Below are 110,846 nucleotides of genomic sequence, written 5' to 3'. Positions count from 1 at the left end.
AGCACCGCGAGGATTTTGGAGGCCATTTCCCCCATGTCCAGGACGGGCTTGAAAAAGACCTGACTGTCGTCCAGACCGGCAGCTTTGAGGTCTTCCGAGAGGCTGAATTTGGTGGACCCAGTATGAATGAGAAACTTCATGCCGGGATGGCGCTTGGACAATTCGAGGATCAGGGCGGCCCCGTCCATACCCGGCAGACGCAGATCGCCGACAGCCAGATGAGGGGGCTTGACGTCGGCGGATTCCACGGCTTGTTCGGCGGATTCCGCCGTACGGACGATGAAACCTTCGTCTTCGAGATACGCGGCCAGGCTCAGCCGGACCGGTGTCTCGTCGTCAACCACGAGGATTTCCGTATTGATGTTCTGCATGGACTGGCGGCCTTTTGTGTGACGTCACGCGTCCCGAGGACGCGAACACTGCTCATTAATACCCAATTTTTCAAAGCAGGCCAAGGTTTTTCCTGAACCTATTCCACACTGATGGAGCATGAAAAAGGGCCGGACACAAGTCCGGCCCGGGAGAGCAGGGAAGATAACCGCCGAGGCCCCGCAAGAGGCCCGGATGCGGGTGATTAGTGCGTGATGGCGCGTCTTCCGGTCTTGGACGCTCCGGGCTTCTCCAGAATCACGGCGGTGCCGTAGCAGGAGAAAAACTTGGAGCCGTCGGGGTGGAAGGCCACAGTCTCACGGTAACCGACGATGGCGTCCCCGCCGATCTCCATGGAGGAAGCCGCCAGGGACAACAGGGCGATCTCTGCGTCGTAACCGCGGCCGTGGACCAGACCCAGCACCTTCTTGATGCGGCGTCCCTTCATGGCCGGGGTGGTGACCACGGGAAGCTTCCCCGAATAGAACATATCCTTGGCATGTTGCAGACGCTGGCCACGCTTGAGCTCTTCGCTGGGATCCTTGGCCTGGCGCGGCGCGCCGGTGAATAGTGACAGCATGGCTACTCCTTGGAAATCCGGCTGGGCCGGTCTGTTCGGTTTGTTGCTGCGAAACCCTAGCAAGCATCCTGCCACTTACAACATGTGCAACGATATTTATATCTTAGACAATCTTGACGGGTCTGGAGTTACAGGCGGGGGTGTCAAAAAAGCCCTCAGGCCTGAGGTTACAGACTGAAGGCGTCAAAAAAGCCCGGGGCGCGTGCACGCCGCCGGGCTTTCGGGGATTAGTCGAGCCGGAAAGGATCACCGGGAAGAATCAGCAGATGCGCGGCAGCTGCTCGCCCTCCAGCATCCCAAGGAGCCTGCGTCCGCCCAGGCCCGTTCGCATGACGACCTTGCCGGGGTTCTCCGCCCCGACCCGCCCGATGATGCAGGCGTCGCGCCCCAGGGGGTCACGGCGCATGATGGTCAGGGCCTTGGCGGCGTGCTTCTCGGGCAGGATGCAGATGATCTTGCCCTCGTTGGCCAGATACAACGGATCAAGCCCCAGGATGTCGCACCCGGCGCGCACCACGGGCTTCACCGGGATTGCGTCCTCTTCCAGGGTGACGCCCACGCCGGACTGCTGGGCGATCTCGTTCACGGAGGTGGCCAGTCCGCCACGGGTGGGGTCTCGCAGCACATGGACCGCAGGCAGCCCGGTGACCAGCTTGAGGATCAGATGATTGAGCGAGGCGCAGTCGCTTTGCACCGGGGCCTCGAAGGCCAGCCCCTGGCGGCAGGAGAGCACGGTCAGGCCGTGATCGCCCATGCTGCCGGAGATGATGACCACGTCGCCGGGTCTGGCCCGGTGTCCGCTGGGGGACGGCGAGGCGACCACCTCGCCGATGCCGGTGGTGTTGATGAAGATCTTGTCCGCCGCGCCGCGCGGGACCACCTTGGTGTCGCCCGCCACCACCTTGACCCTGGCCTTCCTGGCGGCCTGCCCCATGGAGGCCACGATGCGGTCCAGGTCGTCCAGGTCGAAGCCTTCCTCCAGGATGAAGCCGCAGGTCAGGTACAGGGGCTTCGCGCCGAGCATGGCCACGTCGTTGACCGTGCCGTGCACGGCCAGGGAGCCTATGTCGCCGCCGGGGAAGAAGATGGGGTCCACGGTGAAGCTGTCGGTGCTGACCGCCAGGGGGCCCTTGGGGCGCGGCAGCAGGGCCGCGTCGTCCATGCGCCCCAGGATCGGGTTGCCCAGATGGCGGAAGAACACTTCGTTAACGAGACGGTGCGAGGCGAGGCCTCCGCTGCCCTGGTCCAGAAGGAGCTTGTTGCCCATGGGTTCCCTATGACTTACGCGGGTGAGAGGTCGAGCTGGTACTTGTAGTAGGCGGCGCAGCTGCCTTCGGTGGAGACCATGCACGGCCCCACGGGGCTGGCCGGGGTGCAGGCCTTGGCGAACAGGGGGCACTGGTTGGGCGGCATGATGCCCTTGAGCACCTCCCCGCACCGGCAACCGGGCAGAGGCTTGGACTCCTTGAGCGTGACGCCCAGGGCCTCGAAGGCGTCGAAGGCCTTGTAGGCGTCGGACATCACAAGGCCGCTGCCGGGGATGGTCCCGATGCCGCGCCACAGGGCGTCGCCGGGCTTGTAGACCTCGTAGAGGATGGAGAGCGCCTTGGGGTTGCCCTCGTCGGACACCACGCGCTTGTAGTTGTTGATCACGCGGGGTTTGCCCTGGCGCTTCATCTCGGCCATCAGCAGGATGGCCTGCAATAGGTCCAGGGGCTCGAAACCCGCCACCACCGCAGGTATGCCGTATTTCTCCGCCAGCGGAGCGTACGGCTTGAGGCCGATCATGGCCGAGACGTGCCCCGGCAGCATGAAGCCCTCGATGGCCATGGCCGGGTCGGACAAGAGCGCGTCCAGAGCGGGCGGGACCAGCTTGTGGAAGGGCATCACGAAGAAGTTCGCCAGCCCCTGCTGCTTGGCCAGGCGCACCGTAGCGGCCACGGTGGGGGCGGTGGTCTCGAAGCCGATGCCCAGAAAGACCACCTTGTCGCCGGGATTGTTCGCTGCCACGGCCAGGGCGTCGAAGGGGGAATAGACAACCTCCACGCGCGCGCCCTCGGCCTGGGCCTTCTTGAGGGTGCTGCCGCCGGGACCGGGAACGCGCATGAGGTCGCCGAAGGTGGCGATGATGACGTCCGGTCGGGCGGCCAGCTCCATGTAGGCGGCCACCTCGGATTCGTGGGTGACGCACACCGGGCAGCCGGGTCCGGTCAGGTGCACAACCGAGGACGGCAGCAGCGAATGCACGCCGCTTCGGAACAGGGCCACGGTGTGGGTGCCGCAGACCTCCATGAAACGGAGCGTCTGCCCCTGCATGGCCTCTTCAATCTGGGCCAGGACGGCCTTGCAGCGTTCAGGGTCGCGCAGGGCCTCAAATGAGTTCAAGGTTCCACCCTTCCTGGAAAATCTTGAGGGTTTCCATGGCCTCTTCGCGGTTGAGGATGCGGATGGCGAATCCCGCGTGGATGATGACGAACTCGCCCACCTGGGGTCTGTCCGCGATCAGGTCAAGGCGGATCTGCTTGCGGACGCCGCCGATTTCGACATCGGCCACATCGCCTTCAACGTGTTTCACTTCCATGGGAACTGCAAGACACATGCGGGAATCCTCCCAAGTAGACCGCGACGGTAGAGTTCGGCGCGGAAAGATGTCGGGAATATGGGGGCTTCCCCGGCCTAAGTCAAGGCCGAGGGCTGGTCCTGGGCCATGGCGTCGATAAGCCCGCGCAGGCGTTCTGTAAGCCCCATGAGGTCCTGCACGGCCTGGGCGGACTCCTCCATGCCCTCGGAGGTCTGGGCCGCCACGCGGCTTATGTCGCTGACCGCCTCGGTGACGTCACGCACGGCCGAGGCCTGCTCCTGGGCTCCCAGGGCGATGGCGCGCACCTGCTGCGATGTCTGCGACACCAGCTTGACGATGGCCCCCAGCGCCTCTCCCGAGCCCTGGGCCATGGCAGTGGTCTCGCCGATGGCGGTGACGGCCAGGTCCACCTGCTCCACGTTGCCGCGCGCTCCGTGCTGGATGGCCCCGATGGCGTCCCCCACCTCGCGGGTGGCCACCATGGTCTTCTCTGCCAGTTTCCGCACCTCGTCGGCCACCACGGCGAAGCCGCGACCGGCCTCGCCCGCGCGCGCCGCCTCGATGGCGGCGTTCAAGGCCAGCAGGTTGGTCTGGTCCGCGATGTCGGAGATGACCGTGAGCACCCGCCCGATGTCCTCGGCCTGCCTGCCCAGCGCTCCCATGGCGTCGCGCAGGCCGTTGGCCCTGTCCTGGACCTTCTCCATGGCCTGGGCCAGCCCGGAGACCATCTTCTCGCCCTCCACGGCCTTGCTCCCGGCCTCCTCGGCGCTCAGGGCCACCTCCTCCGCGCTGCGGGCCACGTGAGTCACCGAGGCGTCGATCTCGGAGACCGCCGCCGACGTGCCTTCCAGGCGCTCGCGCTGCTGGGCGGCTCCCTGCCCGGCGCGGTCGAAGCGGTCCATGAGGGTCTCGGTGTTGCGCACCACCTCGCCGGAGATGGCGTCGGCCTCATGGGCGGCCTGAGCCAGCATGCCGTTGCGGCGCTTGATCTCCTCTTCCTTGGCCCGGAGCTCGGTCAGGTCGGTGTACAGGCAGAGCGCGCCCATGAGCTTGCCGGTGATGTCGTTGAACAGGGGGGAGGCCGCGATGAGGATGTTGCGCTTGGCTCCGCGTTTTCCCGTGGTGATGACTTCCTTGATGATGGAGGAATTGGTGGCCATGGCCTCGGAGAGGACCGTCTTGCGGCTGGCGTCGCCGTAGAAGAAGTGGGCCACGTTCTGCCCGTAGTTGTCCTCGGCCTTGCCGTCGTATTGCAGTATGTCCATGAGGGCCTGGTTGGTCAGGGTCAGGCGGCTTTCGGAGTCCACCACCACGAACGGCGTCTTGATGCCCGCCAGCACGCCCCGCGAAAATCCCAGCGCGTCGAGCATGTTTGCGTTCATGGTGCGGACGGCTGCGGCTGTTTCGGCCAGCTCCGCCGTGAAATCCCCTTCCAGGGGGAAGGAATGGTCCCCCTTGGCATGGGCCTGGGCGTAATCGTGTATCGCCTTGAGGGGAGTCAGCACATGGCGGTACATGCCGTGGATGCTGAGCCCGCACAGCAGGGCTATCAGCGCGCCCCCGGCCAGTTGGAGCGTGGCGGCGTCCGCCCCGTCCTGAGCCCGGCTGAGCATCCAGGTGGCCGTGAACACGGAGAATGCGACAAGGGCCATTGCGACGACCGATGAAACAAGCCTGGTTTTTATGGTCATGGGGAATCCAGTCTGAAGCGGAGGGAACTCCGGTAGAGTTGTTTCAGGCGCCTCAAGCCGCATGGACCGGCGTAAGCGCATGAGAGGCAGGAGGAAACACACATCATCCGCACGGACTGGCCGGACAGGTCAATACTACTCAGCAGAGAAAATTTTCGCAACAACAACTGCAACCTGAATGACAATTTGCGCAAGCAGACTAATCTATCGGCCAGTCCCCACGGTTGCGGACGCACAACCACTACAGGCGCTTCAGGGTTATAGCCATGCAGGAGAACTTTTCTGACCCGGGATGCTCCAGTAGCCCGGCGCATACTCTCCGGACCAACGGTCGCCCTACTGCATATTTGACACATCCCTCATCATTCACACCGTTTAGGGATACTTCGCCAGACCCCAGACTTTCGCTTTGCACATTATGCGCATCACCATCCGAGGCACTGCTGCATGTGCACTTTCCCAACGCAATATTTATCACCCGGTCACTAGTGGAAAGAAAACACAAGCAGACAGTCGTATCGAAAAGCCCATGGTGCAGTCTCCGCCTCCGAGAATCCGCTTGCCAAAGCGGACTCCCCATGCAATCATTTACATCCGATTGAAACAGGCATCATCTGCACATCAGACACTATTGGCGTCCCCATGCAAGAAAACAATCCGGACGAACTGATCCGTCAGGCCCGAAAGCACCTTCTCAATATCGTATCCATCCTCAAGGACGGAAAAATCGACAACGCCATCAAGACGGTGGTCTTCGCGCTCGTCGCCTACATCAAGCACGGAAACCTGCTCATCAAGCAGGAAAGAAAAGAATATCAGGAACTTCTGGAGAAAGCCGTCAACCTCATCAGCTTTGATCCGCTGGTGAAGGAAGTCAGCGAGGAACCGTTGGCGTATGTTCCCAAAAAGGAACTAGAACTGCTCGCCAGATTCCGGGACCTGCCGGGGCTCATCGATGCCAGCAAGCACCAGAAGAGCGAACTGGCGGAAGAGGCGCGCATCCAGGCCAAGGCCGAGCGCCTTGAAAAGGGCAGGCAGCTGCTGCAGCAGAAGTATTTCGACGGCGCAGTGGCGCACTTCAAACGCCTCTGCGAGGACTACCCTGGCGACAGCGCGCTTTTTGCCGAGATAGGCAAGCTCCTCTTCGACATCAACCACATCGAATGCATCACCTTCCTCGAGATGGCCGTGGCCGCCGACCCCGCCGACCACAAGAGCCTGGCCATGATGGGCGTGGCCTTCCGCAAGATAAAGAAATTCGACCAGGCCGAAGCCGCCTACATGGCCGCACTGGAAGTCGACAAGGACAACATCAACTACCTGTTCAACCTCTCGCGGGTGTACATCGACTCGGGCAACTGGGTGAAGGCCCAGGGCACGCTGCGTCGCGTCCTGGAGATAGACCCCAGCCTGGAACCGGCCAGGAAGGGCCTCGAATTCGCATCCCGCCACTGTCGGGACATGATGTGATGGCAGCCAGGCACCACCCCGCCCCCCCCTGGCAGCCCCTGCTGAACCTCGAGCCCCCGGTGCTTCCGAGCCCGGCATCGCTGCCGGATTCGCCTTCGGACATGCAGTGCTACGCGTTCTGGGACGAGTACGACATGCTCCCCCACATCCGCGAGCACAGCCTGGGCGTGGCCCGCGTGGCCACCAGCCTGGCCCTGGCCGCAGCGCGCGCGGGGCTCGACGTCGACGTGCAGACAGTGCGCGCCTCGGCCCTGCTCCACGACATCGCCAAGACCTACACCATCCGCCACGGCGGCAACCACAGCCAACTGGGCGGCGCGTGGATGCAGGAGCGCACCGGCAACCCGCTCCTGGCCATGGGCATCATCCATCACGTGCACTGGCCCTGGGACGTGGACGTGCGCGCCTATTTCCTGCCCATGGCCATCATCTACGGCGACAAGCGCGTGCGCCACGACACCGTTGTCACCCTTGACGAACGCTTCGATGATCTCTACTCCCGCTACGGCACCACCCAATACATCCGCGACCGGCTGGCGGAATCCAGGAGCCAGGCGGAAGCCATTGAAACGGCCCTGAGCCAAACCCTCGGGATGAATCTCCATGAAGATACTTTTGATAGCGGGCGGCTGGTCGAGCGAACGTGAGGTCTCGCTCTCGGGCGCGCGCCAGATCGAAGCGGCGCTTCTGAGCCTCGGTCACGACGTGACCCGCCTGGACCCCCTCGACCAATTCGACCGCATCACCGACACGGCCCGCGTCCACGACTTCGCCTTCCTGAACCTGCACGGCTCCCCCGGCGAAGACGGCCTGATCCAGGCCCTGCTCCACGCCGCCGGGTGCCCCTACCAGGGCAGCCAGCCCGAGGCATCCTTCCTGGCGCTCAACAAGGCCGCTTCCAAGCAGGTGTTCCGCGCGGGAGGACTCGTCACCGCAGACTGGGAGCTGCTGGTTGAGCGGCCCGCGCCCGGCTGGCGGCCGTCTTTCGGCCTGCCCGCCTACTTCAAGCCCAACAACGGCGGGTCGAGCCTGGGCATGAGCTTCGTCAGCACCGAGGCCCAACTCGGCCCTGCGCTGGACGCGGCTTTCGCCGAAGGCCGCGAGGTGCTGGCCGAACCGGCGCTTTCCGGCCTGGAGGTAACCTGCGCGGTGCTGGGTGAGGAAGCCCTGCCGCCCATCCTCATAAAGCCCAAGACCGGGGCCTTCTTCGACTACCAGAGCAAATACGTGAAGGACGCCGCCGAGGAGATCTGCCCCGCCCCGCTGCCCGAGCCGGTGCTGGACGCGGTGCGCCGCTCCGCCCTGGCCGCGCACAAATTGCTGGGGTGCTCGGGATATTCGCGCGCGGATTTCATCCTCACCGGCGAGACTCCCGTGCTGCTGGAGGTGAACACCCTCCCCGGCATGACGGCCACGAGTCTCCTGCCCAGGGCGGCGGCCACGGCGGGGCTCGATTTTCCGGCCCTCATCGCCCGGCTGATCGAACTTGGCATGAGCAGATAATCTGGCCACAACAGGACTGGACGAACAGGGGTCCGGCATTATACACAGCCGACCCGGCTGAGCCTGCCATATCACGGCCGCGCACGCGGCGTCTGGAGCATCAATGAAAGCTTTTCTCGCCCTTGAAGACGGCGCCTGGTTCGAAGGCACGTCGTTCACCGGACCCGGCCGCGCCGGAGGAGAGGTCATCTTCAACACCGGCATGACCGGTTACCAGGAAGTCCTCACCGACCCCTCCTACGTCGGCCAGATGGTCTGCATGACATATCCCCACATCGGCAACTACGGCGTCAACCTTGAAGACGTCGAATCCGACCGCGTCCGCGTCGAGGCCTTCATCGTCAAGGAATGCTGCAAGCAGCCTTCCAACTGGCGCTCCAAGGAGACCCTGCCCGACTACCTGCGCCGCCACAACGTCGCGGGCATCGAGGGCATCGACACCCGCGCCCTGACCCGCCACCTGCGCCTGCACGGCGCGCAGCGCGGCATCATCTCCACCGAATGCAAGGACCCCGCCGACTTGGTGAAGCAGGCCCGCGAGCTGCCCCCCATGGAAGGCCTGGACCTGGCGGGCGGAGTCACCCCCAAAGAGCCCTACGTCTGGGACGGCAAAGCCCCCAAAAAGGTGGCGCTGAACCCCGACGGCTCCTACACCTGGACCGGAACCGGCCCCCGCGTGGTGGCCTTCGACTGCGGCATCAAGTGGAACATCCTTAGGCTCCTGGTGGCTGAAGGGCTTGATCTGCTGGTGGTGCCCGCCTTCTTCACCGCCGAGCAGGTCAGGAAGTTGAACCCCGAGTCCATCTTCCTGTCCAGCGGCCCCGGCGACCCGGCGGCGCTCACCGACATGGTGCAGGCCACCAGCCTCCTGATGCACGACTACCCCACCGCAGGGATCTGCCTGGGACATCAGCTGTTGGGTCTGGCGCTGGGCGGCAAGACCTACAAGCTCAAGTTCGGCCATCACGGCCTGAACCATCCGGTGAAGGAACTCGCCACCGGGCATATCGAGATATCTTCACAGAACCACGGTTTCTGCGTTGACATCAACACCCTCTCCGATGTTGAAATGACTCACGTAAACCTGAACGACAACACGCTGGAAGGCTTCGCGCACACCAAGAAGCCCATCATCGCCATCCAGTACCACCCCGAAGCGGGACCCGGCCCCCACGACAGCCGCTCCTTCTTCAAACGGTACCGGGAGATGCTGCGCAGGGAACTGGGCCGCTAGTCAAATCCTTCGGAGGTGGTTGATGTCCGCAGAGCTCACCAAGGCCAGGAAGCAGATCACCCAGGTAAACACCTACCTCAAGCAGGGCAAACCGCATCCGGCGGTCAATGCCCTGTGCGAGGCGGTGCTGGCCATGCTCAAGGCCCAGCTCATGAAGGCCGAGCGGGACGAATTCGCCACGCTGATCCAACAGGCCGTCTACCAGCTGAACAACAACAAGGAACTGCGGACACTCTATCCGCTGGTGATCCCCTACACTCCGGGCGAGGAAAAAGCCCTCCTGGAGATCGTGCGCGAGCTGCTGCGCGAACTCCAGACCAACACCGTGGACGAGGCCAAGGGCACCATCGAGGGACGCCAGCAGAGGCGCGCCGAGGGCCTGAACACCGGTCGCGACCAGCTCGAGCGCAAGGAAATCCCCGCTGCGCGAAAGACCTTCAGCAGCCTGGTGCGCGAGTTCCCCAACGACTCCGACCTGCGCGCCGAGATCGCCGAACTGTTCATGCAGTCCGAGCTCTACGAGGACGCCTTCAAGTACCTGGACGAAGCGCTGGGCCTCTCCCCGGACCAGCTGCACCTCTACAACCGCATCGGCATCGTTCTTCGAAAACTAGGCCAGTACGACGTGGGCGAGAAGTATTTCATGCGCGCCGTCAACTACGCCAAGGAAGACCCCAACCTCTATTTCAATCTGGGCCGCCTCTACATCGACTGGGAAAAGTTCGACAAGGTGGAGAAGGCAGCCAGGATCGCCCTCAAGCTCAATCCCGATTTCCAGGAAGCTGGCAAGATGCTCACCTTCGCCCTCAAGAAGCAGGGCAAGCTGTAAGAGACCGCCATGCCGCCCGAATCGGTCGATGTTCTGATCCTCGGGGCAGGACTGGCCGGGCTTCGGGCCGCGCTCTCCTGCCTTGAATCCTCCCCCGGCCTTCGCGTGCTGGTCGCCAGCGCGACAGGCGCTCCCTCCGGTTCCTCCTTCGCCAACCAGAACAACGCCCTGGGCATGCACGTCTGCTTGAACGACGCAGAGCGCGACTCATATGTCCGCGAGGTCCTGGACCTGAACCGGGGCGCGCGTCTCTCGCCCGAGCTGCTGGCCGTCCAGGCCCGGGAGGGGGAAGCCCGCCTGCAAGACCTCGTCGCTCTCGGCCTGAACTTCACCCGCGACGACTCCGGCAGCCTGCTCGGGCACTCATCCTGCTTCTCGCCGCAATCGCGCCGGGCGTTCGTGTTCACCGGACTGGCCGGGGCCTTCGCCTGCTTCAAGGCGCGCCTGGATGCGCTGGGCTGCCTGTTCGCGCCGGGATGGCTGGCTGCGTCCATCGCAGCGGACCAAGGAATGGCGTCCGGCGCATTCCTGGTCCCGCGCGATGGAGGTCCGCCGGTGTTCGTGGCCGCCAAAGCCGTTATCGTCGCGCTCGGCGGTCCCGGCAGGCTCTTCGCCCATTCCATGGCAGGCCCCGGAACGCCCGGCTACAGCCACGGACTGCTGGCCCACGCCGGAGCCGCCATGGCCAACCTGGGCTTTCTCCAGTTCATGTGGGCCACCGTGCCGGGCAAGACCTTCTGGCAACCCGCCGCGCTGAGCGCTGGCGGCTATCGGCTGGTTCTGCCTGACGGGCGCGACGTTCCGGTGGAAAGGCTTGTGCCCGACCTGCCCGTGCTCTGTTCCAGCCGCGCGGGGCATTGCCCCTTCGCCTACGGCCTGGAGGATTCAGCCCTGGACCTCGCCCTGGCGAGCGGCCTGGACGAATCCGGCATCGTCCGGCTCATCCAGCCGGACGGCGCGCCCCTGCATGTGGCCCCCATGGCCCACGCCAGCAACGGCGGAGCCGTCATCGACGAGCACGGACAGACCAGCATCCCCGGCTTGCTGGCCTGCGGGGAGTGCGCCACGGGCATGCACGGCGCGAACCGCATCGGGGGCGGCATGGTGCTGGCCGCGCAGGTGTTCGGGCACCGGGCCGGACGACGCGCCGCCCGGATCGCACGGGACAGCGACGCGTCCGGCGCTTCCCATGCCGGGCGGGCAACACTCCTGCGGGGTTTCGCAGAGGATTCAACGGAACGGACGGAGGGCCTGGACTGGCTGGCAACGGGCCTGTCGCTCCACGCCGTGCTGGGCGGACGGCCCGGTTGCGCATTGTTCGCGCTTGAAGTGCGTCGTCGCCTGGAAGAAGCGCGGGACTGGCGGCTCCGGCTGAGCCTGGAAACCGGGCTGGGCATCGCAAGCAACCTCCCTGCCGAGGGTTCGTGAATATTCCTTGCTGCAACGCTGCCGCAACAACATCATAAATCACGCTCTCATCTGGGATTTCCGGCATACAATGCGCCGGGAGAAGATGTTGAACGGCCAAACAATGCCTTGGCGCACCACTGGTATTCGAGTAAGCTGCATTGCGCCCGCTCCACGGGCCACCACCATAAGCTTCCCCACCGGAGAAGGCTGCGGAATGAGACGGTTAACAACAGCACTGTATGTCCTCCTGGCCTTTATGGCTCCATTGCGCGTCCAGGCCGAACCGGTCCAGATCACAGTCCACTCGGGCGAGCATCTGGAATTTGCCCGCGAGCTGTGCCGGGCGGCTCTGAAGGCGGCAGGCATGGAGGCAAGCTTCGCATACTTCCCCCCGGCCCAGAACAAGCGCCTCTACGCTGAACTCGCCAGCGGGAACCTGGCCGTTGCCTTCGTTCCGCCAGACGAGGGCACTGACGCCCTTGAAAAACAGGGACTGATCAGCGCAATCAGGGTTCCTTTGGAAAGGGGCCTGCTGGGCTACCGGATATGCCTGGTACGCGACGAAGACGCGGACTTGCTGGGAAACGTCAGGAACGCCGAAGACCTGAAAAAAATACGCATCGGCCAAGGGATCGGGTGGGGAGACATCGCCGTGTACCGCAACGCCGGAATCGATGTGGTTGAAGCCCCCTTCAATTCCCTATCGGACCCGGTGAAAGCCCTGGCATCCGGACACTTCGACGCCCTGCCCCTGGGCGTGAACGAATACCAACTCTTTCTTCAGGCATACAACAAGGAGGCATCTGGCATAACGGCGGACAGGCACATCGTCATCAGCTATCCGTGGTTCCGCTATGTCTGGGTCTCGACTGCGGCCAAGGACTCGAAACTGCTGCTGGAGGCCCTGGACAAGGGGTTCGGCATCATCGCCGCCAACGGCGAATTCGTCGCCATCTACGAGAGGTACAAAGACGCTGAACCCAGAAAGCACCTGGTGGGCAGAAGGACCATCCACCTGCAAAGCCCCTACAGCACCGACGACGACATCGACCCGAGGTTCAGGCACCTCATCATACGCACGCCTCGCTAGCCCCCTGGCATCAACCTGTGCGCCAGCTCCAGGGCCGCCAGGAAGCTCCCCATGTCCGCCGTGTCCCTGCCCACCAGATCGTAGCCCGTGCCGTGGTCCACGCTGGTGCGCACGAAGGGCAGCCCCAACGTCACGTTCACGGCCTCGCCGAAGTGCACCAGCTTCAAAGGCCCGAGCCCCTGGTCGTGGTACATGGCCAGCACGGCGGGGAACTCGCCGTCGTAGGCCCGCCTGAACACCGTGTCCGCCGGGAACGGTCCGGCAACGGCCAGCCCTTCGGACCGGGCCTGCTCGATGGCCGGAACGATCACCCGCACCTCCTCGTCACCGATCCTGCCGGACTCCCCGGCGTGGGGATTCAGGCCGCACACGGCCACCGGGCCGGACAGGCCCAGCGCCCTGACGTACCCGGAGGTCAGCCGCAGGCAATGCAGGATCTTGGAAGCCGTGACCAGTTCCGGCACCTGCCGCAACGGCGGATGCGTGGTGACGAGGCTCACCCGCAGCTTCGGGCCGCACAGATGCATGCACACGCCGTCCGGGCCGACGCCCGCCCGCTCCGCCAGGAATTCCGTATGCCCCGGGAAGTCGAACCCGGCTTCATGGAGACCGGCCTTGTTCAGCGGGCAGGTCATGACGGCCTGGGCTTGCCCTGGTTGGCCATTCTCGCCCAACAACAGGTCGCAGGCCAGCGACAGCGTCAGTCCGGCGGCCAGCCCGCCGGACGCCGAAAATTCGCCCGGCCTGGGCGTGAAGTCCTGAAGCCCGTCCGGTTCCATCAGGAATAGCCCCGGTTGAGCATCCTCAGGCAACGCGCCGTGAGGGATGCGGGTCCAGGGCGCGCCGATGCCCGTGCGCCCGGCATGAGCCGCCAGGGAGGACTCCGGCCCGAGGATCACCAGGCGTTCGGAAATATGCGGCTTGGAAGCCAGCCAGCGGCACATGAGTTCCGGGCCGAGCCCGTTGGGGTCGCCAAGGGTGAGGAGGAGTGTCCGTGTCATGGGAGGGAACTAGCGCTTCGGGCAGGCCAAGGCAACCCGCCGACGCGCGCGGGAGTCCAGAGTTCTCTATGCTGCCTGGGCGGCGCGCCGTTTCGGCGAGCATACAGCCGCCCAGGCGTCAGACCGGGAGCCCCCTCCCCTGGCCGGACAGGCGGCCGGTTATTCGGCCTTGAAATACAGCGCGCCCAGAGGCGGGAGCGTCAGGGAGACGTAATAGGGCCACAGGCCGATCTCAGCCGGACGCGCCTGCACTCCGCCGCCGTTGCCCACGCCTGAGCCGCCGTATTCCGGGGCGTCGGAGTTGAACACCTCGCGCCAGTAGCCGTCGTGGCGGCTGCCCAGGGCGTAGTGGTGCCGCGTAACAGGGGTGAAGTTGTACACACACATGAGCTGCGAGCCGTCCTTGGCCTTTCGCAGGAAGCTGATCACCGAGGACTGGTAGTCCGTGAGGTCGATCCACTCGAAGCCGCTCCACTCGTTGTCCATCTGATGCAGGGCCGGTTCGGCCTTCAGCAGGCGGTTCAGGTCGCGCACGGCGCGCACCACGCCCTGATGGTTGGGAAACTCCAGAAGCGCCCAGTCCAGCGGTTCGCGGCTGGACCACTCGCGCCACTGGGCGAACTCGCCGCCCATGAACAGGAGCTTCTTGCCGGGATGGCCCCACATGTAGCTCAGGAAGCAGCGCAGGTTGGCGAATTTCTGCCAGTCGTCGCCGGGCATCTTGGAGATCAGCGCGCCCTTCCCGTGCGTCACCTCGTCATGGGACATGGGCAGGATGAAGTTCTCGTGGAAGGCGTAGAGCATGGAGAAGGTCAGGGTGTTCTGGTGGTAGCCGCGAAACACCGGATCTTTCGCGAAGTAGTCCAGGGTGTCGTTCATCCAGCCCATGTTCCACTTGAAGGTGAAGCCCAGGCCCCCGGCGTACACGGGGCGCGACACCCCCGCCCAGGAGGTGGACTCCTCGGCGGCCATGATGGCACCCGGATAGCGCTTGTGCACCACGGTGTTCAGGTCGCGCAGGAAGGACACGGCCTCCAGGTTCTCGTTGCCGCCGTGGACGTTGGGCACCCATTCGCCTTCCTTGCGGGAGTAATCGAGGTAGAGCATGGAGGCCACGGCGTCGATGCGCAGGCCGTCGATGTGGAACTCCTCCAGCCAGTACAGGGCGTTGGCCAGCAGGAAGTTGCGCACCTCGTGGCGCGAGTAGTTGAACACGAAGGTGCCCCAGTCGGGGTGCTCGCCCTGGCGCGGGTCGGAGTGCTCGTACAGGGCGGTGCCGTCGAAGCGGCCCAGCGCCCAGGAATCCTTGGGGAAGTGGCCGGGGACCCAGTCCAGCAATACGGAAAGACCGGCCTGATGGCAGCGGTCCACGAAATACTTGAAGTCTTCGGGAGCGCCGAAGCGCGAGGTGGGCGCGAAGTAGTGCCCGGTCTGGTAGCCCCAGGATTCGTCCAGGGGGTGCTCGGCCACGGGCATCAGTTGGATGTGGGTGAAGCCCAGGTCCGTGAGGTAGGGGATCAGCTGGTCGGCCAGATCATGGTAGGACAAAAAATCGCCGTAGTACGGCCCCTTCCAGCGCCAGGAGCCGGGATGCAGCTCGTAGATGCTGACGGGCTTGTCCAGGGGCAGGCCGGACCTGGCCCGGCGTTCCATCCAGTCGCCGTCGCCCCACTCGTGCCCGCCAAGGCCCCAGGCCACGGACGCCGTGCCAGGGCGCAGCTCGGCGTAAAAGGAGTAGGGGTCGGTCTTCACGTGGACGTGGCCGTCCTTGCCGCGCACCGCGAACTTGTAGAGCTGCCCGCGCGCGACGCCCGCAACAAAACCGGCCCAGATGCCGGACACGCCCACGGGATGCAGGGGAGTGGCGCCGTAGTGCCAGCCGTTCCAGTCTCCCAGCACACTCACCTCATCTGCGTCCGGAGCCCAGACGGCGAAGCGGAAGCCCTCCGCGCCGTCCAGCTGGTGCGGGTGCGCGCCGAGGATGCGGTAGATGTCCCAGTGTTCGCCCCGTCCGAAGAGATACAGATCGAAGGGGGGGATGGTGATGGGGGTGCTCAGGACGGCCTCCGGTGTTTTCTGGTGTAGCGTCCTCGAAGTGGCTGGAAACGACGCGTGAGGCCGTCCGAAGAACTCAACGTTACATGATGTTGAAAAACAGCCCCCTGTCTTTCAACGTGGCGAAACTAGTTGGTCTTCGCGGCGAGTTTGACGCAGTCGGCCTGGAACAGGCATTCGCCCTGGTCGCAGTGGCCGTCCACGGCTCTGGCAAAGCAGTCGAAGTTGCCCTCGGTGAGCTGAATCATGCGGATGGCGTCCACTTTGCCCATTTTGCCGATTTTGGCGCCCTTCTCTCTGGCCAGCTGGCGGATCTGCTGCATGTTCATGTCGTCCTCCAAAGGTTTACACGTCGATGCCGAGTTCCCTGTAGACTTCAAGATAATGGGCAGCAGAACGCTCCCAGGAATAGTCGGTGTGCATGGCCCGCTGCCTGATAAGCTCCCACTCGGCGGGCCGGTCGAACACGTCCACGGCCTGACGGATGCTTTGCAGGAAGGCGTCCGCAGTGGCCTCGGGGAAGGTGAAGCCGTTGCACTCGGGGTGCGGGTAGGCGACGATGGTGTCCGAGAGCCCGCCCAGGTTGGTGGCCACGGGCGGCGTGCCGAAGCGCAGGGCGTAGATCTGGGTCAGGCCGCAAGGCTCGTAGCGAGACGGCATCAGGAACACGTCCGAGGCGGCCTGGATGCGGTGCGCCAGGTCCTCGGTGTAGCCCACCCGAACGGCCAGCTTGCCGGGGTAGGTTTCCATGAGCTCCATGAGCTGGGCCTCGAACTCCAGGTTGCCCTCGCCCAGCACCACGACTCCCAGGTCCATCTCCATGAGCTGGGGCAGGATGTCGATCAAAAGGTCGATGCCCTTCTGCCTGCGCAGACGCCCGATGAAGCCCAGGATCGGCCTGTCGCCAAGGCGCGGGTCCATGTCGAGCTCGGCCAGCAGGCTCTCCTTGCAGTTGGCCTTCCCGGTCAGGTCGTCCGGCGAGTAGGTGCAGGGCAGGTAGCGATCGTTGCCGGGATCCCACACGGAGTAGTCCGCGCCGTTCAGGATGCCGCGCAGGCTGGCCCGGCGCTTGGAGAGAATGCCCTCCAGGCCGCAGCCGAACTCGGTGGTAAGAATTTCGCGCGCGTAGGTGGGGCTGACCGTGGTGACCAGGTCGGAATAGGCGATGCCGGCCTTCAGCAGGTTGAAGTCACCCCAGAATTCCACGCCGTCCATGCCCCAGGATTCCGCAGGCAGGCCGCTGTCCGCGAACAGGCGCGAAGCGAACCGGCCCTGGAAGGCCAGGTTGTGGATGGTGAGCATGGTTTTGGTGTCGCGCCAGAAGGGATCGATGCCCCGCCAGAAGTGCATGAAGGCCGGAACAAGCGCGGCCTGCCAGTCGTGCACGTGGATCAGTCGCGGGGCCATGTCCATGCGCCTGGCCCATTCCAGGCAGGCGCGGCAGAAGAAGATGAAGCGCTCGCAGTTGTCGAAATAGTCGCCTTCGTGGGTGTTGTAATAGAAGCGGCGGTCGAAATACTCGCCGCGCTGGATGAAGTACACGGGCAGGCCATGGTAGTCGGCCATGTAGATCTCGGCGGTGATCGGAGCCCACGGATACCCCACGGGAAGACGCGAGGTGATAAGGCGCAGCTTGAATTCCCCGGTGCTCAGCCTTCCATAGAACGGGGTGATCACGGCAACGTCCGCGCCCATCTTGCGAAGCGTCAGCGGCAACGCCCCCAGGACGTCTCCAAGACCGCCGGTCTTGGAGAAAGGATATATTTCCGAGGCTATGAAGACTATCTTGTGGTGAAATGCCATCCGACTCCCCGTCCGGTTTTGCGTTTGCCTACCACAATAAAACCCGGCAAGCATTACGATCCGGTGAAATGCTTTACGGTCGTGTCCCGCTTTCACCGTTCAATCGCCCGAATAATCGAGCATAATCCGCCATAATTTTCTCATGATCGAAAACAAGGGGGCGCGGCAGTTCGTCCAGGGAGAAAATCGCCGCGTTCAGGGCGTCGTCGCCCGCGCCGAGCTTCGAGGCGTCCAGGGGCTGGGCCGTGAAAACCACGCTCATGGTGTGTTTGCGGGCGTCGCGCTTGGGGTCGGAATACACTCCAAGAAGGCCGGTGAGCTCCACCTCCAGCCCTGTTTCCTCCAGCGCTTCCCGCACGGCCGCGTTCTCCACCGTCTCGCCGTAATCCACGAAACCGCCGGGGAGCGCCCAGCCGAACGGGATGTTCTTGCGCTCGATCAGTACTACCTTGCGGCCAGGACAAGCAATGATGATATCAACCGTGGGCGTCGGATTTCTATATGTTTGCAAAGGCCGCCCGCAGAGTTCGCAAATCGCCGGGGTCTGGGTGTCCATGCTCCTGTGGCCTTGTTCGCGAGTAGCATATATACCCCCGGAAGCAGCCGGAACAACCGCCAGTCCAGGGTTCGTGGGGGTTTACACCCTGGCTGGCGCGAAACAAAGAGACATTTGAATGAAATCTATACCCACATGCCCCCAAACTGACAAGGTGATTCTCATTCATCACGGAGCATTGGGGGACTTCCTAACCGTGTGGCCGTGCGCGCTGGCGCTCAGCCGGGCATTTCCGGACAGCGACCTCTGCTGGGCCGGTGCGGCAGACAGGCTTCAATGGCTTGAGCCGCTTGGATTTTCCTCCTGCCCCGCCCCCATGCGGAAAGGGCTGGACCGCCTGCACGGGGCAGACGCATGGCCGCAGGAACTCGAAGGCTCCCTGACGCTGTGGTTCGTGCTGGACCGCGTGCCGGAGGTCCCTGCAGGCCCTTGCTGCCGGTTCCTGAAGGCGCTTCCAACGCGGGAGTCAGCCGCTGCCGAGGGACAAGCCTCCCGCGATTCGCATCCGGAGACTTCCACGCGACAAGGCGTGGACGCCAACTTCGGCCGGAACATCATAGGAAATTGCCGTGAGCCGTATCATGGCGTCCCGCTCCTCGGGAGTCCCGGCAAGAGCTTGCACGTGCGCGACGCATACGCGCGTGGGCTCGCAAGCCTGGGCATACCGGCAGTTTCCGGCTGGCTGGACGAATTTCGAAAGCTCTTCGCGGCGCACAGGCACCCCGGCAGGCAGGTGCTGCTCTTTCCCGGAGCTGGGCATCCGGGCAAGCAGTGGCCCCTGGTTCAATTTTTTCGACTGGCCGACATGATCCGCGCCAAAGGCCTGGAGCCGCTGTTCGTGCTCGGCCCTGCGGAACTGGAGCGCGGCCTGCTTCCCGAGGGTCAGCCCCATGCATCGCCGGAGAATCTGCATGCCCTCTCAGGGCTCATGCTTTCGGCCAGGGCGGTTGTGGGCGCGGACACCGGTCCCATGCACCTGGCCGGGATGCTGGGCGTTCCCGGCGTGTCCCTGTTCGGACCGACGGACTCGGGCGTATGGGGGCCTGTGGACATGCAGGAAATAAACCTGGGTCTTGACTGCAGCCCGTGCACTGCCGCCTGCGTCGATCTGGATTGCCAGGAGCCGCGCTGCATGCGGGACATCCCGGCGGAGCGTGTGATGGTGGATCTGGAAGAGGTACTCGCCAAACGCAAAAACGGCTTTCAAGACCCTGGTTTTCTTGAAAGCCGTTTTTGGCAAAAGGAGGAAGAATGAAACAGATAAAGCAAGGACCGGGCCAACTCGAAAACAACTTGAAAAATAAAAAACAACACCTCGAATTAAAACAATATTACCTCAACTATCCTCCTATCCAATCACACCTCGACAGTATAAAAACTTGAACAACCAAACCGCTCCCAGCCTATGCGCCCATTCAGGGTATAAGAACTTTTACGAGGAAGGCTTCTGAAATCACTGTTCAGGAGGCGTTTTCCGGGGCAGGTCGGCCACTGCCCCACGAACGCTGATGTGATTTCCTTGTCGTGATGGGCCGCCCCGCTCGTCCGGGCGGCATTTCGACCATCGAATGTCCTCGGGAATCCGTGACATCATGAATCATCAGGCTCCTGAACGATCAGGCCAGCGGCGCTGGTATAAGAACTTATACTTCGGCATTCTAGGCAGTTGGAGCAGACACGTCCCCTGTGAAGCGCATATTTCTCGTTCACGGGGACTGGGAAGCGCCCCTGGTGCGCCTCTCCCCGCCTTTCTGCGTTCTGAATCGAGGAAGTTTCCGGAAAGGCGTAGTCCTTGGGAACATCTGCACGGCACTCCAGGCTGAGTCCGTATTGCATGACCGCCCTACGGCTGTGTCCGAGGAGAATCCATGTGCGATGGAAAGATCACAATGCCCATGCCACGCAGCGCGCCTTGATCGCCGCAATGATCGTGGCTGCTATGCGGCGCAGTCGACGCGTCGGTTGTTATGCTGTCTTGGGGATTTGAAGAAAGGCTTTGGAAATGCGAAACCGGCTTTCAAGACCCTGGTATTTCTTGAAAGCCGGCTTTGGCAAAAGGAGGAAGAATGAAACAGATAAAGCAAGGACCGGGCCAACTCGTCAAAATAAGCAAATTAAACACATAACACACTAAAATAACAAACCTTTATCTTGAGCAAACTCTTCCTCGAACACGCCAAAACCGTATAAAAACTTGAACGGACCCGGCCCCACCCCGCCCATGCCCCCATCCGGGGTATAAATACTTTTACGACTCCAGCACCACCAGGAAGCCCGCACGCTCCAGCGCCTCCAAAGGCACAGCCCCCAGGCGGTACACGTACACCTCGCGCCCGCCTCGCGGACGGACAACCGTGGAAGCCAGGCCCCCCGCCGGGCGCGGATCACCCTTCAGCACGTAATCAGACCCCATGCACACGGCGGGGCTCAGGCGCGACAGCTCGCTCACGGCCGGGTCGCCGCTGACGTTGGCGCTGGTGGCCGCCAGGGGGGTGCCGGTCTTCAGGCAGAGTTCGCGAGCCTGGGGATGGGGCGTCTGGCGAACAGACACGCACCCGCGAGCGTCCAGCAGCGGCGTTGGCAGGTCCTTGCGGGCAGGAACGATGATCGAGAGCGACCCCGGCCAAAAAAGGTCCATAAGCTCCATGGCGCTCTCGAAGCCTGGCCAGGAGGCGGCGTCCGGGTCCATCACCTGGGTCAGCTGGCTGCGGTCGCCGATGATGACCGGCAGCGGCTTGGAACGCGGCCTGCCCTTGATGGCGTTCACCCGCTCCAGCGCCTTGGCGCTTCCCACCGAGGCCCCCAGCGCGTAGAAGGTCTCCGTGGGATAGACGATGCACCCGCCCCCGATGATGGCCAGAACCGCGCGGTCCAGCTGAGATTCCGGGGAACCTGTTACCGTATCACACACCATGAGCAACTCCTCCCCTGACGTTATGGGCTTTTTCCCCGAGTTCGATCCGCGCAATCTGGCGAACCTGGCCGGACCGCTGCCCACCTGGGCGCTCTCCACGGAAAGCTCCTGGCAGCAATGGGGGCTGGCCGAAGGGATAGTTCGGGGAGCCCCCGGCAATCAAGTGCTGATATCGGCTGCGGCGGGGATTCTTTCCTGGTCCTGGCAGGAGCGCCCCCTGCACGCCCCGACCCTGGCTCTTCTCATCACCCTGGACGCGCAGCTTGGATTTCTTTCACCCGATAACCGCGCCTACCTGCTGGCCCTGAAAAAGCGCCTGCGCCCCCTGCCCCCGAACCCGACCTGGGAGGCCCTCGTGGCCGAAGGCGACGCGGCATCCGCCAGCGCATTCCTGGAGCAGGCCGTGGCCGGACAGAACGGCGCGTCCTGGCTGGACGAGGCCTGGGAGCAGCTCGTGCGCCTGACCGACAGAGACAAGGCCGCAGCCCTCGTCAGCGCAGGTTCCGGCGACCCGGTTCTGGCGGAGCGCCTGCTGGCTGAGCTGGACGCGCACCACGGCGTTTCCGCCGACAGCGACGAGACTTCCGGGGCCGCCTCGCCGTTCGCGCCCTGGCAATGCTACATGGCCGGGCGCAGGGCATTCCAGACGGATCGCCCCGCAGCAGCCCAACACTGGAAGCGCCTTCAGGCGGCCATGCCCTGGAACGCGAACCTCACCCTGCTGCTCTGGGACACGCTCAACATCGCGCCGCACGCGCCCCTGCCGCAGGAGCGCACCGCCATCCTGGCCTACTCCTGGAACAAGGCGGAGCTTATCATCCAGACTCTTGAAAGCGTCTTCGCCTCGGACATCGGGGACAACCCGGTGTTTGTGCTGGACAACGGCTCCACCGACGAAACGCCCCAGGCCGTGCGCGCCGCCTGCGACCGCTTCGGCGCGGACCGTCTGCACGTGGTGACCCTGCCCGTGAACGTGGGCGCGCCCGCCGCGCGCAACTGGCTGCTCTCGCTGCCCGAGGTCCGGGCCTGCCGCTTCGCCGCCTTCCTGGACGACGACGTGCTCCTGCCGCGCGACTGGCTGGCAAAATTATTGAACGCAGCCCTGCGCCACCCCGAGTGCGGCACCGTGGGCTGCTCCATCCGCGACCACGAGCACCCGCACGCCCTGCAATCCGCAGACTACCACCTGCTGCACCGCCTGCCCGGCGAAGCTGGCCAGGAACCCGGCGACCGGCTGCGCGTCTTCAACAACTGCACCGGCACCCTGGATAGCGGCCTGTTCGCCTACGAGCGTCCATGTCTGTCGGTTTCCGGCTGCTGCCACCTGCTGGACGTGTCGCTGCTGGACTCGGTGGGCGTGTTCGACGTGCGCTTCACCCCCACCCAGTTCGACGACCTGGACCGCGACATCCGCTCGTTCCTGGCCGGACGCCCCTGTCTGTACGCCGGGCATCTGTCCATCGACCACGTGCAGCGTTCCAGCCTGCGACAGGCCTCGTCGCCCGCGCAGGTGGCCCACATCCTGGGCAACAAGATCAAGCTGGAAGCCAAGTATGACGACAGGCAGATCGACGACATGGTGAAGAAGAATTTGGAGATGGTCTGGCGGGATTTGCTTACGAAGCAGGCAGCGCTGGCGCAAGAATAGCGGGGCTCCGTCCGCGCCTAGCCGGGCTCCGCCCGGACCCGCAAGGGCTCCGCCCTTGACCCGCCAGGGGGATGATCCCCCTGGACCCTCAACAGCTTCGCGGGATTCGTGAGCTATTCTCACGAATCCCGCGAATTTATTCATGAACAGCAGTGGTCTATTTCTTGATCCAGCTCTCGTACTTGGCCTGGACCTCTTCCTCGGAGAGCATCGGCACCTCATACATCCCCTTGGCCATACGCTGGCGGAAAGCCTCGTACAAAATGACCGCCGCGGCCACGGACACGTTCAGGCTCTGCACCATGCCCTGCATGGGGATGTAGATGTGGTCCGTCACCAGGGTTTGCAGCTCCTGGGCCACCCCGTCGTGCTCGTTTCCCAGGATCACCGCCGTGGGCATGGTCATGTCCCAGTCCGTGAGCGCCTTCGCGCCCGGCCCGAACCCGGTGGAAAGCACCTGATGCCCTGTGTCCCGAAACGCCGTGACCATCTCGCGGGCGGACTTGTGGCGCTTTATCTCCACCCACTTCTTGGCCGAGGCCGAACTCTTGTGCCCCAGGGCCGGAAAGGCCGTGTCTGTGTACAACAGATGCGCCTCGCCCACGCCGAATGCGTCGCAGCTTCTGAGTACGGCGGAGACGTTGTGCGGGTCGTGGATGTTGTTCAGAACCAGGGCCAGGTCTTTCTGCCTGCGGGCCAATACATCCAGAATGCGCTGCTTGCGCTTGTCGGTGCGTTCCATCGTGAGTGTCCTAGAAGAGAATTTCCCCGTCCATGTGCCAGCGCTGGCTGAAGCGACCGCCCGCCCCCGCAGAGGAGACGCCCAGCCGCAGTAGCGCTTTCGGGATAGCCGTTGCCGACATGCCCCGCGAAGCGGCGGGGCGCACGGTAGCCTACGCGGCCTGGAGGGTCAACGGCGGCGGCAAAGCGCAAGCCGTGCGAGGCTACTGTCCACGAGGTGAATTCCGCCGCGAATTGTCCAGTCAGAGCGTCTACAGAGGACACTCCGCACTGGCCGCGCCCCACCAAGCATCACGCATCGTTTTCCCTGAGTGGATCAGGCCGCCCCCCTCGTCACCAATCCCCCGGAACAAGTGACCACGTTGCCCTTCGCGACGCAAACACTGTATTTTCAAATCAATCTGATTATTGCGGGAGACACGCCGTTGGCTACATTCATTCTCATTCATGGACCAGAGCCTGTACACACCCATCAAGATCGTCGACGCGATCCTGCCGGGAGCTTCGGCAAAGCCCGAGCTGGCCAAGTACCTTGAATTCATGGGAAGCCCCGCCGCCAAGAGCATCCTGGTGAAACACGGACTGTGACGGACCTCAGCGCGTGGCTGGAGTTGCTCGGCCAGCCGCGCGTGATGTTTCCCCTCGCGCTCACCGCCAAGGCCGCCCTGCTCACCATGCCCCTTCATCTGGCAGCCGGGCTCGGCCTGGGGGCGTATCTCGCCAGAAAAAATGCCCCGTTTCGCGGCCTCATCGAAATGGCCGTGACCCTTCCGCTTGTGTTTCCCCCGGTGGCCATCGGTTTCGCCCTGCTCCTGCTACTGGGGCGCCGAAGCACGGCGGGCGGCTGGCTGTGGGACTCCTTCGGCGTCGAAGTGGTGTTCTCGTTCTGGGGGATCGTGCTGTCGGCTTTCATCTCGGGCCTGCCGCTCATCGTCCGGCCCGTCCAATCCGCCATCCGCTCCTTTCCGCAACGCACGGTGGAAGCCGCCCTCATGCTGGGAAAGACCCGGACCCAGGCCTTCTTCCTGGTGGTCCTACCCAACATCCGGCGCACCGTGGCCACAGGGCTCATCCTTGCATTCGGCCGCTCGCTCGGGGAGGTGGGCATCACCATGATGCTGGGGGGAAACATCCTGGGCAGGACCAACACCCTGTCGCTGGAAATCTACAACGCCGTCTCGACGGGAGAATTCGAGACCGCCCTCATGCTCTCGGTGGTGCTCGAGGCGGTCTCGGCTTGCATCATGCTGGCGCTCAAGCGCCTTGGGGCGCTGTAATTCGCGGACACGTCCGCCGCTTTCAGATCGCAATGCCGCTCAGGACCGCCAGCATGTTGCAGCAGTACCGGGCGGCGCCGAATCTTCTCATGACGTGTTCACTCGCTTTGAGCCGCATGGCCTACGGCTTCTGGAACCCGTAGCCATCCAGGATGGCCTGCCCCTTCGGGCCAAGCACGAAAGCCTTGAACTGGGCGGCTTCAGGATTTGCCCCGGCCACGACTGTCAGCCCGTACTGCGCGCCAACGGTCAGCGCCTTGGGCAGCTCGATTATTTCAAGGCCCGGCAGCTCAGCCACGGCCAGCCTTGCTGTGGTGAGGTACACCAGGAACACGTCGGCCCTGCCTTCCTCGATGTGCCAGGCGATCTGGCTGCGGGGGTATTCCATGGGGGGCATGGCCAGGGCCGGGTCACCCACGAGCTTGATGGCCTTGGCCTTGAGCGCGGCAGCCGCTCCCGGCTTCAGGGCGTCCGCCATGTCGAACATCTTCCAGGCATAGTCCCCGCCCGGATCGAGCACCGGCGTGGAGGTCCCCAGTTTCACGGAGGGATCGGTCAGCTTTGCCACCAGGTTCGCCTGGGTTATCCCCACGGACTTTTTGGCCAGCACGCACAAGACGTTGCGGGTGAAGGGCACGGGCGCGTCGGCCAGTCCCTGGGAGGCCAGGACCGCCGGATTTTCCATGTCGGCGGAAGCGAACACGCCGGGGCGCTCGCCCTTTTCGATGCGCTGACGCAGCGAGCCGGAGCCGGAGCCTGTCAGCGCGACGGGGGTGCCGGTCTCGGCGGTGAAGGCCTTGCCGATGTCCGCCATGGCCTTGGACAGGCTCCCCGCGTGGAAGACGGACAATTTATTTGAATCATCCTGCTGGGCCAGGGCGAAAGACCCAGCGAACACCATGAAACAACACGCAACAATAACGAACAGTGACTTCTTCACAACCCCTCCTGAACGGCGAAACCCGGGTCGCCCCGGGTTTCACGTTCCATATATGGTTCCAATTTGCCTATTCGACGTTCAGGATAACCGAGAAGGCCTTGAACAACGCGCAGATGTCGTCGCCCACCTTCATGTCCAGCGCCTTGACGGATTCGTCCGTCACCAGGGAGCAGATCTTGGTGCCGTCGGCCAGTTCCACGATCACCTCGGCGGAAATCTGCCCCTCGTTCACCTTCACGATCTTGCCGCAGTACTTGTTGCGGGCGCTGGTCTTGAGCTTCATGTCCTCCTTGACCAGGATGACCCAGGGGGCCTTCACCGTGGCGGTGACCAGCGAACCTTCCGATATTCCCAAGGCAGCCAGGCTGTCGTGGGTGATCACCGACACGACCTTCAGGCCGCTCGGCGTGGCCACTTCCACTTCGGCCAGGATGTTGCCGGAGCGGATCGCGGTCACTTTTCCGGTGAATGAATTCCGTGCGCTTGTCTTCATTTCTGACTCCTTCAGGATGTAATAATTGACAATGCGTTTGATGTCGCTTTCCGTAAAATTGACGTACTGGGCGGTCATATTCACGCTCTGGTGCCCCATGATGGCCTGCACCGCCTTGAGCGGGATGCCTTCCCGCAGCAGTTCCACGGCGCGAGAGTGGCGTATCACCCTGGGATTGGCCAGGTCCCTGGGGATTTTGCATTCATCGGCACGCTCATAGAACTTCCTGCGCACAAACCCCTGATCCATCTTGAAGGCGTCTCCCCCCAGCGAGCTTATCATGGGCTCCCTGAGCAGCAGTTCAACCTCGCGGGCGACGTTCTTGGGGAGCTTGACACGCCGCACCTGCTCTCCCCTGACGATCACCTCGGACTGCGAAAAGTCGAAATCGGTGGCGTCGTTCAGCGCCGTGCTCTCCCCGAGCTTCAGCGCGCCGTGCCGGATAAGCAGGAAAAGCAGCCATATGCGTGCGCGCGACCGCCTGCGGGGCGGGCTTGCCGCCGATTCGTACCAGGTCCTGAACGAGTCCGTCAGAACTTCAAGCTGGGCGTGATCCAGGTGTTTGACGTCCGAAGGCACCTCGAAGGATTTGGCAGGGCACGGCGCTTTCGTCCCAGGGCCTCGGACCGGACCGCCCGGCTGCTCAGGGGAAAGTCCGGCCGGGGAGCGCTTCTCGCTGACCTTGTCCATAACGAAGCGTAGATCGTCCGAACCGAGCGAATTCAGGAATGCAACCAGATTATCGCGAATCATGAAAGAACACCTCGTATCTTCCTGATAGCACGAGATAAGTTCCTTGTCTCATTGTCACGATTGTTCAGCAAAGCGTGAGCAAGTGGTCAGGATGGCGGGTTGAGTGTACTGCATACGCTCGATCAATAATCCAGTTTCACGCAAGGCGTATCACTCATGGAACTTGTCCTCATTCTTGCAATCTGCTTCACGCTCCTTTTCGTCGTGGAGGTATTCCTGGGAGGTGCAGTCCCCGCCCCCGAACAGGATGCCCCCGCATTGCGCAGGCGCATGGGCATGGGGGCCTTCTTCGGGCAAGCGCTGCCTTTGTCCGCCGCAGGAATCGGCCTGCCCATGTCCATCCAGCATCCCTGGGCCTTGTGGCTGGTGGCCGGGGCCGCCGTGCTGCACATTCTCGTCTGCCGGGTACTGAAGGCCTGCTGACATGAGCATCACCTACTCACCCATAGGCGTCATCCGCACTCCGCACGCCACCGTCAAAGGCATGCCCATCCAGCCTGTGGGAGCCGTGGGCGTGCCTGGGACCATCGACGTGTTCGAGCCTTTCCGGCAGGGCCTTGCGGACCTGGACGGATTCTCCCATATCCTGCTGGTGTACCACCTGCATGAGATCAAGGGGTTCAACCTCATGGTGAAGCCCTATCTGGGCGACGCCCTGCACGGCATCTTCGCCACCCGCTCGCCCAAGCGGCCAAACCCCATTGGGCTGTCCGTGCTGCGGCTCATGGGGCATGACGGGGAGAAGGTCTTCGTGGAGAACGTGGACATGCTGGACAACACGCCCGTATTGGACATCAAGCCCTACGTCCCGGCTTTCGACTCGTGGGACGCCGACCGCATCGGATGGTTCGAAGGGGTGGTCCAGAACGCGCGAAAGCATGAGGCGGACGAACGGTTCCACAAGGCCGGGTGAGGGATACGTCACCCGGACACGGCGCCTCGCCGTCTCTCTTGAATCACAAACATCCAAAAGGAGTACAAGACATGAAGATGTTGCAAGTCATGCGGGGAACGCTTCTCTTTCTGGCGCTCGCGCTCGGTTGCGTGGCCCCGGCCATGGCCGGGGAGATCACCATCTCCGCCGCCGCGAGCCTCACCAACGCTTTCCAGGAATTGAAGCCCCTGTTCGAGAAGGCAGCTCCGGGAACCACGCTGCTGTTCAACTTCGCGGCATCCGGCCCGCTCCTTAAGCAGATCGAATCCGGCGCGCCCGTGGACGTGTTCGCCTCTGCGGACCAGGAGACCATGAACCAGGCCGTGGCCAAGAAGCTCATCGCCGAGGGTACCCGCAAGGACTTCACGGCCAACACCCTGGTGATGATCACGCCTTCCGACTCCACCCTGGGCCTGAAGGCCCCCAAGGACCTCGCAAACCCCAAGGTTGAGCGGATCGCCATCGGCAACCCCGATTCCGTCCCCGCCGGACGCTACGCGCGCCAGTCCCTGACGGCCGCCGGAGTCTACGACGCCCTCAAGCCCAAATTCATCCTGGGCGAGAGCGTCCGCCAGGTGCTGGACTACGTGGGCCGGGGCGAAGTGCAGGTCGGGTTCGTCTACAACACCGACGCCATGATCGCCAAAGAGAAGGTCAAGGTCGTGGGCGAGATGAGCGGGCATGACCCGGTCACCTACCCCGCCGCCGTGATCGCCGCTTCTCAGAAGAAGGCCGAAGCAGAAAAGTTCCTGGCGTTCCTCGCATCCCCCGAAGGCCAGGCCGTGCTCGCCAAATACGGATTCAAGAAGCCGTAAACGCAGGCGACGCAGTACCCAATGACCGAGTTCCCGACGGACGCCATCCTGATAACCATCAAGGTGGCGTCCTTTTCAACGGCTATTTCCTTCGCCTTCAGCGTTCTGCTGGCCTATGTGATGTCGCGCCGGAATGTCCCCGGCAGAAGGATCATAGATTCGCTGTGCACGCTCCCAATTGTGCTGCCTCCCACCGTGCTGGGCTTCTTCCTGCTCGTTATCGTCGGACGCAGGGGAGTGCTTGGCGCGTGGCTGGCCGAGCAGGGCATCAACCTGATCTTCTCCTGGCAGGGCGCGGTGCTTGCGGCCACGGTGGTGATCTTCCCGCTGATCTACAAATCCGCGCGGGGAGCCTTTGACGGCGTGGACCGCAACCTGGAGAACGCGGCCCGCAGCCTGGGGGCCAATGAGGTGAAGGTATTTTTCCTGGTCTCGCTGCCCCAGGCCAGAAACGGCATCATCGCCGGGACCCTCCTGGCCTTCGCAAGGGGCATGGGCGAGTTCGGCGCCACGCTCATGATCGCCGGGAACATTCCCGGCAAGACCCAGACCCTGGCGCTGGCCATCTACGACGCGTTCTCGGCGGGCAAGGACACGCAGGCGGCGCTGCTGGCGGCCACCACCTCGGCTATCTGCCTGGCCATCCTGGTGAGCGCGGATTGGCTTTTCAGCCCCTCCCGGCAGGGATGAATGTTTTCCGTAGACGTGGAAAAATCCTTCCTGAGAGGAAAAGAGCCGTTCACCCTGCGGGTCGCCTTCGAGACCGATTCGCGGACCCTGGTGATATTCGGCCCGTCCGGCTCCGGCAAGTCCCTCACCCTCCAGCTCATGGCGGGCATGATCGCCCCGGATCGCGGGCGCATCATGATAAACGGCCACGTCCTCTTCGACTCCGCTCGGGCAGTGAACCTCCCGGCCCGCAAACGCCGCATCGGCTACGTGTTCCAGGACTACGCCCTGTTCCCGCACATGTCCGTGCGCAAGAACATCGCCTTCGGCCTGGTTCCCGGCCCGGAAAACGGGCGCGCGGGCAAGACCGGCGACGCCATCGACGAACTCCTGGCCCGCTTCGAGATCTCGCACATCGCCGACAGCATGCCGGGACGGATCTCCGGCGGACAGAAGCAACGCGTGGCCCTGGCGCGGGCGCTGGCCATGAATCCGGACGTCCTGTTCCTGGACGAGCCGCTCTCCGCCCTGGACCCGCTCCTGCGCAGAAAGGTCCGGCAGGACCTGCTCGACTCCATCGCCCTCACCGGCCTGCCTACCGTGCTCATCAGCCATGATCCGGAGGACGTGGACGCGTTCGCCAGATCGCTGGTGATTCTCGACAGCGGCGAGACCAAGATCGTCTTCGACTACCAGCAGGAGCGTAGCGCCTACGACTCCGCGTACGAAATGCTGGACGTGCTGCTGGAGAGCAACCGCAAGCGACACTGAGCGGGGATTTCACGACGCCCCTAGCCGCATCAATGGAACGCCGATGAAGTAGTCCGGGGACATTCCAGGCACGCCGGAATCTCCCTGTGCGCCTTGATCTGACGGCCTATCCGGCGCCCTGTCCCGGCATGCCGCCCCCATGCCCCGCCCAGTCTTTTGTAGCGTCCTTTCAAGTTCGGGCTGCTCAGGCTTGTCCACGACATGGTTTCGCACTATGATGGAAAGAGTTGGCTCTGTATCAGGGCCGCCTTGGCGGCAGCTTTGTCGAATACCTGGGCGTATTCCCCCACAATCCTCCTGCAAACAACACTCTGGAGCATCCATGACCACCCCCTTCAACGCCGTAGCCCAGACCTGGGATGAAGATCCCCGCAGGGTCGCGGTGGCCGCAGCCATAGTCGCGAAGATGATCGGCGCGCTGCGCCTGACCCCTCAAACGACCCTCCTGGATTATGGCGCGGGAACCGGGCTGGTCAGCCTGGCGCTCGCCCCCCATGTGGGAAGGCTCATCGCCGTGGACGAAGCCGACGGGATGCTCGACATCCTCCGCGCCAAGCTGGCTGAAGCCGACCCCGGCAACGTGGAGGTCAGACATTGGAGCGCCGGGCAGGACAATTCCGGCTTGCCGGAGTTCGATGTGATCACCGGGTCCATGGTGCTGCACCATATGGAGGACATCCCGGCTGCGGCGGCAGTCTTCCACGGCCTGCTGCGCCCTGGCGGAGTCGCGGCGTTCGCGGACCTGGATCTGGACGACGGGCGCTTCCACGGAACGGAAATGCATACGTTCCATCCGGGTTTCGACCGCGGCTGGCTGCGCGCAGTGTTCGAGCAGGCCGGGTTCACCTCAGTCGCATTCCAAGAAGCTCATCAGGTGACCAAGAAATTCGCAGACGGCGAGGAGCGCACCTTCCCCATCTTCCTGCTGACGGCAGTCCGCAGCTGACGCGCGCCCGTTGCGAGCCCAATGAAGAAGGCCCGGAAAGCTGTTGCTTTCCGGGCCTTGAACTTTGATTCGAGCCACTTCGAACGCTTCGCGCCCAAACTGCGACCCGCTGAAATCTGGTACCGGGAGGGGGACTCGAACCCCCAAGGCCTTGCGACCGGCGGATTTTGAGTCCGCTGCGTCTACCAATTCCGCCATCCCGGCATGCAAAAGGGTTTTCTCTCTAGGACACGCGCGGCCAAGTGTCAAGAATGGCTTGTGCTTCCCGGTTCTAGCTGGTAGCCCGGACACCCCATGGACATGCCGCTCGGAACCATCGCCAACGCCGCCGCCATCGTGGCCGGGAGCCTCATCGGGCTTCTGATGCACGGTCGCTTCCCAGAGAACGTCAAGAAGATCGTCTTTCAGGCGCTGGGCCTTTCCGTGCTCCTGATCGGCCTGCAGATGGCCCTCAAGATGGACAGGCCGTTGCTCGTCGTTTTCAGTCTGGTGCTTGGCGGCATCGCGGGCGAGCTTCTTCGCATCGAGGACCGTTTGGAATCCATGGGGGAGCGCCTGAAGCGCGTCTCGCGCTCCAAGAGCGACCTGTTCACCGACGGTTTTGTTTCGGCCTCGCTGATCTACTGCGTGGGCTCCATGGCCATCCTGGGCTCGCTTGACGACGGCCTGCGAAACGACCCCACCATCCTGCTCACCAAGGCCACCCTGGACGGCTTCGCCTCCATCCCCCTGGCCTCCACCTACGGCGTGGGCGTCATGTTCTCCGCCGTGCCGGTGTTCCTGTACCAGGGCGCCATGACCCTGGCTGCAGGGTCCGTGCGCGAGGTGGTCACGCCAGAGCTTCTCACGCAGATCACCTCCACCGGGGGGCTGCTCATTTTGTCCATCGGCGTGAACCTCCTGGGGTTCGCGCACATCCGCGTCGGCAACCTGCTGCCCGCGATCATAGCCGCCGCGCTCTTGAGTTTCACACCCATTTAGGCCACAAACGGGGACGCCATGCACGAAATGTCCATCGCCCAGTCCATCCTGGACATCATCCAGCAGGAAATGGAGAAGAACGGCCTGACCCAGCTCATCCGGGCCAAGGTCAAATTCGGCGGCCTCACCAACACCGTGCCCGAAGCGCTGGAGACGTGCTTCATGGCGCTCACGGTGAAGACCCCGCTGGAATCCGCCGTGTTCGAATTGGAGCAGATCCCCCCGCTCTACAGGTGTTTCAAGTGCAGCCACGAGTTCTCGCCCGAGCACCCCAACCGGATGCTGGTGCCCTGCCCGGCCTGCGGCGAGGAACTCGGCCACACCGTGCTGGCAGGCAAGGAACTTTTCATCGACTACATAGAGGCGCAGTAACATGAAAGTATCCGTGATCAGAAACGTCCTGGAAGCCAACGACCGCCTTGCCCAGGAGATTAAAGACCTGTTCGCCGCGCGCGGCATCCTGGCGCTCAACCTGATGAGCTCCCCCGGCGCGGGCAAGACGAGCCTTCTGGAGCGCACCCTGCGCGACCTGGCGGGCGAGTTCAAGATGGCCGTCATCGAGGGCGACCTCCAGACCGACAACGACGCCCGGCGCGTGGCCGCAACCGGCGCGCAGGCCGTGCAGATCAACACCGAGGGCGGCTGCCACCTGAACAGCTCCATGATCCTGGAGGCGCTGAAGCAGATCGACCTGGACGGGCTGGACATCCTGTTCATCGAGAACGTGGGCAACCTGGTCTGCCCGGCGGAGTTCGACCTGGGCGAGGATGGCAAGGTGACGCTGCTCTCCGTTACCGAAGGCGACGACAAGCCGGAAAAGTACCCGCTCATGTTCAATTTGAGCGAGGTGTCGCTCTTGAACAAAGTGGACCTGCTGCCCTACGTGGACTTCGACATGGAGCGAGCCCGGGGCTTCATGCGGGCCTTGAATAAGGACATCATCATCTTCGGCGTCTCCTGCAAGACCAGCGAAGGGCTGGAGGGGTGGTATGAGTGGCTCAGGAAGAAACGGGCCGCGAAGAAGGGCTAACGAGATTTGAAAAAGGGGGCTTCGGCCCCCTTTTTCGTAGGCAAACACGCTGATTGTTTCAGAGGCGAACCTTCCGAGCTCATCCTGTACTCCCCCTGCCCCGCCGTGGTATCTTTCCAACAACGACGGCCACGCCGGGCACGGCGTCCACGACCCCAAAATCAAACCGAATCACCGCACCAGGAGACACTTCATGGCCGAACTCTTTGAAGCCACCACCATAAACGGCATGTCCCTCCGCAACCGTTTCGTGCGCTCCGCCACTTGGGAGGGCCTTGCCGAGTCCGACGGCTCGGTCACGCCGCGCCTCGTGGAGATGGTCGCCGAGCTGGCCCGTGGCGAAGTGGGCCTCATCATCAGCAGCCACGCCTTTGTCACCCGCGAGGGTCAGGCAGGCCTGAAACAGGTCGGCGCGTACTCGGACGCTTTGCTTCCCGGCCTCGCCGCCATGGCCAAGGGCGTCCACGACGCTGGAGGGAAAATAGCCTTGCAACTGGCCCACGCCGGAAACCAGGGCAACGCCGCGCTCACCGGCCTTCGTCCCGTGGGGCCGAGCCCCTGCCTTGTGGACGGCCAATCCATCTGCGACACCCTGGACAAGCCCGGCATCGCCGCCCTGGTGACCGCCTTCGCCAAGGCTGCCGCGCGCGCGAAAATCACCGGCTACGACGCGGTGCAGGTTCACGCAGCCCACGGTTACCTCTTGAGCCAGTTCCTCTCCCCGGCCTGGAACACCCGCACCGACGAATACGGCGGCGCACTGGAGAACCGGGCGCGGATGCTCCTGGAAGTGGTGCACAGCGTGCGGGAGGCCGTGGGGCCGGATTATCCTGTGCTGGCCAAGATAAACACCGGGGACTTTGTGGAGAACGGCCTGACCATGGAGGACTGCGCCCAGGTGGTCGCCATGCTGCGCGACGCGTCGGTTGACGCCGTGGAGCTTTCTGGCGGGTGCAGGCCAGCTGGCGAGGCCTTCATGCCCGCGCGCAAAGGCAAAATCAAAATCCCGGACCAGGAGGTCTACTACCGCGAGGCAGCGGCCTTGTGCCGCAGCCTGACGGACATGCCCCTGATGCTGGTGGGCGGCATCCGCTCGCTGGATGTGGCGCAGGAGCTTGTCCGCACGGGTCTGGTGGACTATATTTCCATGTGCCGCCCGCTGATCTGCGAGCCGGGGCTCATCAAGCGCTGGCGCGAGGGTGACGTGCGGCCCGCCGAATGCGTGTCGGACAACGCCTGCTACGGGCCGGGATTTGCGGGCGAGGGCATCCGCTGCGTGACCTTCGAGAAGAAGCGCGCCCGCTAAGCCTAAGCGAATCAACAAAAAAAGCGTGCCGCCGGGTCTATCGACCCGGCGGCACGCCTGTATTCAGAGTCGGGTTGCGTCCTGTGCAGCTCAGGTCACTCGGCCGCACCGACTGCAAAATCCACAATACGTCTAGACGAACTCCCTCTTGTTCAGCCCCAGCAAACAGAACACCTCATAGGTGATCGTCCCCCACCAGGCGGCCAGTTCCTCGGGCGTGATGCGCCCCTCGCCGTCGCCGCCCAAGAGCCAGATGTCGTCCCCGGCCCGCACGCCCTCCATGCCGGTCACGTCCACGGCGCACATCTGCATGCACACCCGGCCAAGCACCGGCACCCTGCGCCCCTTCAGGCACATCTGCGCCTTGCCGCTCAAGGAGCGGCTGTAGGCGTCGGCGTAGCCCGCCGCCACGATGGCCACGGTCTTGTCCTCCGGCGCGGTGTAGGTGCAGCCGTAGCTGACACTCTGTCCGGCGCGCAGACCGTGGACGGACAGAATCTTCGTCTTGACGCTCATGGCCGGCTTGAGGTCTCGCCCGAGCGCCTCGCGCTCGGTGCCGTGGAAGGGATTGCCGCCGTACAGGGCGATCCCGGCCCGCTGCTGGTCCAGGTGCAGGTCCGGGTGGCCCAGGATGGCGGCGGAGTTGGCTATGTTGGCCGTGTGCGCAAGCCCCAGCGCCGCAAGCTCGCGACGGATGGCCGCGAACTCCTCGGCCTGGGCGGCCACGTAGGAGAAGGCCTCGGGCTCGTCCGCCGTAGCCAGGTGCGAGCTGACCATGTCCAGCCGGACGTTCTTCATGGCCTTCAACCGCTCGGCCAGGGCCGGGACGTCGGCCAGGGTGAAGCCCAGGCGGCGCATGCCCGTGTCGAACTTCAAGGCCACCGGCAGCACCTCGTCCTGAGCCTTCTCAAGCTGCGCCAGCCGGTCCAGCTGCTCGAAGGTGTGCAGGAAGGGGATCACGCCCGCGCTCCACAGGGCCGCGTACTCGGCGTCCTCAACAGGCCCCAGCAGGGCGATGACGCGATGCGCATGGCCCGTGCCGCGCAGGGCCACGGCCTCCTCCACGGTGCCCACGGCGAAGGTTTCCGCGCCCGCGCCCGCCAGCACCTGGGCCACCTGGGACAGCCCGTGGCCGTAGGCGTCGGCCTTGATCACGGCGATGGGGGCTCCCGAGCCGGAAGCGGCGCTCAGAACCTGATAATTATGAACGATATTGGCCAGTTCGATGACCGCCGTGACCTTATTATACAGAATGCTCATGTCAGCTCCGTTGCCGGATGGTTCGTGATCGGTTAGTTTGCGGCGATGCAAGCCTACCGTACCATTCGCGTCCTGCCGCCCACGCTTCAGAACCAGATCGCCGCCGGTGAGGTGGTAGAGCGCCCGTCGAGCGTCGTCAAGGAACTCGTGGAAAACAGCCTGGATGCGGGCGCGGACCGGGTGCAGGTCAGCCTGGACGGGGGCGGCGTGGGGCTCATCCTGGTGCAGGACAACGGGCGCGGCATGGACGAGGGAGAAATGCGCCTCGCGCTCACCCGCCACGCCACCAGCAAGCTCACCGCCGTGGAGGATTTGGAGTCCATCGCCACGTTCGGGTTTCGCGGCGAGGCCCTGCCCTCCATCGCCTCGGTGTCTCGCCTGCGGCTGGCCTCCAAGAGCCAGGACGGGAGCGATGCCCACGTGGTGGACGTCCACTTCGGCGATTTCCGCCAGGAAGGCCCCACGGCCATGGTGCAGGGCACGCGCATCGAGGTGCGCGACCTGTTCGCCAACGTCCCGGCGCGGCTCAAGTTTCTGAAGTCCCAGGCCACGGAACTGCGCCGCTGCCAGGAAGTTCTGGAGCGCATGGCCCTGTCGCGCCTGGACGTGGGCTTCAAGCTGACCATCGGCGAAAAGCCGGTCATGCGCTTCGTGGCCGGGCAGAACCTGCTGTCGCGCCTTGCCGCCGTGTGGCCGCCAGCCGTGACCCAGGCCCTGGTGCCTGTGGAGTCCGACATGCACGGCTGCCGCGTCACCGGATTCGCCGGGCTCTCGCACGTGGGGCAGGCCCGAGCCGACAAGATGCTCTTCTACGTGAACGGGCGCCCCGTGCAGGACCGCGTGCTGCTGCGCGCCGTGCGCGAGGCCTACAAGGGGCGCATGCTCTCGCGCGAATATCCCGTGGCGGCGCTGTTCATCACCACCGGGCCGGGCGAGGTGGACGTGAACGTGCACCCGGCCAAGACCGAAGTGCGTTTTCGCGACGAGGGCCTCCTGTTCACCCTGGTGCGCACGGCGGTGGCCCGCGCCCTGGACCTGGGCGCGCCCTCGGCCCGCATGACCAGCGTGCTGGACCACCGGGGGGAGTCCCTGGCCCCGGCGCAACCACAAGGCGAATTGGATATCCCGCCCGCGTCCAAAGGCCCGAAATACGCCACCTACCGCGACTACCTGACCGAGGTGGGCCGCGAGGGGCAGGACGCAGACGGCGCATCGTCCCGCCTGGAGCCGTCGGGGCTTTCGTCCGGGCGCATGAGCCAGCCCGACGACGCCCACCTGCCTGCGTATTTGCGCATGCGCTCGCGCAGCACGGAGTCAGGCGCGCCGAGCGGAGCAGAGCGCGAGGAGAGCGGGTATACACCTTCCGGGCCTTCCGGAATTTCGGGCGCAGGTCGCGGCGTCGGACATCCTGACGCCGGGGGAGCAGACAGGGGAGAGTCCTGGCGTGATCGGGACGCCCTGCCGGACGAGGAAACCGGCCCGGCAGCAGCGCATGTGGCGCGTTTCCGCGAACCGCCCGCCCTGCGCGATTCGGGAGCGGCCCAGTACGGCGCGGCTCAGCCGGATGGTAGAACCACACGCGACCAGAGCTTTGACGACCGTCGGGACCAGCCGACGCAGCGGGCCGCTGATGGCCAACGCACCCAAAGAAGCCGCTCCGTGGGCGGCGTGGAGTACCTGGGCCAGGTGGCGGGAACGTACCTGGTGCTGCGTCTGGCCGGAGAGGGCCTCGCACTCCTGGACCAGCACGCGGCGCACGAGCGGGTGCTGTTCGACAAGATGCGCGCCTCCCACACGCGCGGACAGAGCCAACCCCTGGCCATCCCCTTCGAGATGACCCTGCACCCATCGGAGCAGAAGAAGCTGACGGCCCTGTGGCCGGACCTGACCGCGCTCGGCTTCCAGATGCAGGCCCCCAAGCCGGGGTCGGTGTCCGTAAGGGGGATTCCGCCGCTTCTGACCACCGGACAGGCCAAGGAGTTTTTGAGGGAGGCCGTGACCGGACAGGCGGGAAGCATGGCCGATCTGTGGGCTGTGATGAGTTGCAAGGCGGCCATCAAGGCGGGCGACGCCCTGGCCGAAGACGAAGCGCTGGCCCTGCTGGAGGCCTGGAGCACCACGAAAGACCGGGACTACTGCCCCCACGGCAGGCCGGTGGTGGTGAATTGGGACAAGAAGGACCTGGAGAAGCTGTTCAAGCGGAGGAAGTAAGGTCTAGCCGCCAGTTGACGGCTAGTTGCCGGTCCAGGACGCATCAGCGCGCCTGACCGCCCCGCCCTGCGGCTGGTGCCCGGCGAAACGCGATCATGAGGCCATCGCGCCATGATCGCGCAGGCTACAAATACCTATCCCCAGCCGAGAGATACCGCGCCACATAATCCCTGACGCCGTCCTCCAGCGAGGTGAACTCCCCGTCGTACCCGGCGCCGCGCAGGCGCGCCATCGGCGCTTGCGTGTAGTACTGGTAGGTTTCCCGGATAGCCTCGGGCATATCGACATAGTCAATGCTCTCGGGCAGTTCCATAGCCGAGAACACGGCCCGCACCAGGCCCTTGAAGCTCCTGGCCTTGCCCGACCCCACGTTGAATACCCCGCCCACGTGCGGGTTCTCCAACAGCCACCAGACCACATCTGCGCAGTCCTTGACGTAGACGAAATCGCGCAGCTGCCCGCCGTCCTCCACGCCCTCGCGGTGGGACTTAAACAGCTTCACCGTCCCACCCTGCCTGATCTGCGTGAAAGCCTTGCAGGCCACGCTCATCATATCGCCCTTGTGGTATTCGTTCGGCCCGTAAACATTGAAGAATTTCAGGCTGGCCACGTTGTCCAGCCACCCCTCGCGCCGGGCGGCCAAATCGAAGAGGTGCTTGGAATAGCCGTACATGTTCATGGGCTTCAGGTCGTCCAGGCTCTCGGCCCCGTCCTCGAAGCCCTGGGAGCCGTCGCCGTAGGTGGCCGCGCTGGAGGCGTTCACCATGCGCAGGCCGTGCTCCTGGCAGAACCGGCAGAGTTCGATGCTGAAGCGGGTGTTGTTGGCGTAGAGGTAGTCCGCGTCGCGCTCAGTGGTGGAGGAGCAGGCCCCCAGGTGCACCACGGCGGTAGCTCCGAAGATGTTGCCGCCGCCTTGAATCCTACTCAGAAACTCGGATTTATTGACATAATCCACATAGCGGCGGTTCACCAGATTGCGCCATTTTTCACTGATGGACAGGTTATCCACCACTAAAATGTCCTCCCGGCCCATCTCGTTGAGCTTCCAAAGGACCGCGCTGCCCAGAAACCCTGCCCCACCGGTTACGATCAACATGAGCCCCTCCCGGAACACCCTTCATAAACCGTTGTTTTTCCCGACTATGCCAGCCGCGTCACAAATGCAACTCTCCTTTGCCCTTGGCATAGCCTCGTGAATTGGGGTACAAGCCATGTGCGCCCAAACCAACCCAACGAGGCTTTTCTATGCCAATTTTCGAGGAATTCGATATCGCTGTCCGGGGAATCTATGCCCAGGCGGTGGATGAGGAACGCGTCATCCAGAACCCCGGCCCCGAGCGTCTCAAGCGCATCTGCCTGGAGGAGCCGGACGTACAGGAGACCACCTACGGCAACGTCGTCGCCTTCACCGAGCCCATGTCCAGGGCCAAACCCTTCACCAGAAACAGCATCGACGCCCCCTTCGGCCAGGCCGAGTTCGCTCTGCTCGCCCAGGCCAAGAAGGCGCTCAGCCAGCACCAGCTCATCTGCCTGGACGTGCAGATTCGCGGCGGCGACAGGCCCATCACGGCGCGCCTGATCGTTCCGCGCCGCTTCGCGCACATCGCCTACGGCGGGGCCAAGCTCTTCGGCCCGCGCATAAACAACGTCACCGACCCCACCTACCAGGTCATCTTCTTCCACGACGAGGCCTGGGAAGGCAACGCCGCAAAGCCCCTGCCCGAAAAAGACATCACTATCAGGCTCGTTCATTCCGACGACGGTCGGATGATAAAGATCGTGCGCAACTCCAGCTACCTGGGCGAGTGGAAAAAGGGTATCTTCGCGGGCGAGGACTGGCGCGCCAAGATGGAGCGCGACGGCATCTTCCTGCACGCGGGCTGCCGCCGCGACTGCCTGGAGATGGCCCACGGCGGCCTGGAGACGCAGACCTCGCTGTTCGTGGCCCTGTCGGCCAACGGCAAGACCTCGCTCACCTGCCGGGTGCTGGCCAACACCATCGGCGAGGAGTCCTGGCTGATCCAGGACGACGGCGGCATCCTCAAGCGCGACGGCACTTTCCACGGCTTCGAGCAGGGCGGCATCTACGCCAAGACCGACGGCCTGACCCCCAGCGAGCAGATCGAGACCTATTACGGCGCGCTCAAGCCCGACACCTACCTGGAGAACGTCCACGTGGACGAGTCCGGGGCCATGGACTTCTTCAACATCGAGCGCACCTCCAACGGACGCGCGGTGATCGAGCGGCGCGACTTCATGCACGCCCACCGCAACATCACAGCCGACACGGTGGACAACCTGTTCATCATCACGCGCGGCCCCACCATCCCGGCGGTGGCCAAGCTCTCGCCCTGGCAGGCCACGGCCTTCATGGTGCTTGGGCAGTCCATGGAGTCCTCGGCGGGAGACCCCACCCAGGCGGGCAAGATCAAGAACGTCTTCTTCTACGACCCCTTCCTGGCGGGCGACCGCGTGGAGCACGCCCACCTGTTCCACGAGATCCTCAAGTGGAACCCGCACATCAACTGCTACCTCCTGAACACCGGAAGCGTCGGCGAGGGCGAACACGCCCGCAAGATCACCCTGAACGACACCGTGAACATCCTGGAGACCATCGTGCGCGGCGGCCTGCAGGACTGGGAGATCAGCGAGGCCACCGGCCTCATGGTGCCGCGCGTCATCCCCGGCGTTGATTCCATCCTCATGCACCCGGAGAAGCTCTACCCCCGGGCCGAGTTCGACCAGCGCCAAACCGCCCTTCACGCCGCGCGGCGCGAGATACTGGAGTCGTACGAGGGCCTGGACAAGGCCATCGTCACCTCCGTCAGGAAGTAGGCAGCAAAACGTATGACCGCATGGAGCGGACGCCTGGTTCAGATGCCGGCGTCCGCTTTTTTGATGCGCGCCGGTTGACTTATTTTGAACATATGCTCATTATCCTCCCCACGGAGAGATCATGTCACGTCCCAAACGCTGTTGCCGCATTTACGGCGAGCCCGTCTGCCGGGCCTTCCATCCTACGGGCAGACCCTGCGGGGCCGCCGCCTCCGGCTCACCCGGGGCCGGACAGGTCGTGCTGGCTCTGGAAGAACTGGAGGCCATGCGCCTAAGCGACATGGAGGGCCTGTATCACGAGGCCGCCGCGCAGCAGATGGGCGTATCGCGGGCCACGTTCGGGCGCGTGCTGCAAGAGGGGCGCGCCAAGGTGGCCACGGCGCTGGTGCGGGGCATGACTCTTACAATCGACGGAGGGAATTACGAAATGAGCGATCAAACCGGACACACCTGTTGCGGCGGCAAGGGCCACGCGGCCAAAACGAACGAGACCGTGGCGGCTGAAGGTTCCTGCGGCTGCGGTGGCAAGGGGCACGGCCACGCAAAGGGTGGCGAATGCCTGACCCAGGCCAAGCCGGAAGGGCACACCTGCTGCCGCACCAAGAAGCCTGCCTAGCGCTTCGGCGCTCACGCGCGGGGCGGGGACTATGCACCCTGCCCCGCACGGAGCGAGGAAATCATCTGGAGGACGACGCTGCGACATGCGGCGGGCCTCCAGCGGGAGGTCGACACCATGCGCATCGCCGTTACCTGCGACGAGTCCGGGTCCATGTCGGGCTATTTCGGCAAGAGCACCCTGCTCTACCTGGCCGAGGCCGAGGCCGGGCGCATCGTGGCCAGAAACAGCAGGCCGCTCGGCCCGGACGGCCTGAACGCCGCCAATCTGCACAAGCTGCAAGATTGCGACAGCGTGGTCTGCAAGGGCATCGGCCCCGGCAGCGCCGAAGCGCTGCGGGCGCGCGGCATCACCCCCTACGTGGTGGACCGCCCCATGGAGCCGGACGAGGCGGTTCTGGCGCTCCTGGAGGGACGGCTCAAGCCGTCGGGCATGTATGCTGCTGGCGGGGGCGTCAGCTAGCCTCGCGGGCTGCTGTCCAGAGTCCGGCGCCGATGAAGGTGCAGCCGCCCAGGCGGTTGAAGGCGCGCAGCACGCCAGGGTCGCGCGCGGCGCGGCGGGCTGATCCGGCCAGCGCGGCATAGGCCAGCACGTTCAGGAAGGCCAGCCCCACGAAGGTGGCCAGGATGATGAGCATCTGCGTGTGCACGTCCGGCCCCGGCGTGATGAACTGGGGCACGAAGGCCACGAAGAACAAGAGAGTTTTCGGGTTCAGGGCCGTGACCACATAGGCCTGCAGAACCATACGCATGCGGGAGTTCGAAGCCGGGCGGGCGGCGGAGGGTGGGGACGCTCCGATAGGGTCGATGTCGGCCGCGCCGGACGAATGAGAAGGGTGGGAGGCAGTGTTGCCCCCGCCCTTTATCATTTTGACGCCCATCCAGATGAGGTAGAGCGCGCCCGCCCACTTGAGGATGGAGAAGAGATGCGCGCTGGTCTGGAGGAAGGCCCCCAGGCCCAGAAGGGAGCAGCTGAGAGCGGTTGCGTCGCCCAGCATGACGCCCACGGCGGACCAGCTGGCCCGGCGCGCGCCGTAGGAGAGCGCGAAGCCGACCACGAGCATCACCGTGGGGCCGGGGATGATGAGGAGGAGTGAGGATGCGGCCACGAAGGCGAGGTACGTGTCGAGGGGCATAGGGGGAGGCTCCGGCTAAAGTGTGTGCCGTAAGCTTACGGCGGACTCGACCAGTGCTTCAAGCCCTTTTCTGTCGACTACGCAATGCCACGCTCCTGGGCGCAATCTTTCAGTTGAATTCGAATCCATTGATCATGCATCGCACATTAGAAGTCATAGTCCTGATTATGTCTGGAGAAATCCATGTCCTTAAGACCTACGTTAATTTTTACGTCCTTGTAGCTATACTCCTCCATAAGGGCGTCTTTCTCGTCATAACATGAAATCCCTACAGGAAGCAGGTACTCTTTGTCGATGTGGCAGACCATGCGAGTGGCATAGTACTTTCTCCCGTCCTTTGGGGTAAATTTAGCCTCCACGATGATCGCTGGCCTGCCTTCGAAAGATTCTTCCCCCATGCGGGTGATTTCAATCTCCGCATGCTTTATTGCCATATGGAAATTTGTGTTCATAACGTTGAGGATGAAACCAAAGCCGATGTCAGTTATTGCATGCCGGTTGCCAGCAATAAGGATTGATCCATTGGGGTCCAAGTTCCACGTCAGACTTGCGCCACTGTGCGCGACAACCCTGTTTTTGTTCGTTCCTTCTACGTAGATAGCTTCCTTCGTCGGCCCATCCACCCATTTCATGTAGATTTGCAATGGCTTTTTAAACTTCAGATAAATCGACTCTGGTGGAAGCAGTACTCCTTTCACTCGCTCATGCTTGCGGAACACCGTAGTATAATCCTCAACCTTCGCGTAACTCGCCTCCATTTTTTGCAACAGCGCGAGCAGTTCGTTCTCCTGAGCGGCTACAGCCACGGTACAGTTAAAGGCCATCATCCACAGCACGGCGCATGCCAAAAACAAGGACATCCACAAGTTGCCTCTTGCCAATCGAGAGAACAGTGTACTCAGAGTGATAATGATCACGGTCTTCACCTCGTATTCCATAGAATTTGCGCGGCTATTTGGGGCTCGCTGGCTGACTTCGGCGCTGCCCGCGTCGCCGGGCATAAGAAGGAAGCAGCAATGACGCTGCTGAGGCCATAGCGGGCCGGGTCCAACCTCCAACGCCCCTGATGCTTAGGCAATTTGCAACCTTACGTATTAATTTAACAATGTTCCTACAATACCATATCTATGCCATCTTGCAATGGGAAAGAATCGATTTCATCGAATATAAATCAAATACCGAGGACAAATAAGGTTGCAATGCGGACAATAGCGCAGGAATTTCTGAGTATTACAGAGCGATGCGTTGATCTTAGACCACGGCAATGCGGCATCTCGGAGATCATGAGGCCAATCGCGAGAAGAAGGAGAGCCGTTCGCCTGAACGCATCCCGTCGTTACAGCCATTCGAAAGTTGAGACTTCCAGCACGCTGATGGCGAGGGGCATAGGGGGATGGGTTCCGGCTAGAGTGTGTGCCGGAGGATGTGCGGGGGATTAGACCAGGGCTTCAAGCCCTTTTCTGGGGAGTATGGGGGGCGGGATGGAGGTGCGAGGTGACAACCATCACTGTACATACAGACAACCTTCACTGCCCACTCAACATACGCACAACAAAACGCCAACCAGCAAACACATTTGACAATACATGATAAACTTGCAAAATATAAGCAACGACAGCCCAGAGGTGCGCCATGGATGCAGAAGTTTCCAAGATAGGATACGGTGTTCTTACAGAAATCGCGAAAGATATATACAAAGCAACAAAACACGTTCTGTTCAAAAACAAACACTGGAAAGACATTACAAAAATTAAAAAGCTCCACGACAAAATACTGCAAGTTGGCAGCATCAAAACCATTTGGCAAAAGGACAATGATGTCTATATTGGCGATTTTTATTACCCATCGAAACTTGTCACTTACCATCCGCACGTTGCGACAATACCTGTCGACAGTCTTTCTGACATTTCAAAAGAGAACATTGTAATTGAGGGGACGGTTGGACAAGGTAAATCAGTTTTCTTACGCTACCTCTGCATACAAGAACTCTCACGAAAAGGATCTGGAAGACTCCCCATATTCATAGAACTAAGAAAAATTACTGCAAAATTTGATCTTTTCAATGCGATCAATGAAGCGCTTACGAGCTATGGATACGACAACAACGACGTAAATACCCATGACATACTAAAAACAGACAAAATCGTACTACTTCTTGACGCATTTGACGAAGTTGAAGACTGCTCAACTAGAGACTTGCTCCGGAGCATCGACAAACTTGCAGCATCATACCCAAACATTCAAGTCATAATATCGTCAAGGCCTGGAACAGATGCACAAAAAATTCCAACATACAAAGTACTTCATTTAAAAAAACTAGAAGACAAAGACAGAGAACCATTCTTCAGAAAACTTGGCGTCAAAGGCAAGAAACTACAGCACCTTCTTTCGTCAATAAACACTAGCACGGCTGAAGTGTCAGGGATACTCAACACACCACTTCTACTCACACTCCTTATTCAAGTTTACAATGCCGAGCAATCCGTCCCCAGCAACATCCCAGAATTTTACGAAAAGCTCTTTACAACAGTTTTCAGCAAACATGACAAAACAAAGCCTGGCCTAACCCGGCTACACAAAACGCAACTCGGTGAATTTCGCCTCGAAGAGCTTTTTAGAACATTTTGCTACCTTGTAGCGATGAACGGGATGAAGGTAAGCCTAACCGACACAGAATTTTATACTTTGCTAAATCAATCAATTTCATTTCTTGAGGTATCATGCAAGGCGGACGATTTTAGACACGACATAGTTAAAGTTGCCTGTCTTATGCAAGAAGATGGACATTTCATTTCATTTATACACAAAAGCCTTGTTGAGTACTTTTCTTCCTCATTCATAAAAAACAGAAACGACGACAAAGTCCCCAACTTCTACACAGAATCCGCAAAGTTATCCTTTAGCAGCTGGAGAAGAATAACCCAAATGCTTTCTTTCCTCTCAGAAACAGACAAATATCGGCACACTAAATACTATGCGATACCCATAATCACAAGTTTTTTTAAATCTTACAATATAACAGAAGAACCTTCAGAAGAACAATCCCGCCGAGTATTGCTTCAAATATGCAACGAGAGAGGCCTCATGATAACCGAAGACATCGACGACAATGAACTTAGCACGACAGGATGGTATAGGCCATCTCGTGATCTTCCCAGCATGATCCCGGAGATCAGCGACATAATTGACGAAATTGACGACATTGCGACAATTAATGTCTCAGAAAATACTACCCTAGAAGAATGCCAAGCGTCCATACTGGAAGACGGCACAACGGAGTACAATATTACCTTTTCAAAACTAATCAGCGACGTCGATGTCGCTACCTATACCAATGCTATTCATACTGCTATTGACTCAATCGCAACAAGGTTAAAAAAACATCGGGACTTTCTCACGAAACAGGACAATAAAAACAGCGACATCTATACAATTGACCCTTACTTTAGCAGCAAGTAAACTTCCAAAAAAGGCCGCGCCCTTCCGGGCGCGGCCTTCTAACAACCATCAACAATCTCTCTAGCTTACTTCGCTCTAGTCACCCAGAACATAGCTGAAGATCAGCGGCGCGACGATGGCCGCGTCCGAGTTGATCATGAACTTGGGGGTATGGATATCCAGCTTGCCCCAGGTGATCTTCTCGTTGGGCACCGCGCCCGAATACGAACCATAGCTCGTGGTGGAGTCGCTGATCTGGCAGAAGTACGCCCAGTACGGGGTCTCTTCCAGCTCCAGGTCCTGGATCAGCATGGGCACCACGCAGATGGGGAAGTCGCCGGCGATGCCGCCGCCGATCTGGAAGAACCCGATGGGGGTCTTCTTCTTGCCCATCTCGATGTACCACTTGGCCAGGTGCTCCATCTGCTCGGTGCCGTGGCGGATGGCGGCGTGGCTCTTCACGTTGCCGCGGATCACTTCGGACACGAAGATGTTGCCCAGCGTGCAGTCTTCCCAGCCGGGGGTATAGATCACCACGCCCATTTCCTTGGCGGCCAGCACCCAGGAGTCCTCGGCGGGCACCTGGAAGTGCTTCTCGATGCCGGGCTGGTCGAGCAGCTCGTACATGAACTCGTAGGGGAACTTGGGGGTGTTCTCCTCGGCGGCCTTCTTCCAGAGCTGGGTGATCTCGCGCTGCACCTGGCGCATGATGCCTTCGGGGATGCAGGTGTCGGTGACGCGGTTGAAGCCCTCGTCGTACAGCTCTTTCTCGGCTTCGGGGGAGAGGTCCCGGTAGTTGGGGACCATCTTGTATTCGTTATGGTTGAAGAGGTTGAACAGATCCTCTTCGAGGTTCGCCGCCGTGCAGCAGATGGTGTGGACCTTGCCCGCGCGGATCATGCGAGAGAGGATGATGCCGATCTCGGCGGTGCTCATGGCCCCGGCCATGGTGAGGAACATCTGGCCGCCGTCGTCCAGAAGCTGGTTCCATGCCTTTGCGGCGTCCAACGTCTCGCGGGCGTTGAAGTGCCTGAAATGATGGTCCATGAATTGAGTAATGGTGCTCATTGCCGCTCCTGTGCCGCTCCATGGGCGCTTGCCGCGCCCTCTTCTCGTGGTGAGAGGCAGGGTTATCCGAAATTGAAATGCTTGCGAACGGGGTCGATGATGTTCCAGGTGCAACGCATCCCGGACGGAAAAGTAACCAGATCGCCCTTGCCCATATGCACGGTTTCCCCGCCCTGCGGGGTGACCTCCACCTGTCCGTCCAGGAAATAGCATATTTCCGTGGAATCGTACGCCCAGGGGAATTCGGAGGCTTCCTTTTCCCAGATGGGCCACTCCCAGACGCCCATGGCGGACAGGCGTTCCGGGGAGGGATGGTGCTCGATTTTAATGCCGTGCATGGTGATTCCTTAGCCAAAGGATGATAGCGGTAACAGAAAAGCGGGGCGGGCGTAAAGCCCGTGAGCGGCCTCTCCTGGCCGGGAAGGATGTTTTTCCGGATCGTGAGGGGCCTTGCAGCGCGACTTCATCATTGTTCCGTAACGCCCGATGCGCTACGTTCACGAAAGACGCGCCACCCGAACAAAGATCACCACCATGACAGACACTGCCTTCCCCTGGCTCGCCAATTACGACCCCAAGGTCCCGGCCCAGGTGCCCTACCGCGAGGAACCGCTGACCGGCATCCTGGACCGCGCCGTGCAGCGCACGCCGGAGCGCACCGCCGTCACCTTCCAGAACTGGAGCATCCGCTACGACGCCCTGCGCGAAAAGGCGGGCCGGTTCGCGGCGGGGCTTCGCCGCATGGGCGTGGTTCCGGGCGACCGCGTGGCCATCATGCTGCCCAACCTCCCCCAGACCATCATCGCCTACTGGGGCACGCTCTACGCCGGGGCCACGGTGGTCTTCGTCAATCCGCTGTACATGGAGACGGAGCTCAAGCACATCCTGGAGGACTCCGGCGCTCGGGTGCTCCTCACGCTGGATCTGCTCTGGAACAAGCACCGCGCCCTGCTGGAGGCCTCGGGCCTGGAGCGCATGATCCTCACCCGCGTGAGCGACGGGCTGGCCTTCCCGCTGAACTGGCTGTACCGGCTGCGGGCCTGGAAGGAAGGCAAGTACCCGGCGCTCGCGCTGGACGGCGAGCGCACCCTGTCCTGGAACGGGGCCTTCGCCTCCCAGGCGCTTTTCCACACCGATTTCGACCCCGCCACGCACCTGGCGCTGCTGCAATACACCGGCGGCACCACGGGGCTGTCCAAGGGGGTGATGCTCACCCACAGGAACGTCTCCACCAACGTGCAGCAGGCTCGGGCAATCCTGCACGACATCGGCTCCCACCCGGAGGTGTTCCTGGGGCTTCTGCCCTTCTTCCACATCTATGGCCTGATGGTGAACGTGAACTTCGCCACGGACTGCGGCGCGGCCATCGTCCCCCTGCCCCGCTTCGAGCCGCTGGAGACGCTCAAGTGCATCCAGCGCTTCAGGCCCACGGTGTTTCCGGGCACGCCCTCGGTGTACATGGCGCTTTTGCAGCAGAAGGCCCTGCCGCGATACGACCTGAAAAGCGTGCAATACTGCGTATCCGGCTCGGCCCCGCTGCCGGTGGAGCTCATGCGACGCTTCGCCGAGGTGACAGAGTCGGACATCGTGGAGGGCTACGGCCTGACCGAGGCCTCGCCCTTCACCCACGTGAACCCGCTGCGCGGCAAGCGCAAGCAGGGCTCCATCGGCCTGCCCTGCCCGGACACCATCGCGCGCGTGGTCAGCCTGGAGGACGGCGAGAGGGACCTGGCGCCAGGGGAGCCCGGCGAGCTCATCATCAGAGGCCCCCAGGTGATGCAGGGCTACTGGAACCGCCCGGAAGACACCGCGACGACCCTCAAGGGCGGCTGGCTGCGCACCGGCGACGTGGCCGTCATGGACGAGGAAGGCTATTTCTTCATCGTGGACCGCATGAAGGACATGATCATCTCCGGCGGCTTCAACATCTACCCGCGCGAGATCGAGGAGGTGCTGCACACGCACCCCAAGATCGCGGACGTGGCGGCCGTGGGCGTGCCGCACCGCACGCGCGGGGAGGTGGTCAAGGTGTACGTGGTCGCAAAAGCGGGCGAGAGCCTGACGAAAGAGGACGTCATCGCCTTCTGCCGCGAGAAACTGGCCGGGTTCAAGACCCCGAAATTCGTGGAGCTGCGCGACCAGCTGCCCAAGACCATGGTGGGCAAGGTGCTCAAAAGAGTGCTGCGCGAAGAGCACAAGGCCGCACCCGCGCCCTAGCGGTTTCTCAAGCCCTGTGGCATAGTTTCCGCTCGGAGGGACACCATGGACTACGACGGCTGCGACCACCTTTTCCACAACCCCGAAGTGGGGCCGAAGCTCATGGAGATGATCGACGGCTCCACCTGGGCCAAGGACTTCTCCGAGGACGACGTGATGTGCCTGTGCACCTTCATGCGCCTGTGCCACTTCGCCAAGGACTCGGTCATCTTCTCCGAGGGCGACCCCGACGACTCCATGGCCATCATCCTGGAAGGCTCCATCGAGATCACCAAGCGGGACTCCTCCCCGGACCATAAGCCCAAATGCCTGGTGCGCATCGGGGCCGGACGCGCCTTCGGCGAGATGGCCCTGATCGAAGGCCCGCCGCGCTCCGCCACGGCCAGAGCCCTGGACGACGTGACCCTGCTCATGCTCGGCAGGAAGGACTACGAGGCGCTGTGCGAGAAAAACATGCGCCTGGCCCTCAAGGTCACCACCAACATCGCCCGGCTCATGAGCTTTCGGCTGCGAAACACCAGCGTTAAGCTGGTGGAATATCTGTAGCCGTCCTGGAACGCCAAACGGCGAGAGTGCTGAACCCCGGCAGGCCTCCTTCCGGTTGCCCGGAATGTGCCCCCTGTCAGACAACCCGGCGGTCCATGGCCGCCCGTTTCTTTTGAGGACCGATGAGCTATAGAAATCTCTCCGAGTGTCTGCGGGACCTGGAAGCTACAGGGCAGCTCAGGCGCATCGACGTGGAGGTCGACGCCGACCAGCAGGTCGCGGCGATCCAGCGGCGGGTTTTCCAGGCGAAAGGCCCGGCCATCCTGTTCACCCGCGTCAAGGGCACCCCCTTCCCCATGGTCGGGAACATCTTCGGGACCATGAAGCGGACCAAATTCATCTTCCGCAAGACCCTGGGCGCCATCGAGAGCCTCTTCAGGCTGAAGCTCGACCCCATGGAGGCCTTCAAGCGCCCGTGGCGCCATCTCGGCGTCCCGGCGGCCCTGATCCATGCCTTGCCCAGGCGTGTCAAGGACGGGCCGGTGCTGGCGAACCAGACGCGCATATCGCAGCTTCCGCAGCTCAAGTCCTGGCCCGGCGACGGCGGCGGCTACGTGACGCTGCCCCAGGTCTACACCGAGAGCCTGGCCCAGCCGGGGTTCGCCCGCTCCAACATCGGCATGTACCGGGTGCAGCTCACCGGCCAGCACTTCGAGCCAGACCGGGAAATCGGCCTGCACTACCAGATCCACCGGGGCATCGGGCATCATCACGGCGAGGCCCTGGCCCGTGGCGAATCGCTCAAGGTGAACATCTTCGTGGGCGGCCCCCCCTCCATGACCGTGGCTGCGGTCATGCCGCTGCCGGAAGGCATGCCGGAGCTCTTCTTCGCCGGGGCGCTGGGCGGCCGCAGGATGGACATGATCACCCAGCCGGGCGGACTGCCCATCCTGGCCGAGGCGGACTTCTGCATCACAGGCCGGATCGCCATGGGCCGCGAGCTCCCGGAAGGCCCCTTCGGCGACCACCTCGGCTATTACAGCCTGGCCCACGATTTCCCGGTGCTGACGGTGGACAAGGTCTACCACAGGCCGGACGCGGTCTGGCCCTTCACCACTGTGGGCAGGCCGCCCCAGGAGGACACGGTCTTCGGCGCGTTCATCCACGAGCTGACCGCGCCGCTGGTGTCCACCGTGTTCAGCGGCGTCCACGAAGTCCACGCCGTGGACGAGGCCGGAGTCCATCCGCTGCTGCTGGCCATCGGCAGCGAGCGCTACGTGCCCTACGCCGCCGAGAGGACGCCCCAGGAGCTCATCACCAACGCCCTCTCGCTGCTGGGCAACACGCAGACCTCGCTCTCCAAGTACGTGCTCATCGCAGCCAGGGAGGATGCCCCCTCGCTGCACTGCCACGACGTCAGGGCCTTCTTCCGGCACCTGCTGGAGCGCATCGACCCGGCCAGGGACCTCCATTTCATCACCCGCACCACCATGGACACACTGGACTACTCGGGCATCAGCCTCAACCAGGGGTCCAAGGTGGTCATCGCGATCACCGGCGAGAAGCGCAGGGAGCTCGGGCGGGAGATGCCCACGGGGCTCAAGCTCGCCCAGGGATTCAGCCATCCCTGCCTCTTCGCGCCGGGCATTCTGGTGATGCAGGGTCCAGCCCACGCCAGGGGTCGCGACGAGCACGACCCGCTCCTGCAGGAGCTGGCCCGGTCCATGACCGCCGAGGCGGGGCTGGAAGGCTTCCCCCTGGTGGTGGTGGCGGACGACGCGCCGTTCACGGCCGCATCCTGGGCGAACTTCCTGTGGGTGACCTTCACCCGCTCCGACCCGGCCACGGACACCTACGGCGTGGGCGAATTCATCCACTGCAAGCACTGGGGATGCCAGGGGCCGATCATCATCGACGGGCGGCTGAAGACCTACCACGCCCCCCCCCTCGATCCCGACCCGGATGCGGAGAAGTTCGCGGACAGCCTGGGTGCGCCGGGCGGCCCGCTCCACGGCATCATTTAGCGACTTGCAGGCGCATTGACGAATAAAGGGGGCTTTGCGGCCCCCTTTTTCGTGTGGTCATTTCTTCCGGTCCGCGCCCGCCTGGTTTTCCGGTCCGCAGCTAAGCGCCCGCCGCACAAAAGCATCCGGTTTGGGGCACGGGGCTTGCTCGCATAAGGCTGCGATCCTTCGTCCGGCACTCTTTTCCCCATGCCGGACGGGCGCGACGGAGGATGCTCCATGATCTCGGCACTTGACCAACTCTCATACGACCAGGCCCTCACGGCCCAGCAGAATTCCGGCCCGACCGGCGATCCGGCCCAGTTCGCCGCCCAGTTCGCCCAGATGCTGGCTGCAAACCAGATCCAGGGCCAAGGCCAGAACGTCGGGCAGCAGGCCACGCCCGCGTCCCTGACGTTTTCGGCCAACACGCTGGCAACCCAAGTATCTCAAGTGTCCCAGGCAGCAGCCGACCCCAACGCCGTGATCGCGGCGCAGATCCAGTCCAACCTGACGGCCCAGGCTGCGGCAACAACCGCCACGCAGACGCCTGAGCAGGCCAAAGGCTTCCAGGACAGCCTGGTGCTGCAAAACCTCAACTATCAGGCCTCGCTGGCCATGAACCAGGGCAACATCCCCGCGTTCATGACGTTTCAGGCGCTCATCACCAAGCAGATGACCTCCATGGGGCTCATCACCGAACAGGCCAAGGCGGCAACGACGACTGCGACGCAAGCGACGCCGACCAAGACCGTAGCCACGAAAACGTCAACCAAGACAAGCGCCAAGACCGCCGCCGCAGTCACGGCAGCCGCCGCCAGCGCAAGCCAGGTGGCAGCCAGCAACGCCAGCACCGGGAGCTCGGCCAGCTCGCAACTGACCGACACGGTGCTCAGCAACGCCAGCACGGCAGGCTCCTCTGCAGCGGAACTCGCCAGCAACGCCAGCACAGCCGGGTCCGGTTCAGCCGCCCTGGCCAGCAACGCAGGCGCTGGCGGCGCGACCACGGCCCAGAATCAGCCCGACGCTACCGATCCCGTTGACGAACTGGACGCCCTCCAGGCCGAACTGGACGCCCTGCTCGCAGGCCTGGAAGGCGAATCGCTCGACGCAGCACTGGCCTCTCTGGCCTCCGTCACCAGCAAGTACGGCAGCGCCCAGGCGGCGTAGCGGCGCACGCCGTTCGGGATTGTCCGGGTTTTCCAGGCAGACGGATGAACCGTCCTGCTGGAGGAATACCCCTCCCATCCTCCGTTCACGAGCCCTGCCACGGCCCGGTGCTGCAACGCTCATCAACGGACCCGACGTCCTGGCAACAAAAAAACGGGCCGCCCTTTCGTCGAGGACGGCCCGTCTGCCAGGAAGCGGCTGCTTGCGGGAACCGCTTACTTCTTCATGAATCCCTTGATGTAGGTGCCGTCGATGGTGGCCTTCACGCCGCACTGGTCGCAGGTCTTGGCGCTGTCGATCATGGCCGCGCCGTTCTTGAAATACAGGGAGAAGTTGCACTTCTGGAAGGTGCCCCGGAACACGCCGACGCCGTCCTCGAGCTCAATCATGCCATCGAGGTTGCAGGTCGCGCCGTCCTTGGTGACTACCATCACCGAGAACTGGTGCATGGCGCCCTTCACCTGGTCGAGCTTCAGCCAGCCCTTGGCGGTGTCGGATTTGAGGCCGTAGGTTCCGCTGTGATTGGCGGTTTTGGCGCAGGCGATTCCGGCGGAAAACACGGTCAGGGCCGCAAGGATGACGATCATCTTCAGAGCACGCATTCGATTTTCTCCTCAAGGATTTGTGACAGGGGAATGTTTCGAAGGGCTTTCTAACGCACTGAAGACACAGGGCTGTTTGCAGTGGCGTGAAATCGCGGTGACCGTTGCGTTACGGCGCAGGCGAGACGGACGCGCTTCAATCCCTGCGCGCGTGGGAGATAAAAAGCCGGGCCGCCCCTTGCGAGGGACGGCCCGGCTTTCATGAATCATCATGCGACTGCTCGTGTCGCGTTTTTGAAAAACAGGAACATGTTTTTCAAAAACAAAATACATGGTTCTCTTGGATTAGGTTCATACATCGTATGAACGCATTATGAGAACGCCGCATTAGCCGTACAGCCTACTTCTTGCGGCGCGTGGGGATGTCGATCTCGTACTTCTGGATTTTGTAGTTGAGCGCCCGGCGGCTGACCCCCAAGAGCGGCGCCGCGTCCTTCTGCACCCAGTTGGCCTTCTCCAGAGCCCGGATGATGGCGACCTTCTCGCTCTCGTCCAGGGACATGGCGCTCTCGGACTGCTGCCCCTTGTGTACGGCGGTGGGGGCCACCTGGAGGTCGGTGGGCGTCAGCTCCCCGCCCTGGCTGAGCACGATTCCCGCCTCGATGGCGTTTTTCAGCTCGCGGATGTTGCCGGGCCAGGGGTAGTTCACGATGAACTCCATTGTGGCCGGGGGCAGCACCACCAGGGGCATGCCCTGGGCCTTGCAGAAGCTGGCCACGAAATGCTCGGCCAAAAGCGGGATGTCTTCCTTGCGTTCGCGAAGCGGCGGCACGTTCAGGGTGACCACCCGCAGCCGGTAGTACAGGTCCTCGCGGAAGGTTCCCTCGGCCACGTCCTGGATCAGGTCGGCGTTGGTGGCAGCGATCACGCGGCAATCCACGGCGATCTCGCGGGTGTCGCCGATGCGGCGGATCTTGCGGTTCTCCAGGAAGCGCAGCAGGCGCACCTGCATCTCCATGGAGATGTTGCCGATCTCGTCCAGGAAGAGCGTCCCCTTGTGAGCCTCCTCGATGAGGCCCTTCTTGTCGCGCACGGCATGGGTGAAGGAGCCCTTCACGTGGCCGAAAAGTTCCGACTCCAGGAGGCTTGCCGGGGTGGAGCCGCAGTCCACGATGACCAGCGGATGATCGCGCCGGGGGCTCATGGAGTGCAGCAGTTGGGCGATGCGCTCCTTGCCGGTGCCGGATTCGCCCAGCAGCAGGACGTTCACGTCGCGCGGGGCGACCTTTTCCACCATCTGGGCCAGCTCGCGCATGCGCTGGGAGCGCGTCTCCCACATGCCGCAGTCTTGCGTGCCGCAGGGCGGAACGACGTGAGCTCCGTGGGCGCTCGCCTTGGCCTGGGCCACCACGGCCTTGCTGAGCACGGAGCTGACCTTATCCAGCAGCTCGCGGCCCTCGAAGGGCTTGGTGAGGTAATCCACGGCCCCGCTCTTGATGGCCTTCACGGCGTCCTGGATGGACCCGAAGGCCGTCAGGAAGATGATTGGCAGCTTGGGCGCGGTCTTTTCCAGATGCGCCTGGAGCTGGAGTCCGTCCATGCCCGGCATGCGGATGTCCGAGATGACCAGGTCCACCGGGGTGCGCGCCAGGACGTCCAGGGCCTCCCTGCCGTCGGAGGCCAGGATGACCTCGTACCCGGCAGAAGCGAGGCGCACCTCCAGGACTTCCTGGATGTGCGGGTCGTCGTCGGCTACGAGGATGGTCTTTTTGGGGTGTGCTGCCATGTCTACTGGGCCGACATCTTCTTTTTCTCCTGGATTTCCCGATGGATGGCCTCCAGGGCTTTGATCTGCTTCTGCAGATGCTGCACTTCCTTGTCCTTCTCCTGGAGGCGCCGCTGGAGCTCCTGCTCGCCTGAGGCCGGCTTGGGGGCCTGGGGCTTGACGCCCGCAGCCTGCTCCTTGGGGAGGGCGAAGAATTTGGCCCTGCGCACGAAGGGGGTCAGCATGCGCGGGTCGGCCTGGGGAGGCGTGCCGGAAGCGCCCTTCTCCCACTCCAGCCAGATTTCGCGGGCGGCCTTGAGGTCCTCCGGATTATCGGCCCCGGCCAGACGGGCGCAGGCCAGGCTGAAAAGCGCCTTGGAACGAAGCGTCTGGTCGTCCTGCCTGCGCACCAGGCTGTCGAACAGCACGGCGGCGCTCTTGTAGTCTCCCGCCCAGAACGCCTGGAGTCCTTCGGCATAGGCGGTGTCCACATCCAGGGACTCGGGGTCGGCAATCACCTGGGTGACGGGCTCCGGCACGATATCCGCCGATTTCTTGGGCGTGCACGCCCCCGTGAGAAGAAGGCCGAGCGACAAAGCCAGGGCCAATGCCAGGTGCGATGAATTCGGACGATGGATCAAGAAACGTGCGTTCGCGGCCATATCACTCAGTCTCCCTGGCGATGGGTATTGTAAAGAAGAAAGTGCTGCCCCGTCCGGCCCGGCTGGAGAGCCAGATCTTGCCGCCGTGGGCCTCCACGATGTTCTTGGCGATGGACAGGCCAAGACCGATTCCGTCTGCGCTCTTCTTGAGCTGCTCGCCCCGGTAGTACTTGTTGAAGACCAGGGCCTGCTCGCCCTCGGGGATGCCGGGGCCGGAGTCCACCACGGAAAACAGCAGCTGGTTGCCGCCGTCCGCCAGTTGGAGCGACGCCTCCACAGAGGTGCCGGGAGGCGAGAACTTCACGGCGTTGCCGATCAGGTTCAAGAGCGCCTGGCGAAGGTGTTCGGTGTCGGCCATCACGGAGGGCACGTCGGGAAGGGTGTGGGCGTTGATGGAAATTTTCTTGGCCTCGGCTGCGGGCGTGGCCTTGTCCACGGTCTCGTAGAGCAGGTGCACGGGGTCCACGGGCTTGAAGCTCAGCGTAATGAACCGCGAGGACATGCTGGAGACCTGCATCAGGCGCGACAACAGCTTGGAGATGCGCTCCAGCTCCGAGGAGGCGATGTCCAGGAAGCGCTTCTGGCGGTCGCTCACCTCGCCCAGCACCTGCTCGCGCATGAGGTTCACCGACTCGCGGATGGAGGTGAGCGGCGTTCGTATCTCGTGGCTCAGCATGTCGATGAAGTCCGTGCGCATCATCTCCTCTTCCTTGAGGCGCGCCGTCATCTCGTTGAAGGCCTGGGCCAGCTCGCCCAGTTCATCGCGCGAGATCACCCGCACGGATTCGAGCTTGCCGTCCAGGGTGAAGGCCCGGATGCCCCGGCGCAGCTCGCGCAGGGGGCGGAAAAGCGAATAGGTCAGGTAGGCGCTGCCCAGAAGCGCCACGGCCATGGACACGCCCAGGCCGATCATGCCCGCGCGCACGGAGCGTTCGCTCCAGACGTAGAGCTCGCGCATGCTGGACTCGATGAAGCGTTCGTTGTCCTGCTTGGCCTTGAGGATGGCCCCCAGCCAGGCGTTCAGCTTCTCCTGGGGGACCCAGGGCAGGGGCTGGCGGGTGAGGTCACTGGCGTCGCTCAGGCCGGGGAATTCACTCTGGAACTCTTCCTGGAGCTTGCCCCACACCTCGGAGCCGGGATAGCTGAACCACTGGATGGAGCCCAGGTTTCGCCGGTATTCCTTGAGGGCGGAGACGAAGTATTCCTTGTAGTTGTCCTGGCGCAACACATCGTACTTCTTCTGGTTTTCCTCCATAGAGAGCAGGCTGTCCACCATGCCCTGCGAGATGGAGAGAACCTCGAAACGCACCTTCACCACCTCGCGGGAGATGTTCACGATGCCTTGCTGATAGTCGAAGATGTTGGCCGTGGTGAAGTAGATGATCACCAGGATGGATGCGAACACGAGGATCAGCTTGAAGAGTATGCCGATCCGCAAAATACGGGGTCTGGTTGGGAAGCGCATGGTCGTTTACTTGGTCCGCCCTTTATGACGGGGCGGACCATACGCTCAAAGCCTTCGCTGGGCAATCACTTGGCAGAGAAGAGTTCACGCTCGAATTCGTGGGGGCGGCGCAGGTTGGCGATGGTGATCTTCTGGCCGGAGCCCATCACCAGGATGAGCTTCCCGTAGCCCAGGAGCGACCCAAGAAGGCCGGTGCAGGCGCGCACGGACTCGATGCGCGCGAGGTCGAGCGAAGAGAGCGACCCGGAGAGCACGTCGTGCTGGATGAGGCGCTTGTGGGTGATGAGCACCTTGTTGCTGAAAAAGCTCAGGAGCCTGGCCAGCCCCATGATCCCGAACACCACGGCCAGGGTGAAGCAGACGCTCTTCACCGTCCAGGTGATTACCGGCGGCAGGATGCGCTTGAGGTCTTCAGGAGGCGTGAACTGGACAGCCGCCAGGATGGGGTCCTTGTAGGCCAGGACTGCGGCGGCCAGTCCGAAGTAGACGGCTGCCTTGATGAACACTGCCCAGTGCTTCTTGCTCTGGTAGAGGATCTCTTCGTTTTCGGCCAGGACGCGGCGCGGCTCCATGCTGTACCCCATAAAATCGGATTTCGGCCCAGATGGCGGACGCTACTCCATTTTGTCGGGTTCTGTAAAGAAATGAAGGAATTGAAACGAAGTGCGAGGGAAATGCGTCCGCCCCCCCTTTCCATCCCGGGAATCGATACCTATGATAGGGAGACCATGGCCCGATAGGAGAACTCTATGTTGGACGCGCTTTTGTTTCTGGGCATCATCGTCGGCGGTGTGCTCATCGTGAACAAGCTGTTCCCGAAAATCGAAGGCGGCGGCGGCTGAATACCCCGCGTAGGCCCGGACTTCTGTAAGAAGTCCTCCAAAGACGACAATTCATGCAAGTAGGGCCGCAGCCCAGGCGAACATGACCATGACGGCGGCCGTCCCTCCCAGCCACGGCGACAGGGGGCGGCCGCTTCTTTGCAGCATCATTTCCGCGCCCGCATAAGCCATCCCCAGCGCGAACCCCGCCCCGAAGCCCATGAAATGCCCCGCGAGATCGATCTTGCGGGCCTCCTCTTCGGAACCGACCCCCAGAAACGCCAGGATCATGAGCCCGGCAGCGAAAGGCAGGGCACGCTTCCAGCTGGCGCTTCCCCAGGACCGCCCAAGGCGCATGAGCCGCACCCCGGCCAGCGCGCCCAGCGCCGCGAACACCGCTGTGGATGACCCGATAAACCGGTAGCCGTCCCCCGAGAAAGGCAGCTTGGCCAGATTGGCCCCTATGCCTCCGGCCAGCGCCAGGAACCAGGCAGCCCCCAGCCCCACCTCCACCGCAAGGAGCAGCAGAAACGTTCCGCCCAGGCACACGTTGCCCACCAGATGGGCGATGTCCGCGTGCAGAGTCAGGGCGGTGACCGCCCGCCACCACTGCCCCCGGGCCATGAGGCCGACGTTGCCGCCCCCCAGTTCCTGCCAGTCCACCAGGAAGGCTCCCAGCGCATGTTCCGCGCCGGTCATGGTCAGAAACACCGTGACCAGGGCGAGGCTCCAGAGCACCCCCGGCAGGGCGCTCCAGGCCTGGGGCTGGCCGCGCCAGTCCGGCAGGCTGACGGCCTGGGGGGGATTTTCGCGCAGATAGGCGCGCAGCTGGTCCAGAGCCTCCTCCCGGCGCGACTGCGGCACCAGCAGGCGAAGCCCGGGCCAGCCCTGGCGGACCCGGTGCGGCACGCGCTGCGAGAGAAGCACCAGCGACCAGTGCCGGGCCATCTCCGTGTCCAGTTCGGGAACGCCCGCCTCGGCCAGCAGTTCGGGGGCAACGTCCAGCCAGTTCTGGCGGGGGATTCCCAGCGGCTGGCCCGGCCCGCTTCCAGGGGACTGCGGGTTCTGCGGCAGGGGGGGGCTGATGTCGTCGGGATCGGGCATAGTCTGGTCAACTCCGAAATGTCTCTTTTCGCTTAGACCCAGGCCTGCTAGAGTGGCAACCGCGAAAACGCATCAGGCCGACGCGGACCCGACGCGTGAACCGGCGCAGCGCACTCCCGCGAGCGCTTCGGCGTCCGGGCTCAGCGCGCCGTGATGACACAGCATACCGACCGAAGGAACACCATGGCCAAGCAGGAACAGATCTATTCCTTTTTTCTTCTGGGGATACTGGCGATTTCGCTCTATTTCGCCTTCAACGTGCTCAATCCGTTCGTGCATAACATGTTCATCGCCATCATCCTGGCGTCGCTTTTCCACCCGGTGCAGACCTGGCTCAAGAACCGCTTCAAGGGCCGCAGGACTCTGGCGGCGCTGTGCTCCACGCTGCTCATCACCCTGGTGATCATCCTGCCCATGTTCCTGTTCACGGCGGCGATCACCGGGCAGGCCGTGAAGTCCATCACCTCATTGCAGGCATGGCTCAAGGGCGCGCATCTTGAAACCTGGCTGAAAAGCGAGACCTTCACCCCTTGGGTCCAGTGGATCAACGAGACCATGCCCTGGCTTGAATTCGACCTCAACAAGATCGACCTGCAAGGCAGCCTCCTCGACCTCTCCAAGCAGACCGGCCAGATCATGATCGACACCGGAACCAAGCTCCTGGGGAACTTCATCGGGGTGTTGCTGAACTTCATGATCATGCTCTTCGTGCTGTTCTTCCTGCTGCGCGACGGCGAGGCCATGCTGGTGCAGCTGAAGCACCTCTCCCCGCTGCACGACGCCCAGGAGGACCGCATCCTGCGCAAGCTGCGCGACGTGGCCCGCTCCGTGGTGGTGGGCAGCTTCCTGGTGGCCATCTGCCAGGGCATCGTGGGCGGCATAGGCCTTGCCATCGTGGGAATCCCGGCCCTGTTCTGGGGGGCCATGATGGGGTTCGCCTCGCTGGTTCCGGTAGTTGGCACCCTGGTCATCTGGGGTCCCGCCGCCATCTACCTGCTCATCATCGGCGACTGGAAAGGCGCTGCGATCCTGGCCGCCTGGGGCGGAATCCTGGTCTCCAGCATCGACTCGGTGCTTCGGCCCATGCTCATGCAGGGTCAGGCGCAGATGTCCACGTTCTGGGTGTTCTTGTCCATCATCGGCGGCATCAAGTATTTCGGCCCGCTGGGCATCCTCTACGGCCCCATGATCCTGGCCCTGGCCATGGTGATGCTCACTATCTACGCCGACGAATACAGCGACCTGCTGGCAGCAAAGAACCTGCCGCCCTGCGAGCCGGAACACCACGAGAAGCACCCCAAGAAGAAGTAATAACGCCCCGCGACCGGACGGCTCAGGGCTGTCCGGTCGCAGGGCGCTCGCATCGCGGTTATCGGACTGGCGTTCGGGTTCGGCGGAGACGACCCGGCTCCGCCGGACTCACGGGCGCGGCGGGTGTCGCGCCCTGGAAACCCATCACCATGCTCTTTACTGATTCATTGAAACGAAATGCATCAAACAGACGGACATTTTTCCCGAGGATGCCGCTCTAGTTGGCCGCGCTCCACTCCTGGCGGAGGTTCTTCAGGATCTCGGCGGCTTCAGGAATGTTCTTGCGCTGCATGGCCCACACGCGAAGCGCCCGGTTGACCGGAATGCCCCGGTTGGCCGGGTCCTGGTAGAAGGCGTCCATCCCCTCCACGAAATCCTTGAGCGAGAGCCCGAAGAAGAAGCGGCTGGAGTTGTAGTCGAAGGTGGTCTGGGCCTTTTCCAGGCAGGCTTTGTCGTCCTTGTAGAGCACGATGCTGCCCTTGCTCAGGGTGGGCAGGGTGAACTCCGACCCGGTGGTCACGCCGTCCAGCACGCCGGTCATGTAGGCGTACTTCCAGGTGTCGTTGCGGCCCATCCAGTCCTTTCCGTCGCGCTCCTGGGCGTGGGACACGGCGGCGGTGATCAGCAGCAGGAAACAGACGACGAGCAGTATGATGCGCATGTGGAGACCTCGCAGGGATGTGGGCGGCGTCAGAGGCCGGACCCGTGGGCGCGGTGGTATCAGGCGTGCGGACCCGTTGCAACAGCCCAGACGACTGCGGGGCAACTTTTCATCTCACGGAGTGCGTTGCGCCCGGCTTGCGGCAGACCACCCGGCCCATGACCCTGGGCGGGGACGCAAGCTCCCCCTCGTAAAGCTCCAGCACCTCCCAGTCGCCGAACCAGGCAGCCAGCTCGCCCCTGCGGAGCAGATGGTCGGGGTTGCGCGGCTTGCCGTAGGCTTCCTGGCCCTCCAGATATGTTTCGTAGACCAGCATGCCGCCGGGTGCCAGGCAGGCGCGCAGCACGGGAATCAACGGGCGGTGCAGGTAGCGGAACACCAGCACCACGCCGAACGCGTCCACGCCGAACGACGGCGGTTCTGGCGTCTCCAGGTCCATCTGCCGGAAGGCGGCGTTTTGCGGCAGGCCGGACTGCACAAGCTCCTTGATTGCCTCTGCGGAGCGATCCACCAGGAGCACCTCGGGGAACCACGGCCGGGCATCGCTCTCCGGGGAGGTGCTGACTGGCGCATCCGCAGCTTCGCCCGGCCCGGATAACGCTGCGGGCCTGGAGCGCTCTTCCCCAGGCCGGTCGGCCAGGGCAAGAGCCAGCCCGTTTCGCCCGTCGCCGCAGGCCACGTCCAGCACAGGCCCCAGCCGGGCCGCGCGAAGAAGATCGCCGCGCCAGCGCGCCAGGAGCTCCGAGGCCTTCGCGGCCACGTCCCAGGCCGTCATGGAAGCTCATTCCCGCGAGTGTTCATACGTCCCCCTGACTATTTACTTGCCCACGCTCCCGGAATATCCCATAGATCAGGAACGCATGCAAAGAGCTGTGGCTCCCCGGGCGTCTCCCTCCCGATGCGCCCGGACGATTCGCGCCCGGCGAATGACCTGCGGCAGTGGAGTGAATCCACATGTGAGCAAACGCTCGGGAAACAGGGACTATCGATTATGCCAGCCACCCTGAAGCACTCCAAATGGCCCGCCCTTCTGGACGCGCTGCGCGGCATGGGCGCCGTGACCGTCGCCGTGTCCGGCGGCGTGGACAGCCTCCTCCTGGCCACCCTGGCCCACCGCAGCCTGCCCGGAAGGACGCTCATGGCCCACGCCGTGAGCCCTGCCGTGCCGCCTGAATGCACCGCGCGGGTGCGCACCGAAGCCCAGGCCCAGGGCTGGCGGCTTACCCTGGTGGATTCCGGGGAATTCTCCGACGAGCGCTACCTGCAAAACCCCTACGATCGCTGCTACTTCTGCAAGCAGCACCTCTACAGTTGCCTCGGGGTTCTCTCGCGGGAGCTCTCGGACTGGTTCAGGACCACGCCCGTAATCGTCAGCGGGACCAACTCCGACGATATGGGCGAGCACCGGCCCGGCCTGGACGCAGCCAGAGAGCACGGGGTGCGTCATCCCTTCGTGGAGACCGGCATATCCAAGGGAGACATCCGGGCCATGGCGGGAGAGCTGGGCCTGTGGTTCGCGCAGATTCCGGCCTCGCCGTGCCTGGCCAGCAGGGTCTACACCGGAACGCGTGTGACTCCGGAAATCCTGGCCGCAGTGAGTTTCGCCGAGACGTTCCTGCGGGACCGCCTGAACGTCCAGGTGGTGCGCTGCCGCATCCAGAACCGGGACATGCTTGTGGAAATGCAGGAGAAACAACGCGCCCTGGCCGACGCCCAGACCCTGGCCGAGCTTGACCGCCAGCTCAAGGCACAGTTTCCGGCGGTGGGCGGGGTGACGCTGGACCCGGAAGGCTACCGCTCCGGAAGGGCCTTCACCCGGCAAACCCCGTAGGCGCTCCGCCCGGCCAAGGGCGCCGCGCTCCTGAATAACATGCATCCGTGCTTCGGGAACGCCACACGAGCCGGACTGAACGCGACGCCCGCCTGCTCCGGACGCCGGAAGCGCGACCGCAGCACCCTCGTGCCGCAGGACATATCCGACGACGCTCATCCCACAACTGCATTTTTTGTTGCGGGACATGCAACACCCGAGTTGTCTCCCTTGTTTTTTCGTTTTTCTTCCTGGAACAACCTGATCGTCACTTGCCATTTCGTAAGGCTTGCTGCATGCAATCCGTATAAATCGTCCTGTCGTAGCGGGGGCAGTATGAACGAGAAGGCAAGAGCTACCAGATGGCGTGCGAAACAGGTGGCGGAAGGCGGCAAACCCATTGGCGTAACTCTCACGCCAGGTGCGGCCCTGGCGCTCGAATCCCTTCAGACGTCCTTCCATTGCTCGCAAAGAGCAGCCATCAGTCTGGCACTTGAATTGGCCGCCGGGCACCCCGAACTCGTGCATCTGTCGAGCGACATCGGCCAGGAGGTTGGAGCACAGCCCAGCGACTGCACATCCCGGCGCATGGAGGACATGGAGCAGCGCCTGGAGCAGCTGGAAGCCATGCTCGCCGCAAAACACGAACAGGAGAGGGAATCATCCCTGGAGGGAAGCGCCAGGGAGGCCAAGGAAGTGCTCATCACCTTCACGGCCAGACAGATGCTGGAGCACGGCGAGCGCATGTCGCGCGTGCAGCTCTACACTCTGGCCAGGCAGCACAACATGCCCGTCCAGCTCACGCAACACGAATACAACGTGTTCATTTCCTATCACATGGATAGAATCCGGGAGATGATGCGAACCCTCAAGGAACGCACGCAGTAGCCGGGGACCGAAAGGCCCGGCGTATCAGCCGTGCACGTGGCTCCCGGAGCCGCGAGACGCGCCCGCAGCCACGGCGTAGAGCATGCCCGTGCCTTCCGGCAGCCCCAGGGTTTCGACGGCTTCACCGTCGAAAAACGCGCCCACGCCGCATGCGCCCAGCCCCAGGCTCTCCGCCGCCAAGTACAGCCTGTGCCCCAGGCGCCCGGCCCCTTGCAGCGCGGCCCGGTAGCCTCTTGCGCCCAGATGGGCCTCCACTTCCGGGAGATCCGCGCAGAACACCACCTGCATGGCTGCTTCGCGCATCCAGAGCTGGTCCAGGCAGACGCTCGCCATCACCGAGCGCATGTCGCCATCCCGGCGAAGCCCGGTGCGCACGCTCACACGGTCCAGCAGAGAGAATCCGGGCTGGGCCTGAGCCTCCTGGGCGGCCACCACTCCCACCGCGCAGGCGTATTCCGCCGGGTGCGCTCCGCCTGGATACAGCGGCCTGGCCAGACAGGAGAGCACCCTGGACATGGTCCCCCTGGGCAGCGTGACAGGCACGAAGGCCCGCCTGGAACGCCTGGCGGACATGGCCTCGAAGAGGCTCATGCGCGGGGATGGCCCGTGCAGGTGCGACAGGTCCTGCCAGACAAGGCCGCTCCCCAGCCGGGACTGGGCGAGGGCGGGCATGGCCGTCTCGTGCTCCGGAACATGGGAGCATGCCCCGTGGACTGCCCTGACCTCCAGGGGCGTGGGGTCCGAGGCGGCGCACCGGCTGGCCTGCCAGGCGTCTTTGGGCAGCGGCCCCGGAGCAGCAAGCGGCAGGGGGGAATCCTGCGACGCCCTGAAGCGCACCGCGCACAGGCACCCCTCGCGCTCGGGGTCCAGCCCCAAAAGGTCCGACACCGCCGCGTCGTCAAAATCCAACTCGACCCGGTACGCCACGCCGAACGCTCCAAGCCCCAGGGCCAACCCTTCGCAGAGGTGCCCTGCGTCCAGGTTCAGGTACCGGTAGGCCCTGGCCCGGTACTTCCAGGCGCTGCGGTAGAATATGGCGCTGACGAACAGCACCGCCTCCCCGACAAGCGCCGAGCGCCCCGGCAGCCCCAGTCCGGCGGGGGACGGAAAGCCCGTGCGCAAAAGCGTCAGGCCGTGGCGGGCCACGTCGAAGTGGTAGACGCCGGTCTCCAGGCCGAGGCCTCCGGGCCAGGCCATGTAAACCTCGCAGGGATAGAGGGCGCCTGCGGAGGGGCAGGCCCTGTAGAAGAATTCTCCCCCCTTGTGGACGCCGGTCCTGGTCAGCCCCGCAGCGTGGAACAGCACGGCGGACAAGGCGTCGATGCCGGGCATGGCCCCGACGCCGACAGCACCGAGGACGTCCCACAGGGACACATCCGGCAGGGCCGCCTGCCTGGACAGGGATACGCAAGACAAGCCACCGTAGGTCTTGAACGGGACGGGCTGGTTGGTCCAGTCAATGCCCAGGCCGGAAAGCCTCCCCCGGCGGTGGGCCACGGCTTCGTGATAGCCGCGCGCGGTCATCACCATAGGAAGTCCTTCAGCACCCCGTAGCCCGTGTACATCTGGACCAGCGCCAGCAGCGCCAGCAGCACGTTGCCCGCTGCGTGCAGCAGGGCCAGGGGATTCTTGGGCTTTCGGACACGGTCCAGGCTCCAGCCCGTGGCCGCGCCGCTTGCGACAAGCGCCATCATGGCCAGGGCGACATGAAAATGCGTCCCGGTGGAGCCGGGAGTGGACCAGAAATACCAGGTCATGAACAGGCCGCCGCACATGCCGGCCGCAAGCCCGGCCATGGCCAGCCTGCCCAGGAAGACGTGGCGCTTCCAGGCGAACACGCCTTTCCTGCCGAGGTGAACCGCCGCAAACCGCACGGCTCCCAGCCGCAGGACGTAGAACGTGAGCGCCACGAGGCAGAGCATCAGTATCGGGTGCGCGTAGAGCATTTGTGCCTCTCCGGGTGTTTCCGGGAAGGGTTTGGGGCGGCATCTGGCGAGAGGCCAGGAAGGGCCGGTTGCCAAGCGTCGCGCCGCCGGGTAAGGATGTCTCCCCTGCCCGCCGAACCTGATGGAACGGCGGAGTACCATTGATTTTCTTACGTGATCCCATGAACATTGGCAACCTGTCCTTCGAGCGAACCAAGCAGGCCGTGCTGTCCGGCACTCCCCTGCGCGGCGAGGCCCTGAGCCGTTTCGTGGCCGGCGTGGCCGACGCGCGCGGCCATGACGCTGCAGATCTGCTGCACCAGGCGCGGACCATCCGCCTTGCCCGCCTGGGCCGCACGGTCAGCCTGTGCGCCATCGTCAACGCCAAGAGCGGACGCTGCTCCGAGAACTGCGCCTTCTGCGCCCAGTCCTCGCACTTCGGCACGAGCGCTCCTGTCCACCCCTTCCTGGAAACCGAGGAGATCGCCCGCGCGGCCAGGACCATGCGCGACCTGGGCGCGAAACGCTTCGGCATCGTCACCAGCGGGCTTAAACCCGGCGGAGAGGACTTTGCGCGCCTGCTGGACGCCGTTCGCGCCGTGGACGCCCTGGGGATGGAGGCCGACGCCTCCTGCGGCATCCTGACCCCGGATGAGCTGGAGCAGCTCAAGAAGGCCGGGCTCAAGGCCTATCACCACAATCTGGAGACGGCCCGCAGCTTCTTCCCTGCCATCTGCACCACCCACGACTACGAGGACGATGTCCGGGCAGTGGGCCACGCCGTAGCCGCCGGGCTGCACGTGTGCTCCGGGGGCATCTTCGGGCTGGGCGAATCCTGGGAGCAGCGCGCAGAGCTGGCCGTTACGCTGGGGGAGCTCGGCGTGCAGTCGGTGCCGGTGAACTTCCTGCATCCCATCCCCGGCACGCCCATGGCCTCGCGCCCGGTGCTCACGCCGGAAGAGGCGCTCAAGATCGTCGCCCTGCTTCGCTTCGTGCTGCCGGACGCCAACATCCGCATCTGCGGCGGACGCCAGACCGTATTCGGGCAGACTCGCGGCCTGGAACCCCTGGAAGCCGGGGCCAACGGGCTCATGATCGGCGACTACCTGACCACCAGGGGCCTGGACGCCCAGGCCGACCGGCAGGGCATCCTGGAAGCCGGGTGGGAGATTTCCGATGACTGAACGGCCGCAAAGGCCTGACACGGACATCCAGGCGCGCTTCAGAGCCGTCCTGGACGGACTCGCAGGCGTCCACCGTCTGCGGCGCACCAGGGTGTTCGACCCCGCACGCGAAGGCGTGCTGAACGCGTCCTCCAACGACTATCTGGGCCTGACCCGCCACCCCGAATGCATCCGCAGGGCCTGCGAATACGCCCAGGCTTTCGGTGCGGGCTCGGCCTCCTCGCGCCTGATCTGCGGGACGCTCCCGCCGCACGAGCTGCTGGAGGAGGCGCTGGCCCGCCTGAAAGGCAGCCCGGCGTCCCTGGTGATGGGCTCGGGCTTCCAGACCAACTCCTCCGTGCTTGCCGCCCTGCTGGACGCGCAGGCCCTTGGGGGCGAGCCCCTGGTCTTCGCGGACAAGCTGAACCACGCCAGCATGCATGAGGGTTGCCGTCTGGCCGGGGTGCGCCAGCACCGCTACCGCCACCTGGACATGGACCACCTGGAGTCGCTGCTGGCCAAGCACGCCGGTGCGCCTGGAGCGCGCTTCATCCTGTCCGAGACGGTGTTCTCCATGGACGGCGACCGGGCGGACGTGGCCGCGCTGGCCGGACTCGCCGAGCGCTTCGGCGCGTTCCTGTACCTGGACGAGGCCCACGCCGTGGGCGTGCTGGGCCATGCGGGCATGGGCTTGGCCGCCGGGGCGGACATCGGCCTACGCGATGGCCGCGCCCTGGTGATGGGCACGTGCAGCAAGGCCCTGGGCAGCTACGGGGCCTACGTGTGCTGCTCGGAAACGCTGCGCGAGTATCTGGTGAACCGAGCGCCGGGCTTCATCTTTTCCACGGCCCTGCCCCCTGCGGTGCTGGGCGCGGCCCAGGCCGCCCTGGAGCTCATCCCCGGCATGGACCGCGAGCGCGAGACGCTCCTGGCCAATTCCCAGCGCCTTCGCCAGGGCTTGAACGAGGCCGGGCTTGAGACTGGCGGGTCCAGCACGCAGATCGTGCCGGTGATGGTGGGCGAGGAAGCCCACGCCCTGGCCGCCATGCAGGCCCTGGAGGCCGAGGGCATCCTGGCCGTGGCCGTGCGCCCGCCCACGGTGCCGCCCGGCTCAAGCAGGCTGCGCCTGTCGCTCACCGCCCTGCATACGCGCTCCGACGTGGACCGGTTGATCGAGGCCGTGCCCCGTGCCGTCAGGAAGGCGTCGCAATGAGCTGCCCCCTGGTCTTCGTGCACGGCTGGGCCTTCGGGCCTCAATTCTGGATGCCGCTTCAGCGCGAGCTTGGCGTGCGCGAGGCCTTCACGCTCGATCTGGGTTTTTTCGGTCCCGAAAATCTGAGCCTGCCAGGTGAGCCGTTCGTGGCAGTGGGACACTCCCTGGGCCTGCTCTGGCTCTTGCGCCATGCGCCGGACAGGCTGGCCGCCCTGGTCAGCCTGGGCGGTTTCGGACGCTTCGGCGTGCCTGCCGGGCCGACGCGGGCCATGCGCCGGGGCCTCTCGCGAGGTCCTGCCCAGGTGATAACGGCGTTTCATCAGGCCTGCGCGCTCCCAGACGAGATGGCCCTGGACGAGCCCACCCTGGCCAAGGCCCGGCCAGATCAACTGGCGCAAGGCCTGGACTGGCTGCTGCAATGGGACGAGCGGGCGACGCTTGAGGCCTTCGATCGGCCTCTTCTGGCCCTGGCCGCAGCCGACGACGCCATCGTGCCTCCTGATTTGAGCCGGGCGAGCTTTCCGGATAATCTCACCATGCTGGAATCCGGCGGGCACGCCTTCCCGGCGTCCAGGCCCGCCCAGTGCGCCCTGCACATCGCCCCGTTTCTGGAGCGCGCGTGCCTGTAAACCGTTCCGCCCTGATCCGCGAAGCCTTTGGCAAGGCCCACGGCTACGACTCTCACGCCACGCCCCAGGCCTCCGTGGCCCGCCAGTTGGCCGCGCTCGTCACCGCGCACGGGGGCTTGCCGCCCGCCCCCTCCGTGCTGGACATGGGCTGCGGCACCGGGGCGCTGGCCCTGGCCCTGCGTTCCCGCCTGGACGTTGGCCGCTACCTCTGCGCGGACATCTCCCCGGCCATGCTGCGCCGGGCGTCCGCCAAACTCGCCCAGGCGTCGCCTCCGGCACTCCTGGCAGCCATGGACGCCACAGCACCGGCCCTCAAGCCCGGCTTCGACCTGGTGGCCTCCAACATGGCCCTGCACTGGACCCAGGACATGGCGGCCTCACTGGCCGGGCTCTGGGAGTTGGTGAACCCAGGCGGCATCCTGGCCGTGGCCGTTCCCGGAGAGCGCACCTTCCTGGCCTGGCGCGAGGCTCACGTTACCCTCGGCCTGCCCTGCGCCTTGCAGGACTTCCCCTCGGCGGCGCAACTAGCCGCCATGTTTCCAGCCCCGCCGCGCCTGACCGAAGAGATGCACGCCCTGCCCCTGGCCCGCGCCCTGGACCTGCCCCGGCACCTGAAGGCCGTGGGCGGCACGGTCCCGCGCAGCGGGCACAGGCCGCTCACTCCCGGACAGTTCCGCGCCGTACTGGCCGCCCTTGACGCACGCCTGGACGCGCAAGGGCCGCAGCCCATCGGCTACCACGTGCTGTACGCGCTGGCCTTGAAGCCCCGCCTGGGCTAAACTACCTCCATGATGAACGGCTATTTCGTGACCGGTACGGACACCGGCGTCGGCAAGACCGTGCTCTCGGCCCTTCTGTGCATGGCCCTGGACGCGCGCTATTTCAAACCCATCCAGACCGGACAGGACAGCGACACCGACACGGTGGCCGCCCTTGCCGGATTGGACGCCTCCCGCCTGCATCCGCCCGCCGTGCACCTGCTGGCCCCGCTCTCGCCCAATCAGGCTGCGTCCAAGGAGGGGCGCGTCCTGGACATCGCGACCATCCAGCTGCCCTTCTCATCCGGGAACAGGCCCATCATCGTTGAGGGCGCAGGCGGCGCGCTGGTGCCCATCGCTCCGGGCCAGTGCATGGCCGACCTCATGGCGCGACTTGGCCTGCCGGTGATCGTGGCCACCCGTACCGGGCTCGGCACGCTGAACCATACGCTGCTTACCCTGGAAGCCCTGCGCCTGCGCGGCATCGACGTGTGCGGCGTGGCGCTCATCGGCGACCCCAACCCGGACAACCGCCGCGACATCGAACATCTGGGCGGCGTCCCGGTCATCGTGGACATCCCGCATCTCAAGGCCGTGACGCGCGAGGCCCTGCGCGGCCTGGCCTCCGAAGTGAACATCCCCGCGCCTGTTCCGGGCGGGGACGTCCTGGCCATGGACCGCGCCCACGTCTGGCATCCCTTCACACAGGCCGCCACCGCGCCCGCCCCGGTGCAGGCCGTGCGCGGCCAGGGCGCGAAGCTCTTCACGGCGGACGGGCGCGAACTGATCGATCTGGTCTCCTCCTGGTGGGTGAACCCGCACGGGCACGCCCATCCGGCCATCGCCCAGGCCATCGCGCGACAGGCCGCCACCCTGGAGCAGGTGCTCTTCGCGGACTTCACCCACGAGCCCGCCGCCCGGCTGGCCAGCGAACTTGCCGCCATCCTGCCCGGCGGCCTGAACCGGGTGTTCTTCTCGGACAACGGCTCCACGGCGGTGGAGATCGCCCTGAAGATGGCCTACCAGTACTGGCGCAACCAGGGCCGCGCCGAGCGCACGCGCTTCGCCGCCTTCCAGGGCGGTTACCACGGCGACACCGTGGGGGCCATGTCCGTGGGCATGTCCAGCGGCTACTATCAGGACTTCGAGCCGCTGACCTTCAAGGTCGATTTCCTGCCCTACCCGGCCACCTGGCTCGACGACGCGGACATCGAGGAAAAAGAAACCCAGGCCCTGGCCGTGCTGGCCAACTATTTCTCCGTGCACGCCGGGACCGTGGCCGGGGTCATTCTGGAGCCCCTGGTGCAGGGAGCCTCGGGCATGCGCATGGTGCGGCCCGGCTTCGTGAAGGCCGTTGCGGACCTGGCGCGCGCCGCCGGGGGAATGGTAATTTTCGACGAGGTCATGACCGGGTTCGGGCGCACCGGGACCATGTTCGCCTGCGAGCAGGCCGGGGTCGTTCCGGACATCATCTGTCTGGCCAAGGGCCTCACCGCCGGATTCGTGCCCATGGCCGCCACCGTGGCCACCGAGGCCCTCTATCAGGGATTTCTGGGCGACACCTTCGACCGCGCCCTGGCCCACGGCCACTCGTTCACGGCCAATCCCATCGGCTGCGCCGCCGCCCTGGCCGGGCTCGCACTCTTCGAGCAGGAGGGGACGCTCGCGCGCATCGCAGCCCTGGAGGCCGTTCACGCACAGCGCCTGACGGCTCTTTCTAATCATGCGGGCCTTCGCAGGCCCCGCTGGCGGGGGAGCATCGGCGCGGTGGAGCTGGCTGGCGGGGACGTGGGCTACGGGGCCGAGATCGGAAAGAAGCTCAAGCGGTATTTTCTGGAACAGGGATTCTTCGCCCGCCCGCTGGGCGAGGTGTTCTACATCCTGCCGCCCTTCTGCCTGACGCCCCACGAGCTGCACCGGGCCTACGACACGCTTGAGCGCGCTCTGGAAGAGATCGCCTAAACACCAACGCCTCGAAAACATACGGATGTTTTCGAGGCGTTGAAGTATCGGTTCAGCTTTTGCCAGCCGGACGGACAGGACAGACTTTCGGGAGCGCAGTTACACCTCGTCCTTCCCGGCCTGGGCGAACGCGCCCCACATGGCCACAAGCCCCAGGCCCAGGATGATCGCGTCGCGCGTCAGAGTCTGCTGGCTCACCGCCTGCCCCGCGCCGCCGAAGCAGCCGCAGGTGACGTCCAGCCCCCGGCTCCAGGCCCAGCCCATGCCCGCCAGGAACACCAGCATCAGGCCGTTCATGATCACCGTGGCCCCGCGTGCGAAGAAGTTCACGCTAAGCGCCAGCCCGCAGACTATCTCCAGCGCGGGCAGCATAAGCGCCGCGCCGTACACCAGCTTGGCGGGCAGAATCTGGTAGTTGAAGATCACCCCGGCAAACGTGACGGGATCGGCCATTTTGCTGGCCCCGGCATACACGAACAGCGCCCCGTACAAAACGCGGCTCAAGAACCATACGGCGCGCATCACTTGGCCTCCACCGGGCCGCCCACGGCCCGCCATCCGTCCATTCCCTCCGGCATCACCGCCAGATTGGTGAACCCCAGATCCTTCATGCCCTGGGCCAGATCCTTGCTCTTGGAGCAGGCCAGGTTGCCGCAGTAGAGGATCATGCCCTTGGTCTTGTCCAGCCCGGCCACCACGGGCTCAAGCCCGGTCATCAGGGCGTCAGCCGGGATGTTCGTCGCGCCGGGGATGTGCCCCGCCGCGAACTCGTCCGGGTCGCGCGCGTCGATGAACAACGCCTTGCCGTTCATCAATACGGCGCGGGCCTCGTCCGGGCCGATCACGGCCAGGCCCTTGCGCACCGTGTCCTCCACCTTTTTGGCGGCATAATCGCCCCACCAGGGCATGGGCTCCGGCCTGCCCACATTGACAACCCAGGCGGCCATGATGGATATGATCAGAAGGAAAACACTTTCAGGCCACCAGCGGCGGCGAAACGATTGCAGCATAATTGTGCCTCACTCGACTCGATCGTCAGGCCACTGCCTAGAGGAAAACGTGCGGAAACTCAACGCCCTGCTGGACTACTTCCAGTTCATCCTGCGCCGCTTCACCGGAGGAACCATGTCCCAGCCAAGCCCCCCCCCCAAGGACATCGACGCCGACGCTGCGCGAGCCCTGTTGTCCAAGACCCGCCCAAGCGACATCACCGTGCTGGATGTCCGCCAGCAGTGGGAATACGATGAATTCCATCTGCCCGGCGCCACCTTCCTGCCGCTGTCCGAACTGGATGAGCGCGCCGGTGAGATCCCGCGCGACAAGCCGCTTCTGGTCTACTGCCACTCGGGACGCCGCAGCGCGGCAGCCGCGTCGCTGCTCGCCTCCATGGGACACCCCGACATCAGCAACATGCTGGGCGGCGTCATGGCCTGGACCGGAGCCACCGCCGTGGGCGACCCCGGCACCGGCATGCAGCACTACCGGGGCGACGAAACCCCCGATGAAGTCCTGGCTATCGCCTTCGCCATGGAGCGCGAGCTTGGCGACTTCTATCAGAGCCTCGCTTCGTCCAGCCCCGACCCCGAGCTGGCCACAACCTTCGCCAAGCTGGCCGGGTTCGAGGACAAGCACAAGCTGGTGGTCTACCACCTCTACAAGGCGCTCCATCCGCACGGCGCGGACATCGAGGAGTTGGCGGCAAAAGCCACCGCCTCCGTGCTGGAAGGCGGACGCAGCGCCGAGGAGATCATGGCCGACGCCAAGCCCTTCGAGTCAACGCGCAAGGCCCTGGACATGGCCATGGGCATTGAAGCCCAGGCCCTGGACCTGTACACACGGCTGGCCGCCGTGGCCGCAAGCCCCGAATCGGCCGCCACGCTGCGTGAGCTGGCCGGAGAAGAACGCGGGCATCTGCGCGCACTGGCCACGATGATGGATCGCCTGGGAGCTGAAGCGAAGGCGTAAGCCGGGCTCCGCCCGGACCCGGCAGGGGGATGATCCCCCTGGACCCTCAATGGGCTTCGCATCTTAAACCTGTCCGCGATGACGCGTTCCGACGCGCAGCTACTTGAAAGTTTTTGAAGGAGAGTCCAGAGAGGAAACTTTTTTCCAAAAAGTTTCCTCTCTGGCCGCCGGAGGCACCTGCCGCAACAAGCAACAAAGAAAAGGAAAGAGCGTGGAACCTGTCAATTTTATTCTGAATGTCCTGTGGCTGGTGCTGGGCGGTATTTTCATGGGCATCGGCTGGTGCATCGCCGGGGTCATCATGGCCATCACCATCATCGGCCTGCCCTGGGCGCGCTCCTGCTTCGTGATCGCCAAGCTGGCCTTCTGGCCCTTCGGCAAGATGATCGTGGACCGCCAGTACGTCCAGGGCTACCACGACGCGGGCACCGGCCCCCTGGGGCTTCTCGGCAACGTGATCTGGTTCTTGTTCGCTGGCTGGTGGCTGGCCGTGGGACACCTGATGTCCGCCGTGGCCAACTTCGTCACCATCATCGGCATCCCGTTCGGCGTTCAGCACATGAAACTGGCGCTTATATCGCTTGCTCCGGTGGGCAAGACCGTGGTGGACAAGCCGGACTGTCGCATCTGCCAGTAACCCCCGCACAATAAGAAAAGTCAGCGCCGCTCCTGGACTATCCGGGAGCGGCGCTGACCACACGATATCACCACCCGGACGCGAGGCTCAGCGCAACAGCAGCATGTATTCCTGGTTCCCCTTGGGGCCTTTCACCCCGGCGGGCACCACGCCGCCGGGAGCGAATCCATGCGCAATCGCGGCCTCCTGAACAGTCTCCACAGCCCACTGACGCAGCGCCTCGTCACGCACCACGCCTTTGTCCGTCTGGTGCGAGGCCACTTCGAACTGCGGCTTCACCATGGCCACCACCACCCCGCCGGGCTTCAGGAACTGCTTCACGGCGGGCAATATCTTGGTGAGCGAGATGAACGACACGTCGATCACCACAATGTCCACCAGTTCCGGCAGCAACTCCTGCGTGGCCAGTCGGAAGTTGACGCCCTCCATGCTTACCACGCGCGCATCGGCCCGCATTTTCTCGTGCAGCTGGCACTTGCCCACGTCCACGGCGTAGACCTTGGCCGCCCCGTGCTGGAGCAGGCAGTCGGTGAATCCGCCGGTGGACGCGCCCACGTCCAGGGCCACGCGCCCGGACACGTCCAGGGCGAAATGCTCGATGGCCGAGAGCAGCTTGTAGGCCCCCCGGCTCACGAAGCGCTCGGGCTGGTTGAGCGAGAGCACGGCGGACACCGGGAGCATGCGCCCAGGCTTGTCCAGCTTTTCGCGCCTGCCGTCCTTCTCCAGGAACACCTGCCCGGCCATGACCAGACGCTCCGCGCGTTCGCGGCTCTCGGCAAGTCCCTGCTCCACCAGGAGAAGGTCGGCCCGCAGCTTGGGATTCGCCATGATTATTGCCTACACTGTTGGTCTGGATTATAGTTGCGTCGTATGGTCACGCCAAAGCCTGTCCTGGAGCGATGACCGTCAGCATTCACCTGAATTTGCAGCACATTTCCCGAACCACGAGAAGGGAACCCCGCCATGAGCCCCAAATTCCACGCCGTCCAGGGAGTCGTCAGCGCCGCCGTGCTGTATCCGTTCATCGGCGGGGACGCCCTGCTGTTCGGGCTGGCCGTGTTCCTGATCGACCTGGACCATCTGATCCCCTACCTGCGCGACTGCAAAAGCCTCTCAATCAGCCGCTTCTTCGCCTACCACCGGGCCGTGCCGGACATCCCGGACTATCTGGCCCTGGCCTGGTTCCACACACTGGAATGCATGCTCCTGCTCTTCGCGCTGGGCTTCTGGCGCTACGAGTTCTGGGTCGTGCTGGCCGCCTGCCTGTTCCACATCCTCTTCGATGTGGTCAAGGCCATCCAGATGGGAAAACCCTTCATACGGGCCTTTTCCTTCGTGGAATACGTCATCCGCCGCAAAGGCAAGCAGACCAGCCACTGCGTGTGACATCGTGAGCGCACGAAATAGAACACGGCTCAGGCTCGCTTGGCCAGTTCACGCAAACTTGACATTGTTTTGCCAAATGGACATTTTAAGACCAGTTGCACTGACATTTTGTCAAGGAGTACGATCATGCTTAGCACCCGCGTCATCCCCGTGGCCGCCCTGCTCCTGCTGATTCTGGCCCTGCCCTGTCTGGCCCAGAACACCAGCACCCGTGTCGGAAACACCATGTACGGCTCCGACGGGAAAACCAGCACGAAAAACGGCAATACCTATTACAACTCCGACGGCTCCACGTCTCAAAAGTCGGGCAACACCACCTACAACAGCAACGGTTCGACCACCAACCGCGTCGGCAACACCTACTACAACTCCGATGGAACCACCTACACAAAGAACGGCAACACCTATTACGGCAGCGACGGCTCCGTGACCAACAAGGTGGGCGACAGCTACTACACCAACGGCGGCAAAGGTAAGCCGCCGCCTGCGGCAGTGCTGGACGACAAGAAGAAGTAGTTTCTTTCTTGCGCTCGCACTGATTTGCTGCTGGTGCCGTTATTAGCCCCTTGACCGCTTGGCGGTAGAATCTCACCTAGCGAGCACGACAATATCGATCACTCGGACCAAGGCCACCTGGGCTGACTAGGCTCCGTCTGCGCGGCCTGAATGCCTGATCGGTACGGGAACCGGGCCTCGGGCAGGTCTTCCCACGCATCGTACCTACCGCGCCGTATTCATCCCTCAGGAGCAACTCTTGAGCCTCTCCCATCTCACCTGCGAGAACGCGAAAAAGCCCCTCCCGGCATGGCCGGGAGAGGCTTTTCAATATCAAGCCCTGCGACTTTCCTGATTTTCAGGAGCGCGGACGTGGTGACTATTTGCCGGTCAGTCCCAATCTCGCAACCACATTCTGCGCAGCCTTGACGGTGTACTCCTCGGGGGTGAGGCGGGCCTTCTCCTCCGGGGTGATCATCAACTCGGGGAGGTTGGCCAGTTCCTTCTTGGGGGTGATGCCGTACTCGGGCGGGAAGGTGTTCGAGAAGTACATGTCCTGGAAACCGATGAACTTCAGGCTGTGGGCCGTGGCGTCCAGGATGGCGGTCTCGGAGGGCTCGATCAGGCCAAGTTCCCTGGCGCGGATGAGCCCGGCCACGCATTCGCCGCCCTGGGTGCAGCTGATGTGCCCGTGGCGGTTGGCCAGGAGCATGCCTTCCACGATGGCCTGCTCTTCCACCTGGATCACCTGGAAGGAGCCGGGGCCGCCGATCTTCTCGTACTGGTCCGCGAAGTGCTTCACGCGCGGGAAGCTGACGGGGTTTCCGATCATGGCCGCCTGGGCCACGCTCGGAGTGACGGACACGGGCTCGAACACGCGCTTGGCCGGATCGTCCGCCGCGTAGTAGCGGTAGACCGGGTCGGCGTGGGCGGACTGCACCCCGAAGATGCGCGGAAGCGACGGGATGACGCCCAGGCGCTGGAGCTTCAAAAAGCCGCTCATGATGGCGGTGACGTTGCCCGCGTTGCCGATGGGCACGAACACGGCCTTCCGATAAGTATCCCAGTCGTACCACTGGGCCACCTCGAAGGCGTAGGACTCCTGGCCCAGGATGCGCCAGGCGTTCTTGGAGTTCAGGAGCGCCACGCGGTAGTTGTCCGCCAGATGCTCCACCACCTTCATGCAGTCGTCGAACACGCCGGGCACTTCCAGCACCACCGCGCCGCTGCCCAGGGGCTGGGCCAGCTGCTGGGGCGTCACCTTGCCCTGGGGCAGGATGACCACCGAGGTGATGGGGTCGCCCACGTAGGCTGCGTAGAGCGCGGCGGCGGCGGAAGTATCGCCAGTGGAGGCGCACACGGTCAGCACGCTGTCCCAGCCGTTCTCGCGCACCAGGTTCTTCAGGTAGCTGAAGGCGCAGGCCATGCCACGGTCCTTGAAGGAGGCCGAGGGATTCTGGCCGTCGTTCTTGAAGGCCATGGGCACGCCCAAGTGCTTGGAGAGCGCGGCGTTGGCCTCGATGAGCGGGGTGTTGCCCTCGCCTAGGTAGACGATGTCCTGCGGCTCCAGGATGGGGGCCATCAGCTCGTAGAAGCGGAAGATGCCACGCAAAGCCGTGGCCTTGGAGGAGGCGCGCTTGTCGAAGAGCGATTTCCAGTACACGGGGGGGTTCTCGGCCAGCGAGTCGAACCAGGTGTCTTCCAACAGGAACACGCCGCCGCACTTGGGGCAGGTGTAGTGGAGTTCACCGACCGCGAAGCGGTCCTCGCAGCCGAGGCAGTAGTATTCCATGTTGCCGCGGTATGTGGGGAAGTCGTTGTTGGTCATGATCAATCCTTGTGATGTTGGCTCGCCCTATTCTGACGCAGGTTCATACCCGCTGAGCCCTTAAATGCCAAGCACGACCACGGCCTGTCTGGCGGCGGGCCACACCTCGCGCGCGATGATCGCCAGCATCGCGCCGCCCGCGCCAGCCTTGATCACGAAGCCGAAAACCCGGCCCCACATGGCTCCCTTGGCGGCGTGCCAGGCCTCGGACGAGGGGCGGCCGTGCAGGCGCTCGAACACGTAGCAGCCGAGGTACGCCCCGCCCACCGCGCCCAGGAGCGCGCCAAAGCCCATCAGGAACGGGGCGCAGAAGATGGCCCCGGCGATGGCCCCGATAAAGGCCCCGATGTTGCCCTTGTTGGTGCCGCCGTACTTTTTCGCGCCGTAGAACTGCGCGCCGAACTCGATGGCCTCGCCCGCGATGGCCAGGGCCAGAAGCGGTGCGTAAAAACCCCAGCCAAGGCTCAGGCCCGGATGCATGAGGTCCCACACCCAGCCAAGGCCCAGGAGAACCCAGTTGGCGGGCAGGCCCAGCACGTTCAGGCCGAGAACGGCCAGCATGACGAGGATATAAAGAATGGCCCAGACGTATTCCATGATTGTCCTTCCGATGTGGGGATTGCCGCGTGGTGTAGCTCAGTGCCGAACCCAACCGAGGGCTCAAGGGAATCATCACTTACGGGAGTTGGCGGGAGAGTCAAGTGCTGTCGGCGTGGATGTCGGATGCCTCCGGCGGCCCAGAGGAGAACTTTTTGAAAAAAGTTCTCCTCCGGGACCTCCTCTCAAAAACTTTCAAGTAGCTTCGCGTCGAAACTCGTCACGTGTGACGGGTTAAGACGCGAAGCTACTTGCAGGGTCCAGGGGGATCATCCCCCTGGCGGGTGCAGGGCGGAGCCCGCCGGGTCAAGGGCGGAGCCCTTGCGGGTGCAGGGCAGCGCCCTGCATTCCCCCGGCGTCAGCCTTACTCGGCCTCGCGCATGTCCACCACGCGCTGGGCCTTGCCTTCGCTCTTGGGCAGGGCGTTGTGCTCCACCAGATCGACCTTGGGGGTGACCAGAATCTCGTCGCGAAGTTTATTGGCGATCTTCTGGCGCAGGGCGTTCAGGGCGCGCATGTCCTCCACGAAGAACTCTTCCTTGATCTCCACCTTCACGCGGATCTGGTCGATGGGGCCTTCGCGGTACAACTCGATCAGGTAGTTCTGGCCGACCTCGGGCAGGGCCATGAGCACCTGCTCGATCTGCATGGGGTAGATGTTCACGCCCTTGATGATGATGAGGTCGTCCGAGCGGCCGGTGATGCGGTCCAGGCGCACGTGCTCGCGCCCGCAGGCGCAGGGGCCGGGCAAAAAGCGCGTCAGGTCGCGGGTGCGGTAGCGCAGGATTGGCATGCCCTCGCGGCACAGGGTGGTCAGCACCAACTCGCCCACTTCGCCGGGCTTCACTGGCTCCAGGGTCTGGGGGTCGATCACCTCGGCCAGATAGGCATCCTCCCAAAGGTGCATGCCGGACTGCTCCTGGCACTCGAAGGCCACGCCGGGGCCGTTCATCTCGGAGAGGCCGTAGGAGTTGAAGGCCTTGAAGCCGAAGATACCCTCCAGGCGGCTGCGGGTCTGCTCGGAGTAGGGCTCGGCCCCCACCAGGGCGATGCGCACGCCAAGGCTCTTGGGGTCGATGCCGTTCAACGCGCAGAAGTTGGCGATGTAGAGCGCGTAGGACGGGATGATGTGCAGCGCAGTGACCTTGAAGTCCTGGATGAGCTTCAGCTGGCGCTGGGTGTTGCCCGCGCCCATGGGGATGGCCAGACAGCCCAGGCGCTCCGCGCCGTAATGCATTCCCAGGCCCCCGGTGAACAGGCCGTAGCTGGTGGTGTTCTGGAACACGTCGCCGGGGCGCATGCCGGTCATGTGCATGCAGCGCGCCACCAGGGAGGACCACCAGCAGATGTCGCCAGCCGTGTGATAGACCACGGTTGGGGTGCCGGTGGTGCCGGAGGACACGTGCAGGCGCACCATCTTTTCCTGCGGCACGGCGTTCAGGCCGTCCGGGTAGGATTCGCGCAGGTCCTGCTTGGTGGTGAAGGGGATGCGGCGCAGGTCGTCCAGGGTCCTGACGTCTTCAGGGCGCAGTCCGTGTTCGGCAAATTTGCGGGCATAGAGCCGGGAGCGCGCGGCGCGCTCGCAGGTGGTGCGCAGTCGGGAAAGTTGCAGGCGGGAGATGTCTTCGCGGGAAAGCGTTTCTGCCGGATCGTAGTACATGCGTTCTGCTCCGCCGGTTTGGTCTGTCGTCTGGTGGGGCATGAAAAACATGCTCCTGTTTTTCATGCGCGCAGCTTTAGCCCTCGTACTCGGATGGGGGCGGGATGTCCGTGGGGTTCTCGAAGGACGTGGATTCCTTGAAGAAGCGTAGCTTGACCATGCCGGTGGGGCCGTTACGCTGCTTGCCGATGATGATCTCGGCCACGTTGTCCTCGGGGGTCAGCTCGTCCTTCTTCTTGTAGGCGGCCTCGCGGTACAGGAAGATGATCACGTCGGCGTCCTGCTCGATGGCGCCGGATTCGCGCAGGTCGCTCATCATGGGGCGCTTGTCGCTGCGCTCTTCCACCTTGCGGTTGAGCTGCGACAGGGCGATCACCGGGACGTGCATTTCCTTGGCCAGGGCCTTCAGGTTCCGGGAGATGTCGGAAATTTCCTGCTCGCGCGAGTCCACGCGGCGCGCCGAACGCATGAGCTGCAGGTAGTCCACCACCACGAGGCCCAGGCCGTGCTCGGCCTTCAGGCGGCGGCAGCGGGCGCGCATTTCCATGGTGGAGAGTGCCGGGGTGTCGTCCACGAACAGCGGCGCGGGGGACAGGGCGTTGGCCGACTCGTAGAGCCTGGCCCAGTCCGTGTCGTCGAGGCGGCCCTTGCGCAGCTTGGAGAGGTCCACCTTGCCCCAGCAGCAGAGCATACGCATCATGATCTGCTCTTTGCTCATTTCCAGGGAGAAGATGGCTGTGGGCGTGGAGTACATGCAGGCGGCGCGCATGGCGATGTTCATGGCGAAGGCGGTCTTGCCCATGGAGGGGCGTCCGGCCACGATGATGAGGTCCGAGGGCTGAAGCCCGGCGGTGTACTCGTCGAAGGTGTAGTAGCCGGTGGGGACGCCGGTGACGGTCTCCTGGTTCTCCACGCGCTTGGTGAGCTGCTCGAAGACCGCGTCCACCAGCGATTTGCTGGAGCTGAGAACGCCGGTCTTCTTGGAGTCGGAGATGGCGAACACGGCCTGCTCGGAGGAGTCCAGCAGGGCCTCGGTGTCCTCTCCGCCGTCGAAGACCTTCTCGATGATGTCCGAAGCGGCGGAGATGAGGCGGCGCTTGACGGCCTTGTCGCGCACGATGTCGGCGTGGTGCAGGGCGTTGGCCGCGCTGACCGTGGCCGAGGCCAGCTCCGCCAGATAGACCGGGCCCCCCACCTCGTCGAGCTTGCCCATGCGCGAGAGTTCCTCGGCCAGGGTGACGAGATCCACGGCCACGGAGCGGCGGTTCAGCTCAAGGCAGGCCTGATAAATGGCCCTGTGTACGGGGGAATAGAAATCGTCCTCACCGAGGATGTCGATGAGGTGGTGAAGCGTGGAGTTCTTGATGAGAATCCCGCCCAGGACGGACTGCTCGGCTTCCGGACTGTGCGGGGGAACACGGCGAAGAAGATCGCCTGAAACCCGTTCCAACGTTTGCGGGGCGAGCTGGCCGTCCGGCTCGCCCGCCCCGCGACGGGTCTTACGCTTCGGTTTCTGCGGACTGCTGTCCACTGTCGCCTGCGGCGGGTTCGGCGTCGATGAGCTTCTCGCCCTGGCGGCAGACCATCACGCGGATGACGCCACGGACGTCGGCGTGGAGCTTGATCTCCACTTCGTGGACGCCGAGGGTGCGGATGGGGTCTTCCAGAACGATCTTGCGGCGGTCGACCACGATGCCCTGGGCTTCCAGGTTATCGGCGATCATACCCGAGGTGACGGAGCCGTACAGCTTGTCGCCGTCGCCCACGCGCACCTCGATGGCCACGGTGGCGGCGGCCAGCTTGCCGGCAAGGCCGGAGGCGTCGGCGCGCAGGGTGTCCATCTTGGCCTGGAGCTTGTTGCGCTCCTGCTCGAAGACTTTGAGGTTGGAGGCAGAGGCCAGCATAGCCAGGCCCTGGGGGATCAGGAAGTTGCGGCCGTAACCGGGCTTGACGGAGACCAGGTCTCCCAGCTTGCCCAGGTTTTCCATATCGGCGCGCAGGATAAGTTTCATGGCTGCCATGGCGTAACTCCTACGACATCTTCTTGAGAAGTTCGGCGCTGTGGGTGGCCGTGTAGTAGATGAGGGCCATCTGGCGCGAGCGCTTGATCTCGGTGGTGAGCCTGCGCTGGTGCTTGGCGCAGGTGCCGGTGATGCGACGGGCGATGATCTTGCCGCGCTCGGTGATGAAGTCGCGCAGGATGTCGGAACGCTTGTAGTCCAGAGGAAGGTTCTTGTTGGCGCAGAAGCGACAGAACTTCTTCTTGGGGGTGAACTTTTTCTTGAAGGACATAGGTTAGGCCTCCACGGGAGCGGCGGCAGGCACGTAGGTGTCGGCCAGCTTGACGGTAACGAACTTGTAGATGCCGTCGGTGATGCGCACGATGCGCTCCAGTTCTGCGACGGTCTTGCCCGGGGCGGCGTACTCCAGGCGCACGTACTGGCCGCGCACCTGCTTGCGGACCGGATAGGCCAGCTCTTTGGTTCCCCAGTCATCAACGGCCAGCATCTGGCCCAGTTCGCGCTCAATGATGGCGACCAGGGTGTCGATGACGGCTTTCTTGCTTTCCGCGTTGAGCTCGGGGCTCAGGAGCAGAAGCGTCTCGTACTTCCTCATGTGATCCTCCTTGTGGACTATGGCCCTTCCCTCTTGGGGGAAGAGCAAGGCGAGGGGTTGTCGTTAGAGCCTTTAGGCCGGTGTGTCAAGATTTTTTGAAATTTCCAGCTCCAGCATCGACGCCTCGGAGACGATGATTTCGAGCTCGCCGCGCCGCCTGGCCGTGTCGGCGTCGAAGGGCTCCAGCAGCCGGGCCACATCCGCGAAGACGTCTTCCAGACGGGCCGCCAGCAGGCTGTCCAGCTCGGCCTGAAGGCGCTCTCCGCCCTCGCGCAGCGTGGCCCGGAGCGTACGCAGAAGGCGCGGACGCCCGACGGCCAGCACGCCCCCGGCCAGCAGCATGCCCGACCCCGCAATCACGCCGCCGGTGACGTCCACCACCACGCCCTTGACCGACAGCACGAACAGGCCTCCGGCCAGCACCATGAGCCCGCCCATGGCCGCCTTGGGGTCCATGCGGGCAACCCGGAGGGGATCGACGCGGGCGGGGTCGGCGGAGGCGGCCAGGAAGTCGTCCAGCCCGGCCGACACCCCGCTCAGCACCGCCTCGCGGCGGCGCTCAAGGGTCCCGGCGGCGTCGCCGCCACTGTCGGCAGGTCTGGCAGCACCACCGGCCAGCTCGCGCAAATCGCGGGAGATGTCGGAGATGTCCAGGGCGAGGCGCTGCGTCAGGCCGGACGCGCCCTCGCGCGCCAAGGCGTCCACCTGCTGCTCAAGCGACTCCCGGAACGCGCGGTTGAGCTCCTCCAGCATGGCGGGCACGGCGGACTTGCGTTTGAAGAAACGCAGGAAGCTGCGCCGGAACATGCTGGCGAAGGAAAGCTCCATCTCTATGGATGCGAGATACTCGTCGCAGGCCCGGTCGTAGCGCGCCAGCACCTGCACCACCAGGGCCTTGGCTTCGCGCCCGGCGGCGGCTCGCGCCGCATCGAGCCGTTCGGCTATGCGCCGCGACTGGGCCTCGTCGGTCTCCAGTTCCAGGCGCAACGCTTCCCCGGCTTCGCGTATCCCAGCCAGGACGGCGCCCGCCCCGTCTGCCAGCGATCTGAGCTTGGCCCGCACGTGCTCCCCGCCCGTGACCATCTCCCGGATGTGGCGGCGCACGGCCTCCACCCCGGAGAGCTCGGGCTGCACGGCCTCCAGCGCCGAGGACACCACGAACACCGTGGGATCGTCCAGGCCGCGCTCGCGGGCCAGCTCCACCGCCTTCTCGCGGTTGATCTTGAGTTGCGCGGGCGTGGCCAGGTCCGCCTGGTTGAGCACCAGCACCACCTTCCTGCGCCACTGTCCGGCAATGAGACCCAGGAAATCCCACGCGGAGCGCGTGTAGGGGTTCAGCGCCGAAAACACGAACAGCACCAGGTCGCTCCTGGGGATGAAGCGTTCGGTTATCTCCTGGTGCTGGTCGATGACGCTGTCCACGCCCGGCGTGTCCACCACGGCTATATCCTTGAGGATGGGATGGGGCAGCTCGATGCGGGCGAAAAGCGGGCCTTCGTCCTGGCGCTTACGCTCCGGCCCCCAGGAGATCATCAGAATGCGGTCCGTGCAGGGGTCGGGGGCCACGGCGCTGACTTCCTCGCCCAGAAGCGCGTTTATGAAGCTGGACTTGCCGGTCTTCACCTCGCCCGCCGCCACGAACAGGAACGGCTCCCCGGCGGCCTGCACCAGGGCGCGCGCGCCTTGCGCCGCGTCCTGCGCGCCAGCGCGCACGGCCAGGGCCTCCAGGGCTGAAAGAGACCGGCCGAGCCGCAGGCGGCTGGCGGCCAGCTGTTCGTCCACGAGTGACGGCGTCATGCGGGGGATTGGCCTGAAAGACGAAGAGTTACTGTAATCACAGACGAATTTCCTTGTGCGCCGTGGCGGTTTGCCGGGCGGCCCTGTCTGCGGCGGGGAACCGCCCCGCCGGAGCGTCCCCGGAATCAGGCAGGCCGGAACAATCGGCGTTCAGGCGCAAGGCGCACACCGGGGCGTCCACCCGCTCGGCCCTGGGCCATTCCGGGCGGATCACCTGGGCAGATAATACTCAATGCCCGGCGGCGGAACGGACGCAGCCGGGGCCTGGATCTTCTCTTCCGGGTGCCTGGCGCGCCAGCAGTCACGCTCCTCGTCCAGGATTTCCACAGCGGCGACACGAATGGAGTTGCCCTTGGTGAAAGTGTCGTCCTCACCGGAATAATGCTGCAAGATGATGGATATGTCGCCCAGGGCTTTGTCGCGCAGGCTCCATTTCCAGATGCGCAGGGTTCCGAACGGGTTTCCGCGCCACTGCTTCGGCTCGCCGAAACGCTTCTTGAGGGCGGCCAGGAGCTTCTCGTAGAAGTCCCTGGATTCGTTTTCGTAGTTCATCTTGACGCGGACGATGCGTCCCGGCGCGGCGCAATTGCCGAAGGTGACGTACCCGGAACGGTATCCGGGCACGGGCTTTGTCAGCACGGTGGTCAGATACTGGCGGTTGATGTCCACCTCGGTCTTGCCCTCTTCGATGGCCTGGGCGACGGTCTTCACGTCGCTTCCCAGCCTGAAGCCCGCGATCTCCAGGGGTGCGGACTGGGCCAGGCAGGCCAGGGGCGACAGCCATGCCGCCACAGCCAGCAGGCAGGACACAATAACCGGCGCAGCCTTTCTCATGCTCACTCCGGGAAGGCGGCCAGAGCCTCGGCCTGACCGGGAAAGATCGAAAATATCTCGGTGTAGCCGGATATTTCGAAGACCTCGTTCATGTAATCCTTGATGTTGCACAGGTGCAGTTTGCCGCCGTTCTTCTTGAGGTGCTGAAAGGCCATGAGCAGCACCCGCAGGCCGCTGGAGTTGATGTAGTCCACGCCCCCGAAGTCCATGAGCAGCTTGGAAACCCCACCCGTGACCAGCCCCATGACCTGGTCTTCGAGCTCCTTGGACGAATTCGAGTCCAGACGGCCATTAATGGTGAGAATGGTCACAGGACCGGCAGTGGTCACGGCAAGTTCCATCGGATGCTCCTCGTATTTCTCGTGCTTCAAGGCGTTTTGCGGCCACTTGTGCGGCGTTCTCAAAACAGGTTCCTGCGGCGTATGAATAGTAACCGGGAGAACCATTTATTTTGCTTTGGGAGACATGTTTCTGTTTCCCAGAAACGCGCTGCAATGCCACCTCGTTTCAGGTCGCGGTGTTTTTGCGGATACGAAGTATGTTCTTTCCGTCTTTGCGTTCGTAGTGCAGTTCATCCATGGTCTTGCGAACGAAATGGATGCCCAGGCCGCCGATCCTGCGTTTCTCGGGCGGCGCGTTCATGTCGGGTTCCGGGGCCAGCAGAGGGTTGAAGGGCTTGCCCCCGTCCTTGAGGGTTATGGCCACGGCCCCGGAGAGGCGGACGATCTCCACCTCGATGCAGTGCCCGCCCTCGCCGTCGTAGGCGTAGCAGATGACGTTGGTCACCAGTTCGTCCAGGGCGAGCCGAATGTGATATGAATCCCGCCCGGCCACGTCGCACCGTTCCAGAAAATCCTCCACCTCGGCGTGGACCCGTTCCAGTTCCGGAAGACGGTTCTCGATGCGCAGGCACAGCTGCTCACTCATAGCTTCACTGTTTTCCACGAAGCCCGGCGACTGTCAACGCGCACGGGCGCAGGGGCGCACGGGCCAGCCGGGTCTTTTCGGGTTTTCAAGAGGCGTGGCCGGTGCTAAACTGCGCCATCATGACTATTTCGAACCAGACCCCAAGCGACCACGACGCCACCCAGGCCTTTCTGGACACCCTGCCCGAACTGCCTCCCGGCGAGCGTTTCCGTTTCGCCTGCCACCCCAAGGTGCCCTGCTTCAACGCCTGTTGCTCCGACCTGACGCTCATGCTCACGCCTTACGACGTACTGCGCCTGCGCGCCCAGCTCGGCCTCTCCAGCCGCGACTTCATCGCGCGCCACGCCCTGGCCGCCCAGGCCCCCGACACCGGGTTCCCCATGCTGCGCCTGCGCATGCGCGACGAAATCCCCGGCGCACCCTGCCCCTTCGTCACCCGCGAGGGCTGTTCGGTCTATCCGGGCCGCCCCGGCGCGTGCCGCACCTATCCCCTGGGGCGCGCCACCAAGACCGGCGAGGCGGGCGAAGTGCTGGAGCAGTTCTTCGTGGTGCGAGAGCCCCACTGCAAGGGATTCGAGCAGGACGCCGACTGGACCAGCGCCGACTGGCTGAAGGACCAGGACCTGAAGGAATACAACCGCCACAACGACCGCTACATGCTGCTCCTGGCCCAGGCCAGGCAACGCCAGGCCCGGCTGGACCAGAAGCAGGCCAACATGGTGTTCCTGGCGGCCTTCAACCTGGACGCCTTCCGCGATTTTCTGGTCAACACGCGCCTGATGGACCGCCTGGACATGCCCGAAGAGGCCAAGGCCGCAGCCCTGGCCGACGAATCCGGCCGCCTGGAGTTCGCCATGGACTGGCTGGAGCTGGCCCTTTTCGGCGTGGAACGCAATCTGAAGAAGAAGGCCTGATGCACCCGCACCCGTCGCTTAGCCGGAAAATCCTGGCGCTGCCGGACCTTCTGGCGCGCCTTAAGGATATGCGTTCCGGGCGGCTGGAGTGGCGTCGCCAGACCATGTGCGGCGGGCAGGAAGCGGGAACGCCTGGAACTCCCGTGTCGCGCCCTCTGCCCGGCGTGCCGGATGCTCCGGACGCGCACGGCGGCGCTGTCGCGGCCCCCTTCTCACCGCGCGTGGTCTTCACCAACGGCTGCTTTGATCTTCTGCATCCCGGCCACGTGGACCTGCTGACCCGCGCGCGCGAGCTCGGCGACCTTCTGGTGCTCGGCCTCAACTCCGACGCGTCGGTCCTCGGCCTCAAAGGCCCCTCGCGCCCGGTGACCCCCTGGCAGGATCGCGCCCTGGTGCTGGCTGGACTCTCCTGCGTGGACTTCGTCGTGGGCTTCGACGATCCCACGCCGCTTGCGCTCATCGAGGCCGTGCTGCCCGACGTGCTGGTGAAGGGCGGGGACTGGGCCGTGGAGGCCATCGTGGGCCGCGAGGCCGTGGAAGCTGCGGGCGGGCGCGTGGTGAGCCTGGCGCTGCTGCCGGGCTACTCCACCACGGGTGTAATAGCCCGCATCAAGACCCGCTGACGCTTGACGGCTCAGGTGGCAGGGGATAGAAACGCCCCGTTTCATAGGGAGATGGTTATGCGCGTGTTCGGAATCGCCCTCGTGCGAAGCGCGGCCCTGGCCGCCATGCTGCTCTGCCTGCTGGCAGGCTCTCTTGCGGCCCAGAACGAACCGGACATGCAGCTCGTGTCCAAGGACGCGGAGATCGTCGCAGTGGTGGGGGAGGAAGACGGCGAGGGCCTGTGGATCGTCACCGCCGACGGCACCAGCTACTCTGTCTGGACCCCGGAAGACCTCCCCCTGGAAGCCCTCTCGGCCTTCCAGCAGAACTACAAGAACAAGGAAGTCACGCTGACCGGCGACGTCTTCAAGGACAAGTTCGGCAACCTGAACCTCTTCGTGAAGACGCTGCCCACCCCGTAATACCCTTCCGCACCTTGCCCCGGCATCGGCATTGCCGTATCAAGCGCGAAGCGCCTCTCCAACCGGCCGCGCCCTCTTCAGCCGGAGGTGGCCCCATGCTTCGTTTCCTCCTTTTCGGCACACTTGCACTGATGTCCCTGGTCGGGACCGTCTCGGCCCAGCCTCTGGATATACTCTATTTCGAGAGGCCCCCGTATTACACCACCGTCAATGCGCAGCCGGACGGGCTTCTGCTCAATCTTGTGCGGGACCTCTTCACGCTGGCGGGTGTTCCTCATGCGTTTCAGGAGATGCCACCAGGGCGCATCCTCGAAACCGTCAAAGCCAATCAGGGGCCTATCTGCACCGTCGGCTGGTTCAAGACCCCGGACCGGGAAAGCTACGCGACCTTCAGCCTGCCCATCTATCAGGACGAACCGCTTCGTGCGGTATTCCTGAAGTCCGGCACGATGCCGCCCCCCGGAATCTCCACTCTGGCCCGGTTGGTAGAGCAGGCTGACCTGTCCGTCGGAGTCAACCAGTCCTACGCGTACGGCCACGCCGTGGACACCCTGCTCGCCGGGATGCGCGTTCCTCCCGTGAGGACGTCAGGCACCCAGGCGCAGCTCATGCGCATGCTGGTCGCACGTCGGTTCGACTTCATGCTGGCCAACCCGGAGGAAATAGACACCCTGGCCGCACTGGCGAACATTCCCGTGGACACGCTCCACGTGCTGACGCTGACCGACCTGCCCAAAGGCAACCTCCGGTATCTGATGTTCAGCAAATCCACCCCGCCCGATGTCATCGGGTGCATCGACGAAGCCATCGGGAAGCTGGTGAGGCTCGACAGCTGACGAGGGCGCCAAGGCGTCCGTGCAAGTCGGCGCGAACAATGAACTTCCGGCGCTCCAACGCGTCTCCAGATGCAGGTCCCCCATGAACACCTCTGCCCACGATGCCCTGATCCGGGCCATCATCGCCCAGCTGCAGGACGGCCTGCGCCAGGACGAGGACGTCCTGCACGCCGTCGAGTCCACGCACGGCGATGCTTCGCCCCAGGCCATCGCCGCAGTGCTCGCGCAGCGCGATTCATCCGATGCGGCCACGCTTGCCGCCATGCTGCTGTTTCCCGACGCGGACCTGCGCGCCCGGATCGAACCGCTGGCCCTGGCGGCCCGCTGCACCACCCAGGAGGCCAGGGCCGTGGGCGAAGCCGTGGAGGACGCCGCCCGCTCCGCCGTCATCCTGCTGCCCGGCGGCCAGCGCCTCACGCTGCTCCTGGAATCCGGAGACGCGGCGGCGTTCGTTAAGCGCCTGCAACTGGCCGACTCCCCGCCCGAGGAACTCTCGCGGCTGTTGCGGGAGCTGTTCGGCCCGCAGGAGGCGGCGTTGCTCGCGGTGATGCTGCGCACCTCCAGGCTGCGCTGGAACCCGGCACGGGTGGGAGTGGTCTCCCGGCTGCTTGCGGGCCTTGGCAAGAGAGCTGCGCGGGATTCCGGCGTGGGGCAGTTCGACCTCCCTGCCCCGGAGCTTCTGGCCTGGACGCTAGCCTGGCTGGACTCTTTGGGGCCGGATTCTCTCGCGACAGACGCCGGGGAAGCGAAACGGGGCCACACATGGACCCTGCCGGAACTCCTGGGCGCAAGGCACCTGGAACTGACCACGCAGCTTCGCCGGGCCGTGGAGTTCAACCGGGTGTTTTCGCAGTCCAGCTTCGAGGTGATGATGTCCCAGGGGGTGCGCGCGCCGCTCATGAATCCGGACGCCATCAGGGAGCAGCTGGCCCTTCTGGACGGCGTGTGCCGCATCCTTGCTGGCTGTCCGGCCTGGACGCTGTCGGGGCTTACGGAGGTGGACCTGGGCGAGGTGGACGTGGAATCGGACAGGGAAGGCGAGGCCATGATCTCGGCGCTTGGCGGAGGGAGGATTCCGCCTGGGTCCGGATCGTTCTGAATCTTTCGCCGCCTACTCGGGTTTCAGCGGCCAGGGACGCGCGGCTTGAAACCGGCTGGCTCGTTTCGAGTTTGCGAAAAACATGAACTCGTTTTTCGCTAACATAATACAAGATTTTCTGGTTAGGCTTGTAAACTGTTTGAAGGTATTTCGAGGACGCCGCGCTAGCAGATGATGGGAGGCGAAGGCTGCCGGTCGCAGGCGCGGGGACCGAGCCGCTCCAGCAGGCTGATGAGGCAGGCCGCGTCCACGGGCTTTCGCACCACGGCGTCGGCTCCGAATTCCACGGCGTAATCGAGGTAGTCGAAGTTGCGGGACACGCCGCCGGAGGACATGGCCACCACCTTGATGTCCGGGTTGAATTTCTTCACGTCCAGCACGATCTGAAGCCCGGAAGTGTTCTGCAGGAAGATGTCCGTGATCACCACGTCGATGGCCCCGTGCCCCTTTATCTCGTCCAGACAATAGAGCTCTTCGGCCATGGTCACGTCATGGCCGCCGCGCTTGACGATTTCCGCGACATGGAAGGCGGAGATGAGATCGTTCTCCACTATCATGATGTGCACGCTGCCGCTCCTCAGTTCCGTCAGACAATCTTAGAACATTAATCTCTATATAGTGCCCTATCATGACAGGCGTCCAGTAGGGGAATCCCTACTCTTGCGAGGGCCTATAAAGAAAACAGACCGGGTCTGGAAAGAAGTGTGCCTGCGGGATTGCCGCGTGCACGGCGCGGTGCTAGGCTCGGCCATCATGTCCATGAGAACCGCACATCATCCGCCCCGCCTCAGCGCCGGGGCCGTCCGCCGATCGCATATGGCAGGCACACCCGCTGGCCAGGCAGACCATCTGCTTACACCCTGACCACCTGGGGCGACGGCCCCGACATGTCCGGCATGCCCGCCCTGGAGCCGCGCCCCTGCGTGGGCTGCGGCTGGTGCTGCCTGACGGACCAATGCCGTGAATCGCTCCAACTGCACGGGTACAGGGAGCGCTGTCCGGAAGTCTTCTGGGATGTCGATTTGTCGCTCTACCGGTGCAGGCTCTCCAGCGAGAAGACCTATCGGGAGTTGCTGGCCATGGGCGAGGGATGCTGCGCGCCGCTCAACAGCTGGCGCGCAGACGTGAGGAACAGGGACTAGTTTCGGCCAAAATCCCGCCTACTCCAGCCCGAAGAAGCGCCGTGCGTTGTCTGCGGTCCGCTCCCAGACGTCGCGCGTCTCCAGGCCCTTCACGCGGGCCACGGTCTGGGCAGTGAACACGTTGTAGGCCGGTTCGTTGGGGCGTCCCCGGTACGGTTCCGGGGTCAGGAAGGGCGCGTCGGACTCCAGCACCAGCCGCGACATGTCCAGCAGCGCGACCGCCTCGCGCAGGGCTTCGTTCTTCGAGTAGGTCACGGGGCCTGGGATGGACACCGTGTAGCCCCGCCGGGACAACTCGCCCGCCAGGTCCGGCCCGCCCCCGAAACAGTGCCACAGCACCCGCTCGCCCGGAAAGCCCGACTCGTCAAGCACCGCAAGCGTTTCGGCGTGGGCGTCGCGGCTGTGCACGGCCACGGGCCTGTCAAGTTCGCGCGCCAGGGCCAGTTGCTCCCGGAAGAACCGGTCCTGCACGTCGCGGGGGGTCTCGTCCCAGTAGAAGTCCAGCCCGATCTCGCCGACGGCTTTCAGGTTGGGGTCTGCCGCGAACAGGGCGGCCATGTCCGCCACGTGGCGCAGGTCGGACTGGGCGGCGTCGTTGGGATGGACGCCCAAAAGGAAAAACACCTGGGGATGGGCGGCGAAGACCGGGGCGTTGGCCTGGTAGGCCTCAAGGCCCAGGAAGACGTTGCCGATGCGCGCTATGCCTGCGCGTGCGGCGCGCTCAAGCACCAGGGGCAGGTTTTCGGGGTCCAGGCGTTTGTAGTCCAGGTGGGCGTGGGTCTCCACGCCGACGCAGGGCAGCTCCAGGGACTCGGGCAGGGGGCGTTCTTTGTTCTTTTTGGACACGCAGGGCGGGTACCTCGCCGCGCGGCCTCCCGGCAAGAAAAAACCGTTGCCTTGCCGAACAGTGACGATACACTCCCCACCCATGGCAACCCCCCTGAAAGACCTCGCGCTGACCCTGTACGAAGCCGCCCCGGCCGACCTGACCCTGACCGCCGCCCTGACCCTGGCCACCATCGCCCTCCAGGCGGCGCAGTGGCGCCTGCGCGACAAAGGCGTGGCCATCCTGTCGCTGTGCAAATGGCTGACCGCCATGGCCGCCCTGCGGGTTCTGGACGTGCGCGTGCTCAAGGGCGTCTGGGCAGTGCCCATGGACATCCTCCTGGGCGTGTTCCTGTGGATGGCCTTCCGGGCCGTCCTGCACGACCTCTACGCGGGTGTGTACCTCACGCGCATCAAGCGCCGGCCGGTCAACAAGATTTTTTTGAACCTGCTCTCCTTCGTGGCGGCCCTGGTGCTCCTCGGCCTGGGCCTTCGAAACGTCCTGAACGTGGACGTGGGCTCCATCCTGACGTCTTCTGCCATCATCACCGCCGTGATCGGCTTCTCCATGCAGGACACCATCGGGAGCCTGCTGTCGGGGCTCCTGATCCAGACGGAAAAGCCCTTCAAGACCGGCGATTGGATCAAGGTGGGCGACCTGGAAGGCCAGGTGGTGGAGATCACCTGGCGCTACACCAAGCTGGTCACCTTCAGCCAGAATCAGGTGCTCATCCCCAACAACGCCATCGCCAAGGACCGCGTGGTCAACCTGAGCGAGCCGATACCGCTGAGCAACATGGCCGTGAGCGTGCCCGCCCCGGTGAACGTGCCCCCGGTCAAGGTGAAGAGCGCCCTGGAAGAGGTGTTGCGCAAGGCGCAGCTGGTGGCCAAGCAGCCGCCGCCCAGGGTGCGCGTCGCCGAGATCGACCCGGACCAGATCACCTACCGCATGGTCTTCTTCGTGGAGGACTTCAACGACACCGTGGCCGCGCGCAGCGAGGTGCTCTCCCTGGTCTGGTACGAATTCAAGAAGCAGTGCATCGAGATTCCCATGCGCCGCCGCCAGCTCTCCGGCGCGCGCAAAGCCACCTGCGCGGCCCCCGGCGACGTGCTCAAGCTGGTGGGAGGCGTCGGCCTGTTCGCGGGAATGCAGCCGGACGAACTGGACCTGCTGGCCCAGTGCGCGGCCATCCGCACGTTCCTGCCCGAAGCCTCCATCATGGAGCGCGGCCAGACCGGGACCACCATGTTCATCCTGGTGGCCGGGCATGTGTCCGTGAGCATCGACGGGAACGAACTGTCAAAGCTCGGCCCCGGCGACGTGTTCGGCGAGATGGCCATGCTGACCGGAGAGCCCAGGCTTGCAGACGTGACCGCGCTTGAGCCGGTGTCCTGCCTGGAGATCGACCGCGAGGCGTTCCGGGGAGTGCTTGAGAAGAACCCCATCCTGGTGAGCAACGTGACCCGGATCTTCCAGGAGCGCGTGAACAAAATGCGCGCCAGCACCCAGGCCGATACGGCCGAATCGACCCAGAGCCTCCTGGACCGCTTCCGGAGCATCTTCTGGTAGGCGGCGTGCGGCTTTTTCAAGGCCGCCCTGGCCGAACGGCGCAGCGCCTTGAGGCCTCTGTGCGCCTGGACGCGCCTGACCCTTTGCTCTAAGGTCGCGCCGCCATGACAGACCACGTCAAATCCATCGCGAAAAACGCCTCTGTGGTGGGAGCGGCAACGCTCCTGTCGCGCGTTCTGGGCTTTTTCCGCGACGTCATCGTCGCGTCCGTACTTGGGGCCGGGCCTGCCGCCGACGCCTTCTACGTGGCCTACCGCCTGCCCAACACCCTGCGCCGCCTGTTCGCCGAAGGCTCCATGACCATGGCCTTCGTGCCCGTGTTCTCGAGCCTTCGCCAGGAAAAGGGCGACGAGGCCGCCTTCGCCATGACCCGCTCGGCCCTGGTCTGGCTCTTGTGCATCCTTGGAGCGGTGACCGTGCTGGCAATCCTCTTCGCCAGGCCGCTGACCATGCTCATTGCGCCCGGCTTCGCGGACAACCCGGAGCAGATGGAACTCACCGTCCAGCTGGTGCGCATCGTCTTCCCCTACATCATCCAGATATCCATCGTGGCCCTGTGCATGGGCGCGCTCAATTCCATGGGGCATTTCCTGGCCCCGGCCCTGGCCACCAGCGAGCTGAACACCGTCATCATCATCGGCTGCGGCGTGGCTTGGCTGTTCGGACTGGACGTGCCCCACGCCCTGGCGTGGTCGGTGCTGGTGGGCGGCATGGGGCAGATGTACATGCAGCACCCGGCGCTCAAACGCTTCGGGTTCCGCTGGATCGGCCCCTGGAAGTTCCTCGACGAGGGCGTGGTGCGCATGGGCAAGCTCATGCTGCCCACGGTGTTCGGGGCGGCGGTCTACCAGCTGAACATCGTGGTGGGGACGCTTCTGGCCTCGTTTCTGGCGGCGGGGTCCATCTCGGCGCTCTACTACGCAGACCGGCTGGTGCAGTTCCCGCTGGGGGTGTTCGGGGCGGCCATCGGCACGGTAGCCCTGCCGAGCCTGGCGCGCCTCAGCGCGAGCGGTCAGATGCCCGAATTCAAGCACACGCTCTCGGCCTCCATGAGCCTGACCCTGTTCATCTGCCTGCCTGCCACGGCGGGGCTCATGGCCCTGGCCCACCCCATGGTGGTGGTGTTGTTCGGGCGCGGGGCCTTCACTCCGGAGGCGGCCCAGGCAACCTCGGCGGCGCTCATGGCCTACGCCGTGGGCCTGCCCGCCTTTGCCTGCGTGCGCCCGCTGGTCTCGGCCTTCTACGCCCTGCACGACACCAAAACCCCGGTGCGGGCCGGATTCATAAGCGTGATCGCCAACATCGCCCTGGGCGCGGCGCTCATGTTCCCGCTTGATCTTGTGGGGCTGGCCCTGGCCACCTCGCTGTCATCCTGGCTGAACGTCTGGCTGCTGGGACGCGCCCTGCGCGCCAAGGTCGGCCCCTGGGCGGAGCTTTCGCGCACCACGTGGATCAGCGCGGGCTTGAGTCTCCTTATCGGCGTCGGCGCGTATCTCACGCCGGTGAACAACTACGCCGCCCTGGCGCTGATCGTGGTGTGGGCCGTGGCGTACATAGGGATGGCCGTGGCGCTTCGGGTGCACGAGGCGGACATGCTCATGGACTTCATCAAAAAACGCATCGCCAGACGGCGCACCCCGGCCTGAGCAGCCCGCATGACCTGCGACGCACCCGGCGTTCAGGAAGCGCGCGAGGCCTTCCCCAATGGCCTGTTCCAGCCTGAGGACGGCTACCGGTTCTCCCTGGACCCGCTGCTGCTGGCCTCGTTCGTGCTCCCCAAGAAGAACGTCCGCATTGCCGATTTGGGCGCGGGCTGCGGCGTGGCCGCCCTGGCCGCCCTGCTGGCCCACGACTCGCCGCGCGAGGCCCTGGGCCTGGACATCGACCCGGCCATGACCCAGGCCGCCACGGCCAACGCCGCGCATCTCGGACTCGCAGGCCGCTTCACGGCCATGACCGCAGACGTGACGCGCATCCGCGAGGTGCTACCTCCGGAGTCCTTCGGACTGGCGCTGGCCAATCCCCCCTACCGCAGGCTGGGCACGGGCCTCTCCTGCCAGGACGAATCGCGCACCCAGGCCCGGTTCGAGGCGCAGGGGAGCCTTCAGGACTTCCTGGCTGCGGCGTCCTGGCTATTGGCCAACAAGGGAGCCCTGGCCATGGTGTTCCCGGCTGAGCGGCTGTCTGAATTGATGACGGGATGCGAGGCGGCAAGGCTTGCGCCCAAACGGCTGCGGATGGTGCATTCACGCCTGGAGGAACCCGCGCGGCTGGTGCTGCTGGAGGCCGTCAAGAACGCCGGAACAGGGCTTCGCGCCCTCCCTCCGCTGGTGCTCTACGAAGGACGCGGGGCCGCCACGCGCCTTGGCGCGGCGGCCCTGTCGTTCTGCCCCTTCCTGGCGAAGAATCCGTAAGAACAGAGTCGCGCCCTCCTTCTTCCCCCGCTTCTGTCGGGCCATCATGGCAAAAGGCCTGGACGTTGAAACGTTCAGGCCTTTTGCCCCGTTCTGCCTGCCAGAATGGAACTGCTTGCGCTGTTATTTTACGCGGCCAGGGAGTGCTCCTGGGGGCAGCGGAAGAAGCTCAGAACGTCCCGGGATGGAGTGCGGATATCGAACGCACGAGCTACGGGACCCACTCCCCCCGATGCGTCGGCCGAGCCGCAGAAGAAGGCGTGGAGGTTCGCGGCCCGACCGAACCGCCCGTACTTTTCCTGCAAGCATTCCTCGATGTGGTTCATGTCTATGCGAAGGGGGATCGCCGGGGCCTGAACCTTCTCGTAAAACAATTCGGGGCCGAACTGCTCGAACAGAAGGATCTTTGTGTAGAATCGCAGGTGCTTGGGGTTTACCATGATGCAGATGTCATCCACGCGGCTGGCGCGCGAATGGTCGAACATGGCCTTGCACAGGTGCAGTATGAGGTTCCTCATGCGGAACGGCCTGGATGTTACCAGGGCGGACAGCTCCGTTATCCGCCGATTTTTTCGCCGCAGGTTGTCGAGCTCCTTCCCGTAGAGGGCGTCCATGGGCAGCCCGAATCCGTTTGTGTCGAAGATCTGGGTCAGCGTGGCCAGGACTTGGCGGCGCGACTGGAAAATGAAGACGCGCGTTTCCGGGAGGAAGCTGTGGACCGAGTAGTGGAACGGATGCTCGGGAGTAGGCTCGACATACCCGCTGTCGGCGTACTCGTCGTGGACGAGCCTGAAAGCCTGTTTGTATTCCTCGATATGTTCGGCGGCCTTGATGTTTGGATTCTCTATCCCCCCAAGCCTGCTTTCAAGCAGAGATGACTTCTGCATGCGTTGCATCCGGTACAGATCCTCGGTTGTCATATTGGAGTCGGCAGCTTCCGTATCGTGCACAGGCGGGTTGAGCTGGTGGCCTGGCGGGTCATCAAGGTCGCGAATGGCACAACTGCGTCCAAAAAGAGCACGAGCAATAGTGTCGTTCATCAACATGGGTACGTCCTCAAGGGTTGATTGTTACTACTGAATTACCGCGGGAAAAATGAGCCATCTTCTTGTCAAAATGATGCGCTCTGCCATCTTGAAGCAAGGAACATGCCCTTTTGTCTGAGTAAAAATTAGACGCTATACCAAGTATTTATTAATGCACCCTGCATATCTCAAAAAGTCACTATCGGCCGTTGATCGGCGATCAGGAATATATAGATCAAGTATTGCGGGTTATTGCGCGCACAAAGAAGCGATTGTTTTTTGAATTGTCCCGCAACACGGCCTGAATCGCCGGGGAAACCTCTCAAAATGAAGACGGGGCGAAATGCCAAAACAGGACAGCCCGGACTATCTCTAGCCGGGCTATCCTGTAATTCCAGGAACTTAAAACGCTTTTTGGACTACACCGAACTCAAATTCTGTTCCTGGGGCAGGCCCATAACCTGGGCCTTGAAGCCAGGGGCCTTTTCGATCAGGTCCAGGATGAGCATTGCCGCGTACATGTTCTTGCGGTTGGCGCGGTCCACTGCCTGAAGCATGTAGTTGCGCAGATGCGCCGCCGCTTCGGACAGTTCGCCGTGGTCCTCGGGCGTGGCGTTGGCCGCTGCGTCCAGCAGGTTCAGGATGAGGTAGGCCCATACGTCCTCGTAATAGAGGTAATAGTTCAGGACCTCGCGGATCTTGAGCGCCCCGAACACCACGTTCTCGAGTTTGGAGTAATCCTTGGACCAGACCTGGCTGTCGTTGATGTAGGGTTCCGCGGGCGCCGCGTCGGGCGGCTCCGCCATGAGAGACACCCTGTCGCGAACGTATTCGCGCATGGATATGACTGTGGCCATCATAAGCTCCTTGGGCAAGAGGACATCCGTGTCGACCGGGCCGCATGGCGCGGTCCTTTCCCAAGGTTTCTTTTCGGAAGGGTTCGGAGATACTTAAGGCCCTATGGACCGGAAAAGGGAATTGAGCGCGCCGCTTGGCGTGTAGGCGGGCAGCACCTGGGCCACTGCCTCGCGCCCCAGGCCGAAATGCGAGGCCGCGATCTGGGCGACCACCTCACGGGAATCGACCCCGGCGGCCAGATCCAGCCCGTCGGAGAGCTTCTCGGGGGCAAGCCCCGGCCACGGGCCGTGCAGCGCCCCGCCCGCCGTGCGCCCGCCCAGCACCATGAACACGGTGGCGTGGCCGTTGTCCGTGCCGCCATACTCGTTCTCGCGCAGGCTCCTGCCGAACTCGCTCATTACCAACACACAGGTGTCGTCAAGCACCGGCCCCAATGTCTTGCCCAGTGAAGCGAGCCCTTTTCCCAAGGACAACAACGCCTCGGCCAGCCTGCCCTTCTCCGCCCCCTGCTTGAAGTGTGCGTCCAGCCCGCCAAGGGCCGCGTACACCAGCCGCACGTCGGGATTCTTCTCGATATAGGACGTGATCTGCCCGCCCAGGGTGGGCAACGCATGGATGGAGGGCGCGCCCGCCGAGGACACGCTGATCTCCCGGTCCAGTTCGGTCAGCTTGTTGCGCAGCACGGTCTGGGACTGGCGATAGGAGCGGCTCAGGGGGTCGTTGCCCTGATAGATGGCGTCGAAGGACGAAAAGATCGCGGGACGCTCGATGCGCCACACCGAGGGGGGAAACCCCGTGGGGCGCACGTTCTGAACGCCCGGCCTGCCCTGGCTTATGAGCGGCGGCGTGGGGGCCAGGGCCAGGGTCTTGGCCTGCGGCCCCAGGAGCGGAAGCATCCGGGCCAGCCAGCCGTCGCGGTTGTGGCGCTCCGTGGGCTGGCCGCTCTCCATGGCCCGCTGGGCCTCGGGGTGGGTGCGGACGGGCGTGGGCAGGCCGCAGGCGGGAATGATGGACAGCGACCCCGCGCGCCAGAACTCCAGCAGCGGCTCCAGGGCCGGGTGCAGGCCGAAGCCGGGAGCCAGCGGCAGCGTGCCTCCTTCCTGGCCGGGAGGGGCCAGGGCGATGGAGGGCCGGGCCTGGTAATACCAGCGGTCGTCCACCGGGACCACGGCGGAGAGGCCGTCCAGGCCGCCGCGCAGGAACAGCACGATGAGGCGTTTGCCAGAGGTGCCGCCAGAAGCTGCGCCAGAAGCTGCGCCTGAAGAAGCAGCGCCTGAAGAAGTTGCGCCTGAAGCGGAGCCCGGCAGCATCCCAAGCGACGCGCCCAAGGCGGCGCACGCGGCGACGTTCAGAAATTCGCGGCGCTTCATGACATCCCCCCAGCCCTCGCCTCATGGGGCGCGCTGCCCGCCCAAGTCCGCGTCCATGCATGTCCGTTCATCAGAACTGCTGCCCTTCGGGGCTGCCCAGCAGCACCCCGGCCTTTCGCTCGGCAGGGCTTGCCTCCACGGCTTTGGCCGTCACCGGCGACAAGGACAGCCCCATCACTTTGGCCAACTCGGTCGAATCCAGCGGACGCAGGGGCGCGTAGCTGCCGGGCGACCAGCAGGGCAGGCCCCCCTCCCCGGCCTGGGCGGCCAGATTCAGGCGTTTGAGGAACTGGTCCGCGTCCACCCAGGCGTCGCGGGTGGTCTTGAAACCGGAGACGCCCGGCGCGCCGTACGGGGGCATGCCCAGCCAGTCGAGATGTTCCGCCAGGGAGCGCACCTCGTACACGGGACGCGCGCTGGCGCGCACCACGGACACCACGTAGCGCAAGGGGTTCTTGAAGCGGTTCCAGGCGTACTTCTGGTCGGCGAACTCCGGGCTTGCGAACAGGACCGTCAACACGGCCCGGATGTCCCCGCCGCTGTCCAGGAAGACCTTGGACAGCATCTCCTCCAGCGGCTTGGGAGGCTCTTCGGCCAGAAACAGCCGCGCGAGCTTGCCGCAAATGTTGCGGGCCGTCTCGGGCTGGGCGGCCAGGAGCTTCAGCGCGGCCACGCCCTCGGCGTAGCCCGACGCCTTGAGGGGCTTGCCCAGGAACTGCTTTTCTTTGGGGTCGTGGCGGCGCTCGTCAAAGACGAAACCGTTGGAATCCTGGGGCGTGCGCGGCGCGCCGATGGTCCATCCGGCCAGTATCCTGGCCAGGGTGGTCACTTCCTGGGGTTTGAGCCTGCCGGGGTCCACGCCCATGGTGTGCGCGGTCAACAGCTCGCGCGCGTGGATTTCCACCAGCGGACGCTGCTTGCCCTTGCCTTGCGGGCTGTCCGGGTCGGCGCTCTGCCAGTTCTCCAGATAGATGAGCATGGCCGGATGGCGGGTGACGGCCAGGAGCATGTCCTCGAAACGGCCCAGCACGTGCGGGCGGATGGCCTCACGCTCGTAGCTGCCCACCCAGAGATGGGTCAGGCCCTTGTCCGAGGGCACGTTGAAGTGGTTGTACCAGAAGTCGCACAGCACCTCTTCCAGCTGGCGCGGCGACAGCACGGCCCGCCAGAGCTTGGCCTCGGCGGCCTCGCGGGCGATTATCGCAGCCTTGGCCTTGGCGGCGTTGATCTCGTCCATGGTTGGGTTGACGCGCGGCCCTCCAGGGGCCTTGGGGCCAAACGTGCGAAACAGCTGGACCGTATCCTGGGAATAGGTCTTGAGTGCGGCCAGCCGGTCGGTGAGGGCCTGGGGCTCGGGCAGCTTCTCCGGATTGAGCTGCTCCTGGACGTAGGCGGGCACTCCCATGGCCCGGACCCGGTCGATCTCGCCGGGCACGGCCCCGAAGGACAGGCGGTTGACCGCATGCACGGCCAGGGCCTCCGGGGGCAGGGTCTGGCTCCAGGCGCTCTGGACGAGGCCCAGGAACAGGACCCAGGCCGCAAGGGCGGCGAACAACGGCTTTGCCAACATGACCAGACTCTTACTTCGGGCCGGATGAAAATTCAATTCGTTTCAAATACGTCCGGCAGTTGCCCAAAACGCGCAACGCGCAGCAGGCGCGAAAGACGGCCATCCGCCGCGAAACCGTAACCCAGCGCGCCTAGTCACAGGAGAAAACCGTCACGCGGGGGACCCATGTCACAATCCTGCGCGGACCTTCTCAAGGCCGCCGTGCGCCAAAGTCCGGCCTTTTCCAGGCAAGGCGTCCTGGAGCGCCTGTTCGTCTCCTGGTTCTCAGGCTTCGTCTACAATCAGATCTGGGAGGACCCCAGGACCGACCTGGAGGCCCTGGTCCTTGCGCCCCACCACCGGGTGCTGACCATCGCCTCGGGCGGCTGCAACATATGCCATTACCTGCTCGGCGGGGCGCACTCCGTGACTGCCGTGGACCTGAACATCCACCACGTCCACTTGAGCCGCCTGAAGCTCGAGGCCGCCCGCCGCCTGCCCGGACACGACGCCTTCTTCCGCTTCTTCGGCAAGGCCGACGACCAGGGCAACGTCACAGCCTTCACCCACCACATCCTGCCTTATCTGGAACTCTCCCACCCGGACACCGCCGCCTACTGGCAGGCTTCCGGCTCGTTATTCGGCAACCCGCGCATCTCCATGTTCACGGACAACCTCTACGAGCACGCCCGCATGGGCCAGTTCCTGAGGCTCCTGCGCAACATCTGCCGCCTGAGTGGGCGCGACCCCGAACGTATCCTGAAGGCAACCACCCTGGAGGAGCAGCGCGAGGCCTACCAACGCGAGCTGGAACCGCTGCTCGCCAGCCGTCTGGTGCGCTTCCTCTCCGACTACGCCGTGGCCGTGTTCAGTCTGGGCATCCCGCCGCAGCAGTACCGGGCGCTCAAACGCGAATGTCCCGGCGGCGTGCTGGAAGAATACCGCAAGCGCATCGAGAAGCTGGCCTGCGGCTTCCCTCTCAAGGACAACCCCTTTGCATGGCAGGCCTTCGGACGGCGCTACGACGCGCGCACGCCCTCCGCCCTGCCTGAATACCTGCGCCCCGAGAACCACGCGGCGCTCCAGGCTGCCGCGCCGCGCGCCGAGGTGGTCCACGACAGCCTGGGCGGGTATCTGGACAAGCAGCCGGACCGCAGCCTGGACCGCTACGTCCTCCTGGACTCCCAGGACTGGATGACCCCCAAGGCCCTGCGCGACCTGTGGGCCGCCATCGCGCGCACCGGCAGGCCCGGCGCGCGGGTCATCTTCCGCACCGCCGGGGAGATATCCCCCATCGAGGAAACACTTCCGGCCCCGCTTCGCCGCCGCTTCCAGTATCACGAGGAGACCTCGCGCAGGCTCTCCCCCGGCGACCGTTCCTGCCTCTACGGGGCCTTCCACCTCTATGAACTGACGGAGTGACGCAATGGAACAGGCCCTTCGCATGGACCGGATGTACGCCCTGCAACGCCACATCTACGACGCAACCCGGCGCTTCTACCTGCTGGGACGCGACCGCCTGCTGGAGGAGATGCCCGCCCCTCACGGCGGGGCGGTACTGGAGATGGGGTGCGGCACGGGGCGAAATCTGGCGGTGCTGCGCAGGCTTCGGCCCGACCTGAACCTGTGCGGGCTGGACGTGTCAGCCCGGATGCTGGAAACCGCCGGGAGCAAGCTCTGCGGGCAGAACGTGCGCCTGGCCTTGTGCCGGGCCGAGGAGTTGAATCCCTGCGTCCACTTCGAGTTGGACGGGCGCTTCGACGTGGTGTTCTTCTCCTACGTGCTCTCCATGATCCCGACCTGGAAGGACGCCCTGGAGGCTGGCTGGTCCGCGCTCAAACCCGGCGGGACGCTGGCCGTGGTGGACTTCTGGGGCCAGGGGGGCCTGCCGGTGTGGCTGGAGTGGCTGCATGAGCGCTGGCTCAGGCTGTACGGCGTGAGCCTGCGCCCCGAATTGCTGACGCATCTGCGGGAGATGGAAAAAGAAGGCCGCGCCCGGCTGGAGATTCACTCCGTGCGCGGCGGGTACGCCTATCTGGCCTGGGTGGAGAAGCTTGCGTAAGTGCCGCGCGGCGCGGCGTCGAAGAAGAAGCCAGTGTGGCGTTCTCACAAGGCGTTCAAACAATATACAAGTCTAAACCAAGAGAACCATTGATTTTGTTTGCGAAAAACATGTCCATGTTTTCGCAGACGCTCCACTAGTCGCCGCCGCGCAGGGCCTCGATTGGGTTCAGAGACGCGGCCTTGCGGGCGGGTTTGAGCCCGAAAACCAGCGCGATAACCAGTGAAGACAGCAGGGCCAGCACGAACAGCTTGCCCGAGAGCTGGATCTCCAGCACGCCGAGCCGGGTGAGCAGCTGCCCCATGGCGATGCCGATGCCGATGCCGATGACCGCGCCGATAAGCGTCATGATCACGGCCTCGGCCAGGAACTGGATGGTGATGTCCAGGGACGACGCCCCCAGCGCCTTCTTGAGGCCGATCTCCTCCTGGCGCTCGCTGACCGACAGAAACAGCAGGTTCGCCAGCACAAAGCCCCCCACCACGATGGCCGCTCCGGCCGTGATGCCCAGGAACACCATGATGCCCCCGGTGATCATGCTGAGGAACTTGAGCACCTCCGTGGCCGAGATGACGGAGAAGTCGTCCGGGTCCTCCGGCTTCAGCTTGTGGTTGTGGCGCAGGAGGGATTTGAGGTTGGCGATGTGGTCTTCCATCATTTCCGGTTCCAGGAATTTCACCCGGAGTCCCCGGTAGTAGTTGCGCTCCAGATGGAACCGCTGGGTCAGGGTGGTGATGGGCATGATGATGCGGTCGTCCACCGACACTCCGCCGCCGCCGGGCGTGAATCCGCGATAGGCGAGCCGACCCACCACCTGCACCGGCAGGTCCTGCACCAGGATGACCTGCCCCAGGGGGGACTCGTCCCCGAAAAGCTCCTTGGCCGGGGCGTCGCCGATCAGGCACACCTTGGCCGAGTGCTTCACGTCGTCCTCCGTCAGGTCGCGGCCCTCGATCAGGGGCCAGTTCCAGGCCTCGGCGTAGTTGGCGGTGGAGCCGACAACCAGGGGGGTGACCATGTTGCGATTCTCGAAGCGCAGGGTCACGCCGCCCCGGGACCGCATGGGAACCACCAGATACGCGCCAGGCAGGGAAAGTTCTATGGAACGGACGTCGGCTGCGGTGAGGGTCAGGGTGCGCTGGCCCACCGCGCGGGTTTCGATGTTGCCGCCAAAGACCAGAACTGCGTCCGGGCCGAACCAGTCCACGATCTCCAGCACCTTGCGCCGCGCGCCGTCCACCGAGGCGATGATGATGGTCAGGGCCGCTATGCCCAGGGCCACTGCCAGCACCACGAAGAACGAGCGCAGCTTGAACGCCCACAGCGCCCCCCAGGCCATGCCCAGGACGCGCAGCGAGCGTGCGGCCACGTGGGCCAGCTCAAGCGATCTGGCCGTCCAGGACGAGGATTCTGCGTTTGGCATAGCTGGCGGTTTCCTCGTCGTGCGTGACCACGATGATGGTCTTGCCCAGTGCGTTCACCTGGGCGAACAGGCTCATGATCTCTGACGAGGTGTTGGAATCGAGCTGGCCGGTGGGCTCGTCAGCCAGGATGAGGTCCGGGTCGTTCAGCATGGAGCGCGCCAGGGCCACGCGCTGCTGCTGGCCGCCGGAGAGCTGCGAGGGTTTGTGGCGCATGCGGTCGGCCAGACCCACCTGGGACAGCAGATGCTCGGCGCGCTCGCGCAGCTCCGCCTGGGGCTTGGCGCTGTAGAGCCCTGGCAGCAGCACGTTGTCCAGGGCCGTGGCGTACGGAATCAGGTAGAAGCTCTGGAACACGAAGCCGATGGCCTGGTTGCGAAGGCCCGAGAGGGCGTCGTCCGAAAGCTGGGCCACGTCCTGGCCGCGCAGGAAATAGTGCCCCTGCGTAGGACGGTCCAGAAGCCCCAGGATGTGCAGCAGCGTCGACTTTCCCGAGCCGGACGGCCCCTGCAGGGCCACGAATTCGCCCGCATCGATGCCCAGCGTCACTCCGCGCAACACCTGCGTCTGCACGTCCCCCAGGAAATAGGACTTGGTGACGGCCTCAAGACGTATAAGCGGCGTGTTCTCCATAACGCGCGCAGTCTGCCAGATTGCGGTGGTTTGGTCGAGTGGCATGACGCTTCCCGAACAATGGAGGAGGGGATGGCAGGACCGGGGCGCGCCTGTCAGGGCGCAAAAAAAGAGCGTCCCGGCATGGCCGGGACGCCCTGAAGTGCTTATGCGCGGCTCGGCAGGTGCGCCGGGCCGGATCGAGCCAGTTTGGGTCGGATCAGTCTTTTTTCGCCTCAGGCTTGGCAGCCGTGGCGGGAGTTTCGTCTACGGGAGCCCCAGGCTTAACGGCCTCGGATTCGGACGCTGACGAAGCTTCGGGCTTGGCCGCAACGGGTTGCGCGTCGTCATGACCGAGTGCGGCGGTGTCGTGGGCTTCGCGCTCGGCCTCGTGGGCATCGCGGGGAGCTTCTGGCTCGCCTGGCGTTCCGGAATCTCCGGAGTCTCCGGTCGTGGCGTCAGCCGGGGAAACACCCTCGGGGCTCGAGGCGTGCGCGTCGGCCTGGAGTGCATCGCTCCCGGCGAGGGAGGCTGCGCCTTCGGCGGGCGGGATCTCGGAGATGCGGGCATCGTCAAGGGCTGCGTCGGACCCTGCCGGGGCAGCGCCGTCAGGCCCGTTTCCGCCGTCGTCGCCGCCATCCGTGGGAACAGGCAGGTCCCCGCCCTCCTCGGGCTTGGGCTTCTTCTTGCCGAAGAAATACGCCACCCAGATGCTTATCTCGTAGAGCACCACCATGGGCGCGGCCATGAGGATCTGGTTCACGGCGTCCGGGGTGGGAGTCAACACTGCCGCCACCACGAAGAAGATCACGATGGCCCAGCGGCGCTTCTGGCGCAGCCAGATGTGGTCCACCACGCCGAAGCGGGCCAGGAAGAAGATGAACACCGGCATCTCGAAGATGATGCCGAAAGCGAACAGGAGCCCCAGGGCCAGCGAGTAGTACTCGGAGAGCTTGGGGTTCAGGGTGACGATGTCCGAGGCGTAGTTGGCCAGGAAGGTGAACCCGAAAGGGAACACCACATAGTATCCGAAGCCTGCGCCGCTGATGAAGCACAGGGCGGTGAAGATGGCCACCGGGATGGCCAGCCTGCGCTCCTCCTCGTAGAGGCCGGGAGCCACGAAGCTCCATATCTGATAGAAGATGACGGGGCTTGCGAGGAAAAGCCCCGCCACGAAGGCCGCCTTCATGGAGACGAAGAAGCCTTCGGTCAGGGCCGTGGTCTGGATGGTGCTGCTGGCGGGCAGCACCTCCTTCAGGGGCCGGAGCATGATCTCGAGGATCTTCTCGGCAAAGGCGAAGCAGATGGCGAAGCCCACGCCTGCGGCGATGAGCACACGCACCAGACGTACGCGAAGCTCCTCCAGGTGGTCCAGGAGGCTCATCTCCCTGCCGGGATCGGCAGCCGCTTCCTGAGGCTGGCTCACGCTTTCTGATCCTGAGCGGGCTGGTCGGCGTCGCCCTGCAGGGAACCGAGCCCGGAGCCCAGGTCAACCAGGATGGGGCTGGCCATGAACACCGAGGAGTAGGTTCCGGCAATGATGCCGATGATCATGGCCAGGGCGAAGTCCTTCAGCACGCTGCCGCCGAAGAAGTACAGCGCGGCCACCGTGAACAGGGTGAGCAGCGAGGTGAGCATGGTGCGCGACAGGGTCTGGTTGACCGCGTCGTTGATGGTCTTCTCGAAGCTCTCGCCCTTGCTCTGGTGCAGGCGTTCGCGGATGCGGTCATAGACGATGATGGTGTCGTTCAGCGAGTAGCCCAGGATGGTCAGGAGGGCCGCCACGATGGTCAGGTCGAACTCCAGGTCGAAGATGGAGAACACGCCGATGGTGATGATGATGTCGTGGATGTCCGCCACCAGCGCGCCCAGGGCGTACTTGAGCTTCAGCACCCAGCACAGCACAAGGGTGATGAGGATTGCGGCCACGATAAGATATCCCATGGACAAGCCCAGGGACCGAAGCCCCCACATGCCCACGGCCAGGCCGCCCGCCATGGCTGCGGCAGCAAACCAGCGCTGCTCGAACCTGCCGGAAATATAGATTGCAATGAGCAGTACCGCGTAGAAGATGGCGTTCAGCGCGCCGACCCGCAGGTCTGCGCCCGCCTTGGGACCGACGACCTCGATTCGCTGCACCTCGAAAGCGCCCTCGCCCAGGCTGGCCTTGAGGGAGTTGGCCACCTTCATGCGCACCTGCTCCAGGGGCTCTCCGTGGTCGGAGGTGCTGATCAGGAAGGAGTTGTCCTTCTCCTGGCCCAGGCGCTGCACGGCAAGCCCCGGGAGGCCCGCCGCGTCAAGCGGCTTCTTGATGTCGTCGGGACCGATGGCCTTGGCGAACTTGAGCTGGATGGTCATGCCGCCGGCGAAGTCGACGCCGTAGCGCGGGCCGCCCTTCACCACCAGCGAGGTGATGCCGGCCAGCACCAGGACGAGGGAAAGGATGTAGGCGTAGCGCCGGTAGCCGAGAAAATTGAAGTTTATGTTCGGCTTGATGAACTCAAGTCCCATGGAGGTCCCCCAATGCGGATTATGGCGCCCTAAGCGGCGCAAGTGGAGTGAAATCGGTCTTTTCGCTGGGCTTGTCAAGCCTTGCGGCATCCCGGAGCCGGAGGAAAATGCCCCGGCGCGGCGCAACGGCCTCTTGGGCGAAACCGCGCGTCACGCGACATTCCTGCGGGAGGTGCGGCGTCGCAGCGGCGCCCCCCTCGCCTCAGGGCTGCCTGCATCTAGAACAGGCGACGCTTCACCACCATCCAGACGCCCCCGACCGTGGCCAGGACCGCCACCACCAGCGTGACGATCACCCCGGCCTCATGCTCCTGGAAAGGCAGCTTCACGTTCTGGCCGAAGAAGCTGAACACCAGGTTGGGAATCATGAGCATGATTGTCACGGTGGTGAGAAACTTCATCACCACGTTCAGGTTGTTGGAGATGATCGAGGCGAAGGCGTCCATCATGCCGGACAAGATGTTGGAATAGATCCTGGTCATGTGGATGGCCTGGAGATTCTCCGTGATGGCGTCTTCCAGCAGCTCGTGCTCCTGCTCGTTCATCTTGATGATGTCCGCACGCTGTATTCTGGCCATGATGATCTCGTTGGCCTTGATGGACGTGGTGAAGTACACGAGGCTCTTCTCCAGATTGAGCAGCTTGATGAGTTCCTCGTTCTTCATGGCCCGGTGCAGTTCCATCTCGGAAGCGTTGGTCTTCTTGTTGATCTCAGTGAGGTACTTGAGGAACAGGATGGCCGTCTGGTTGAAGATCTGGATGACGAACCGCGCGTGCTGGTCCGGGGCGAAGTTCTTCACCCTGCGGTTCAAGAAGAATTCCATGATGTCGATGGGTTGCACGGAGATAGTAACCAGGCAGCCGTTCTTGAACACTATCCCCAGGGGCACGGTGGCAAAGGGCACGGAGTCCCCTGCCGTGCGGCGCACCGGGGTGTGCAGCACGATCAGCAGGCAGTTGTCGTCGATCTCGATACGGGCGCGTTCGTCCAGGTCGAGCGGATCGGTCAGGAAATCCAAAGGGATGTCCAGGGATTGCGACACGTCGCGGATTTCGCTCTCGCTGGGCGCGGTCAGGTTGACCCAGCAGGCGTCCTTGATGTCGCATCCGGGCGTAGGAATGCCGAATGCATGAGTGTAGCACGTAATCATTGTCGCCTCCGATGCGTTGCCATGCTGCGGGGACGGCCGCCCGGCGCGCCAAGACCGTCTGCGGGATCAACCCTTTTTGGCTGATTTTTTCGCCGCTTCAGGAGCGGCTGGCTGCGGTTTGCCCGGCTTACGGGCAACCTGCTTCGAGGCGGGTTTGACCGTCTTCCGGGCAGGGGCGGCAAGTTCGGAGAGCTCCGGGCGTGGGCTTATGCCCCGGAATTCCTCCTCGATCGGACGCGGGGGGGTCGATTCCTGGACAGCGGGCCTGTCCTTCTCCACCAGGCGGGTCATGGCTTGCACGCCCTCGGCTGAAAAAAGCTGGCCGCCCTTGACCACAAGGGCCACGAAGAGCGCCACGAGGAGAATGAGTTTCACGTTGAAAGCCCGCATTGAGATCCTCACAGGGGGCACGGATGGTCCGCGCCGGGAAGGTCGGCACTCGATACACCCGCCCTTCGCCTTTGGCAAGCCGGAGGACTTTGCCATGGCGTGGTTACGCCCTTGTGACGCCCATAAAAACGGGGGCCTTTCGGCCCCCGTCCGGGTTCTGAATGCGCGGCATGTCTGCCGTTTTTCCGTGGCTTCAGCCTGTGCGGCGCGAGCCCTGCCGCAACCGCAGCTGTTCACTCCAGAGAGGGCATTGCACGTTATCAGGCGCGATCACTCGAAGAAGCCAGGGGTTCAGCAAAACCAGCTGTTCCAGTTATCTATTTGAGGTACTTCAGGAAGCCCGATCCAGGGGTCAGCACCACCCGGCCGTTCTCCTTGAGGGCCTTCTTGTAGGCCTCGAGGCTGCGCATGAAGCCGTAGAACTCCGGCGACTGCCCCAGGGCTTCGGCGTAGGTCCTGGCGGCCTCGGCGTCGCCCTGGCCTCGCAGCACCTCGGCCTCCCGACCGGCCTCGGCCAGCAGGATGGTGCGTTCCTTGTCCGCGCGGGATTTTATCTTGGCGGACTCCTCCTGGCCTTCGGAACGGTACAGCTTGGCCTGGCGTTCGCGCTCGGCCTTCATGCGCCCGAAGATGGCCTTCTCGTTCTGGAGCGGCAGGTCGGTGCGCTTCACGCGCACGTCCATGATCTGGATGCCCAGGTCCTTGACCGTCTCGTTCACGCTGCTGGTGACGATGGACATGATCTCGGCCCGGCGAGAGGAAACCACTTCTTCCATGGTATAGTTGCCGATGGCCACGCGCACTTCCGCGTAGATCAGGTCGTCCAGGCGCGAGTTGGCGCGCGCGACGTTCTGCAACGTCTGGTAGAAGCGCAGGGCGTTGACGATGCGCCATTTGGCGTAGTTGTCCACCACCAGGGTCTTCTTGTCCTTGGTGAGCACCTCAGCGGAACTGGCGTCGTATTGCAGCACGCGCGAGTCCAGGTAGACCACGTTCTGCACGAAGGGCAGCTTGAAGTGCAGGCCGGGGCCGAGCGTCTCCGAGACTGGCTTGCCCAGCTGGATGACGATGGCCTGCTTGGTTTCGTCCACGGTGAAGAGGCACTGCATGGCGATGATGGCGGACAGAATGGCCGCCAACGCGAATATGACGATGGTACGCATGGTTATTTGCCTCCCTTGTCGCCGGACTTGACCCGTCCCTGGCGGTCCAGGGGCAGATAGGGCACGGCCTGCTTGAGGGCGTCGTCCGAGAGGATGATCTTCTCAAGCTCGGGGTTGGCGAAAACCTCCTCCATGGTCTCGATGAACAGGCGGTCGCGGGTGATCTCCTTGGCCTTGTTGTATTCGAGCAGCAGGGCCTGGAAGCGCGAGGCTTCACCCTTGGCCTTGCGCACCACGGCCTCCTTGTGGCCCAGGGCGTCGTTCAGCATGGACGCGGCCAGGCCGCGCGCCTTGGGGATGATGTCGTTGTAGTAGGCGTCGGCCTCGTTCACCAGGCGGTTCTTGTCTTCCATGGCGCTGGCCACGTCCTTGAACGCCTCGACCACGTCCTTGGGCGGGTGCACGTCCTGCAACTGCACGGCCACAACGCGCGCGCCGGTGTTGTAGCGATCCAGGATGGACTGGAGCAGCTCCCGCGTGGTGTTCTGGATTTCCAGCTTGCCCGTGGTCAGCACGGCCTCGATGGTCTTGTTGCCGATCACCTCGCGGATGGCGGCCTCGGCGGCTGCCTTGACCGTCTCGATGGGGCGCTGGATGCGGAACTCCCATTCGACGGGGTCGCCGATCTGGTACTGCACGATCACCTGGAGATCGACGAT

At 64.0% G+C, this 110,846-nt stretch carries 112 protein-coding genes, 1 tRNA gene and 1 pseudogene (2 of these 114 running past the window's edge); 53 read left to right on the top strand and 61 right to left on the bottom strand.

Going from position 1 to position 110,846, the window contains the following annotated elements; genetic code table 11:
• The 6 genes from G453_RS0108375 to G453_RS23060 all read right to left on the bottom strand — a co-directional run.
• Nucleotides 1-371 carry the 5' portion of a response regulator gene (locus G453_RS0108375; protein WP_027190697.1) on the bottom strand. The gene continues 10 nt to the left of window position 1, outside the view, so the window shows 371 of its 381 coding nt (coding positions 1-371); the start codon lies at nt 369-371; the stop codon falls past the left edge of the window.
• Between the two features lie 203 nt (nt 372-574).
• Nucleotides 575-949 carry a YbjQ family protein gene (locus G453_RS0108370; RefSeq protein ID WP_027190696.1) on the bottom strand — a complete coding sequence of 125 codons (375 nt, stop codon included), beginning with the start codon at nt 947-949 and terminating at the stop codon, nt 575-577.
• 259 nt (nt 950-1,208) lie between these two features.
• Nucleotides 1,209-2,216 (bottom strand): hydrogenase expression/formation protein HypE, encoded by a 1,008-nt coding sequence (gene hypE, locus G453_RS0108365; protein WP_027190695.1) that lies wholly within the window; start codon nt 2,214-2,216, stop codon nt 1,209-1,211.
• Nucleotides 2,217-2,230: 14 nt separating this feature from the next.
• Nucleotides 2,231-3,334 (bottom strand): hydrogenase formation protein HypD, encoded by a 1,104-nt coding sequence (gene hypD / locus G453_RS0108360; protein ID WP_027190694.1) that lies wholly within the window; start codon nt 3,332-3,334, stop codon nt 2,231-2,233.
• On the bottom strand, nt 3,321-3,548 hold the full coding sequence (locus G453_RS0108355; RefSeq protein WP_027190693.1) for a HypC/HybG/HupF family hydrogenase formation chaperone: 228 nt from the start codon (nt 3,546-3,548) through the stop codon (nt 3,321-3,323). Before G453_RS0108355 ends, hypD begins: the two co-directional genes overlap by 14 nt.
• 77 nt (nt 3,549-3,625) lie before the next feature.
• Entirely contained in the window at nt 3,626-5,182 is a 1,557-nt protein-coding gene (locus G453_RS23060) for a methyl-accepting chemotaxis protein (RefSeq protein ID WP_169725304.1), read from the bottom strand.
• 681 nt (nt 5,183-5,863) lie between these two features.
• On the opposite strand from G453_RS23060, the gene G453_RS0108345 reads away from it, so the two are divergent.
• From G453_RS0108345 to G453_RS26180, 7 genes are all read left to right on the top strand, one after another.
• Entirely contained in the window at nt 5,864-6,691 is an 828-nt protein-coding gene (locus G453_RS0108345) for a tetratricopeptide repeat protein (protein ID WP_027190692.1), read from the top strand.
• Nucleotides 6,691-7,338, top strand: coding sequence for an HDIG domain-containing metalloprotein (locus tag G453_RS23055; RefSeq protein ID WP_051272028.1), 648 nt, complete (start codon nt 6,691-6,693; stop codon nt 7,336-7,338). The genes G453_RS0108345 and G453_RS23055 overlap by 1 nt, the downstream gene beginning before the upstream one ends.
• Nucleotides 7,295-8,194 carry a D-alanine--D-alanine ligase family protein gene (locus G453_RS0108335; protein WP_027190691.1) on the top strand — a complete coding sequence of 300 codons (900 nt, stop codon included), beginning with the start codon at nt 7,295-7,297 and terminating at the stop codon, nt 8,192-8,194. The genes G453_RS23055 and G453_RS0108335 overlap by 44 nt, the downstream gene beginning before the upstream one ends.
• A 103-nt stretch (nt 8,195-8,297) precedes the next feature.
• Entirely contained in the window at nt 8,298-9,428 is a 1,131-nt protein-coding gene (gene carA / locus G453_RS0108330) for a glutamine-hydrolyzing carbamoyl-phosphate synthase small subunit (RefSeq protein WP_027190690.1), read from the top strand.
• Between the two features lie 22 nt (nt 9,429-9,450).
• On the top strand, nt 9,451-10,257 hold the full coding sequence (locus G453_RS0108325) for a tetratricopeptide repeat protein (RefSeq protein WP_027190689.1): 807 nt from the start codon (nt 9,451-9,453) through the stop codon (nt 10,255-10,257).
• Nucleotides 10,258-10,266: 9 nt separating this feature from the next.
• Nucleotides 10,267-11,685 (top strand): FAD-binding protein, encoded by a 1,419-nt coding sequence (locus G453_RS23050; protein ID WP_043645033.1) that lies wholly within the window; start codon nt 10,267-10,269, stop codon nt 11,683-11,685.
• Between the two features lie 196 nt (nt 11,686-11,881).
• On the top strand, nt 11,882-12,757 hold the full coding sequence (locus G453_RS26180; protein ID WP_156920850.1) for a type 2 periplasmic-binding domain-containing protein: 876 nt from the start codon (nt 11,882-11,884) through the stop codon (nt 12,755-12,757).
• On the opposite strand, the gene pdxA is transcribed toward G453_RS26180, so the two are convergent.
• From pdxA to G453_RS0108290, 5 genes are all read right to left on the bottom strand, one after another.
• Nucleotides 12,754-13,758, bottom strand: coding sequence for a 4-hydroxythreonine-4-phosphate dehydrogenase PdxA (pdxA, locus tag G453_RS0108310; RefSeq protein ID WP_027190688.1), 1,005 nt, complete (start codon nt 13,756-13,758; stop codon nt 12,754-12,756). The two genes, G453_RS26180 and pdxA, sit on opposite strands and share 4 nt — an antisense overlap.
• A 159-nt stretch (nt 13,759-13,917) precedes the next feature.
• Entirely contained in the window at nt 13,918-15,816 is a 1,899-nt protein-coding gene (glgB, locus tag G453_RS0108305) for a 1,4-alpha-glucan branching protein GlgB (RefSeq protein ID WP_027190687.1), read from the bottom strand.
• Between the two features lie 125 nt (nt 15,817-15,941).
• A complete protein-coding gene (locus G453_RS0108300) occupies nt 15,942-16,142 on the bottom strand; it encodes a hypothetical protein (protein ID WP_027190686.1) in 201 nt (66 codons plus the stop codon).
• A 16-nt stretch (nt 16,143-16,158) separates the two neighbouring features.
• A complete protein-coding gene (gene glgA / locus G453_RS0108295; RefSeq protein WP_027190685.1) occupies nt 16,159-17,616 on the bottom strand; it encodes a glycogen synthase GlgA in 1,458 nt (485 codons plus the stop codon).
• A 73-nt stretch (nt 17,617-17,689) separates the two neighbouring features.
• Nucleotides 17,690-18,172, bottom strand: a complete 483-nt coding sequence (locus tag G453_RS0108290) for an NUDIX domain-containing protein (protein ID WP_027190684.1) — start codon at nt 18,170-18,172, stop codon at nt 17,690-17,692.
• Nucleotides 18,173-18,290: 118 nt separating this feature from the next.
• Between G453_RS0108290 and G453_RS0108285 the strand changes: the two genes are divergently transcribed.
• A complete protein-coding gene (locus G453_RS0108285; protein ID WP_084502180.1) occupies nt 18,291-19,427 on the top strand; it encodes a glycosyltransferase family 9 protein in 1,137 nt (378 codons plus the stop codon).
• Nucleotides 19,428-20,420: 993 nt separating this feature from the next.
• Here G453_RS0108285 and G453_RS0108280 read toward each other — a convergent pair.
• A complete protein-coding gene (locus G453_RS0108280) occupies nt 20,421-21,086 on the bottom strand; it encodes an L-threonylcarbamoyladenylate synthase (protein WP_027190682.1) in 666 nt (221 codons plus the stop codon).
• Here G453_RS0108280 and G453_RS23040 point away from each other — a divergent pair.
• On the top strand, nt 21,085-22,734 hold the full coding sequence (locus tag G453_RS23040) for a glycosyltransferase family 2 protein (RefSeq protein ID WP_084502179.1): 1,650 nt from the start codon (nt 21,085-21,087) through the stop codon (nt 22,732-22,734). The genes G453_RS0108280 and G453_RS23040 overlap by 2 nt on opposite strands.
• A gap of 157 nt (nt 22,735-22,891) precedes the next feature.
• On the opposite strand, the gene G453_RS0108270 is transcribed toward G453_RS23040, so the two are convergent.
• Nucleotides 22,892-23,476 carry a TrmH family RNA methyltransferase gene (locus G453_RS0108270; RefSeq protein WP_027190681.1) on the bottom strand — a complete coding sequence of 195 codons (585 nt, stop codon included), beginning with the start codon at nt 23,474-23,476 and terminating at the stop codon, nt 22,892-22,894.
• Between the two features lie 446 nt (nt 23,477-23,922).
• On the opposite strand from G453_RS0108270, the gene G453_RS27850 reads away from it, so the two are divergent.
• A complete protein-coding gene (locus tag G453_RS27850) occupies nt 23,923-24,063 on the top strand; it encodes a substrate-binding domain-containing protein (RefSeq protein ID WP_156920849.1) in 141 nt (46 codons plus the stop codon).
• A complete protein-coding gene (locus G453_RS0108260) occupies nt 24,060-24,752 on the top strand; it encodes a molybdate ABC transporter permease subunit (RefSeq protein WP_043645031.1) in 693 nt (230 codons plus the stop codon). The genes G453_RS27850 and G453_RS0108260 overlap by 4 nt, the downstream gene beginning before the upstream one ends.
• Nucleotides 24,753-24,873: 121 nt before the next feature.
• Here G453_RS0108260 and G453_RS0108255 read toward each other — a convergent pair whose 3' ends face one another.
• Together G453_RS0108255 and G453_RS0108250 are read right to left on the bottom strand one after the other, a co-directional pair.
• Nucleotides 24,874-25,692 carry a substrate-binding domain-containing protein gene (locus G453_RS0108255; RefSeq protein WP_051272021.1) on the bottom strand — a complete coding sequence of 273 codons (819 nt, stop codon included), beginning with the start codon at nt 25,690-25,692 and terminating at the stop codon, nt 24,874-24,876.
• A 67-nt stretch (nt 25,693-25,759) separates the two neighbouring features.
• Nucleotides 25,760-26,938, bottom strand: a complete 1,179-nt coding sequence (locus G453_RS0108250; RefSeq protein WP_235731722.1) for a TOBE domain-containing protein — start codon at nt 26,936-26,938, stop codon at nt 25,760-25,762.
• Nucleotides 26,939-27,094: 156 nt separating this feature from the next.
• Here G453_RS0108250 and G453_RS0108245 point away from each other — a divergent pair, with 156 nt between their 5' ends.
• The 6 genes from G453_RS0108245 to G453_RS0108220 all read left to right on the top strand — a co-directional run bounded on the left by G453_RS0108245 (nt 27,095) and on the right by G453_RS0108220 (nt 31,073).
• Nucleotides 27,095-27,361, top strand: a complete 267-nt coding sequence (locus G453_RS0108245) for a hypothetical protein (RefSeq protein WP_027190677.1) — start codon at nt 27,095-27,097, stop codon at nt 27,359-27,361.
• A 1-nt stretch (nt 27,362) separates the two neighbouring features.
• On the top strand, nt 27,363-27,851 hold the full coding sequence (gene tsaA / locus G453_RS0108240; RefSeq protein WP_027190676.1) for a tRNA (N6-threonylcarbamoyladenosine(37)-N6)-methyltransferase TrmO: 489 nt from the start codon (nt 27,363-27,365) through the stop codon (nt 27,849-27,851).
• Between the two features lie 71 nt (nt 27,852-27,922).
• The gene (gene modA / locus G453_RS0108235; protein WP_407635551.1) at nt 27,923-28,687 is read left to right on the top strand and encodes a molybdate ABC transporter substrate-binding protein; all 765 of its coding nucleotides are present in this window, start codon (nt 27,923-27,925) and stop codon (nt 28,685-28,687) included.
• 21 nt (nt 28,688-28,708) lie between these two features.
• A complete protein-coding gene (gene modB, locus G453_RS0108230; protein WP_027190674.1) occupies nt 28,709-29,377 on the top strand; it encodes a molybdate ABC transporter permease subunit in 669 nt (222 codons plus the stop codon).
• Nucleotides 29,378-30,127 (top strand): ATP-binding cassette domain-containing protein, encoded by a 750-nt coding sequence (locus G453_RS0108225; RefSeq protein WP_043645028.1) that lies wholly within the window; start codon nt 29,378-29,380, stop codon nt 30,125-30,127.
• 322 nt (nt 30,128-30,449) lie between these two features.
• Nucleotides 30,450-31,073, top strand: coding sequence for a class I SAM-dependent methyltransferase (locus G453_RS0108220; protein WP_027190672.1), 624 nt, complete (start codon nt 30,450-30,452; stop codon nt 31,071-31,073).
• A gap of 117 nt (nt 31,074-31,190) precedes the next feature.
• Here G453_RS0108220 and G453_RS0108215 read toward each other — a convergent pair.
• A tRNA-Leu gene (locus tag G453_RS0108215) sits at nt 31,191-31,277 on the bottom strand.
• 90 nt (nt 31,278-31,367) lie between these two features.
• On the opposite strand from G453_RS0108215, the gene G453_RS0108210 reads away from it, so the two are divergent.
• The 4 genes from G453_RS0108210 to G453_RS0108195 all read left to right on the top strand — a co-directional run bounded on the left by G453_RS0108210 (nt 31,368) and on the right by G453_RS0108195 (nt 34,390).
• A complete protein-coding gene (locus tag G453_RS0108210; protein WP_027190671.1) occupies nt 31,368-32,054 on the top strand; it encodes a DUF554 domain-containing protein in 687 nt (228 codons plus the stop codon).
• Between the two features lie 18 nt (nt 32,055-32,072).
• On the top strand, nt 32,073-32,426 hold the full coding sequence (locus G453_RS0108205) for a hydrogenase maturation nickel metallochaperone HypA/HybF (RefSeq protein ID WP_027190670.1): 354 nt from the start codon (nt 32,073-32,075) through the stop codon (nt 32,424-32,426).
• A 1-nt stretch (nt 32,427) separates the two neighbouring features.
• Nucleotides 32,428-33,084 carry a hydrogenase nickel incorporation protein HypB gene (hypB, locus tag G453_RS0108200; protein ID WP_027190669.1) on the top strand — a complete coding sequence of 219 codons (657 nt, stop codon included), beginning with the start codon at nt 32,428-32,430 and terminating at the stop codon, nt 33,082-33,084.
• A 193-nt stretch (nt 33,085-33,277) separates the two neighbouring features.
• Entirely contained in the window at nt 33,278-34,390 is a 1,113-nt protein-coding gene (locus tag G453_RS0108195) for an NADH:flavin oxidoreductase (protein WP_027190668.1), read from the top strand.
• 132 nt (nt 34,391-34,522) lie between these two features.
• Here G453_RS0108195 and alr read toward each other — a convergent pair whose 3' ends face one another.
• A complete protein-coding gene (alr, locus tag G453_RS0108190) occupies nt 34,523-35,650 on the bottom strand; it encodes an alanine racemase (protein ID WP_027190667.1) in 1,128 nt (375 codons plus the stop codon).
• Between the two features lie 45 nt (nt 35,651-35,695).
• Here alr and mutL point away from each other — a divergent pair, with 45 nt between their 5' ends.
• Nucleotides 35,696-37,861 (top strand): DNA mismatch repair endonuclease MutL, encoded by a 2,166-nt coding sequence (mutL, locus tag G453_RS0108185; protein ID WP_027190666.1) that lies wholly within the window; start codon nt 35,696-35,698, stop codon nt 37,859-37,861.
• A 124-nt stretch (nt 37,862-37,985) separates the two neighbouring features.
• Here mutL and rfaD read toward each other — a convergent pair whose 3' ends face one another.
• Nucleotides 37,986-38,957, bottom strand: coding sequence for an ADP-glyceromanno-heptose 6-epimerase (gene rfaD / locus G453_RS0108180; RefSeq protein WP_027190665.1), 972 nt, complete (start codon nt 38,955-38,957; stop codon nt 37,986-37,988).
• Nucleotides 38,958-39,106: 149 nt separating this feature from the next.
• Between rfaD and G453_RS0108175 the strand changes: the two genes are divergently transcribed.
• The 3 genes from G453_RS0108175 to G453_RS0108165 all read left to right on the top strand — a co-directional run bounded on the left by G453_RS0108175 (nt 39,107) and on the right by G453_RS0108165 (nt 41,774).
• Nucleotides 39,107-40,696 carry a phosphoenolpyruvate carboxykinase gene (locus tag G453_RS0108175; RefSeq protein WP_027190664.1) on the top strand — a complete coding sequence of 530 codons (1,590 nt, stop codon included), beginning with the start codon at nt 39,107-39,109 and terminating at the stop codon, nt 40,694-40,696.
• A gap of 121 nt (nt 40,697-40,817) precedes the next feature.
• Entirely contained in the window at nt 40,818-41,312 is a 495-nt protein-coding gene (locus tag G453_RS26175; RefSeq protein ID WP_084502177.1) for a DUF134 domain-containing protein, read from the top strand.
• Nucleotides 41,313-41,429: 117 nt separating this feature from the next.
• Nucleotides 41,430-41,774, top strand: coding sequence for a NifB/NifX family molybdenum-iron cluster-binding protein (locus tag G453_RS0108165; RefSeq protein WP_027190663.1), 345 nt, complete (start codon nt 41,430-41,432; stop codon nt 41,772-41,774).
• Here the strand turns inward: G453_RS0108165 and G453_RS0108160 are convergent.
• On the bottom strand, nt 41,767-42,447 hold the full coding sequence (locus G453_RS0108160) for a LysE family translocator (RefSeq protein WP_027190662.1): 681 nt from the start codon (nt 42,445-42,447) through the stop codon (nt 41,767-41,769). The two genes, G453_RS0108165 and G453_RS0108160, sit on opposite strands and share 8 nt — an antisense overlap.
• Nucleotides 42,448-42,593: 146 nt before the next feature.
• A complete protein-coding gene (locus G453_RS23030; protein WP_235731721.1) occupies nt 42,594-43,364 on the bottom strand; it encodes a DUF1571 domain-containing protein in 771 nt (256 codons plus the stop codon).
• Nucleotides 43,365-44,079: 715 nt separating this feature from the next.
• Between G453_RS23030 and G453_RS27115 the strand changes: the two genes are divergently transcribed.
• Nucleotides 44,080-45,906, top strand: coding sequence for an NACHT domain-containing protein (locus G453_RS27115; protein WP_084502175.1), 1,827 nt, complete (start codon nt 44,080-44,082; stop codon nt 45,904-45,906).
• 75 nt (nt 45,907-45,981) lie between these two features.
• On the opposite strand, the gene G453_RS0108145 is transcribed toward G453_RS27115, so the two are convergent.
• The gene (locus G453_RS0108145; protein ID WP_027190660.1) at nt 45,982-46,953 is read right to left on the bottom strand and encodes a deoxyhypusine synthase family protein; all 972 of its coding nucleotides are present in this window, start codon (nt 46,951-46,953) and stop codon (nt 45,982-45,984) included.
• A 62-nt stretch (nt 46,954-47,015) separates the two neighbouring features.
• Nucleotides 47,016-47,291: a cupin domain-containing protein gene (locus tag G453_RS0108140; protein ID WP_027190659.1), complete on the bottom strand. Its 276-nt coding sequence runs from the start codon at nt 47,289-47,291 to the stop codon at nt 47,016-47,018.
• 196 nt (nt 47,292-47,487) lie between these two features.
• Here G453_RS0108140 and G453_RS0108135 point away from each other — a divergent pair, with 196 nt between their 5' ends.
• From G453_RS0108135 to G453_RS0108120, 4 genes are all read left to right on the top strand, one after another.
• A complete protein-coding gene (locus G453_RS0108135) occupies nt 47,488-49,170 on the top strand; it encodes a long-chain-fatty-acid--CoA ligase (protein WP_027190658.1) in 1,683 nt (560 codons plus the stop codon).
• A 45-nt stretch (nt 49,171-49,215) separates the two neighbouring features.
• A complete protein-coding gene (locus G453_RS0108130) occupies nt 49,216-49,716 on the top strand; it encodes a cyclic nucleotide-binding domain-containing protein (protein ID WP_027190657.1) in 501 nt (166 codons plus the stop codon).
• Between the two features lie 122 nt (nt 49,717-49,838).
• Nucleotides 49,839-51,680: a UbiD family decarboxylase gene (locus G453_RS0108125; protein WP_027190656.1), complete on the top strand. Its 1,842-nt coding sequence runs from the start codon at nt 49,839-49,841 to the stop codon at nt 51,678-51,680.
• 219 nt (nt 51,681-51,899) lie between these two features.
• Nucleotides 51,900-52,829: a hypothetical protein gene (locus G453_RS0108120; RefSeq protein ID WP_027190655.1), complete on the top strand. Its 930-nt coding sequence runs from the start codon at nt 51,900-51,902 to the stop codon at nt 52,827-52,829.
• 215 nt (nt 52,830-53,044) lie between these two features.
• On the opposite strand, the gene G453_RS0108115 is transcribed toward G453_RS0108120, so the two are convergent.
• The 6 genes from G453_RS0108115 to G453_RS23025 all read right to left on the bottom strand — a co-directional run bounded on the left by G453_RS0108115 (nt 53,045) and on the right by G453_RS23025 (nt 59,188).
• The gene (locus G453_RS0108115) at nt 53,045-53,431 is read right to left on the bottom strand and encodes a hypothetical protein (protein ID WP_027190654.1); all 387 of its coding nucleotides are present in this window, start codon (nt 53,429-53,431) and stop codon (nt 53,045-53,047) included.
• 340 nt (nt 53,432-53,771) lie between these two features.
• Entirely contained in the window at nt 53,772-55,157 is a 1,386-nt protein-coding gene (locus G453_RS0108110; RefSeq protein ID WP_027190653.1) for a sigma-54-dependent transcriptional regulator, read from the bottom strand.
• A gap of 2 nt (nt 55,158-55,159) precedes the next feature.
• The gene (locus G453_RS0108105) at nt 55,160-55,798 is read right to left on the bottom strand and encodes a hypothetical protein (protein ID WP_027190652.1); all 639 of its coding nucleotides are present in this window, start codon (nt 55,796-55,798) and stop codon (nt 55,160-55,162) included.
• Nucleotide 55,799: 1 nt separating this feature from the next.
• Nucleotides 55,800-57,263 (bottom strand): HAMP domain-containing sensor histidine kinase, encoded by a 1,464-nt coding sequence (locus G453_RS0108100; RefSeq protein WP_043645024.1) that lies wholly within the window; start codon nt 57,261-57,263, stop codon nt 55,800-55,802.
• Between the two features lie 65 nt (nt 57,264-57,328).
• Complete coding sequence (locus G453_RS0108095) at nt 57,329-57,835, bottom strand: PH domain-containing protein (RefSeq protein WP_027190650.1); 507 nt, start codon at nt 57,833-57,835, stop codon at nt 57,329-57,331.
• 321 nt (nt 57,836-58,156) lie between these two features.
• Nucleotides 58,157-59,188 carry a rhomboid family intramembrane serine protease gene (locus G453_RS23025; protein ID WP_051272009.1) on the bottom strand — a complete coding sequence of 344 codons (1,032 nt, stop codon included), beginning with the start codon at nt 59,186-59,188 and terminating at the stop codon, nt 58,157-58,159.
• Nucleotides 59,189-59,371: 183 nt separating this feature from the next.
• On the opposite strand from G453_RS23025, the gene G453_RS0108080 reads away from it, so the two are divergent.
• Complete coding sequence (locus G453_RS0108080; protein ID WP_051272006.1) at nt 59,372-60,499, top strand: AI-2E family transporter; 1,128 nt, start codon at nt 59,372-59,374, stop codon at nt 60,497-60,499.
• Between the two features lie 217 nt (nt 60,500-60,716).
• On the opposite strand, the gene G453_RS0108075 is transcribed toward G453_RS0108080, so the two are convergent.
• Both G453_RS0108075 and G453_RS0108070 read right to left on the bottom strand, forming a co-directional pair.
• Nucleotides 60,717-61,160 (bottom strand): hypothetical protein, encoded by a 444-nt coding sequence (locus G453_RS0108075; RefSeq protein ID WP_027190648.1) that lies wholly within the window; start codon nt 61,158-61,160, stop codon nt 60,717-60,719.
• A 109-nt stretch (nt 61,161-61,269) separates the two neighbouring features.
• A complete protein-coding gene (locus G453_RS0108070; RefSeq protein WP_027190647.1) occupies nt 61,270-61,935 on the bottom strand; it encodes a class I SAM-dependent methyltransferase in 666 nt (221 codons plus the stop codon).
• Nucleotides 61,936-62,151: 216 nt separating this feature from the next.
• Here G453_RS0108070 and G453_RS0108065 point away from each other — a divergent pair, with 216 nt between their 5' ends.
• Together G453_RS0108065 and G453_RS0108060 are read left to right on the top strand one after the other, a co-directional pair.
• Nucleotides 62,152-62,991 carry an ATP-dependent sacrificial sulfur transferase LarE gene (locus G453_RS0108065; protein ID WP_043645018.1) on the top strand — a complete coding sequence of 280 codons (840 nt, stop codon included), beginning with the start codon at nt 62,152-62,154 and terminating at the stop codon, nt 62,989-62,991.
• Between the two features lie 315 nt (nt 62,992-63,306).
• Nucleotides 63,307-63,858, top strand: coding sequence for a hypothetical protein (locus G453_RS0108060; RefSeq protein ID WP_156920848.1), 552 nt, complete (start codon nt 63,307-63,309; stop codon nt 63,856-63,858).
• 24 nt (nt 63,859-63,882) lie between these two features.
• Here the strand turns inward: G453_RS0108060 and G453_RS0108055 are convergent, their stop codons facing one another.
• Nucleotides 63,883-65,388 (bottom strand): SagB family peptide dehydrogenase, encoded by a 1,506-nt coding sequence (locus G453_RS0108055; RefSeq protein ID WP_027190644.1) that lies wholly within the window; start codon nt 65,386-65,388, stop codon nt 63,883-63,885.
• A complete protein-coding gene (locus G453_RS28385; RefSeq protein WP_027190643.1) occupies nt 65,382-65,804 on the bottom strand; it encodes a DUF4079 family protein in 423 nt (140 codons plus the stop codon). The genes G453_RS0108055 and G453_RS28385 overlap by 7 nt, the downstream gene beginning before the upstream one ends.
• A gap of 161 nt (nt 65,805-65,965) precedes the next feature.
• Here G453_RS28385 and bioB point away from each other — a divergent pair, with 161 nt between their 5' ends.
• From bioB to bioA, 5 genes are read left to right on the top strand one after another with little or no spacing between them, the layout of a single operon-like run.
• Nucleotides 65,966-66,967, top strand: a complete 1,002-nt coding sequence (gene bioB / locus G453_RS23020; protein ID WP_084502174.1) for a biotin synthase BioB — start codon at nt 65,966-65,968, stop codon at nt 66,965-66,967.
• The gene (gene bioF / locus G453_RS23015; RefSeq protein ID WP_051272003.1) at nt 66,960-68,159 is read left to right on the top strand and encodes an 8-amino-7-oxononanoate synthase; all 1,200 of its coding nucleotides are present in this window, start codon (nt 66,960-66,962) and stop codon (nt 68,157-68,159) included. Before bioB ends, bioF begins: the two co-directional genes overlap by 8 nt.
• Nucleotides 68,156-68,788, top strand: a complete 633-nt coding sequence (locus tag G453_RS0108035; RefSeq protein ID WP_027190642.1) for an alpha/beta fold hydrolase — start codon at nt 68,156-68,158, stop codon at nt 68,786-68,788. The genes bioF and G453_RS0108035 overlap by 4 nt, the downstream gene beginning before the upstream one ends.
• Nucleotides 68,779-69,567: a methyltransferase gene (locus tag G453_RS26170; protein WP_051272000.1), complete on the top strand. Its 789-nt coding sequence runs from the start codon at nt 68,779-68,781 to the stop codon at nt 69,565-69,567. The genes G453_RS0108035 and G453_RS26170 overlap by 10 nt, the downstream gene beginning before the upstream one ends.
• Before the next feature lie 9 nt (nt 69,568-69,576).
• Entirely contained in the window at nt 69,577-71,508 is a 1,932-nt protein-coding gene (bioA, locus tag G453_RS0108025) for an adenosylmethionine--8-amino-7-oxononanoate transaminase (RefSeq protein WP_084502172.1), read from the top strand.
• A gap of 99 nt (nt 71,509-71,607) precedes the next feature.
• Here bioA and G453_RS0108020 read toward each other — a convergent pair whose 3' ends face one another.
• Nucleotides 71,608-72,030, bottom strand: coding sequence for a MauE/DoxX family redox-associated membrane protein (locus tag G453_RS0108020; RefSeq protein ID WP_027190641.1), 423 nt, complete (start codon nt 72,028-72,030; stop codon nt 71,608-71,610).
• Nucleotides 72,030-72,518 (bottom strand): rhodanese-like domain-containing protein, encoded by a 489-nt coding sequence (locus tag G453_RS23005; protein WP_051271997.1) that lies wholly within the window; start codon nt 72,516-72,518, stop codon nt 72,030-72,032. Before G453_RS23005 ends, G453_RS0108020 begins: the two co-directional genes overlap by 1 nt.
• A 49-nt stretch (nt 72,519-72,567) precedes the next feature.
• Here G453_RS23005 and G453_RS0108010 point away from each other — a divergent pair, with 49 nt between their 5' ends.
• On the top strand, nt 72,568-73,473 hold the full coding sequence (locus tag G453_RS0108010; protein WP_235731720.1) for a rhodanese-like domain-containing protein: 906 nt from the start codon (nt 72,568-72,570) through the stop codon (nt 73,471-73,473).
• A 211-nt stretch (nt 73,474-73,684) separates the two neighbouring features.
• Complete coding sequence (locus tag G453_RS0108005; protein WP_027190639.1) at nt 73,685-74,110, top strand: YccF domain-containing protein; 426 nt, start codon at nt 73,685-73,687, stop codon at nt 74,108-74,110.
• Nucleotides 74,111-74,197: 87 nt separating this feature from the next.
• Here G453_RS0108005 and G453_RS0108000 read toward each other — a convergent pair whose 3' ends face one another.
• A complete protein-coding gene (locus G453_RS0108000) occupies nt 74,198-74,938 on the bottom strand; it encodes a TlyA family RNA methyltransferase (RefSeq protein ID WP_027190638.1) in 741 nt (246 codons plus the stop codon).
• 135 nt (nt 74,939-75,073) lie between these two features.
• Here G453_RS0108000 and G453_RS0107995 point away from each other — a divergent pair, with 135 nt between their 5' ends.
• The gene (locus tag G453_RS0107995) at nt 75,074-75,496 is read left to right on the top strand and encodes a hypothetical protein (protein WP_027190637.1); all 423 of its coding nucleotides are present in this window, start codon (nt 75,074-75,076) and stop codon (nt 75,494-75,496) included.
• Nucleotides 75,497-75,622: 126 nt separating this feature from the next.
• Nucleotides 75,623-76,012 carry a hypothetical protein gene (locus G453_RS28380; RefSeq protein WP_169725303.1) on the top strand — a complete coding sequence of 130 codons (390 nt, stop codon included), beginning with the start codon at nt 75,623-75,625 and terminating at the stop codon, nt 76,010-76,012.
• Between the two features lie 358 nt (nt 76,013-76,370).
• Here G453_RS28380 and thrC read toward each other — a convergent pair whose 3' ends face one another.
• The 12 genes from thrC to G453_RS0107935 all read right to left on the bottom strand — a co-directional run bounded on the left by thrC (nt 76,371) and on the right by G453_RS0107935 (nt 86,250).
• Nucleotides 76,371-77,819 carry a threonine synthase gene (gene thrC, locus G453_RS0107985; protein WP_043645016.1) on the bottom strand — a complete coding sequence of 483 codons (1,449 nt, stop codon included), beginning with the start codon at nt 77,817-77,819 and terminating at the stop codon, nt 76,371-76,373.
• Nucleotides 77,820-77,879: 60 nt separating this feature from the next.
• The gene (locus G453_RS0107980) at nt 77,880-78,416 is read right to left on the bottom strand and encodes a DUF456 domain-containing protein (protein WP_027190635.1); all 537 of its coding nucleotides are present in this window, start codon (nt 78,414-78,416) and stop codon (nt 77,880-77,882) included.
• Between the two features lie 364 nt (nt 78,417-78,780).
• Nucleotides 78,781-80,076, bottom strand: a complete 1,296-nt coding sequence (locus G453_RS0107975) for a phenylacetate--CoA ligase family protein (protein WP_027190634.1) — start codon at nt 80,074-80,076, stop codon at nt 78,781-78,783.
• Nucleotides 80,077-80,152: 76 nt separating this feature from the next.
• Nucleotides 80,153-81,607 carry a replicative DNA helicase gene (gene dnaB, locus G453_RS0107970; protein ID WP_027190633.1) on the bottom strand — a complete coding sequence of 485 codons (1,455 nt, stop codon included), beginning with the start codon at nt 81,605-81,607 and terminating at the stop codon, nt 80,153-80,155.
• Nucleotides 81,576-82,088 carry a 50S ribosomal protein L9 gene (gene rplI / locus G453_RS0107965; RefSeq protein WP_027190632.1) on the bottom strand — a complete coding sequence of 171 codons (513 nt, stop codon included), beginning with the start codon at nt 82,086-82,088 and terminating at the stop codon, nt 81,576-81,578. The genes dnaB and rplI overlap by 32 nt, the downstream gene beginning before the upstream one ends.
• A gap of 19 nt (nt 82,089-82,107) precedes the next feature.
• Complete coding sequence (gene rpsR / locus G453_RS0107960; RefSeq protein ID WP_027190631.1) at nt 82,108-82,368, bottom strand: 30S ribosomal protein S18; 261 nt, start codon at nt 82,366-82,368, stop codon at nt 82,108-82,110.
• 3 nt (nt 82,369-82,371) lie between these two features.
• Entirely contained in the window at nt 82,372-82,692 is a 321-nt protein-coding gene (gene rpsF / locus G453_RS0107955; protein WP_027190630.1) for a 30S ribosomal protein S6, read from the bottom strand.
• A 72-nt stretch (nt 82,693-82,764) separates the two neighbouring features.
• Nucleotides 82,765-84,489 (bottom strand): dynamin family protein, encoded by a 1,725-nt coding sequence (locus tag G453_RS22995; protein WP_051271994.1) that lies wholly within the window; start codon nt 84,487-84,489, stop codon nt 82,765-82,767.
• A 37-nt stretch (nt 84,490-84,526) separates the two neighbouring features.
• Nucleotides 84,527-84,703, bottom strand: coding sequence for a hypothetical protein (locus G453_RS27845; protein WP_156920846.1), 177 nt, complete (start codon nt 84,701-84,703; stop codon nt 84,527-84,529).
• Nucleotides 84,700-85,323 (bottom strand): hypothetical protein, encoded by a 624-nt coding sequence (locus G453_RS0107945; RefSeq protein WP_027190629.1) that lies wholly within the window; start codon nt 85,321-85,323, stop codon nt 84,700-84,702. Before G453_RS0107945 ends, G453_RS27845 begins: the two co-directional genes overlap by 4 nt.
• Before the next feature lie 2 nt (nt 85,324-85,325).
• Nucleotides 85,326-85,664: an STAS domain-containing protein gene (locus G453_RS0107940; protein WP_027190628.1), complete on the bottom strand. Its 339-nt coding sequence runs from the start codon at nt 85,662-85,664 to the stop codon at nt 85,326-85,328.
• Between the two features lie 166 nt (nt 85,665-85,830).
• On the bottom strand, nt 85,831-86,250 hold the full coding sequence (locus tag G453_RS0107935; RefSeq protein WP_027190627.1) for an ATP-binding protein: 420 nt from the start codon (nt 86,248-86,250) through the stop codon (nt 85,831-85,833).
• 119 nt (nt 86,251-86,369) lie between these two features.
• Here G453_RS0107935 and G453_RS0107930 point away from each other — a divergent pair, with 119 nt between their 5' ends.
• The 5 genes from G453_RS0107930 (at nt 86,370) to G453_RS0107910 (ending at nt 90,124) form a co-directional block, all read left to right on the top strand.
• Nucleotides 86,370-87,164 carry a YkgJ family cysteine cluster protein gene (locus G453_RS0107930; protein WP_027190626.1) on the top strand — a complete coding sequence of 265 codons (795 nt, stop codon included), beginning with the start codon at nt 86,370-86,372 and terminating at the stop codon, nt 87,162-87,164.
• A gap of 104 nt (nt 87,165-87,268) precedes the next feature.
• Complete coding sequence (rfaE2, locus tag G453_RS22990) at nt 87,269-87,787, top strand: D-glycero-beta-D-manno-heptose 1-phosphate adenylyltransferase (protein WP_156920860.1); 519 nt, start codon at nt 87,269-87,271, stop codon at nt 87,785-87,787.
• Nucleotides 87,788-87,844: 57 nt separating this feature from the next.
• Nucleotides 87,845-88,189 (top strand): hypothetical protein, encoded by a 345-nt coding sequence (locus G453_RS0107920; protein WP_027190625.1) that lies wholly within the window; start codon nt 87,845-87,847, stop codon nt 88,187-88,189.
• A 95-nt stretch (nt 88,190-88,284) separates the two neighbouring features.
• Nucleotides 88,285-89,025, top strand: coding sequence for a transporter substrate-binding domain-containing protein (locus G453_RS0107915; RefSeq protein ID WP_027190624.1), 741 nt, complete (start codon nt 88,285-88,287; stop codon nt 89,023-89,025).
• Between the two features lie 82 nt (nt 89,026-89,107).
• Nucleotides 89,108-90,124, top strand: a complete 1,017-nt coding sequence (locus tag G453_RS0107910; RefSeq protein ID WP_027190623.1) for a hypothetical protein — start codon at nt 89,108-89,110, stop codon at nt 90,122-90,124.
• 164 nt (nt 90,125-90,288) lie between these two features.
• Here G453_RS0107910 and G453_RS0107905 read toward each other — a convergent pair whose 3' ends face one another.
• A complete protein-coding gene (locus tag G453_RS0107905; RefSeq protein WP_235731725.1) occupies nt 90,289-90,681 on the bottom strand; it encodes a response regulator in 393 nt (130 codons plus the stop codon).
• Between the two features lie 330 nt (nt 90,682-91,011).
• Here G453_RS0107905 and G453_RS0107900 point away from each other — a divergent pair, with 330 nt between their 5' ends.
• Nucleotides 91,012-91,266: a hypothetical protein gene (locus tag G453_RS0107900; RefSeq protein ID WP_043645014.1), complete on the top strand. Its 255-nt coding sequence runs from the start codon at nt 91,012-91,014 to the stop codon at nt 91,264-91,266.
• Between the two features lie 18 nt (nt 91,267-91,284).
• Here the strand turns inward: G453_RS0107900 and G453_RS0107895 are convergent, their stop codons facing one another.
• A complete protein-coding gene (locus tag G453_RS0107895) occupies nt 91,285-92,112 on the bottom strand; it encodes a TatD family hydrolase (protein WP_027190620.1) in 828 nt (275 codons plus the stop codon).
• Nucleotides 92,113-92,194: 82 nt separating this feature from the next.
• On the opposite strand from G453_RS0107895, the gene G453_RS22985 reads away from it, so the two are divergent.
• The 3 genes from G453_RS22985 (at nt 92,195) to G453_RS0107880 (ending at nt 96,075) form a co-directional block, all read left to right on the top strand.
• The gene (locus G453_RS22985) at nt 92,195-93,661 is read left to right on the top strand and encodes a mechanosensitive ion channel family protein (RefSeq protein WP_051271991.1); all 1,467 of its coding nucleotides are present in this window, start codon (nt 92,195-92,197) and stop codon (nt 93,659-93,661) included.
• Nucleotides 93,662-93,765: 104 nt separating this feature from the next.
• Nucleotides 93,766-95,307, top strand: a complete 1,542-nt coding sequence (murJ, locus tag G453_RS0107885) for a murein biosynthesis integral membrane protein MurJ (RefSeq protein ID WP_027190619.1) — start codon at nt 93,766-93,768, stop codon at nt 95,305-95,307.
• A gap of 9 nt (nt 95,308-95,316) precedes the next feature.
• Nucleotides 95,317-96,075, top strand: a complete 759-nt coding sequence (locus G453_RS0107880) for a tRNA1(Val) (adenine(37)-N6)-methyltransferase (RefSeq protein WP_027190618.1) — start codon at nt 95,317-95,319, stop codon at nt 96,073-96,075.
• Between the two features lie 128 nt (nt 96,076-96,203).
• Here the strand turns inward: G453_RS0107880 and G453_RS22980 are convergent, their stop codons facing one another.
• The 4 genes from G453_RS22980 to G453_RS0107860 all read right to left on the bottom strand — a co-directional run bounded on the left by G453_RS22980 (nt 96,204) and on the right by G453_RS0107860 (nt 100,898).
• Nucleotides 96,204-96,962, bottom strand: a complete 759-nt coding sequence (locus G453_RS22980) for an N-acyl amino acid synthase FeeM domain-containing protein (RefSeq protein ID WP_156920845.1) — start codon at nt 96,960-96,962, stop codon at nt 96,204-96,206.
• Between the two features lie 557 nt (nt 96,963-97,519).
• Nucleotides 97,520-97,957 (bottom strand): hypothetical protein, encoded by a 438-nt coding sequence (locus tag G453_RS0107870; protein ID WP_027190617.1) that lies wholly within the window; start codon nt 97,955-97,957, stop codon nt 97,520-97,522.
• Nucleotides 97,958-98,050: 93 nt separating this feature from the next.
• A complete protein-coding gene (locus G453_RS0107865; RefSeq protein ID WP_027190616.1) occupies nt 98,051-99,328 on the bottom strand; it encodes a DUF1501 domain-containing protein in 1,278 nt (425 codons plus the stop codon).
• Between the two features lie 70 nt (nt 99,329-99,398).
• Nucleotides 99,399-100,898, bottom strand: coding sequence for a DUF1800 domain-containing protein (locus G453_RS0107860; protein WP_027190615.1), 1,500 nt, complete (start codon nt 100,896-100,898; stop codon nt 99,399-99,401).
• A gap of 165 nt (nt 100,899-101,063) precedes the next feature.
• Between G453_RS0107860 and G453_RS0107855 the strand changes: the two genes are divergently transcribed.
• Both G453_RS0107855 and G453_RS0107850 read left to right on the top strand, forming a co-directional pair.
• Nucleotides 101,064-102,299, top strand: coding sequence for a DUF3419 family protein (locus tag G453_RS0107855; protein WP_027190614.1), 1,236 nt, complete (start codon nt 101,064-101,066; stop codon nt 102,297-102,299).
• Between the two features lie 4 nt (nt 102,300-102,303).
• Entirely contained in the window at nt 102,304-102,939 is a 636-nt protein-coding gene (locus G453_RS0107850; protein ID WP_027190613.1) for a class I SAM-dependent methyltransferase, read from the top strand.
• 136 nt (nt 102,940-103,075) lie between these two features.
• Here G453_RS0107850 and G453_RS0107845 read toward each other — a convergent pair whose 3' ends face one another.
• The 8 genes and pseudogenes from G453_RS0107845 to hflK form a co-directional block, all read right to left on the bottom strand.
• A complete protein-coding gene (locus tag G453_RS0107845; RefSeq protein WP_084502169.1) occupies nt 103,076-104,362 on the bottom strand; it encodes an ABC transporter permease in 1,287 nt (428 codons plus the stop codon).
• Nucleotides 104,319-105,038 (bottom strand): ABC transporter ATP-binding protein, encoded by a 720-nt coding sequence (locus G453_RS0107840; protein WP_328285391.1) that lies wholly within the window; start codon nt 105,036-105,038, stop codon nt 104,319-104,321. Before G453_RS0107840 ends, G453_RS0107845 begins: the two co-directional genes overlap by 44 nt.
• Nucleotides 105,039-105,627: 589 nt before the next feature.
• Nucleotides 105,628-106,356: pseudogene (gene tatC, locus G453_RS29225) on the bottom strand (twin-arginine translocase subunit TatC); the annotation flags it as partial.
• Between the two features lie 38 nt (nt 106,357-106,394).
• Nucleotides 106,395-107,483, bottom strand: coding sequence for a protein translocase subunit SecF (gene secF, locus G453_RS0107830; RefSeq protein WP_027190610.1), 1,089 nt, complete (start codon nt 107,481-107,483; stop codon nt 106,395-106,397).
• Nucleotides 107,484-107,701: 218 nt separating this feature from the next.
• On the bottom strand, nt 107,702-108,634 hold the full coding sequence (locus G453_RS0107825) for a magnesium transporter CorA family protein (RefSeq protein WP_027190609.1): 933 nt from the start codon (nt 108,632-108,634) through the stop codon (nt 107,702-107,704).
• A 66-nt stretch (nt 108,635-108,700) separates the two neighbouring features.
• A complete protein-coding gene (locus G453_RS0107820) occupies nt 108,701-109,009 on the bottom strand; it encodes a hypothetical protein (protein ID WP_156920844.1) in 309 nt (102 codons plus the stop codon).
• 332 nt (nt 109,010-109,341) lie between these two features.
• Nucleotides 109,342-110,187: a protease modulator HflC gene (hflC, locus tag G453_RS0107815; RefSeq protein WP_027190607.1), complete on the bottom strand. Its 846-nt coding sequence runs from the start codon at nt 110,185-110,187 to the stop codon at nt 109,342-109,344.
• Between the two features lie 2 nt (nt 110,188-110,189).
• Nucleotides 110,190-110,846 carry the 3' portion of an FtsH protease activity modulator HflK gene (gene hflK, locus G453_RS0107810; protein ID WP_027190606.1) on the bottom strand. It continues 414 nt past the right edge of the window, so the window shows 657 of its 1,071 coding nt (coding positions 415-1,071); its start codon lies beyond the right edge, outside the window — the gene reads right to left on this strand; its stop codon occupies nt 110,190-110,192.

The organism is Fundidesulfovibrio putealis DSM 16056 (assembly GCF_000429325.1).
Lineage (GTDB): Bacteria > Desulfobacterota > Desulfovibrionia > Desulfovibrionales > Desulfovibrionaceae > Fundidesulfovibrio > Fundidesulfovibrio putealis.
The sequence above is the reverse complement of the archived record's forward strand: the minus strand, read 5'-3'. Positions and strand labels throughout refer to the sequence as shown.

Excerpts from the sequence above, each read along its gene's own strand:
- G453_RS0108370 (WP_027190696.1), bottom strand. The coding sequence starts at position 949 with ATGCTGTCACTATTCACCGGCGCGCCGCGCCAGGCCAAGGATCCCAGC.
- hypE (WP_027190695.1), bottom strand. The coding sequence starts at position 2,216 with ATGGGCAACAAGCTCCTTCTGGACCAGGGCAGCGGAGGCCTCGCCTCG.
- G453_RS0108355 (WP_027190693.1), bottom strand. The coding sequence starts at position 3,548 with ATGTGTCTTGCAGTTCCCATGGAAGTGAAACACGTTGAAGGCGATGTG.
- G453_RS23060 (WP_169725304.1), bottom strand. The coding sequence starts at position 5,182 with ATGGCCCTTGTCGCATTCTCCGTGTTCACGGCCACCTGGATGCTCAGC.
- G453_RS0108345 (WP_027190692.1), top strand. The coding sequence starts at position 5,864 with ATGCAAGAAAACAATCCGGACGAACTGATCCGTCAGGCCCGAAAGCAC.
- G453_RS23055 (WP_051272028.1), top strand. The coding sequence starts at position 6,691 with ATGGCAGCCAGGCACCACCCCGCCCCCCCCTGGCAGCCCCTGCTGAAC.
- G453_RS0108335 (WP_027190691.1), top strand. The coding sequence starts at position 7,295 with ATGAAGATACTTTTGATAGCGGGCGGCTGGTCGAGCGAACGTGAGGTC.
- carA (WP_027190690.1), top strand. The coding sequence starts at position 8,298 with ATGAAAGCTTTTCTCGCCCTTGAAGACGGCGCCTGGTTCGAAGGCACG.
- G453_RS0108325 (WP_027190689.1), top strand. The coding sequence starts at position 9,451 with ATGTCCGCAGAGCTCACCAAGGCCAGGAAGCAGATCACCCAGGTAAAC.
- G453_RS23050 (WP_043645033.1), top strand. The coding sequence starts at position 10,267 with ATGCCGCCCGAATCGGTCGATGTTCTGATCCTCGGGGCAGGACTGGCC.
- G453_RS26180 (WP_156920850.1), top strand. The coding sequence starts at position 11,882 with ATGAGACGGTTAACAACAGCACTGTATGTCCTCCTGGCCTTTATGGCT.
- pdxA (WP_027190688.1), bottom strand. The coding sequence starts at position 13,758 with ATGACACGGACACTCCTCCTCACCCTTGGCGACCCCAACGGGCTCGGC.
- G453_RS0108300 (WP_027190686.1), bottom strand. The coding sequence starts at position 16,142 with ATGAACATGCAGCAGATCCGCCAGCTGGCCAGAGAGAAGGGCGCCAAA.
- glgA (WP_027190685.1), bottom strand. The coding sequence starts at position 17,616 with ATGGCATTTCACCACAAGATAGTCTTCATAGCCTCGGAAATATATCCT.
- G453_RS0108290 (WP_027190684.1), bottom strand. The coding sequence starts at position 18,172 with ATGGACACCCAGACCCCGGCGATTTGCGAACTCTGCGGGCGGCCTTTG.
- G453_RS0108285 (WP_084502180.1), top strand. The coding sequence starts at position 18,291 with ATGAAATCTATACCCACATGCCCCCAAACTGACAAGGTGATTCTCATT.
- G453_RS23040 (WP_084502179.1), top strand. The coding sequence starts at position 21,085 with ATGAGCAACTCCTCCCCTGACGTTATGGGCTTTTTCCCCGAGTTCGAT.
- G453_RS0108280 (WP_027190682.1), bottom strand. The coding sequence starts at position 21,086 with ATGGTGTGTGATACGGTAACAGGTTCCCCGGAATCTCAGCTGGACCGC.
- G453_RS0108270 (WP_027190681.1), bottom strand. The coding sequence starts at position 23,476 with ATGGAACGCACCGACAAGCGCAAGCAGCGCATTCTGGATGTATTGGCC.
- G453_RS27850 (WP_156920849.1), top strand. The coding sequence starts at position 23,923 with ATGGACCAGAGCCTGTACACACCCATCAAGATCGTCGACGCGATCCTG.
- G453_RS0108250 (WP_235731722.1), bottom strand. The coding sequence starts at position 26,938 with ATGATTCGCGATAATCTGGTTGCATTCCTGAATTCGCTCGGTTCGGAC.
- G453_RS0108245 (WP_027190677.1), top strand. The coding sequence starts at position 27,095 with ATGGAACTTGTCCTCATTCTTGCAATCTGCTTCACGCTCCTTTTCGTC.
- tsaA (WP_027190676.1), top strand. The coding sequence starts at position 27,363 with ATGAGCATCACCTACTCACCCATAGGCGTCATCCGCACTCCGCACGCC.
- modA (WP_407635551.1), top strand. The coding sequence starts at position 27,923 with ATGAAGATGTTGCAAGTCATGCGGGGAACGCTTCTCTTTCTGGCGCTC.
- modB (WP_027190674.1), top strand. The coding sequence starts at position 28,709 with ATGACCGAGTTCCCGACGGACGCCATCCTGATAACCATCAAGGTGGCG.
- G453_RS0108225 (WP_043645028.1), top strand. The coding sequence starts at position 29,378 with ATGTTTTCCGTAGACGTGGAAAAATCCTTCCTGAGAGGAAAAGAGCCG.
- G453_RS0108220 (WP_027190672.1), top strand. The coding sequence starts at position 30,450 with ATGACCACCCCCTTCAACGCCGTAGCCCAGACCTGGGATGAAGATCCC.
- G453_RS0108210 (WP_027190671.1), top strand. The coding sequence starts at position 31,368 with ATGGACATGCCGCTCGGAACCATCGCCAACGCCGCCGCCATCGTGGCC.
- G453_RS0108205 (WP_027190670.1), top strand. The coding sequence starts at position 32,073 with ATGCACGAAATGTCCATCGCCCAGTCCATCCTGGACATCATCCAGCAG.
- hypB (WP_027190669.1), top strand. The coding sequence starts at position 32,428 with ATGAAAGTATCCGTGATCAGAAACGTCCTGGAAGCCAACGACCGCCTT.
- G453_RS0108195 (WP_027190668.1), top strand. The coding sequence starts at position 33,278 with ATGGCCGAACTCTTTGAAGCCACCACCATAAACGGCATGTCCCTCCGC.
- alr (WP_027190667.1), bottom strand. The coding sequence starts at position 35,650 with ATGAGCATTCTGTATAATAAGGTCACGGCGGTCATCGAACTGGCCAAT.
- mutL (WP_027190666.1), top strand. The coding sequence starts at position 35,696 with ATGCAAGCCTACCGTACCATTCGCGTCCTGCCGCCCACGCTTCAGAAC.
- rfaD (WP_027190665.1), bottom strand. The coding sequence starts at position 38,957 with ATGTTGATCGTAACCGGTGGGGCAGGGTTTCTGGGCAGCGCGGTCCTT.
- G453_RS0108175 (WP_027190664.1), top strand. The coding sequence starts at position 39,107 with ATGCCAATTTTCGAGGAATTCGATATCGCTGTCCGGGGAATCTATGCC.
- G453_RS26175 (WP_084502177.1), top strand. The coding sequence starts at position 40,818 with ATGTCACGTCCCAAACGCTGTTGCCGCATTTACGGCGAGCCCGTCTGC.
- G453_RS0108165 (WP_027190663.1), top strand. The coding sequence starts at position 41,430 with ATGCGCATCGCCGTTACCTGCGACGAGTCCGGGTCCATGTCGGGCTAT.
- G453_RS0108160 (WP_027190662.1), bottom strand. The coding sequence starts at position 42,447 with ATGCCCCTCGACACGTACCTCGCCTTCGTGGCCGCATCCTCACTCCTC.
- G453_RS27115 (WP_084502175.1), top strand. The coding sequence starts at position 44,080 with ATGGATGCAGAAGTTTCCAAGATAGGATACGGTGTTCTTACAGAAATC.
- G453_RS0108145 (WP_027190660.1), bottom strand. The coding sequence starts at position 46,953 with ATGAGCACCATTACTCAATTCATGGACCATCATTTCAGGCACTTCAAC.
- G453_RS0108140 (WP_027190659.1), bottom strand. The coding sequence starts at position 47,291 with ATGCACGGCATTAAAATCGAGCACCATCCCTCCCCGGAACGCCTGTCC.
- G453_RS0108135 (WP_027190658.1), top strand. The coding sequence starts at position 47,488 with ATGACAGACACTGCCTTCCCCTGGCTCGCCAATTACGACCCCAAGGTC.
- G453_RS0108130 (WP_027190657.1), top strand. The coding sequence starts at position 49,216 with ATGGACTACGACGGCTGCGACCACCTTTTCCACAACCCCGAAGTGGGG.
- G453_RS0108125 (WP_027190656.1), top strand. The coding sequence starts at position 49,839 with ATGAGCTATAGAAATCTCTCCGAGTGTCTGCGGGACCTGGAAGCTACA.
- G453_RS0108120 (WP_027190655.1), top strand. The coding sequence starts at position 51,900 with ATGATCTCGGCACTTGACCAACTCTCATACGACCAGGCCCTCACGGCC.
- G453_RS0108115 (WP_027190654.1), bottom strand. The coding sequence starts at position 53,431 with ATGCGTGCTCTGAAGATGATCGTCATCCTTGCGGCCCTGACCGTGTTT.
- G453_RS0108110 (WP_027190653.1), bottom strand. The coding sequence starts at position 55,157 with ATGGCAGCACACCCCAAAAAGACCATCCTCGTAGCCGACGACGACCCG.
- G453_RS0108105 (WP_027190652.1), bottom strand. The coding sequence starts at position 55,798 with ATGGCCGCGAACGCACGTTTCTTGATCCATCGTCCGAATTCATCGCAC.
- G453_RS0108100 (WP_043645024.1), bottom strand. The coding sequence starts at position 57,263 with ATGCGCTTCCCAACCAGACCCCGTATTTTGCGGATCGGCATACTCTTC.
- G453_RS0108095 (WP_027190650.1), bottom strand. The coding sequence starts at position 57,835 with ATGGAGCCGCGCCGCGTCCTGGCCGAAAACGAAGAGATCCTCTACCAG.
- G453_RS23025 (WP_051272009.1), bottom strand. The coding sequence starts at position 59,188 with ATGCCCGATCCCGACGACATCAGCCCCCCCCTGCCGCAGAACCCGCAG.
- G453_RS0108080 (WP_051272006.1), top strand. The coding sequence starts at position 59,372 with ATGGCCAAGCAGGAACAGATCTATTCCTTTTTTCTTCTGGGGATACTG.
- G453_RS0108075 (WP_027190648.1), bottom strand. The coding sequence starts at position 61,160 with ATGCGCATCATACTGCTCGTCGTCTGTTTCCTGCTGCTGATCACCGCC.
- G453_RS0108070 (WP_027190647.1), bottom strand. The coding sequence starts at position 61,935 with ATGACGGCCTGGGACGTGGCCGCGAAGGCCTCGGAGCTCCTGGCGCGC.
- G453_RS0108065 (WP_043645018.1), top strand. The coding sequence starts at position 62,152 with ATGCCAGCCACCCTGAAGCACTCCAAATGGCCCGCCCTTCTGGACGCG.
- G453_RS0108060 (WP_156920848.1), top strand. The coding sequence starts at position 63,307 with ATGAACGAGAAGGCAAGAGCTACCAGATGGCGTGCGAAACAGGTGGCG.
- G453_RS0108055 (WP_027190644.1), bottom strand. The coding sequence starts at position 65,388 with ATGGTGATGACCGCGCGCGGCTATCACGAAGCCGTGGCCCACCGCCGG.
- G453_RS28385 (WP_027190643.1), bottom strand. The coding sequence starts at position 65,804 with ATGCTCTACGCGCACCCGATACTGATGCTCTGCCTCGTGGCGCTCACG.
- bioB (WP_084502174.1), top strand. The coding sequence starts at position 65,966 with ATGAACATTGGCAACCTGTCCTTCGAGCGAACCAAGCAGGCCGTGCTG.
- bioF (WP_051272003.1), top strand. The coding sequence starts at position 66,960 with ATGACTGAACGGCCGCAAAGGCCTGACACGGACATCCAGGCGCGCTTC.
- G453_RS0108035 (WP_027190642.1), top strand. The coding sequence starts at position 68,156 with ATGAGCTGCCCCCTGGTCTTCGTGCACGGCTGGGCCTTCGGGCCTCAA.
- bioA (WP_084502172.1), top strand. The coding sequence starts at position 69,577 with ATGATGAACGGCTATTTCGTGACCGGTACGGACACCGGCGTCGGCAAG.
- G453_RS0108020 (WP_027190641.1), bottom strand. The coding sequence starts at position 72,030 with ATGCGCGCCGTATGGTTCTTGAGCCGCGTTTTGTACGGGGCGCTGTTC.
- G453_RS23005 (WP_051271997.1), bottom strand. The coding sequence starts at position 72,518 with ATGCTGCAATCGTTTCGCCGCCGCTGGTGGCCTGAAAGTGTTTTCCTT.
- G453_RS0108000 (WP_027190638.1), bottom strand. The coding sequence starts at position 74,938 with ATGGCGAATCCCAAGCTGCGGGCCGACCTTCTCCTGGTGGAGCAGGGA.
- G453_RS0107995 (WP_027190637.1), top strand. The coding sequence starts at position 75,074 with ATGAGCCCCAAATTCCACGCCGTCCAGGGAGTCGTCAGCGCCGCCGTG.
- G453_RS28380 (WP_169725303.1), top strand. The coding sequence starts at position 75,623 with ATGCTTAGCACCCGCGTCATCCCCGTGGCCGCCCTGCTCCTGCTGATT.
- thrC (WP_043645016.1), bottom strand. The coding sequence starts at position 77,819 with ATGACCAACAACGACTTCCCCACATACCGCGGCAACATGGAATACTAC.
- G453_RS0107980 (WP_027190635.1), bottom strand. The coding sequence starts at position 78,416 with ATGGAATACGTCTGGGCCATTCTTTATATCCTCGTCATGCTGGCCGTT.
- G453_RS0107975 (WP_027190634.1), bottom strand. The coding sequence starts at position 80,076 with ATGTACTACGATCCGGCAGAAACGCTTTCCCGCGAAGACATCTCCCGC.
- rplI (WP_027190632.1), bottom strand. The coding sequence starts at position 82,088 with ATGAAACTTATCCTGCGCGCCGATATGGAAAACCTGGGCAAGCTGGGA.
- rpsR (WP_027190631.1), bottom strand. The coding sequence starts at position 82,368 with ATGTCCTTCAAGAAAAAGTTCACCCCCAAGAAGAAGTTCTGTCGCTTC.
- rpsF (WP_027190630.1), bottom strand. The coding sequence starts at position 82,692 with ATGAGGAAGTACGAGACGCTTCTGCTCCTGAGCCCCGAGCTCAACGCG.
- G453_RS22995 (WP_051271994.1), bottom strand. The coding sequence starts at position 84,489 with ATGACGCCGTCACTCGTGGACGAACAGCTGGCCGCCAGCCGCCTGCGG.
- G453_RS0107945 (WP_027190629.1), bottom strand. The coding sequence starts at position 85,323 with ATGAGAAAGGCTGCGCCGGTTATTGTGTCCTGCCTGCTGGCTGTGGCG.
- G453_RS0107940 (WP_027190628.1), bottom strand. The coding sequence starts at position 85,664 with ATGGAACTTGCCGTGACCACTGCCGGTCCTGTGACCATTCTCACCATT.
- G453_RS0107935 (WP_027190627.1), bottom strand. The coding sequence starts at position 86,250 with ATGAGTGAGCAGCTGTGCCTGCGCATCGAGAACCGTCTTCCGGAACTG.
- G453_RS0107930 (WP_027190626.1), top strand. The coding sequence starts at position 86,370 with ATGACTATTTCGAACCAGACCCCAAGCGACCACGACGCCACCCAGGCC.
- rfaE2 (WP_156920860.1), top strand. The coding sequence starts at position 87,269 with ATGTGCGGCGGGCAGGAAGCGGGAACGCCTGGAACTCCCGTGTCGCGC.
- G453_RS0107920 (WP_027190625.1), top strand. The coding sequence starts at position 87,845 with ATGCGCGTGTTCGGAATCGCCCTCGTGCGAAGCGCGGCCCTGGCCGCC.
- G453_RS0107915 (WP_027190624.1), top strand. The coding sequence starts at position 88,285 with ATGCTTCGTTTCCTCCTTTTCGGCACACTTGCACTGATGTCCCTGGTC.
- G453_RS0107910 (WP_027190623.1), top strand. The coding sequence starts at position 89,108 with ATGAACACCTCTGCCCACGATGCCCTGATCCGGGCCATCATCGCCCAG.
- G453_RS0107905 (WP_235731725.1), bottom strand. The coding sequence starts at position 90,681 with ATGATAGTGGAGAACGATCTCATCTCCGCCTTCCATGTCGCGGAAATC.
- G453_RS0107900 (WP_043645014.1), top strand. The coding sequence starts at position 91,012 with ATGTCCGGCATGCCCGCCCTGGAGCCGCGCCCCTGCGTGGGCTGCGGC.
- G453_RS22985 (WP_051271991.1), top strand. The coding sequence starts at position 92,195 with ATGGCAACCCCCCTGAAAGACCTCGCGCTGACCCTGTACGAAGCCGCC.
- murJ (WP_027190619.1), top strand. The coding sequence starts at position 93,766 with ATGACAGACCACGTCAAATCCATCGCGAAAAACGCCTCTGTGGTGGGA.
- G453_RS0107880 (WP_027190618.1), top strand. The coding sequence starts at position 95,317 with ATGACCTGCGACGCACCCGGCGTTCAGGAAGCGCGCGAGGCCTTCCCC.
- G453_RS22980 (WP_156920845.1), bottom strand. The coding sequence starts at position 96,962 with ATGCAGAAGTCATCTCTGCTTGAAAGCAGGCTTGGGGGGATAGAGAAT.
- G453_RS0107870 (WP_027190617.1), bottom strand. The coding sequence starts at position 97,957 with ATGGCCACAGTCATATCCATGCGCGAATACGTTCGCGACAGGGTGTCT.
- G453_RS0107865 (WP_027190616.1), bottom strand. The coding sequence starts at position 99,328 with ATGAAGCGCCGCGAATTTCTGAACGTCGCCGCGTGCGCCGCCTTGGGC.
- G453_RS0107860 (WP_027190615.1), bottom strand. The coding sequence starts at position 100,898 with ATGTTGGCAAAGCCGTTGTTCGCCGCCCTTGCGGCCTGGGTCCTGTTC.
- G453_RS0107855 (WP_027190614.1), top strand. The coding sequence starts at position 101,064 with ATGTCACAATCCTGCGCGGACCTTCTCAAGGCCGCCGTGCGCCAAAGT.
- G453_RS0107850 (WP_027190613.1), top strand. The coding sequence starts at position 102,304 with ATGGAACAGGCCCTTCGCATGGACCGGATGTACGCCCTGCAACGCCAC.
- G453_RS0107845 (WP_084502169.1), bottom strand. The coding sequence starts at position 104,362 with ATGCCAAACGCAGAATCCTCGTCCTGGACGGCCAGATCGCTTGAGCTG.
- G453_RS0107840 (WP_328285391.1), bottom strand. The coding sequence starts at position 105,038 with ATGCCACTCGACCAAACCACCGCAATCTGGCAGACTGCGCGCGTTATG.
- secF (WP_027190610.1), bottom strand. The coding sequence starts at position 107,483 with ATGGGACTTGAGTTCATCAAGCCGAACATAAACTTCAATTTTCTCGGC.
- G453_RS0107825 (WP_027190609.1), bottom strand. The coding sequence starts at position 108,634 with ATGATTACGTGCTACACTCATGCATTCGGCATTCCTACGCCCGGATGC.
- hflC (WP_027190607.1), bottom strand. The coding sequence starts at position 110,187 with ATGCGTACCATCGTCATATTCGCGTTGGCGGCCATTCTGTCCGCCATC.